We start from the raw sequence: 115,343 nt of genomic DNA, 5'->3' as shown, positions 1-115,343 counted from the left end.
CTTAAATGCAGTAAAACAAGCATAAAACAAATATTAAAAGATAATAATATTAAATTATTATTAGAACCTAAATCAACAAATAGAGTAGTAGAAAATAGTGATTTAAAAAATAATAAAGATTTATTAAAACGTAATTTTTCAAGTAATAACTTACTTGAAAAAGTTGGTATGGATGGCACATGATTTAAAAATATAATTATTGGTGATAAAAAAACAAAATTATTAGTTGTTTTTGCTACTGATATGTACAGTAATTCAATTGTTGGCTGAAAAATAAACAAAAGTGAAAATGCCAAAACTGTGTTAAATGTGGTTAATCAAATAGAATTAGCGAGTGCTAAACAATGTAATTTTACGACTATTCAATCAGATTTAGGTTCTGCTAATACAAGCGAAATTGTTAGTAAAGTTTTTAATACAAGTACTAATCTAATTCATTCAAAAAGTCTATCAGGTTTTAAAGGTAATCAAGTTAGTGAATGTTTAAATCGTTGAATTAAAAGAGATTTTAAAATGATGTTTGGTAGCACTTTTGAAAGTATGGAAAGTTTTAATAAAATATTAGAAAAATTTATTAGATATTGAAACAATGATAGAATAGTTATTAGATTGAAAATGCCTCCAAATCAATTTGTACAGATTTGAAGACAAGAAAGTAAACTTATCTAACCAATGCCTCTGCTAATTTACTAATTACTAAATCAATTCCTTGTTTACTAATACTAGAAAATAAAATAATAGGAGTATTAGTGCTAAGTTTTAAAGTTGATAATATTAATTTTTTATTTTTTACTAATTGACTATTTTTCACTTTATCAACTTTAGTAGCAATTAAATGAATTTTTAAATGATAATGTTGTAAATATTCCAACATATCAATATCATCTTTACTAGGTGCATGTCTTAAATCTAATAATAAAAAAACTGCTTTTAAATTTTTTCGTGACTGAAAGTATTCATCCATCATTGTCGCAAATTGGATTTTTTTTTCATTTGATACTTTAGCAAAACCATAGCCAGGAACATCAACAAAGCGACAAATATTATTATTAATTGTAAAAAAATTTAGTATTTGTGTTTTACCGGGCGTTTGTGAAACTCTAGCTAACTTACCATTATTACAAATTGTATTTAAAAATGTTGATTTACCAACATTACTGCGACCAACAAAACAAAACTCAGGAATTTCATCCTGCGGCCATTGTTCTTCTTTAATAGCACTAGTTAAAAACTGTGCTTGCTTAATTCGTTCCATTTTTTACCTCTTATTCAAAAATATATTATAGTCAATAGTTAAAATTTAAACTAATTATTATTTTAAATTTTATTAATAAAATTAGTAAAATGAATATTATCTAATGGTCATATATCAAAACCAAAAAATAATGCAGCCAAAATGATACCACCACCAATAATACAAATAGCAAGTCATTTTATAATTTTAAATAATAACATAAAACTAATAATAGCAACTATTACAAATGTATTCATGTTTACCTCCTATTATTTTAATTATTAAAGTAACACATAACATTAATTAATAATAACATAAAATAAATTTTAATATTTTATAGTAATCATCTTTTTCTTAAAATTATATAAATTAAAAAAAGTTATCTTTTTAAAGAGAAAAATGTTAAAATGTCAAAGGATAAAGGAGAGTGATACCATGACTGACAGCGATTCCATTTATAATAATAAAAATAATACTAATTTAAAAATTAGTAATTTCAAAAGTGTACTTTTAAATAAAGATTCAGTTAAATATTCTCCTAGTATTTTTACTAAAAAAATATTTTTTTAGCGTGTTAATAAATTTCTAAATCCTTATTTAAAAGTCTTAAAATAAGAAAAATAAGGAGGTAAAGAAATTATGAAGATTTTTTTAAACAAAATTTATTTTAAATTACAATTTAGTTTTAAAAAACCATTAGTTTACACAAACGGTGATTATATTAAACAAATTGCCCAATTTAACCAAAAACAATTACTAAAAAATTTAGATTTACATAATTTTGGTCTTAAAACAGATCAAATTGAAATAAGAAGAAAAAAATATGGAATTAATACTTTAAAAAATACAAAATTTAATTGAATTTTAGAATTTTTAAAAGCATATTTTGGACCATTCAATATAATTTTATCAATTATTACTATCTATAATTTATTCTCATATTTTACAACAAATGATACTTCAATTTATTCATTGGTTGCTGCTATTATTGTTGGAACTATGATTTTATTAAGTGGAACACTAATTTACATTCAATCAATACGAGCTTTTTTTATTACTAAACATTTAACAATTTTGGTCAAAAATACAGCTACTGTTATTCGTAATATAAACATTAATCAAATTACTAAAGAAAACTCAATTAAAATAATTAAACAAGCACAAGAAATAAATGTTAATGAATTATTACCTGGTGATTTAATTTATTTATCAGCTGGTGATTTAATTCCTGCTGATTTAAAAATTTTATTAAGCAATGATTTATTTATTAATCAATCATCATTAACGGGAGAATCATTACCTGCTGAAAAACACGCTATTAATGATCCTACATATCAAAACTTATTTGATTTACAAAATATTTGTTTTATGGGAACAAGTGTTGTTTCTGGAAGTGCAATTGCTATTGTTATAGCAACAGCTACTAACACCTACTTCGCTACTATTGCTGATACAATAAATAAACAACGTCCATTAAGCAGTTTTTCTAAAGGAATTAAACGTGTTACTTTAATGTTAATTTGCTTTATGCTAGTAATGGTTCCCATTGTTTTAATTATTAATGGCCTTTTAAAAAGCGATTGACCTGCAGCATTTATTTTTTCAATTTCGGTTGCTGTTGGTTTGACTCCTGAAATGTTACCAATGATTGTTACCTCTAATCTAGCACGAGGTGCTAGTAAAATGAGTAAACAAAAAGTAGTTGTCAAACAACTAGCTGCTATTCAAAATTTAGGTGCAATTGATATTTTATGTACTGATAAAACAGGAACTTTAACTAATGATAATATTGAAGTAGTCAACCATATAACATTGGACAATAAAACAAACAATGATTTAATTAAGTTTATTTATTTAAATAGTTACTTTCAAACAGGAATTAAGAATCCAATGGATAACTCAATAATTGAATTTGGTGAAAAAAATAAGTTAAAAAATATAAGCGATTATTATCAAAAAATTGATGAAATTCCTTTTGATTTTAATCGTCGCAAATTAACAATTGTTTTACAAGATAAATTAAATAATAAAAAATTAATTTGTAAAGGTGCAATTGAAGAAGTTATTAATACATGTAATCGTATAGTTTATCAAGATAAAGTAATACCATTAAATTCTGATTTAATGAAAATGGTTAATAAAAAAATAACAAAATTAAATGAACAAGGATTACGTGTCTTAGGTGTCTCATATGAAGATACAAATCTTACTAATAATAAATATAATGAAACAAACGAAAAAAATTTAATTTTTCTTGGTTTTGTAACTTTTCTTGATACACCAAAGCCTACAGCAACAAAAATGATCAAATTGCTAAAAACACACGGTGTTGATCTAAAAATATTAACTGGTGATAATGAATTAGTAACAAGAGCAATTTGCAATCGTGTTAATCTGGAAATTAAAGGATTAATTTCTGGTGAACAATTAACTGGACTAACTAAATATGAACTAAAAAGAGTTGTTGAAAATAATAATATTTTTGTTAAACTAAACCCATTACAAAAAGCAAAAATTATTCAAACTTTAAAAAGTAATGATCATGTTGTTGGTTTCATGGGTGATGGTATTAATGATGCTTTAGTATTAAGAAATGCTGATGTTGGAATTTCTGTTGATAATGCTACTGATATTGCAAAAGAAGCATCAGATATCATTTTATTAGAAAAATCATTATTAGTTTTAGAAAAAGGGATTATTGAAGGTCGTCGCATTTTTGGTAATATTTTAAAATATATTAAAATTACGATTGCTTCTAACTTTGGTAATGTCTTTAGTGTGTTAGTAGCATCAGCATGATTTGCTTTTGCACCAATGTCACCAGTACAATTATTATTTCAAAATTTATTATATGATATTTCACAATTTACGATTGCCTTTGATCGTGTTGATCCATCATTTTTATTAAAACCACAACGCTGAAATCCAAAAGGAATGTTACCATTTGCTTTTATTAATGGACCTATAAGTAGCATTTTTGATATCTCTACTTTTGCCATTTTAGGATTTGGATTTGGTGTCTTTGCTAATCCTTCTGCAGAAAATATTAATATGTTCAACTCAGGATGATTTATTGAAGGTTTATTAACGCAAACATTAATAGTACAAATGTTTAGAACTGAAAAAATTCCTTTTATTCAAAGTCGTGGTACTTGACCAGTGAATATAATGGCAATTGCTATTTGTACCATTGGATTAAGTTTACCTTATACTTACATTGGTCATCAAATGAATATGGTAGGACCACCACCAACCTATATTCCAATTGTTTTAGGAATAATCATGACTTATTGTGTGCTAAGTCAATTAATAAAAATGGGATATATTAAAACATTTAAAAAATGATTATAACTGTAATTAATCTTAAAGTTTGCAATTTTAAATACCGATTATCTATATTTAATATAGAAATAAATCTTATGATATAATTTTTTCAAACTTAATATAAGTTTTTAACCTATTTATTTTAAAACTAAAATAAATAGGTTTTTTAATTTGATAGGAGAAAAAAATGTCTAATTTAAAAGAAATATCTAAATTAAGTACAACTATAAATATTAATAAAAATGAAAAATTGATTAAAGCCGCTAAACATGATGATTTAGAATTGGTCCAAACTTTACTAAAAAATAACGCTGATGTTAATTGGCATTGGTTAGATAAGTTTACTTTCTTGTCTTCAAATCTGTACAAATTGATTTGGAGGCATTTTCAATCTAATAACTATTCTATCATTGTTTCAATATCTAACAAATTTTTCTAATATTTTATTAAAACTTTCCATACTTTCAAAAGTGCTACCAAACATCATTTTAAAATCTCTTTTAATTCAACGATTTAAACATTCACTAACTTGATTACCTTTAAAACCTGATAGACTTTTTGAATGAATTAGATTAGTACTTGTATTAAAAACTTTACTAACAATTTCGCTTGTATTAGCAGAACCTAAATCTGATTGAATAGTCGTAAAATTACATTGTTTAGCACTCGCTAATTCTATTTGATTAACCACATTTAACACAGTTTTGGCATTTTCACTTTTGTTTATTTTTCAGCCAACAATTGAATTACTGTACATATCAGTAGCAAAAACAACTAATAATTTTGTTTTTTTATCAGCAATAATTATATTTTTAAATCATGTGCCATCCATACCAACTTTTTCAAGAAAGTTATTACTTGAAAAATTACGTTTTAATAAATCTTTATTATTTTTTAAATCACTATTTTCTACTACTCTATTTGTTGATTTAGGTTCTAATAATAATTTAATATTATTATCTTTTAATATTTGTTTTATGCTTGTTTTACTGCATTTAAGACCTTTATTTTTTATTTTTAACTCTAATCTTACTTTTTCAAAACTAGTGATATTAATGTACTTTTTTTCATTTTTAATGAGAACTATTTTGTTTATTGCTTGTATCAAATTATCATTAATTTTTGATTGATATTGCTTTTTACCTTTTTTTACTCATAAATAGTATGCTGTTTTGCTAATAGCTATGTAAACAATAATTTTATTTAATTGATGACCTTTTTGCTTATATTTTTCTACTATTAAAAAACACTTATATTTTAATAATTTACTATTTTTCCCCTTGTTAATTTCTTTTCACAGGCTAATTGCTCCTTTAAAAGTTCTTTTTCAACCTCATCTTTTAAAGCTTGTTTTCTAAGTTTATCAATTTCTTTGTTTAATAGTTTAATTTCAATATCTTTCTTATCGATCCTGTGAGAAGTTTGGGATTTAGAAATTTTGGTGAATGCATTTTCACCTTTAATTTGATATTGGTTAACCCAATTATAAATTAATACTGGAGTTGATAATTTATATTTGACTTGAATTTCATGTATTTTTAGTTTTTTATCAACTAAATACTCATTAACAACGGCTAATTTTGTTTCTTTTGAATAAACTTTATAATTCATAATTTCTCCTTCTGTATTAATTATTTTTAATTATATTACAGATTGAAAATATTAATTGGTAAACTTAAGTGACTGATGCCTTCTTTAAAAATATAATTTTAATAAAAAAATAGAAATATAAAAATTAAAAGATAATAATATTTTTTTGTATTTTTCATGATAAAATCTTAAATAACATAAAGTAAATCTAAAAGAAAAAGGGACATAACTATGAATAAAAAAAACAATATACTATAGTTTTATTAATAATTCCTATTTCTTTATTTGTATTATTACTTACCTTATTTTTAACAAATATTTGAAAACCCTCAATTGTTGCTATTATTTTTATTACTATTTTGTTAATAATAGTAGCAATTTTTACATGACATCTTATAAAAATAGTTATTCACAATTTGATGAAGAACATATCCATAATTTTGAAGATAATTTTAAACAACGATTTTGAAAACTAGGAGTAATTGATTTTATTGCTGATTTTTGTGAGAACCTGTTTAGAATCTTTTAGAGAATAAGGTAAAATTACTATATATTTTAAAATAAGAGCTATATATGCATAAAAATTATCCAAGTCATGTCACTAAAGAACAATTTGAGAACATAAGATTAATTTTAGAAAATGTCAAAAAGAAAACAAAACCAAGAAATTTAGATTTATATGAAGTATTTTGTGCAGTTTTATATGTATTAAAAAGTGGTTGTCAATGAAAAATGTTACCAAAAAATTTTCCAAAATGACAAACTGTATATTATTACGGAATTTTACGTTTATTGGCAATAACTTATATACATTATTATTTCTGAAAACTTTAATTAGATATTAGTAAAATAAAATCTAATTAAAGGTGATTGAAAATGAATATTTTAGACATAATAAATAAATTTCCAAACCAAGAATCTTGTATAAAATTTTTAGAAGAAATAAGATGAAATAACAAACCAAAATGTCTTTTTTGTTTTAGTGAAAAAGTTAACTCTGTTTTAAAAGAGTCGCGTTATAAATGCAAAAAATGTCATAAGTCTTTTAGTGTAACTGCTCAAACTATTTTTCATCATACACGTGTACCACTTCAAAAGTGATTTATTTTAATAGTATTAATGGCTAATGCTAAAAAAAGTTTATCATCATCTCAAGCTTCAAGAGACTTAAATTTACGTTTAGCAACTGTATGAAAAATGATGCATAAAATTAGAAAGGCAATGGCTAATGATGAGATTAAATTATTAGCAAAAATATTAGAGATGGATGAAACATATGTGGGTGGAAAACCGCGTAAATATAATGATGTTGATAATAAAAATAACTCATTACGTGGTAGAGGAACTAGTAAAGAGTGTGTTGTTGGCATTATTGAACGAAATGGTAATGTTAAATTATTTCATGCAAAAAATAAAAGTATTAAATCTGAAGATTTAATGAAAATAGTTAAAGAAAATGTTGATATTAACAATTCTATTCTTTTTACTGATGAATATCGTGGATATTATAAAATGAATAAAATTTTACCACATGAACAAGTTAATCACAAAAAATATTTTTCTTATAATGGTATTCATACAAATACAATAGAAAGTTTTTGAGCAATATTAAAAAGAGGTTTTATCGGCCAATTTCATTGAGTTTCAAAAAAATGACTCCAATCTTATTTAAATGAATTTTGTTTTAAATATAATAACCGTAAAGAAAAAATCACATTTAAAAATATCACAATTAAATTATTTATTAAGAATTAAGTGTTAACCAATAAGCGTAAAATTCCGTATTATTATTTTCAAATTTGAAGTAAAAATAATGGTAAAGAACCTAGCATATGACAATTAATTTTAAAAAAATTAGTTAGAAAAGTTCCTATCAATAATCATCGAAAAGAAAAAACCAGTTTTTGTATAATTGATTCACAAAGTGTTAAAAATACAGATACTACTAAAAACAAAGGTTATGATGCTGGTAAAAAGATTTCAGGAATAAAACGTCATATTGCTGTTGATTCTCAAGGTTTACCACATGCAATTTACGTAACTACAACAGAAAAAACAGATCGTAATAGTGCTATAATAATGATTCAAAATGAAAAAGAAAATCTTTCTACAGTTCAAAAAATAATAGTAGATACTGGTTATACTGGTGAAAAATTTGCTTCTGCAATCAAAACAATTATAAATGCGAATGTTGAAATTGTAAAACGTAATGAATTACATTCTTTTGTAGTATTACCAAAAAGATGAGTTGTAGAGCAAAGTTTTGCTTGATTAGAAAAATGTAGAAGATTATGAAAAAATTGTGAAAGAAAATTAAATACTAGTTTACAAATGGTTATTCTTTCCTTTATTTCAATTTTATTAAAAAGATTCTAAACAGGTTCTGACACAATTGGCATTGGTTCATTTGCAGTAAGTATTATTTTGTTAAAATTAACAAAACAAGTACGTAATGATAAAAAAATTTTAGGAATTATAAATGTTGGTGATAGTATTCCTACTTGCTTAGAAGCAATTATTTTTATTGCTTTAATTCAAGTATCATGACCAACACTAGTTTCATTAATTTCTGATGCAACATTAGGTGCCTATTTAGGGGCCATTATCGCAAATAAAATTAAACTTAGTTGATCACAACTATTTATTGTTTCAATTATTATGCTTTTAGGTCAAAAAAAATTAGAATTATGCCAACAGCAGATAATAATAGTCTTGATATTTGATGAAAATATTTGGTTGGTATTAGTATATTCTTTGTCCTTGGTGCTTTCATGGCATTAGGAGTTGGTATTTATGCTCCAGCAATGGCAACTACTTATTTATTAGGTCTTAGCGCTGAATGCGCTTTTCCAATTATGATGGGGTCTGCAGCTTTTTTAATGCCAGTTGCTGGCACACATTTTATTAAAGATAAAAACTATGAAATTAAACCACCAATTGCTTTCACACTAGGTGGATCAATTGGTGTTATTTGTGCTTACTTAAGTGTATTCTTATTATTACAAAATGTTCTTGGTTTTTAAATAAAGAACAATTTATTAATATTCTACTATGATTAATTATCGTAATAATTTGGTATACATCTTCTTCACTAATAATTACATCAGTAAAAAAATTACGTAATTATCAAAAACAAAAATCACATCAGAAATTAATTATTGATTCTTACATATAATAAAAGGTTGTTAATTAACAACCTTTTATTATTACTACTTAAATTTTATTATTACTAAAATCATCAATTCCTTTTTTAATAATATTAAATACTTGCTTTGATAATACATCAGTAGATAATTTAATAAATTCACTTGGTTCAATTGCCTTATGAAAAATAAGATGAATATCTTTTTTACCTTTATATTTTCGATCAAAAATTTGATAAGAATTAATAATAGTAACAGGAATAATTGGTACATAAGATTGATATGCCATATTAAAAGCACCTGCTTTAAATTCTTGCATTTCTTGTTGATGACTTCTTGTTCCTTCTGGGAAAATTATCATTGTACGTGGAATTCTAATTAATTCCTTTGCTTCTTGAAAAGCCGTAACAGCTGTACGTGGATTATTACGATCAATAAATAAAACATCAATTAAAAAAATAAATCTTCGTGCCAAATGGCTTTTTTTTAATTCTTCTTTTGCAATAAAACCTAAAGGTGCATATAAACTATAATCATTTACCGATAATACTAATAATGGATCAAAATTTGATTGATGATTAGCAACCATTACACATCCTTTCCTTTTAGGTCAATTTTCAATGTTATGAACGGTTAATTTAATATTATATAATCATTTAATATAACGCACACGTTTTTTCAATCAAATATATCGTTTTGCTTCAGAAACTAAACTTGGGTCTTTTAATACCTTTCTTGTCATTGAGCCTGATTTACTATAAGTTTGTAATAAATAAGGTCAAGTTAAAATTGCTTTTCAAATGTTCATTATTATTTTTTTTCCTTTCTTTGATACACATTCGCCACAAATTCTGCAAATTCTGTTGTTTTGATTAATTTAAAATCAGAAAAATTACTAATAGGAAATAAAAGATCACCATTATATAAATTTTTAATGACTGAAACATATAAATAATCAGCATAATCTCATGCCTGTTTATAAATTTCAGCACCACCAATAATACAAATATCTGTTTTTTTATTACCTTGATATTGTTTTAAATATGAAATAATATCATTTGTGAAAGTAATATTATTATCATTTAGAAATTGTTGATAACGTTCTTGATGATTAGTAACAACTATATTGTAACGATTTTTTAATGGTTTGCCAATACTTTCAAAAGTTTTTGATCCCATTAATACATTTTTATTTAAAGTAATGCTCTGAAAATATTGCATTTCTTCTTTAATTTTTCAGGGCAATTTATTATTAAAACCAATTACCTTTTCTTTGGTCATTGCTCAAACTAAAATTACCATTATACTGCAACCTGACCTCTAATCAACGGATATGGATCATATTGTTCTAATTTAAAGTCTTCAAATTTAAAGTTAAATAAATTAGTAATATTCTTATTAATAACTAAAATTGGCAATGATTTTGGTTTTCTACTTAATTGTTCATTAATTTGTGAAAAATGATTACTATAAATATGAGCATCACCTAAAGTATGAATAAATTCTCCTAATTGATAGCCACATATTTGTGCTAACATTATTGTTAATAATGCATAAGAAGCAATATTAAAAGGAACCCCTAAAAAAATATCTGCACTGCGTTGATATAATTGACAAGATAATTTTTTATCATCAGAAACGTAAAATTGAATTAAAGTATGACATGGTGGTAGTGCCATATTTTTAATTTCTGCAGGGTTTCATGCTGATAAAATGTGTCTTCGTGAAAAAGGATTATTTTTTAAATTTTCTATTAACTCCTGTAACTGATCAACACCATTAAAATTACGTCATTGTCTACCATAAACAGGTCCTAAATCACCAAATTCAAGAGCGAATTGATGATCAGTTTTAACTTTTTCAACAAATTCTTCTAACGTTTCATTTTGATATTTTTTACTTTCCATAAATTTCTTATAAGGTCACTCATTTCAAATTTTAACATTATTTTTAACTAAATATTGAATATTAGTATCACCAGCAATAAATCATAATAGCTCATGAACAATAGAAGCAAAATGAACTTTTTTTGTAGTTAATATGGGAAAACCTTTTTGTAAATCAAAACGCATTTGATAACCGAAAGTAGAAATAGTACCAGTGCCTGTTCTATCAGTTTTTTTATATCCTTTTTCTAAAACATATTGACATAAATCTAAATATTGTTTCATAATCATTACCTCTTTCATAAATCAAATTAAATCAATTATATTTTAACAAAAAATATTTTTTTATCTAAGTTTTAATTTTATTATTTATTCTATATACATATTCAAAAATTTCTAAAAATACACTTAATAAATATTTAATTTTTATCATTTCTATGTATAATTAAAATAAAATATTAATATCACATTTCATGTTATTTGAAAGTAAAATTAAATTGAGTCAAAATGAAGTATTTAGTTGAATAGGTGTTATTTCTGGTTCTAGCTTACTTATTTCTTTTATATTACTTTTAATGTTTTTAGTAATAAAATTTTTATTAAATTATAAACAAAAAAATAAAGTTAAAAGAATACTTTCTTCAAATGATTTTAGTCAAATCATAGAAACTAAAAAAGAATTAAAAATAAAACTAAGAAAATATTTTAAAGAAATCTTTATTAGAGATGTTGATATAAATTTATTTAAAAAATTCCTAAAATCAGAAAGTGGACTTAATAAAAAAACCAACAAAAATTGCCTGAAATTTTTTTATAATTTTGACAAGTTCAATATTAGTAAATAAATCCGAAGGAAGAGTTTCTGAAGCAATCAAAAGTATTAAAAATACTTTTGATGAAAGTAAACAAATATTATTAACTTCCGATAACAATAACTTAGTAACAGATGTAATTTTAAAAATTATGAATTTAAAAATCAGACCAATCTTAATTAGTAGTAGATCACTAGCAAAAATAGACACTAATGGTAATTTCATCATTAATGATGAAAATTTAAGCGAAGAAGAAATCGAAGATTTTTGAAAACAAATTGATAAAGTTAGAAAAGATTTAATAGAAAACAAATACTTATATTTTATTTCAATATTTTCACTTTCAACTGCAACTAATGAACAAATCAACAAACTACACAGATTAAAATATTAAATGTTTAAATAAAATATAAGTAAAAAACAAATTTAAATTTTAAAAACAATATCTTTAAAATTACCTATTAAGACTTATGTTAAAAAAAGGATTTAAACAGTGAGAAAAATTTTTATTTCATATCATTATCTAAGAACCTGTTTAGATTCTTTTAGAGAATAAGGTAAAATTACTATATATTTTAAAATAAGAGGTATATATGCATAAAAATTATCCAAGTCATGTCACTAAAGAACAATTTGAGAACATAAGATTAATTTTAGAAAATGTCAAAAAGAAAACAAAACCAAGAAATTTAGATTTATATAAAGTATTTTTGTGCAGTTTTATATGTATTAAAAAGTGGTTGTCAATGAAGAATGTTACCAAAAAATTTTCCAAAATGACAAACTGTATATTATTATTTTCAAATTTGAAGTAAAAATAATGGTAAAGAACCTAGCATATGACAATTAATTAAAAAAAATTAGTTAGAAAAGTTCCTATCAATAATCATCGAAAAGAAAAAACCAGTTTTTGTATAATTGATTCACAAAGTGTTAAAAATACAGATACTACTAAAAACAAAGGTTATGATGCTGGTAAAAAGATTTCAGGAATAAAACGTCATATTGCTGTTGATTCTCAAGGTTTACCACATGCAATTTACGTAACTTCACCAGAAAAAACAGATCGTAATAGTGCTATAATAATAATTAAAAATGAAAAAGAAAATCTTTCTACAGTTCAAAAAATAATAGTAGATGCTGGTTATACTGGTGAAAAATTTGCTTCTGCAATCAAAACAATTATAAATGCGAATGTTGAAGTTGTAAAACGTAATGAATTACATTCTTTTGTAGTATTACCAAAAAGATGAGTTGTAGAGCGAAGTTTTGCTTGATTAGAAAAATGTAGAAGATTATGAAAAAATTGTGAAAGAAAATTAAATACTAGTTTACAAATGGTTGTTCTTTCCTTTATTTCAATTTTATTAAAAAGATTCTAAACAGGTTCTGAGAATACTAAATGTTTGATTACATTTCAAACATCTTATTCTTTTTAAATCAGAAGTATTCAAATTAAAACTAGAACACCTAATACATTTGTTTTCTTTCAAATTTGCTATATATGCAAGACATTGCTGTTCAGTTTGAAAAGCATTGTTGAACTCATTCAGTTTCATTGTTCCCTCCACAAGTACATGTGGGGAAAAGTCCGTTTACTTTTTTCAAAAAATAATGTTTATGCTTTAACAACTGAATATAATGATTATCATAATAAAATAATTTATAAACTTTTAGCTAATGAAAATGAATTTACTTTAATTGACTATAAAACAGAAATAAATAATAACTATAATATTGAATCATACCGTTTTGCTGTTGCTAATATTGGAAATATTTATATATTAAGTAAAAACTGAAATAATAACACAACAATTGTTTATAAATATTTATTTGAAAAAAACAGTTTTATAGAATTAAATGGTTTACCAACAAAAAATATTATAAACAGTAGCGTTGATCTAAGAGTTGATAGTAAAAATAATATTTATATATTAAACTTACATAATAAATTTCGGAATTTTACGTTTATTGGCAATAACTTATATACATTATTATTTCTGAAAACTATAATTAGATATTAGTAAAATAAAATCTAATTAAAGGTGATTGAAAATGAATATTTTAGACATAATAAATAAATTTCCAAACCAAGAATCTTGTATAAAATTTTTAGAAGAAATAAGATGAAATAACAAACCAAAATGTCTTTTTTGTTTTAGTGAAAAAGTTAACTCTGTTTTAAAAGAGTCGCGTTATAAATGCAAAAAATGTCATAAGTCTTTTAGTGTAACTGCTCAAACTATTTTTCATCATACACGTGTACCACTTCAAAAGTGATTTATTTTAATAGTATTAATGGCTAATGCTAAAAAAAGTTTATCATCATCTCAAGCTTCAAGAGACTTAAATTTACGTTTAGCAACTGTATGAAAAATGATGCATAAAATTAGAAAGGCAATGGCTAATGATGAGATTAAATTATTAGCAAAAATATTAGAGATGGATGAAACATATGTGGGTGGAAAATCGCGTAAATATAATGATGTTGATAATAAAAATAACTCATTACGTGGTAGAGGAACTAGTAAAAAGTATGTTGTTGGCATTATTGAACGAAATGGTAATGTTAAATTATTTCATGCAAAAAATAAAAGTATTAAATCTGAAGATTTAATGAAAATAGTTAAAGAAAATGTTGATATTAACAATTCTATTCTTTTTACTGATGAATATCGTGGATATTATAAAATGAATAAAATTTTACCACATGAACAAGTTAATCACAAAAAATATTTTTCTTATAATGGTATTCATACAAATACAATAGAAAGTTTTTGAGCAATATTAAAAAGAGGTTTTATCGGCCAATTTCATTGAGTTTCAAAAAAATGACTCCAATCTTATTTAAATGAATTTTGTTTTAAATATAATAACCGTAAAGAAAAAATCACATTTAAAAATATCACAATTAAATTATTTATTAAGAATTAAGTGTTAACCAATAAGCGTAAAATTCCGATAAATTTTATAAATGCTTAGCTAGTGAAACTCAATTTAAAGAAATTTTATTAATAAATAATAATAACATTCAGATAAGTAATATAGTATTTGATAGTGAAAACAATATTTATGTTGTACAAACTGATGGTCTTTATAAATGTCTAGCTAACAAAATGAAATTGAAAAAAATGACAATAGAAGATAATTACACGCCAAGAAGCATATCAATTGATAAAAATAATAATATTTATCTCATAGATATTGATAGTCATATTTATAAATGCTTAGCTAATGAAATGGAATTTAAACAAATGACAGGACTATTAAGATCTATTACAAATGTAAAATTTGATGATAAAAATAATATTTATGTATTAGCTAAAAAAAATTATCCTTATAAATACTTAGCTAATGAAATGAATTTTAAAGAAATTTGTAATAAACAAACATTCAATGATGAAAATCAATTTGAAGTAACATATCGTTTTGCTGCTCACGATTGAATAATTATAAAAATTAGTTATGATATTTTTTTGAATATGGAACAAATATATAATGATGAAAATCAAAGTAATTTTAAAAAATTATTTTACAACATTATTATTGGTTTTGCTAAAAAAGATGAGACTGGGCTTGCTGGTGGTATTTTAGAATTAGATTATACTACAGCAATTTCAATAATAATTGAACATTTTGAAGAAATTAATCAATTTTTTAAAACTTTATCACAAGGCCAAGGTATAAAAATTACTACAAATAGAATTGGATCATGAGATAAAAATGATAATATGGGAGTATTTAATCAGTAAAACCTAATTATAATTAAGTAATATTTAGTTTGTATTTTAATATTTTTTTCTAAAATTAAATTGTAAATAAATATTAATTTAAAATTCGTGGTTTAGAATGAAAAGTATTACTAATACCATTATTAGTACTATTACTATCATTAGTATTATTTATAATTGGCTTAATACGCATATCAAATAAAGTAATAGCAGCATTTTTAATACTAATAAAAAATTGCTTTAAAAATGCTAATTGTTCAAATGTAAAATTTAGTTCTTGATTAGTAATCAAATCATTAATTTTTTTAATATCATAATTATTTTCATAATACACGGCAAAATTATCACATTGATTTTGTTTGATTAACATAAAAAAAGAATCAATAGTATTATTAACCAATTCTTCAATTGGTAATGCTTTTAAAATTTTAGGTTCAGTATCATTATAAGTTGTTGTTACTTTATATAAAATTTTTAAATCATTATCAATTTTATATTTTTCTAATTTATAATTTTTTAATTGATTGTTATCATTAAGATAATATGATTTGTTTGCCATTTGATTACCACCTTTAAATAAAATAAATCCTTTTTCAATTTAAACAAATGAAAAGAGATTTAAAAAATCAAGTATTACTTCTCATTTAATTTTACAACTAAATTATTTAGAAATAAAGTAAATCTATAATAAAATAATAGGCATCAGTCACTTAAGTTTACCAATTAATATTTTCAATCTGTAATATAATTAAAAATAATTAATACAGAAGGAGAAATTATGAATTATAAAGTTTATTCAAAAGAAACAAAATTAGCCGTTGTTAATGAGTATTTAGTTGATAAAAAACTAAAAATACATGAAATTCAAGTCAAATATAAATTATCAACTCCAGTATTAATTTATAATTGGGTTAACCAATATCAAATTAAAGGTGAAAATGCATTCACCAAAATTTCTAAATCCCAAACTTCTCACAGGATCGATAAGAAAGATATTGAAATTAAACTATTAAACAAAGAAATTGATAAACTTAGAAAACAAGCTTTAAAAGATGAGGTTGAAAAAGAACTTTTAAAGGAGCAATTAGCCTGTGAAAAGAAATTAACAAGGGGAAAAAATAGTAAATTATTAAAATATAAGTGTTTTTTAATAGTAGAAAAATATAAGCAAAAAGGTCATCAATTAAATAAAATTATTGTTTACATAGCTATTAGCAAAACAGCATACTATTTATGAGTAAAAAAAGGTAAAAAGCAATATCAATCAAAAATTAATGATAATTTGATACAAGCAATAAACAAAATAGTTCTCATTAAAAATGAAAAAAAGTACATTAATATCACTAGTTTTGAAAAAGTAAGATTAGAGTTAAAAATAAAAAATAAAGGTCTTAAATGCAGTAAAACAAGCATAAAACAAATATTAAAAGATAATAATATTAAATTATTATTAGAACCTAAATCAACAAATAGAGTAGTAGAAAATAGTGATTTAAAAAATAATAAAGATTTATTAAAACGTAATTTTTCAAGTAATAACTTTCTTGAAAAAGTTGGTATGGATGGCACATGATTTAAAAATATAATTATTGGTAATAAAAAAACAAAATTATTAGTTGTTTTTGCTACTGATATGTACAATAATTCAATTGTTGGCTGAAAAATAAACAAAAGTGAAAATGCCAAAACTGTGTTAAATGTGGTTAATCAAATAGAATTAGCGAGTGCTAAACAATGTAATTTTACGACTATTCAATCAGATTTAGGTTCTGCTAATACAAGCGAAATTGTTAGTAAAGTTTTTAATACAAGTACTAATCTAATTCACTCAAAAAGTCTATCAGGTTTTAAAGGTAATCAAGTTAGTGAATGTTTAAATCGTTGAATTAAAAGAGATTTTAAAATGATGTTTGGTAGCACTTTTGAAAGTATGGAAAGTTTTAATAAAATATTAGAAAAATTTATTAGATATTGAAACAATGATAGAATAGTTATTAGATTGAAAATGCCTCCAAATCAATTTGTACAGATTTGAAGACAAGAAAGTAAACTTATCTAACCAATGCCATTTAAATTTAATTTATATTAATTAGGAAATTTATTATTTGCCTGAAGTTCCAACAGCCATTTTTTGCGCAAGAATAACACTATCAAAATGTAAATGTAAAAATGTGGGTTCACCATCATTAAAATTTTTTATTTCTTCTGTGCCGCTATGTGAACTAAAAAAATGAGTTGTAAAAGATGTATTTAATACTTTAAGTAAAGACTCAAACTTTGTTTTGTTTAATTCATTAACAAATTCTAATTTAAAACCAGAAGTTGATTCATCTGCTTTGAATCCTTGATCAGCAGTTAGTTTTAAATCAGTTTGAGCTTCTTTTATAATATTTGTTGTTATTATTACCTTTGAAACATTTAAATTTGCTGCCTTTATATTAATATTATAAGACTTAACAAGTTTAGCAGCAGTTTTGCTACTCATAATATCAATTTGACAAATACCATCTGCTACTTTAAAGTCAGTTGTATCAGCAACTGATATTTCACCTAGAATAGCAGTTTTAATTGTTACAATTAAATTGGTAATAGCCTCAACATCGGGTTCTAAGTAATCATTATCTTGATTACCAGATTGTAAATCCCAACTCCCTTAAGGCTACAGCATCACCATCTTTTGCTTTCCATTTACCTTCAGTAGAACCTTCAACTAATAACTTTTCTTTAAACAAATTATCTTTAATAAGATTAGTAGAGTCAGCAATGATAATACAAGTTCCAAGATTATCAAAATTTATTACTTCATCAATTATATTTGTTTTTTCATCACTATATCATCCTAATAATTCTGCATATTTCCCATTTAATTGCGGATTATTAGGAATATTTGAACCATTATTACCACATGCAACAACTGAAGGAGTTGCTCCTACTGTTAATGCAAGGGCACCCATTAATCTTAATATATTTTTCATATTCACATATACCTCCAATAATATTCTTTAAACTTATTATAATAACTATAAATCAACAACTTAGTTACTTTCTCTAAAAAAAGCATAGTATAATAAGTTTTCCAAAATTTATTATATACTATATGTTTATAATATTTAAAAATATGAAAAATAAACATTTTGTAAAATTATGCAAGTGTTAATTCAGTTTTTGCTTCAAAAGTAACATCACCAGTTTTATAAGTTATTTCTAATTTATCACCAGCAGCTCAAGCATCACCAGCATGAGTAATTGTTCCTAAATTTGCCCCAATTTTTAAAGAAGTTAAAGTATTTAAAGCAGTAAACTGTTTTACTTGATCTGATTCTCCTTTAATTTGTATTGGTTCTCCTGGTTTTTTTGCAGTTTCTGGAATTGTAGTACCAACTGCAAACATAATTTTTGAATTTGTAGCAACATCAGTATCTGTTATTTTAATTTCAGCAGCTATTGCAGTAAGAGCAGTAGCAATAACACCTTTTGTTTTATCAGCTTTTAACTTAATACCATAAACATCATCAAGTGCGTCTTCACCTTTTTTAAATTGAAAATTAAAAGTACCACCAGTAATAGCATAATCTTTATTATCATCTGTTTTAGCTAATTCTGGTTTAAAATCAGTAACTGCACCAGTAATTTTATCTAATTCTTCTTTATTAAATTTTCCACCTGTAGCTGTTTGTTTTAATTTACCAGTAAGAAAATCAGCACATGCTTGATTAGTAGCTGAACCATCTTCTTTTAATAAAGCGCTAGCTTTAATTGGTGTTTTTAAAGCATCAACAGTTCAAGTAACATTATCCTTGACAGCTGTATCAAGTGAAGCTGCTTGTACACCTTCTCCTTTTTCATCTGTTAACCCTAATTGTTTTGATACTTCTACGTTCATGGCTACACCAGCTTTATCACCACAAGCAACAACTGAAGTAGTAGTTGCTGTTGTTAATGTTAATGCACCCATTAATCCTAATATATTTTTCATATTCATATATAGTACCTCCAATAATATGACTTTTGAACTACAAATACAATAACCACAATTTAAAATTTTATTACTTCTAAACATAATATTGAAATGAATCCAATTAACATTATACATCATATTTTACTTTCTACCATCAATATACTTTATAATAATATAAAAAAATATTAATTATTAACACCTTTAATATTACTATAAAAATTTGTCAAAAATAATAAATACTAAAAATGTATTAGTTAGAATAACCAATACATTTTTAAACTTTTTTTATTCTTCATCTTCACGCCATTCGCCTTCTGACATCAATAATTCTTTACGTACATTTTTAGCAATTGTATAATTAGGGTTTTTATCATCACCATTAATTAAAAGATTACGTACTAAATAATTTTCAATTTCATTTTGTAGATTTTTTGCAATAAAAGGTCAATCATCTTTCACTCTAAATTCACTATCCAATTCTTCTTGTAATTTAGGATTTGTAAGCATTCTTTTTCTTTGCATTGGTTTATAATAAGCAAAGTATCAAATTAGAGCAAATGCAATGCTAGCAATTAAATAAACTAATTGTAAAACATTAGAAGTTATATCAGATATTCCTTTTGTAGTATCAGTTCCACCTTTACCAATAAGATTTGCACCTGAAATTAAACCATTGATTAAAGTTCTTAATCATTCTTCAAATTGTCAAACTAAGAAAAGTGTTGCTGCAAGTCAAATAATAATTTCAAAAATATTCTTTTTCAATTTCTTTTCTATAGACAGCTTAATTGCAATGGAAAGTACAAAAACATAAATAATAACCATAATAATACCGGCTTCAGCAGTTAATGTTCCATAATTAACAATCGAACTTAAAACTAATTGTCCATCCTTATAAACAGGATGTAACGTATCAACTATTACTCCAATAATATCAGGTAAAATTAATCATACAAAAGCTGAAGAAAAAGTAATAATTAAATTTAATCTAGAAGCTTTAAATGGAATATTATCTTTTGATAATTCTTTATATTTAGGTGAAATATATCCCTCAACAGATAATGGTTCTAAAATAGCACCACTATATAAAGCATTTTGCATTCCAGCATTAGACTTTAATGAAATAGTACAAATTAACATTACAAGGATACCAATTATTCCTAATCATTGTGCATGAGCTTTATCACCTAAAATTTTAAAAATACTTAAGTTGGGATTATCTGAAAAATTACCAGCAATAGCGCCAATCATAAGGATTGTTACTGCCATATAAAAAATAGTAGATAAAATCATAACAATAACTAATGAACGACTAATATTTTTTTCAGGATTTCTAACATTTTTACCAATTGTTGAATAGGTTTCAAATCCTAAAAAGAAAAAGAAACACATGGCAAAAGCTTGTGAAAAGTTATTGGCAGTTAATTGTTGATGAGAAGTAGTCATATCTCAATTTGAAGTTCCTGCCATCACAAATAATATAATAGTTGCTATGATTAATAAAAAAGTTGTTCCTCATTTTAAATAACTAGAAATATTTACAAATTTTTTAAACGCAGACATTCCTAAAAATAATACACAAGAAGCTAAACCATAAATTAGAATTCCAATTAAATCCAATCCTAAATGTTGTCAAACTCCTCAATTAGCATATAAAAAAGAAGATGGATCAGTAAAGTTAATTCTAATCATTGATACAATTTGTGAACTAACTATAACAGGTAAAGTAGCATACTGTAAAAAAGAAATTAATCATCCTCAGAAGCGACCATAACTACTTCTAACATAAATATAAGCAGCACCATTATTACCTGGATGTACTCTTGAAAGTCTTGAGAAAGCTCAAGCACAAGTTCCTGCAATTAATCCTTCTACTAAAAAAATTCAAATCATATGAGAACCTAAATTTAAACTATCTTTATTAATTAAAATTGCAAAGTTAGCAGTAAAAGTAATTCCAACAGTATAATTAAAACCAAATCAGACTAATTCTGATAAAGTTAATTTATGATTTGTCCTTTCTTTTTTCTTAAAAAGTTTTAACATAATATTCTCCTTTCAATTATAATAATTATATACCTTTAAAATGATTTCATTAATTAATGAAATAGTCAATAAAATCAAAAAAATAAAAAAATATATGTAATTTATAATAACTAATTTTATTTTAAAATACTACTAATATTTAATTAAATTTTCAAATAATACTAATAAAAAAATAACATTTTTTTAAAAACTCTTATTATAAGAATGTTACTTAAATAAAAATACTACTTTTTTAATAAGTTATTTTAAAAAATAACCTTAAACATCTTTTATTCTACATGATAAATAGTGTATTATATAATAATAACTTTTAAAAAAATAAAGAAGGAGGTATTAATCATATATGGGAATTACCAAAAAGAAAAAATTTCGTTTATTTCCATTTAAAATGCCAACAGCAATTACAGTCTTATTCTTTATTATTGCTCTAATTATCATTATTTCTTGGATTCCAGGAACAACAGGTAAATGATTAGAAGATGAATCAAAACCTGTAAGCCCTGATAACCCCTGACAAGATGGTGGGCCATTAGGTATCATGGACTTATTTTTGGCTCCAATTAAAGGTTTCATTGGTAGCAGTGATATTATTGTTTTTGTTTTAGTAATTGGTGGATATATTGGCATAGTTATGAAATCAGGTGCACTAGATGCAGGAATTGGTCGTTTAGTTAAACGTCTAAACGGAAAAGAAATTTGAATTATTCCTTCAATTATGACTATCCTATCAATTGGTGGAACAGTTGAAGGAATGTGTGAAGAAACTATTCCTTACTATTTAATTATTATTCCGGCAATGTTAGCTGCTGGTTTTGATGTTGTTACAGCTGTATTAATGATTTTATTGGGTGCTGGTGTTGGTGTTATGTTTTCAACACTTAATCCCTTTGCTATTGCCACAGCTTCACAAGCTAGTGGTTTAAATCCTGGTGTTGGAATCATCTGACGTTTAATTTCTTGATTTTTAGCAACTATCGGTACTATTGCTTTTGTTATGTGATATGCAATCCGTGTTAAACGTAATCCCGAAAAATCAGTTGTTTTTCACTTACATAGTGAGCATCATGAAGAATTTATTAATAAAGAAGAAATACCTGAATTTACTAAACGTCGTAAGATTATTTTAGCACTATTTGGATTAACATTTTTAATTATGGTACTTTGTATTATTCCATGAGGTAAAATTACAGGAACAACTATTTTTGATGATTTTCACAATACATTAATTAAATATTTTCCATATTTCACAAGTCAAATTAATGCATTTGGTGACTGAAATATTGAAATGTTAGCTTTCTTATTTTTCTTTGTTTCAATTATCATTGCAGCAATTGATTGAAAAGGCGAAGAACAATATGTTCGTAATTTTATTAGTGGTTCTTCAAAATTATTAGGTGTTGCTTTAATAATTGCTGTTGCTGGTGGAATTGGTTGATCATTACAACATTCAGGAATGCAACATGTTGTTGTTGGTCAATTACAAAGTATTGATAAATTGCCAAGATTTGCTATTGTTATTATTGGTTTTTTTGCTTTTCTTTTGATTGCCTTTGTTATTCCTTCAACATCAGGGTTTGCAAAAGCTGTTTTCCCTATTGTTTCAAAAATAGTAATTCCTTTAGGATTGGGTTCAGGAATGATTACTACTTTTGTTATGGCTAGTGGTTGAATTAATTTATTTGCACCAAGTGCAGGTGTAATGATGGCAGGACTTGCCATTGCTAAAGTTCCCCTAACAAGTTTTTATCGAGCAATCTGACCATATACTATTGGTATTACTGTCTTTGCCTTAATAATGTTAAGTATTGGAACTTTATTACCTCAATCAATATTTTAGTAAGAATTTAAAGTACTATGTTAATTAAAACTTTTCTCTAATTAGAGAAAAGTTTTTTTATTTTTTATTTCATTTTTATAAAATTAAACAGCATTTGGAAAAACATTCACTTTCACGATTTGTTTGCGTTTGTTCATTATTTAGTAGACTTAATTGATCATTTGCTAATTCTGAAATTTCTACAACTTCATCTTCTGGTAAAAAAATTTGTTCTAATATTTTATTAATATTATTTCAATCATTTACAAAATTTTCACTCATTTTACTGTCTCTAATTATTTTTCCAGTAGCAGGATCATATTCTGTTGATTGACAAGAATTTAACAACATTTCTTCAACAAAAGCAGAAACTTTATAAATAATTAATAATTTTTGTTTAATATTATCATCACTTTTTCTTTCTGTAATTGCTGGTTATACTTACTTAATTCATCTCATAATGATTTAATATTTTCCTTTTTTGCTTCTATTTTTCTAAAAATTTCTATAATTTCTTTATAATCAAAATTTATTTCAGATAGTAAAGATTTTAAGTTCATATTTTTCCCCTTTCAAAATAAAAAACCTACTTGCTTAAAACTTAAACAATAGGTCAAAAAACTTATATTTTTTATTTATAAAAGTATTATACTTTATTATTTTTATTTTTTCAGATATTATTTTATAACCATAAATACTAATATAATTTTTATTATATTAAAAATTAAAATTATAAGTGTTTTTTTATTTAATTTTACTATTAATAATTTACAAATAAACTCTTAAAGATTTAAAAAAACCATAAAAATATTTTTATGTATTATAATAGTGTTAGTGAGTTATTTAAAATAATATGTTTTACATAATATTATTGAAGATAATTTCTCACATCTATCTGAGGAGGTTAAGAGAAAAATGAGGAATATGAGAACATTATTAAAGCTATTAGGTGCTAGTGTTATAACAACAGTACCAGTAACTACTGTTATAGCTTGTGGTAACAACAAAAAAGATGAGGTAAAAATATTACTAGATCAAGTATCAATAAATTTAGGTTTAACAAATGATGAAGGAAACGGTTTAAAAACTATTAGACTTAATTGAGAAAAAAATACATCCTTTTTCTGAATTGATAATTCCGATATTTTGGTTACTAAATTATTAGAAAATGAGGTAACTACTGGTCAAGCCAAAGCTAAAGATAAAGACAGTTTCTATTTTTTAAAATCTGTTTTACAACAGAAATTAACAACAGGAACAACACCTGAAGATGGTACTTTTGATGCAGCGGAAGTTGCTAAAATTAAAAATAAAGTATCTAATATAAAAGCTTCTACCAGTAAATTTGTAGAACCAAATGATGATGAAAAACTTGTAGTTGGTGATGGAACATATAATTTACAATTCTTTAAAGAAGATGGTAAAACAAATTTAGGGGATAAATATACAGTAAAAGTAATGACTGGAACTGATGCTTTATTTAATATTTTTGCAAATGATAGTCCTGCTAAGTTAAGTTATAATGAATTTGTTTATGAAGGAAGTTCTATTGAGTATTTCCAAGCAGGTTATAAATTAGAAGATACTGTTAATAAATGATTAAAAGATAAAACAGAAGTACCATTAATAAGCAAAAGCAGAACTGAAAAAGCTATTAAATTTAATAACTTTGAACAATTAGTTGGTTGAAAAGCAAAATTTAATGTTATAAATTTTGAAAGAAGAGGAGAATTCCCTCGTCCAAATAATTTAACAGACGGAGATGAACTAACACTTTCTATTGCTTTAGTAAAAAACCAAGAAACTATTTCTTTAAAGTCAACAATAATAATAAGAATAAACAATTAATAATAAAATAATAATGATATGATTAGCATAAATCATTATTCAACTTTTCTAAAATATATTAATTAAGGAATACTAGTTTAGTATTACCTTAATTTTTACTTCAAAATAATATATATTATTTTAATTCTTCGCTATTAACTTTCATTGCTGAGATTTGTTTTAATTGAAATTGGTCATGCACTACTGCTTCAAATTCTAAAACAACACCTACTTTAAACTTAAGAAAAGCATCATTAACATATTTTTTATTATTAAAAATTAAAACTGCCAATTGTTCAAAAGCATAATTTAAAATTTTATCAGAATTTGGTTCTAAAGAAAGATAACAAAATATTTGTTCATTTCTTAAATATTGCGATATCTCAAAACTATTATTTAATTTATCTAATTGTTTTCATAAACATGGAGTTAAAATAATTTTAGCAATACCATTAGCACTATACTTAATACCATCTCTTTCGTAAGAAAAACCATTATTAAAAATAATGGTGTTCATTCCTAACTCTTTATAATTAATAGTATATTCGGTTATTAACTCTGCAAAAATATTCTCATTACCTACTCAATCAGCGCTAAATTCTAGATTTTTATTAACAGTAATAATAAGAGCATTTGTTATTTTTTTACTTCATTGTAAAAATAGTTCTCATTGTTCAAGAATAACAAAAACTATTTCATCAATCAAAGTATATGGCATTGAGGATTCTTCTGCTAAAGCTGAAATTTTAGAAACAATATTACTACTTAAAAAATTAGATAATAATCTTACCTTATCACTTATTTGTAAATTTTTATTTTTCTTGTAAATTTTAATAATACGTTTACATGTACTTTTTTTCAAAACTAATTTAGCAGTACCGCGACGTTGATTTGAAAAATATACAAATGCTAGTAAATTATAACCAAATCTCTTTGTCATTATAATTCCCCTGACTATCTTAAATTATAAATTAAAAACTATTTTACTTTAAATTAATATAGTTTAATTATAACAGAACTAGAAAATTTAATAAACATATAAGTTTATTTCAAAAAAATTAAATTAAAAATCTCAATAAGATTTACCCATAATTATGAAGAAAAGCAATAATAAAATAAATAGTAAAAATAAATAGTATTATTTCATATTTTTAGATATAATTATTTTAATTTAATAAATGTATATACCTAATATAGCTATTTTTCTATATTAGGATTTTTATTAAATTAAATATCTAAATAAAAAAGGAAAAATAAAATGTTAAAAAAATATATAAAGAAATATTTTCAACTATGTTAGTAATTGATAATAAAGATAATAAATTTTGTTTTAAAATAAATATAATTAAAACTTCTAATAAAATTAGACAAAAATACAATATTAAAAAAGAAATAGTCAATGACTTATTATTACCATATTAAAGAATTAAAAAATGAATATAAAGTATTAAAAACATTAAGTGAAATTGCTAATCAAATTAAAAATAAGGAAAAATAAATCGGAATTTTACGCTTATTGGTTAACACTTAATTCTTAATAAATAATTTAATTATGATATTTTTAAATGTGATTTTTTCTTTACGGTTATTATATTTAAAACAAAATTCATATAAATAAGATTGGAGTCATTTTTTTGAAACTCAATGAAATTGGCCGATAAAACCTCTTTTTAATATTGCTCAAAAACTTTCTATTGTATTTGTATGAATACCATTATAAGAAAAATATTTTTTGTGATTAACTTGTTCATGTGGTAAAATTTTATTCATTTTATAATATCCACGATATTCATCAGTAAAAAGAATAGAATTGTTAATATCAACATTTTCTTTAACTATTTTCATTAAATCTGAAGATTTAATACTTTTATTTTTTGCATGAAATAATTTAACATTACCATTTCGTTCAATAATGCCAACAACACACTCTTTACTAGTTCCTCTACCACGTAATGAGTTATTTTTATTATCAACATCATTATATTTACGCGGTTTTCCACCCACATATGTTTCATCCATCTCTAATATTTTTGCTAATAATTTAATCTCATCATTAGCCATTGCCTTTCTAATTTTATGCATCATTTTTCATACAGTTGCTAAACGTAAATTTAAGTCTCTTGAAGCTTGAGATGATGATAAACTTTTTTTAGCATTAGCCATTAATACTATTAAAATAAATCACTTTTGAAGTGGTACACGTGTATGATGAAAAATAGTTTGAGCAGTTACACTAAAAGACTTATGACATTTTTTGCATTTATAACGCGACTCTTTTAAAACAGAGTTAACTTTTTCACTAGACTTACTGCATAACTAGTTAACTATTCAAATTTTATTTTAATAATAACAAAAAAATAAAAAGTTAACTAGTTATGCAGTAAGTCTTATTAATAAAACTCGTAGAAAAATTGAACATGTTTTTGCATTTTTAAAATGTTTTAAGATTATTGGTTATAAATTTAGAAAAGCCAGAAAACGAATATTTTTAAGATTTAATTTAATTGCAGGATTTTATAATTTATCATTAAAACTTAAAAACGTTATGCAGTAAGTCTAAGAACCTGTTTAGAATCTTTTTAATAAAATTGAAATAAAGGAAAGAACAACCATTTGTAAACTAGTATTTAATTTTCTTTCACAATTTTTTCATAATCTTCTACATTTTTCTAATCAAGCAAAACTTCGCTCTACAACTCATCTTTTTGGTAATACTACAAAAGAATGTAATTCATTACGTTTTACAACTTCAACATTCGCATTTATAATTGTTTTGATTGCAGAAGCAAATTTTTCACCAGTATAACCAGCATCTACTATTATTTTTTGAACTGTAGAAAGATTTTCTTTTTCATTTTGAATCATTATTATAGCACTATTACGATCTGTTTTTTCTGCTGTAGTTACGTAAATTGCATGTGGTAAACCTTGAGAATCAACAGCAATATGACGTTTTATTCCTGAAATCTTTTTACCAGCATCATAACCTTTGTTTTTAGTAGTATCTGTATTTTTAACACTTTGTGAATCAATTATACAAAAACTGGTTTTTTCTTTTCGATGATTATTGATACGAACTTTTCTAACTAATTTTTTTTAAAATTAATTGTCATATGCTAGGTTCTTTACCATTATTTTTACTTCAAATTTGAAAATAATAATATACAGTTTGTCATTTTGGAAAATTTTTTGGTAACATTCTTCATTGACAACCACTTTTTAATACATATAAAACTGCACAAAATACTTCATATAAATCTAAATTTCTTGGTTTTGTTTTCTTTTTGACATTTTCTAAAATTAATCTTATGTTCTCAAATTGTTCTTTAGTGACATGACTTGGATAATTTTTATGCATATATACCTCTTATTTTAAAATATATAGTAATTTTACCTTATTCTCTAAAAGATTCTAAACAGGTTCTAAAGAAAGAATGGAACAATTAAATAAAGAAATATCTTTATTAGTAACTATTATAAGTAATTTACAGTCAATGATTGAAAGAATTAATGGTGGTCAATTTGATGAATAATTAAAAATAAAAAATAAATAATTGAAAAGAAAAATATTGAAATGAAAGAATTTTTACATGAATTAATAATTATTGGAACAAGTGTTGGAACATTAATTTGCAGAGAAATTATTGTTTTATTAAAACGATTTATTACAACTCCAAAACATATTAGAGCAAATAATAAAATTATAAAACATCAAAAAAAATTAACAAAGTTAAATGAAAAAATTAATAAAGAAAATAAATAATAAAGTGGTGATGTAAATGTTAGAAAATGAAAATAATGCTTCTTCACAAGAAATAGAAAATAAAGTTAATTAAGCAGAAAATAAGTTAAATAAACTTAAACAAGAAATAAAAGAAAAAGAAATTATTAATATATTTAAAAAATATCAAATAAAAACTGAATTTTATGATTATTTAAAATTTAACGGAATTTTACGCTTATTGGTTAACACTTAATTCTTAATAAATAATTTAATTATGATATTTTTAAATGTGATTTTTTCTTTACGGTTATTATATTTAAAACAAAATTCATTTAAATAAGATTGGAGTCATTTTTTTGAAACTCAATGAAATTGGCCGATAAAACCTCTTTTTAATATTGCTCAAAAACTTTCTATTGTATTTGTATGAATACCATTATTATAAGAAAAATATTTTTTGTGATTAACTTGTTCATATGGTAAAATTTTATTCATTAGACTTACTGCATAACTAGTTAACTTTTTATTTTTTTGTTATTATTAAAATAAAATTTGAATAGTTAAGGATAAACTTTATGACATATTTTGAATTAAAAGATAAATCTGATCAATATTTTCGTAAAATAGTGGGTATTAATAAACTCGTTTTTAACGAAATTTTAAATATTTTATTAGAACATCAAAAACTCAAAACTACTATTGGTGGAAGGCCATATAAAATGTCAATAGAAGATCGACTAGTAATGAGTTTAAGATATTTATATGAAAATCGTACATATCATAGTATTGGTGCTGAGTATAGTATGGTTGATACTACTGCTTTACGAAATATTCGTTCAATTGAAGATATTTTAATAAAGAATAATAAGTTTAATAATTTAACAAATAAAAATATTTTTTTAAAAAGAAGAATTGAAAAATAAAATTTTGATAATTGATGTAACAGAGGTAGAAACAGAACGACCAAAATATAACCAAAAAAATTGATTTTCTGGTAAAAAATGAATGCATACTGTTAAGTTTCAAACCGTAATTAATGCAAATACTAATGAAATTTTAAATATTTTTTCTGATATTGGTAAAAATCATGATTTTAAAACTTTTAAGAATTCAAAGTTAAAGTTTTTACCAGAAACTATAATTCTTGCAGATAAAGGTTATCAAGGTTTACAAAAAATTCATGCTAATACATTTTTACCCATTAAAATTAGCAAAAATAATCCTAAAACAAATAAAACCAAAATCTTTAATAAGATTATTAATAAAACTCGTAGAAAAATTGAACATGTTTTTGCATTTTTAAAATGTTTTAAGATTATTGGTTATAAATTTAGAAAAGCCAGAAAACGAATATTTTTAAGATTTAATTTAATTGCAGGATTTTATAATTTATCATTAAAACTTAAAAACGTTATGCAGTAAGTCTATTTTATAATATCCACGATATTCATCAGTAAAAAGAATAGAATTGTTAATATCAACATTTTCTTTAACTATTTTCATTAAATCTTCAGATTTAATACTTTTATTTTTTGCATGAAATAATTTAACATTACCATTTCGTTCAATAATGCCAACAACACACTCTTTACTAGTTCCTCTACCACGTAATGAGTTATTTTTATTATCAACATCATTATATTTACGCGGTTTTCCACCCACATATGTTTCATCCATCTCTAATATTTTTGCTAATAATTTAATCTCATCATTAGCCCTTGCCTTTCTAATTTTATGCATCATTTTTCATACAGTTGCTAAACGTAAATTTAAGTCTCTTGAAGCTTGAGATGATGATAAACTTTTTTTAGCATTAGCCATTAATACTATTAAAATAAATCACTTTTGAAGTGATACACGTGTATGATGAAAAATAGTTTGAGCAGTTACACTAAAAGACTTATGACATTTTTTGCATTTATAACGCGACTCTTTTAAAACAGAGTTAACTTTTTCACTAAAACAAAAAAGACATTTTGGTTTGTTATTTCATCTTATTTCTTCTAAAAATTTTATACAAGATTCTTGGTTTGGAAATTTATTTATTATGTCTAAAATATTCATTTTCAATCACCTTTAATTAGATTTTATTTTACTAATATCTAATTATAGTTTTCAGAAATAATAATGTATATAAGTTATTGCCAATAAACGTAAAATTCCGAAAACAAATGTAAGTAATCAAAAACAAAAAGCAGGTGACTTATATATAGTTATTTCTTCAAATGTTAATGACTTAAATTATAAAGGAACAACAAATCCAATTAAAATAACTCTTAAATAAAGGAAATTAATACTATGCCAATTGGTACAACTAGTACAGCAATAATTTTAAACATAAATAAACCAAAACATACTAGAATAAGTAAGCAACAAGAACAAAAAAAATTTGATGAGAAATTTTAGAAATGATTGGTGTACAAGTAATAGCAGTAGCACTTGCTCCTTTTACTGGTGGATTAAGTGAAAGCGTAGCACTTGGATTAGGTGCAAGTGATTTAATTGCTAGTATTAGTGCTGTTGGTGTAGAGTTTTTAACTGATTTTACTATTAATCAAGTTTATGATTATTTAAAAGGAAATGTAACACCATTAAATACTTTTTTTAATATATTACCTGCATTTGCTGGACTTAATAAATTTAGTCGTGGTTATCGTACGACTAAATTTATTAAATTAGCAGAAAAAACTAAAACATTAGAACAAATTGGTGTTAAAGAAGCAAAAAATTTACAAGAAATTATTAGTCAAGTAAGTAGAAAAGAAATTTGAAGCGCTAGCAATATTAAGTGATTTTTGATCACCTTTAACTATTGCTTCAACTTTTCCTAGAAAATTAGGAAATTGCGGTTTTTCAAAATCAACTAAACACACATCAGGTACTATTTTTAATTTATTAAATGCTTTTATCATTGCTAAAATACTAGTCTGCTTAGGATTATGAATATTAACAAATTGATGACTTTTAATACTAACAGCAACTGTTAGTGCATTATCAATTATAATTTGATACATTGCTATTCGTTGTTTTGCTGATAATTGTTTTGAATCTTTAATTAAAGGATGATTAAAGTTTGGTTTAAGAATAACGCTTGCAACAACAATTGGTCCTGCAATAGCTCCTCTTCCCACTTCATCAAAACCAGCAATTAATGTTCCTGATGAATAATTATCAATTTCGTATCGCAAACTACTTTTCATGATTTAAAATCTTAGGTGGTATTTCAAATGAAATTAATCCTAGTTTCCCTACTTGTAAATCATTAATAAATAAATTCATGGCACGATGAGTATTATCTTCATCATTAGCCAATTTTAAATGATATTTTTGTGCTAATTTCTTAAAATAAAGAAATAATGTTTCATCATTAATATTTTTAATTTCGAAATTAATATTATAATATTTTACTAATCTTTCATAATAATTCTCAAGTAAAAAGGTTAAAGCAAAATTAGCCATTTCTTCTAAAAATAAATGTTTAACAGGAATTGCTTTAATTAAAGCTAAAATCATTACTACTTTTTGATCATTCATTTTTGGTGGTAAAATACCAGGACTATCTAATAAATCAATCGTTGGATTTAATTTAATTCATTGTTGGCCTCTAGTAACACCAGGTATATTAGCAGTTTGTGTTACTTTACGTTGTAATAAATTATTAATAAATGTTGATTTACCCGTATTTGGTAATCCCATAATTAATACCTTAATTTTTGGATTAACAATACCTTTTGCTAATTGTTTTTCCATTTGTGGTTCCATTAATTTAGTAATTAAATTTAATAACTGTGGTTTCATTTTTGTAGTTAATGATTTTGCCAATAAAACAGAAAAACCTTGACTTTCAAAAAAATTAACTCATTCTTTAGTAAAATTATCATCTGCTAAATCAACTTTGTTAAGAACAATAATTCTTACTTTTTTCTCCAATAAACGATCTAATAAAGTACTTTTTGTTGCAAATGGTGCTCGTGCATCCAAAACTTCAATTGCAACATCAATAATAGGTAACTTAGTTTCAATTGCTTTAATGGCTTTCATCATATGACCAGGGAATCAATGAATTTGATTATGGGTACTTTCATTAGACATTTTTTAACTCCTTTAATACATTCTATTATTATTTTATATCAATTTAGAAAATCACCATGATTTTAATAATGGTGATTTAATTATTATTTAACAGGTTTTACTGTTTTAATTTCTTTAATTCTAGCAGCTTTACCGCTTAATTTACGTAAGTAGAAAATACGTGCTCTTCTTACTTTACCCTTACGAATAACATTAATTTTATCAATTAATGGTGAATGTAAAGCAAATGTTTTTTCAACACCTTTACCACCAACAGTTTTACGAACAATAACATTTTGCGTAATTCCTGAACCTTTGCGAGCAATAACTACTCCTTCAAACATTTGAATACGTTCTTTTTTTTCTTCTTTAATTTTAGAAAATACTTGGATTGTATCTCCAGATTTAAAATTAGGAAGATTATGATTTAGTTGACTTTCACTAACTAATTTAATAATTGCCTTTTGCATGTTTTATTTCTCCTTTCGTTTATTTTTTTAATTGAAGATTTATATTCTTCAATTATTATTTTATCTTTTGCAGATAATTGATATTTTTTAAATAAATCAATTCTTTTTTTATAAGTATTAATTAATGCTTGTTGATGACGATATTCTGCTATCTTTTCATGGTGACCACCAATTAGAACTTCCGGAACTTTCATACCTAATACTTCTTCTGGTCTTGTATATGTTGGATAATCCAATAATGAGTTATTAAAAGAATCATTAAGATGAGATTGATGTTGAATAACATTAGGAATTAACCTAGTAATACAATCAATAATAACCATTGCTGGTAATTCACCACCAGTTAATACATAATCACCAATTGAAATCTCTTCATCAATATAAGACATAATGCGTTCATCAATACCTTCGTAATGACCACAAACTAAAATATAATTAATATTTTTTTGACTATATTTATAAGCTAAATGTTGATTTCATTGTTGACCTTGTGGACTAAGTAAAATTGTTTTAGACTCAGGATATTTAAGTTTTACACTATTAATAGCATTAATTATTGGCATTGCTTGCAAAACCATACCATTGCCACCACCATAAGGAGCATCATCAACTTGCTGATGTTTATTATTAGCAAAACTTCTAATATCAATAATATCAATACTAATTTGTTTTTTAGTAATAGCTCGTTTGATGATTGATGTTTGCATAAAATCATTAAAAGCATTGGGAAATAAAGTTATAATTGTGAATTGGTTTTTAGTCATTATTAATTAATCCTTCAATAATATTAAAATAAATTTTTTGTTCTTCTTTATTAATTTTATTAATAAATACTTTATTATTAGGAATAAAAAAGGTTTTTTTATTAGTCATTTTTATTTCTCATAAACCTTGATGATTATTATCTAAGAAAGCAATAACTTTTCCTAAAAAAGCATTATTATTAGCATCAAATGCTTCATAATTTAGAATATCTTCATAAAATCAAGGTAAGTTATCATTAATTATTTCTTCAGTATTAATAACTAAATGTTTATTTTTCATACCTTCTACTAATTCAATAGTATTATAATTTTCAAATGTTAATAATAAAAACTGCTTATGGTTTCTTACTCTTGAAATAATTAAAGGTGTTAGTTGTTTAGTTTCTTCTAAATAAACTGTTGTTTTTTCTTTTCATGAAAATTTATTACCATAATAATTACATAAAACCTTAACTTCACCAGTAAGACCATGAGTATTAGCAATAGTACCTAACTCTAAATATTTCATCTTAAAACTCATTAATTACTAATTTAATAGTATTGTTTTCTAAATATGCTTTGCTTTCAATAATTGTTGATAAAGCACGAATAGTATTTCCTTTTTTACCAATCAATACTGATATTAATGATTTTGGCGCCATTAATATTAACTCATAGTGATTTTTTTCTACTAATTCACGAATCTCAACTTCACAAATTTTATCAAGTAAATTGGTTCAATTAAACATTCTAGCAATGTTACATACATATTAATTAATCACTTGTTTTAGCATATTTTAATATTAAGTAGCGGGTGCTTCTTCTTTTTTAATAGAATTAGCAGTAGCAGTTTTTTTATTTTTTACAGTAACTTTTTTTGTTATTTTTTTAGGTTTGCTACTTTTTCTCTCTTGTCTTAAATTATGAAATTTAGTCATAATTCCTTCTGATGATAATAAACTACGAACAGTTTCTGTTGGTTGAGCACCATTTGATAAAAATTTTAATGCTTTTACTTCATCAATAGTTACTTGTTTTTCTTTACTTGTCGGATTATAAGTACCTAATTTATCAATATATCTACCATTAAGTTTTGTTCTTGCATCAATGGCAACAATTCTGTAACTAGGCTGCACTGATTTGCTTTTTCCTGTTGGTATTAAGCGTAATTTAACCATAAATTACCTCCTTCTATTAATTTGTGGCAAATAAACCTTTTTAATAATATCTTATTCACATAATGATGTCAAGTTAAAATACTTAACAGATAAAAAGATTTTAATTTAATAATTTCTTTATTTTTACTAAGTTACATATTTTTTCTAAATAAATAAGTTTTTCTATTAAAAAACACTTACTTATGTAAGTATTTAAATAATTTACGGACTTCTCCCCACATGTACTTGTGGAGGGAACAATGAAACTGAATGAGTTCAACAATGCTTTTCAAACTGAACAGCAATGTCTTGCATATATAGCAAATTTGAAAGAAAACAAATGTATTAGGTGTTCTAGTTTTAATTTGAATACTTCTGATTTAAAAAGAATAAGATGTTTGAAATGTAATCAAACATTTAGTATTCTCACGGGTACCATATTTTCAAGCTCACAAACATCTTTAAGATCATGATTTTACCTCATCTTTAGATGAATAAACACCAAACATGGAATTCCATCAACTGATTTTTCAAAAGAATTGAGAGTGACGTTAAAAACAGCATGGAGAATGGGTCATAAAATTAGAACACGTATTGCAAAACAAGAACCTCAATTTATTGTTGAAGGCACAGTGCAAATTGATGAAATGTATCTTTCACATATGGCTTTTAAAAAACAAGGAAGATCCTTGAAAAATAAAACATTGATTGTTGGCATTTATGAAAAAACAACTAATAATTTAATTGTGAAAGTATTGAAAAATGCAAAGAGTAAAAGTCTTTTGAATTTTGCAAGAACCCACATTTCTTCAAAATGTCATGTATATACTAGACTTACTGCATAACGTTTTTAAGTTTTAATGATAAATTATAAAATCCTGCAATTAAATTAAATCTTAAAAATATTCGTTTTCTGGCTTTTCTAAATTTATAACCAATAATCTTAAAACATTTTAAAAATGCAAAAACATGTTCAATTTTTCTACGAGTTTTATTAATAATCTTATTAAAGATTTTGGTTTTATTTGTTTTAGGATTATTTTTGCTAATTTTAATGGGTAAAAATGTATTAGCATGAATTTTTTGTAAACCTTGATAACCTTTATCTGCAAGAATTATAGTTTCTGGTAAAAACTTTAACTTTGAATTCTTAAAAGTTTTAAAATCATGATTTTTACCAATATCAGAAAAAATATTTAAAATTTCATTAGTATTTGCATTAATTACGGTTTGAAACTTAACAGTATGCATTCATTTTTTACCAGAAAATCAATCTTTTTGGTTATATTTTGGTCGTTCTGTTTCTACCTCTGTTACATCAATTATCAAAATTTTATTTTTTAATTCTTCTTTTTAAAAAAATATTTTTATTTGTTAAATTATTAAACTTATTATTCTTTATTAAAATATCTTCAATTGAACGAATATTTCGTAAAGCAGTAGTATCAACCATACCATACTCAGCACCAATACTATGATATGTACGATTTTCATATAAATATCTTAAACTCATTACTAGTCGATCTTCTATTGACATTTTATATGGCCTTCCACCAATAGTAGTTTTGAGTTTTTGATGTTCTAATAAAATATTTAAAATTTCGTTAAAAACGAGTTTATTAATACCCACTATTTTACGAAAATATTGATCAGATTTATCTTTTAATTCAAAATATGTCATAAAGTTTATCCTTAACTATTCAAATTTTATTTTAATAATAACAAAAAAATAAAAAGTTAACTAGTTATGCAGTAAGTCTATTAAATCTGAAGATTTAATGAAAATAGTTAAAGAAAATGTTGATATTAACAATTCTATTCTTTTTACTGATGAATATCGTGGATATTATAAAATGAATAAAATTTTACCACATGAACAAGTTAATCACAAAAAATATTTTTCTTATAATGGTATTCATACAAATACAATAGAAAGTTTTTGAGCAATATTAAAAAGAGGTTTTATCGGCCAATTTCATTGAGTTTCAAAAAAATGACTCCAATCTTATTTAAATGAATTTTGTTTTAAATATAATAACCGTAAAGAAAAAATCACATTTAAAAATATCATAATTAAATTATTTATTAAGAATTAAGTGTTAACCAATAAGCGTAAAATTCCGAACTTATTTATATTAACTAAATCAATTGCCATTCTTCTTTACCTCTTATTTTTTTATTAATAAAAAAATAAGAGGTAAAGAAGAAGTTTCAAATATTATGTGTTAGAATAAGAATACAAGATTCACACTATCACATCTTGTCCCATAAGTGTTTAAGTAAGTTTTTGATTATAAAATTAATATTTAAAAAATTAGAAAAAATATAAAAGTTTATAAAAAACTTGCATAACAAATTATACTTATTTAAAAATTATTAGACTCCCTTGTATAAAGAATTTGAAATAAAATATGAGCATTACTTCATTTTAAAGTATATGTTGATGTTATATAAATATAATAATAATAACCTACTTTAAAATCACTAAATAATTTTAAAAATAACATTTTAGAATTTAAAGTTAATAACATTTTTTTAACATTTTTTTAAAAAAATGTTAAAATTGGTAATTTTTACTAAAATTTAAAAAAGTCATTTATAATGATAGAAGATTAAAAGAGATAACTAACTTTTAAAATATATTTTTATTAAAAGTTAACAAATTATAAAAGAAAGTTAGGTGCCAAATAATGTTAATTAATATAACAACTAATAATTGCATCATTAAAAATAGGGGTTCTTTATTTCAATGTTTCATTGAAGCAAACTTAACTATTGAACAAAAAAAAGTACATCTGATTATCTAATGATTTAAAAACCTAAAGTTAATAGTCATTTTTTAACTTGTTTAAAAAAATATTAAAATTGGTAATTTTTACTAAAATTTAAAAAAGTCATTTATAATGATAGAATATTAAAGAAGATAGTTGACCTTAAAACACTTTTTAATTAAATAACGGACTTCTCCCCACATGTACTTGTGGAGGGAACAATGAAACTGAATGAGTTCAACAATGCTTTTCAAACTGAACAGCAATGTCTTGCATATATAGCAAATTTGAAAGAAAACAAATGTATTAGGTGTTCTAGTTTTAATTTGAATACTTCTGATTTAAAAAGAATAAGATGTTTGAAATGTAATCAAACATTTAGTATTCTCACGGGTACCATATTTTCAAGGTCACAAACATCTTTAAGATTATGATTTTACCTCATCTTTAGATGAATAAACACCAAACATGGAATTCCATCAACTGATGTTTCAAAAGAATTGGGAGTGACCTTAAAAACAGCATGGAGAATGGGTCATAAAATTAGAACACGTATTGCAAAACAAGAACCTCAATTTATTGTTGAAGGCACAGTGCAAATTGATGAAATGTATCTTTCACATATGGCTTTTAAAAAACAAGGAAGATCCTTGAAAAATAAAACATTGATTGTTGGCATTTATGAAAAAACAACTAATAATTTAATTGTGAAAGTATTGAAAAATGCAAAGAGTAAAAGTCTTTTGAATTTTGCAAGAAGCCACATTTCTTCAAAATGTCATGTATATACTGATGATTGAAAAGGATATTGCGATTTCAAATTGGTTTTCCCAAAACATAAAACAGTTAACCATCTTGATGGTTATGTTTCAAAAACTGGTGTAAATACCAATCAAATTGAATCAGTTTGAAAACATATAAGAAGAACATTTAAAACACATATCAAAGTTGCAAAACATCATGTTTATTTATATGCCAAAGAAGCTGCATATAAATTCAACAAGATACCTAGTTTTGAAATTGTAATGCTATGTTTAATTTAAAAATGTGGGGAGAAGTCCGTAGATACACTTTTCTCAGCATTTATGTGATAAAATTAAAAAATAGTACATAAAGGGAGAAAAGCGTAAAATTAATAAATTACAAAAAAAGAAAGTTAGGTGCCAAATAATGTTAATTAACAAAACAGCTGATGAGTGTATCATTGAAACTGGTGGTGCTTTATTCCAATGTTTCGTTGATACAAATTTAACTGTTGACCAAAAAAAAATGTGTATAAATTGAATTGTTTTATTTTTAAACTATCAAGATGCAGTTATTCTTTGTGATGAAGAAAAAATTAATAGTTTACAAAAAGAACTTTCAGAAACATTCACAACAGATTATTATAAAAATGCTTTAAAAGAATTTAATAATGCAAATCTTATATTTAAAAAAACTATACTTACTAATTTTAAAAACATATGTTTGGAAAATACTTCACAAGATATTATTAATAATATTACTCAATTCCATCAGTCATTTATTAAAACAATAGATGAACATAAAAAATCACTTACTTTTTTGAATTTAAATAAAATATATGAAAATCTTTTATTATTATTTTTTATAATTCACTACCATTTAGGCTATCAATTTAAACAAGAATTAATTCCAATCATTAGAAGTTTCACTAATATGATTAAAATTCCTATTTATATTGAACAAAATGATAGTCATGTTAAAATGTTATTAATGAAAAAAATTTTGCAAGATAATGAACAATTATTTGAAGATCTCGAATTAATTCAATTGAGGAATTTTATTCATAGTTTAGATGATATATTTGATAATGGTCTTAATATTAGTAGTGCCATTGAAAAATTAATATTAACTAGACCACACAGAATAAAACATTCAATGAATATGTTATTTAAAAAACATGGTATTAAACTACAAGAAATACTTTGAAAAAATAATAAAGAAAGTAATCCTACCATCGGTAATATGATTATGCATTTATTCGCTTATGAAACATATTATGTACAAAGAAATCATAACTATGAAACATATGAACAACTAGTATTAAATAATGTTTTAACAGATCCTCTTTTTGAAAAAATATTTGTTGAATATAAAACAAAAAATCAAATTAATAAGGTTATTTAAAAATAATAATTACTTTAATTTTTTACTTAGAAAATTAAAGTAATTATTTTAGAACCTGTTTAGAATCTTTTAGAGAATAAGGTAAAATTACTATATATTTTAAAATAAGAGGTATATATGCATAAAAATTATCCAAGTCATGGGCATTGGTTAGATAAGTTTACTTTCTTGTCTTCAAATCTGTACAAATTGATTTGGAGGCATTTTCAATCTAATAACTATTCTATCATTGTTTCAATATCTAACAAATTTTTCTAATATTTTATTAAAACTTTCCATACTTTCAAAAGTGCTACCAAACATCATTTTAAAATCTCTTTTAATTCAACGATTTAAACATTCACTAACTTGATTACCTTTAAAACCTGATAGACTTTTTGAATAGACTTACTGCATAACTAGTTAACTTTTTATTTTTTTGTTATTATTAAAATAAAATTTGAATAGTTAAGGATAAACTTTATGACATATTTTGAATTAAAAGATAAATCTGATCAATATTTTCGTAAAATAGTGGGTATTAATAAACTCGTTTTTAACGAAATTTTAAATATTTTATTAGAACATCAAAAACTCAAAACTACTATTGGTGGAAGGCCATATAAAATGTCAATAGAAGATCGACTAGTAATGAGTTTAAGATATTTATATGAAAATCGTACATATCATAGTATTGGTGCTGAGTATGGTATGGTTGATACTACTGCTTTACGAAATATTCGTTCAATTGAAGATATTTTAATAAAGAATAATAAGTTTAATAATTTAACAAATAAAAATATTTTTTTAAAAAGAAGAATTAAAAAATAAAATTTTGATAATTGATGTAACAGAGGTAGAAACAGAACGACCAAAATATAACCAAAAAGATTGATTTTCTGGTAAAAAATGAATGCATACTGTTAAGTTTCAAACCGTAATTAATGCAAATACTAATGAAATTTTAAATATTTTTTCTGATATTGGTAAAAATCATGATTTTAAAACTTTTAAGAATTCAAAGTTAAAGTTTTTACCAGAAACTATAATTCTTGCAGATAAAGGTTATCAAGGTTTACAAAAAATTCATGCTAATACATTTTTACCCATTAAAATTAGCAAAAATAATCCTAAAACAAATAAAACCAAAATCTTTAATAAGATTATTAATAAAACTCGTAGAAAAATTGAACATGTTTTTGCATTTTTAAAATGTTTTAAGATTATTGGTTATAAATTTAGAAAAGCCAGAAAACGAATATTTTTAAGATTTAATTTAATTGCAGGATTTTATAATTTATCATTAAAACTTAAAAACGTTATGCAGTAAGTCTATTTATATTTTGATATTTTTTTGTTTGATTAATAACTTCTAAATCATAATTATTTTCATAATAATCAAAATATAATACTTTTTCAGTAATAGAATTATCAATATTTACAAAAGTTGTGATGAAGTAAATTTCATTGTTTATTGATAAAATTTCTTCGTGAATTTTTTCAATCCCTGTTTTTTTTCTTTGTTTTTCATCATAAATTGTTATTGCGTTATATGAAAATTTTGTCAAATTAACATTGCTTTGTTTTACTTTTAATTTTTGATTTTCAGTTTTAAGTTGTTGATTTTCTTTATCTTTTTCTAAATTACTTTGTTCTAGTTGTTCAATATATTTTTTTTTGAGTTTGTATTAGCTCTTCTGTATTTGATGTTGGTCAATTTAAGTAATTTTTAAATTTTGTTCATATATCATTATTGATTTTTTGCTCTTTTTCATTATTTATTAAATTACTAGTAACTAGTTCTAAATTTTCTCTATTATTTTCTGATAAGTTGTCATTAATTATTTGATTATTAGTATTATTAATTACAATTAATTTAAATGTTTTTCCACCATGTCTACTTTTTTCTCTAATCTCAATGTTAGATTCTTGTTTGATATCTTCTATGGTTTTATTTTCTAATAGAAAATTATATGTTTGTGATTTAGTTTTGTCAGTCATGTTAATATCTCCTTTTAACATTAAAACCCACTTACTTTGGTATAAAAGTAATGGGTTAAAACTTATATGTTGGATAACAGCTATATGTTATCAAATTTTGTATATTTTACAATTAGTTAAGTTTTAACCAAAATTGATTATTTGAGTTTTGAAAGTTGCTAGTTTTCAGTTATAAATTTTGATTTGCTCATCAACAAATTTTTTCATGCTTTCATTTGGAACTAGAAATAAAACTTCGTATCCGTTTTTACAGTAATGTCTTAGTCCATCAAATTTTTGTCTCATTCTAATTTTTGTTTTTCTAGTTCTTTCAAGTTCAATAATTATGACTTTATTTTCATAATGCACCAATAAGTCGGGATATCCTTTTTCTCGATAACTTTCTGCTTTTAGTTCTTTTTCAGTTTGATAAGAAATTATGTCATTTTGTTGTGTTAATCATTTAATAAGTAAATCTTGATGAGTTAGTTCGTTATAGTTAATTCTTATGGTTTTACTTTTTTTGCCAAGTTTTCGATTTCCTAGACTTGAAAGCATATAGATGTTTTTTCTGGTTAGTTGGTCTACACGAATTAATTTTTTGTCTATTAAAGCTCTGATTAATCAATCAACAGCGTTAATTTCTTTATTTAGTAATAATGAAATCTGATAAGTATTTAAGTACCCTCAACGGTTGATGATTTCTATAATTTTTATTTGTTCCATGATTTTCAACTCCTTAATTGCTAATGGGATAACGTTTGAAAAACGTTTTCTTTCTTTTTGGGAAGCGCTTTCGCGCGGACTTTTTCTTTCTTTTTCAAAAGAAAGAAAAAGTTATTTCTCCCCCAACCTAAACAGATGACCCCGTTCACTCATAAGTTTACGTTGGGGGAGCGGGGTCATCTGTGATAAAGTAATGAAATTGCTTTATAGGTTTGGGGAAAATTTCATTTACATTACCAAGAGCATTCTTGGTATTTTCTTAGTATTTTTCGATGATAATTTTGTCAATAAAATGAACTGAATTTTCTAAAATTATCTTGCAATATGCTTGTCCAACTTTTAATTTTTTTAAATCATTTGGATGAACAATATATTCTTCAACTTCACGAATAGAACCCTTGGTACTTTTTTTATTTTTAGTATCATATTGCTTAGTAATTTTTTCAACTGTTCTTGTTCCAAAAACTTTTGCTATATAGTCAGCACTATTTGGGTCTTTGACATTATGAGCAATAATGTTAGCTGTGTTTCCAAAAATAGTATCTGTTAAATCTTTGTTTGATGTTTTTAAATCATTAATTGTTTGAAAACATAAAAAACATTGATAGTTAAAACTTCTTGTTTTATTAATTAAATTGATAATACTATCACTTGCAAAAACGTTAAATTCATCTAATATAATATTAATATGTTGATTTCTTGGTTTTATAGAAGCAAACTCTTTTAAATCTTGGATAAGTAATTTACCAATGTTGCTAGCTAACTGAGGATAATCTAATGAATTCAAAGAAAATAAAATAACTTTATGATTTTTAACTATTAAAGAAAAATCATTTTTTAAACCAATGCTTTGATTTAATTGTTCATTATAAACATTTAATCTGTTTTCTAGACCTTGGATATCATCATTTTTAAATGTAGTTAAATAATCATAATTTTTATCATTACTATCAATTAAATTTATTAAATTTTCTTTTGAAAAATATTTAATAACGGAATTTTACGCTTATTGGTTAACACTTAATTCTTAATAAATAATTTAATTATGATATTTTTAAATGTGATTTTTTCTTTACGGTTATTATATTTAAAACAAAATTCATTTAAATAAGATTGGAGTCATTTTTTTGAAACTCAATGAAATTGGCCGATAAAACCTCTTTTTAATATTGCTCAAAAACTTTCTATTGTATTTGTATGAATACCATTATAAGAAAAATATTTTTTGTGATTAACTTGTTCATGTGGTAAAATTTTATTCATTTTATAATATCCACGATATTCATCAGTAAAAAGAATAGAATTGTTAATATCAACATTTTCTTTAACTATTTTCATTAGACTTACTGCATAACGTTTTTAAGTTTTAATGATAAATTATAAAATCCTGCAATTAAATTAAATCTTAAAAATATTCGTTTTCTGGCTTTTCTAAATTTATAACCAATAATCTTAAAACATTTTAAAAATGCAAAAACATGTTCAATTTTTCTACGAGTTTTATTAATAATCTTATTAAAGATTTTGGTTTTATTTGTTTTAGGATTATTTTTGCTAATTTTAATGGGTAAAAATGTATTAGCATGAATTTTTTGTAAACCTTGATAACCTTTATCTGCAAGAATTATAGTTTCTGGTAAAAACTTTAACTTTGAATTCTTAAAAGTTTTAAAATCATGATTTTTACCAATATCAGAAAAAATATTTAAAATTTCATTAGTATTTGCATTAATTACGGTTTGAAACTTAACAGTATGCATTCATTTTTTACCAGAAAATCAATCTTTTTGGTTATATTTTGGTCGTTCTGTTTCTACCTCTGTTACATCAATTATCAAAATTTTATTTTTTAATTCTTCTTTTTAAAAAAATATTTTTATTTGTTAAATTATTAAACTTATTATTCTTTATTAAAATATCTTCAATTGAACGAATATTTCGTAAAGCAGTAGTATCAACCATACCATACTCAGCACCAATACTATGATATGTACGATTTTCATATAAATATCTTAAACTCATTACTAGTCGATCTTCTATTGACATTTTATATGGCCTTCCACCAATAGTAGTTTTGAGTTTTTGATGTTCTAATAAAATATTTAAAATTTCGTTAAAAACGAGTTTATTAATACCCACTATTTTACGAAAATATTGATCAGATTTATCTTTTAATTCAAAATATGTCATAAAGTTTATCCTTAACTATTCAAATTTTATTTTAATAATAACAAAAAAATAAAAAGTTAACTAGTTATGCAGTAAGTCTAATGAATTAGATTAGTACTTGTATTAAAAAACTTTACTAACAATTTCGCTTGTATTAGCAGAACCTAAATCTGATTGAATAGTCGTAAAATTACATTGTTTAGCACTCGCTAATTCTATTTGATTAACCACATTTAACACAGTTTTGGCATTTTCACTTTTGTTTATTTTTCAGCCAACAATTGAATTACTGTACATATCAGTAGCAAAAACAACTAATAATTTTGTTTTTTTATCACCAATAATTATATTTTTAAATCATGTGCCATCCATACCAACTTTTTCAAGTAATAACTTACTTGAAAAATTACGTTTTAATAAATCTTTATTATTTTTTAAATCACTATTTTCTACTACTCTATTTGTTGATTTAGGTTCTAATAATAATTTAATATTATTATCTTTTAATATTTGTTTTATGCTTGTTTTACTGCATTTAAGACCTTTATTTTTTATTTTTAACTCTAATCTTACTTTTTCAAAACTAGTGATATTAATGTACTTTTTTTCATTTTTAATGAGAACTATTTTGTTTATTGCTTGTATCAAATTATCATTAATTTTTGATTGATATTGCTTTTTACCTTTTTTTACTCATAAATAGTATGCTGTTTTGCTAATAGCTATGTAAACAATAATTTTATTTAAATGATGACCTTTTTGCTTATATTTTTCTACTATTAAAAAACACTTATATTTTAATAATTTACTATTTTTTCCCCTTGTTAATTTCTTTTCACAGGCTAATTGCTCCTTTAAAAGTTCTTTTTCAACCTCATCTTTTAAAGCTTGTTTTCTAAGTTTATCAATTTCTTTGTTTAATAGTTTAATTTCAATATCTTTCTTATCGATCCTGTGAGAAGTTTGGGATTTAGAAATTTTGGTGAATGCATTTTCACCTTTAATTTGATATTGGTTAACCCAATTATAAATTAATACTGGAGTTGATAATTTATATTTGACTTGAATTTCATGTATTTTTAGTTTTTTATCAACTAAATACTCATTAACAACGGCTAATTTTGTTTCTTTTGAATAAACTTTATAATTCATAATTTCTCCTTCTGTATTAATTATTTTTAATTATATTACAGATTGAAAATATTAATTGGTAAACTTAAGTGACTGATGCCAAATAAATATTTACAAAAAGAAAGTAACAGTAATACCACCGATTATTTTTTTGTCAAAAAAAGAAGAAGCAATACTTTTTAATCAATATTATATTAATTTATAATAAAAATGTACCTTTAAATTTTTAGGTACATTTTTATTATTTTCTATTTTTTATTAACTTTGTATCATTCTAATTCTAAATCTTGTGCAACATCCATAACTACTTCTGACATTGTTGGATGTGGATGACAAGAAGAGGCTAATTCAACAATAGTACCTTCCGTTTGCATAATATTAACAATTTCAGCAATTATATCAGTAGCCGTTGAACATAAAATATGAGCACCTAGGATTTCTCCATATTTTTTATCAATAATGATTTTAACAAAACCATCAGTCTCACCATCAGCCAATGCCTTACCATTAATAGTAAATGGTATTTTCTTCATCAAATATTCTTTACCTAAAGATTTACATTCAGTTTCAGTTAAACCAACACTTGCCACTTCAGGGAATGAATAAATACAACTAGGCATTTTATTATAATCTATTTCTTGCTCTTTCAATGACTGATTATCAGCATCCGTTCTACCTTCTTTAACTAAAATATTATTAAGTGCTGCTAATCCTTGTGTTGATGCAACATGAGCAAGCATTCTTTGACCATTAGCATCTCCAATTACATATATATTATCAATAACATTATTATTAGCATCTAAAGCTTCCAATTTATTATTTACGGCAAATGCTTGATTAGGCTTAATTTGAATTCCCAAATTAGTAAAACCTTCAGTAATTGGCGTTCTTCCAGTACTTAATAAACAATAGTCACTAGTTACTGTTAATGGTTTTTTATGTTCTTTATCAGTTGCAGCATAATAAGTTAAAGTTTTATCCTTTAATTCATTAACACTATGACCAGTAATAATATTAATACCATTTTTTTCAAGAATTTTAGTTAAAGTTGTACTAATATCTTCATCTAGTAATGCTAAAATACGATCTAAATATTCAATAATAGTAACTTTAGTACCAAGTGTACTAAATAAACAAGCAAACTCAATACCAATGACACCGCCACCAATAATAGTTAGTGTTTTTGGAACTTCTTTTAAAGAAAGAATTTCAGTCGAAGTTAATAATGTTTGATTTGTTTTTAAATCTTTTTCACTTAAACATTGTGGACCATTAGGATTATCAAACATTTTTACTTTTGAACCAGTAGCAATTATCATATATTTAGTAGTATATTTCTTTTCTTTACCGTCTTTAGCTTTCACTAAAATCGTATTTTTATCAATAGCACTTCCAATGCCTAATAATTGTTCAACTTTATTAGATTTCATTAAAAAGCCAACACCACCAGTTAAACCTTTAACAACACCAGCTTTACGATCTTGCATTACTTTTCAATTAATTTCAATATTTTTTTTATCTTTAATAGCAACACCATATTTATCAGCATTTTCAATATAATGAAAAACTTTTGCGCCCTTTAGTAACGTCTTAGTAGGAATACATCCAACATTTAAACACACTCCACCTCAGTTATCTTTTTCAACAATTGCAGTTTTTAAACCCATCTTTGCTGCTCGAGCCGCTGTTACATAACCACCAGGACCTGCCCCGATAATTATTAAATCAAAATCATAGTTAGACATCTTTTACATTTTCTCCTTAAGCTAAAATTAATGTTGGATTTTCTAATAACTCTTTAAGTCGAGAAAGGAAATAACCAGCAGGTGCACCATCAATAACACGATGATCAATTGAAAGTGATAATGGAAAGAACTTATGTTCAACAATTTTACCATCAGCAATAATTAGTTTTTTTTGCATCATTCCTAAACCTAAAATTGCTACTTCTGGATAATTAATAACTGGTGTTCCCATTTCAATTCCTGCTGAACCAAAATTAGTAATAGTAAATGATCCACCTTGCATTTCATCACCTTTTAATAGTCCCTTACGAGCTTTATCACCTAATGAATTAACTTGTCTTGCTATTTCAAATAATGAAAGTTGATCAGCATTTTTAATAACAGGAACTACTAAACCCTTTTCAGTATCGGCTGCCATACCAATATTATAATATTTTTTAACAAGAATTTCATTATTAGCCATGTTCAAAGTTGAATTAAGTAATTTAAATCGTTCTTCTTTTAACACTTTAGCAACAGCCTTTACAAAGAATGGCATAAATGTTAATTTAGCACTACCATCTGGATCTTTTTCCGCTGGTTCTTTTAAAGTTGCACGTAATTGTACTAAGTTTTCAGCATCAACATTAATCATTAAACTAACATGTGGTGCTGTATAAACTGATAATGACATTTGATTAGAAACAGCCTTACGAATTCCTGATAATGGTAAATGTTCAACATTACCAAAACTTTCGATTTTAGTAACATTAATACCTTGTGAACTAATAGTTGTAGCAGAAACTGAAGCTATTGAATTAATAGGGGTTGTTGATGCAGTAGCACTAGTTGTTGTACCACCATTCTTGGCATTTAATAAGTCATCTTTTAAAATTCTACCACGAGGACCAGTTCCTTTAATTGTTCCCATATCAACACCTAAGTCACGAGCCATTCTACGTGCTAATGGCGTTGCTAATACTTTACCCGTTTGTTGAATAGATTCCACATTTTGTTTTGGTAATTCAACTGGTGATACTTTAGATGTACTAGCAACTGATTCAGATTTTGGTGAAGAATTTGTTGATGAAGGACTTTTATTATCACTAATCGTTCCACCAAACTCAACAATAACAGCACCTGACTTAATACTATCTCCTTTTTTAACAAGAATCTTAGAAACTTTACCATCTGCTTCGGCTTTAATACTATCTGAAGCTTTATCTGCTTCAATATCAACAACATTATCACCTTTTTTTACATTATCTCCAACTTTAACATGAATTTGAGTTACAGTAACTTCATCGATTCCATCCATATCTTTAAACTTCAATTCCATCTTTTCACTTTCCTTTCTTTAAACAACTAACTAAACTGGATAATTCATCATTAGTTTAACTTTTTCCATAATTTTATCTGGACTAATTATAAATCATTTTTCACCTTTAGACAGTGGAACAGTAATATCATAACCTGTTAACCTTGTTGGAGGACATTCTAAATATTCAAAACACTTTTCATTAACAACGGTAATAATTTCTGAGGCAACTGAAAATGAACGAACCGCTTCTGAAACAACTAATAATCTTCCTGTTTTTTTAATAGAATTAACAACTGTTTCTTCATCTCATGGTTGTAATGTTTGTAAATCAATTAATTCAATTTTAAAATTTTCTTTTTCTTCTAAAATTTTAACAGCAGCTTCACAATCATAAACTTTTGAACCATAAGTTACAATTGTTAAATCAGGTTTTTCTTCAGCCTTATATTCTTTAAGAATTTTAGCTTTACCAAGAACAGTCACTTCATAAGCATCACTAACTTCTTCTCTAACATCATATGTGTAATTATTGCTAGTATAACTATTGAAATAAGTTCCTAAACATTCTAAAACAATAACAGGATCTGGACTTTCAATTGCTGCCAATAATAATTTTTTAGTATCATTAGGTTTTGAAGTCATAACTACTTTTAAACCTGGAATATGACAAAATAAAGCTTCAATTGCTTCTGAATGATGCTCCAAAGCACCATTATTACCATTATTTCAATCATATGAAGGCATACGTACTACCATTGGACAAGTGAATCTACCACGAGAACGATTTCTCATTCGTGCAGCATGACATAACAATTGTTGAAAAGCAGAGAAAGAAAATCCTGAAAATTGCATTTCAATAATTGGATTTAAACCATTAATTGCCATTCCAACGGCACTACCAGCAATAACTGCTTCAGCAATTGGTGCATCAAAACAACGATTAACACCAAATTTTGCTTGTAAACCTTTAGTTGCTCGAAAAACACCACCAACATTACCGGCATCTTCACCATAAACAACAACATTAGGATTTTTTTTCATTGCTAATTCTAAGGCTAAAGTAATAGCTTGCACATTATTTCTTTTCATAATTATTTTTTCTCTCCTTCATTGAAGAAAGCTTTTGCTTCTGCTTTTTGTTCTATTAATTGTGGTGTTAATTTTTCATATGTATAATCAAATATTTCATCAATTGAAACATTTTCATTTTTTAATGCTCAAGTAATTGCATCATTAACCTTTTTAGTAATTTGTTTATCTAATTCTGCTTGTTTTTTATCATCTCAAAGTTTAATTGATTTTAAATATTCTCTAATACGATCAATTGGATCTTTTTTTAATCATTCTTGTTCAATTTTGTAATCTTCAGCAGAAAAATAATCTTTTTTAATATCAAAAGCAGAATGCGCATTTTGACGATAAGTAACAGCTTCAATTAATGAAGGACCATTACCTTTTTTTGCTCTTTCAATTGCTTCTTGTGTAGCATAATAAACAGCAAAAAAATCATTACCATCAACACAAATATTAGGTAGGCCAAATGCTGTTCCTTTTTGTGCAAAAGTTGGGCTCATTGTTGCTTTAGCAGTTGGTGTATCTAATGATCACTGATTATTTTCAACAAAGAAAACAACAGCTAATTTATGGATAGCAGCAAAATTAATTGCTTCAGAAAACTCACCTTCAGAAGTACCACCATCACCAATCGTAGTAATAACAATTCCTTTATCTTTTTTATATTTTTCAGCAAAAGCAATACCTGCTGCATGTGAATATTGAGTAGCAATTGGAATATTAACTGGTAAAATGTTAACACCTTTCGGCATTTGACTTCCCATTTCATTTCCTAATCAATATTGAATTACTTTTTCAACTGGATATCCAGCAGTAATTCATGCTGCATTATTACGATAGGCCGGTACTAATCAATCAATACCTGGTCGTAAGCAACTAGCATAGGCAACTTCAACACCTTCTTGACCTTTTGAAGATAAAAAGTTAATAACTTTTCCGATTACTTTTGGAATTCCATTTACTAATTTAAGTTGTCCTTTTTCATCTTTTTCATAGTTTAATTCCATTTGCATTTGTTCTTGTATTCGTGAAAAACACATGTTTTCATATGCTTTTAATAAAACCTTACTATCAAATTTTTTTAAATAATCAACAAAATTAGGATTAATTACTCCTTTTTCATTTAATATTTGAAAAATTTCTTTTTGGGGATTATCAAACTTCTCAACTCACATTTAAATTTTCCTCCTAAATATTTTAGCTAATTGCAGTTACACTTTTAATTATACTAATTTTTAAAATAATGAATGAACATACCTTTTCATTATACTACTAATAATTGTTGGTTCAAAATAATTTGTACTAAAATATTAATTTATCTACGGTTTTATTAATATCATATATTTTTTATTTCCTATTATCATGTAAAAATGAAAAATATATTCTAACAATAAACAAAACAGAAAAAATAATTAAAATCATAATATCATTGTTTATTTATTTTTTGCAACATAAAGTCCTAATAAAATTAGGACTTTATAATAAAATTTATAATCATAAAACATTATCAAGAAAATAAATATACAATAAAAATATTTTTATTTAATGTAAGAACCTGTTTAGAATCTTTTAGATAATAAGGTAAAATTACTATATATTTTAAAATAAGAGGTATATATGTATAAAAATTATCCAAGTCATGTCACTAAAGAACAATTTGAGAACATAAAATTAATTTTAGAAAATGTCAAAAAGAAAATAAAACCAGGACGAATTAATATAACGGATAGATTTTCTAACTTCAAACAATAAAAGTAGCAAATCTAAATATTTGTTAACTAAATTATATCATAAATTTTTAAAATATTAAAAAATATAATTACAAAATTACATTTAAACAAAACAAAAATACTAATCTTAAAATTAGAATTAAAAAATATTAAATTGTATTACTTTAAGCACTATTAATATAATTTCTACTATTTAAATAATTGGCTCTAGCCATTAACATATTAATTAATGTTGGATAAGCATATATTTTTGCACCTTTAGTTTGAGATTTAACTAAATGTTGAATATCACTTTCAGCACTACAGCCAATATTTCAACTAGCAGGTTGATTAATAATACCTTCTTTATTATTTTCAAAAATTCTTAAAGTTTCTTTATTTACTTTAGTTTCAATTAAAAATGCTATTAATTCATCATATTGACCATTACAAAAATATTTTCAAGCTTTTAAAAAGTTTTTTAAATTTTCTGGATTAACTTTATTTTTTCTTTCGGAATTTTACGCTTATTGGTTAACACTTAATTCTTAATAAATAATTTAATTATGATATTTTTAAATGTGATTTTTTCTTTACGGTTATTATATTTAAAACAAAATTCATTTAAATAAGATTGGAGTCATTTTTTTGAAACTCAATGAAATTGGCCGATAAAACCTCTTTTTAATATTGCTCAAAAACTTTCTATTGTATTTGTATGAATACCATTATAAGAAAAATATTTTTTGTGATTAACTTGTTCATATGGTAAAATTTTATTCATTTTATAATATCCACGATATTCATCAGTAAAAAGAATAGAATTGTTAATATCAACATTTTCTTTAACTATTTTCATTAAATCTTCAGATTTAATACTTTTATTTTTTGCATGAAATAATTTAACATTACCATTTCGTTCAATAATGCCAACAACACACTCTTTACTAGTTCCTCTACCACGTAATGAGTTATTTTTATTATCAACATCATTATATTTACGCGGTTTTCCACCCACATATGTTTCATCCATCTCTAATATTTTTGCTAATAATTTAATCTCATCATTAGCCATTGCCTTTCTAATTTTATGCATCATTTTTCATACAGTTGCTAAACGTAAATTTAAGTCTCTTGAAGCTTGAGATGATGATAAACTTTTTTTAGCATTAGCCATTAATACTATTAAAATAAATCACTTTTGAAGTGGTACACGTGTATGATGAAAAATAGTTTGAGCAGTTACACTAAAAGACTTATGACATTTTTTGCATTTATAACGCGACTCTTTTAAAACAGAGTTAACTTTTTCACTAAAACAAAAAAGACATTTTGGTTTGTTATTTCATCTTATTTCTTCTAAAAATTTTATACAAGATTCTTGGTTTGGAAATTTATTTATTATGTCTAAAATATTCATTTTCAATCACCTTTAATTAGATTTTATTTTACTAATATCTAATTATAGTTTTCAGAAATAATAATGTATATAAGTTATTGCCAATAAACGTAAAATTCCGTTTTCTTTTATCAGGTTTATATGCTGTTCATAAATAATAAAAAGCATGATATTTATCTAATACATAATATGCCCCTAAATATTTTGCTAAATTATATATTCATCCAGCACCATCTCCAGAAACTACTAATTTAGCATTTTCAAATTCATAATATTTTTTTAATCCATTTCAAGTAAAATTAACTGTCGGATTTGCTTGTAAATAATCTTCTTTATTAATATATTTATAATCACCCATAAAAGTATAAATTTTATTTGATAACTTATTTCTATTTTTACCTATTTGTTTTTTACCAGTATTGTAACTAATACTACGAATTTTTTGCATTTCTCTTTTATGATTTTTATTTCAAACTGGAACATAACAATCATCAGCATTAATATAAATAAATTCACTATTTTTAACTTTAAATTTTTGTTCTGGTAATTTTTCTTGAACTTTTGCATTTTTATGAATTTTACTAATTGTTACTTTTGAAACATAAGTATATTTTAAAATATCTTGGATATCTTGATAATGTTTCTTTCTTCCAATATATGATATTATTTCTTCTTTTAATCAACTAATAATTTTTGCTCTTTTTTCAATATTAAACTCTTCATAAACTGGATAATAATATTCTTTCTTTAATTTATCTCAATAAACTCTTTGATTAAAAATCATTTTACCAAATTCAAAAATAATACTACGATTACATTTTTTAGCAACTTTATATCTATCTTTATCTCTATTTTGAAAAAAATATTCATCAAAAGCATGGATTTTATTAACATGATTTGTTATAATTCTATTAATTTCATATTCAAGGTTATTTTTATAATTAAACATTTTTTAACACCTTTCCATTAAATTTAACTCCAAGCATTGTGTCAAATTTATTAAATTATTGTTGAAAAAAGTTTAATTTTAAAGTATAATAATAAAGAACGATTGAAATAACTAGCAAATCTATTGCAACGTTTAAAGATAACTTTTATTAGTTATCTTTTCTTTTTTAGAAAAATAATGTACAATTAAAGAAAAATGTAAATAGAAAAGGAAAATAAAAGTAAAAATGGATTTAGGATTATGAATATCTTTCGGAATAATAGGAGCAGTAATTTGAATTTTATTAATACGATATGGAATTAAATATTGTTTTAAAAATAATGCGATGGGAGTAGTAATATTATTTATTACTTTGAATATATTAGGTTTAGTTCTTGGATGAGCAATTTTATGAAATAATAAAAATTTTAGTAATAAAAAAGAAGAAGAAAAAACAAAAGAGTTAGGAATTTATAATATTTTAAATGATGAACAGAAAAAAAGTTTGTGGCATTTGTTTTAAAGTCAAAGATAATCCCGAAACTATATGTACCAATTGCTTAGAAAAATTTTAAAAATAGCACTGTAAATGCTATTTTTTTGTTATAATTATATTATAAAAATTAAATAAAAATATATATGAAGTAATTAATAAAGTTAATAAGTTATTTTTTCAGCAATTCTAACTTAAAGATTATATTAATTATAGCATAAATTTTTGTGTTTTTAAAGCATATGAAAGGAGATTTTTATGTGCAAGAAGAAAAAATAAAAATAAGAACAATTTTTAATGATGCAAAAGCATTAAGAGAAAAATTAGAAGAATATTTTAATCATTGTAAACAAACTGAAGAAGTACCTACTAAAATTGGTATGTTAGTTTATTTAGATATTACAGAAAATACTCTTTATAGTTGAAAACAAAAAAAGAGAAATACTTTTTTACAACAAATTAATTGAGCATATTTACAAATACGCCATATTAATACGCAAAGATATTTAAAAGCAAATGCAAATAATACTGCATGATATTTAGAAAGAGCATTTGTGAAAGAATATCATTTATCTACAAAAATTGATATAAAAAGTAGTGATAATACAGCCCCTATAGCAATTAGTTTAGAAAATAAAGGTAAGAATAAATGTTAAGTAATTTTGGTTATTTATTAGATATTGCTAAAAGAATGTATTTAAAACAACCTTTAAATATTACTAAAATTAAACAATTAGGTAGTCGTAAATCTGGTAAAACATTTAGTGATATTGAATTCTTAGGTATTTTATTAATGTTAGAAAATATTAATATTCATGCTTATTTAATTCGTAATATGTCAAAACAATTAAATGATAGTTGACAAGAATTAAAACAAATTATTAGAGCAACTTATCCTAGTATTAATTTTATTATTAGTGAAACTAAAAAAACTATTGAATTTAATGGTAGTAAAATCACTTGTAAATATTTACATGCACAAGATAATAGTAATGTTAAATTAACGGGATTAGCCAGTAATTATTTATATGATTATGTAATTATATGAAGTGATGAAAGATATGAAATTACTGAAAATGATTATCAAGATTTAAAAGATGCTATTCGTGGTGCAAATCAATTATTAGAAATTGAAAGTTGTAATCCTTGGTCAATTCTTAATGAATTTATTAAAAAAACTATAAATGCTTGTCCACAAAATGAAAAGCAAATAATTAATGAATATGAACAATTTACTATTATTGATAATACTATTTATCATTATCAAAATTGAAAATTAAATACTCATTTAAAAGATAGTGATAAACAACAATTATTAGAAATAGAAGTTCTAGACCCAATATCTGCAAGAGTAAGAAGTCATGGTTTAGTAGGTTATGAATCTGGTGGGATATATTCACATCTTATTCATAAGATATCTCGTTTATTACAACCAAGTTATAGATTTAGTGCTGGATTATTAGATTATGGGTTTAAAGATGATGCTTTAGCATGTTTATTAATAGGTTTTGATTATAATTTTAAATTTGTTAATGTTATTGATTGTTTAAAAATAGAGAATAAATTAGTACGTTATGATAATAAACAATTAGCAAGATTAGTAGTTGAATTTTATATTAAATTAGCAAAAGAAAATAATTTACTTTATGAATATGGTTTAACTGTATATTGTGATTTTAGTAATTATACATTTATTGAAATGCTTAATGATACAGCAATTAAATATCAAGTTAATTCATGATTATATTTTAAAGATTGTGTGAAGTTAAGACTTGAGTTTAGAATAGGTAAGAATGTGGCTTTAATGGCATCAGAACGCTTAAATATTAGTATGAATGCACAATCATTATTGGATGAATTTAGATTAGCTGTATGAGACCCTAAAAGTATTAAACAAATACCATTAGCAGGTAATGACCATTTACGTGATGCATTTGATTATGCTATAGAACCATATATGAGAAATTTAAGTGCAAATATAAATCCTTATTTTGAAAGGAAGTAACATATGAATAATCATAATACTGAAATATTAACTCCTAAGTGATGTATGATTAATCTTCAAGAAATAATAGCAAATCATGCAAGTAAATTATTATGGGGTAATGGTTATACTTTAACAAGTGAAGATGATGATTATAAAAGAGCAATTGAAAAATTAAAAGAATGAAATAATTTTGATAGTTTATTTTATCAAGATTGTCATATTAAATCTGGTTATGGTTATAGTATTGTTCAAATTGATAAAAGTAAAACTGGTAGAATATCATTAAATTTTGCTCAACCATATGCTCAATCAAGAGTTGCAAGAGTATTAGAAACTGAATATAGTGCTTGGATCGGCTACAATTTATTGGACACTAATTATGTAGACAAATAACAATATTTGTTAAAAGAAAGGAAATATAATTATGGCCAATATTACTTCATATACAGATGAATTTAAAAAACAAATAGTAGCTTTATATCAAAGTGGCAAATCAGTATCTTGTCTTGTTAAAGAGTACAATGTTACAAAAGCAGTTGCATATAAATGAATTAAGCAATTTACTAATTCGGGAAGTTTTAAAACTAAAGATAATCTTTCTGATTTAGAAAAACAATTAATTCAAATGAATAAAGAATTAAAACAATTACGAATGGAAAATGATATTTTAAAGCAAGCAGCACTAATAATAGGCAGAAAGTAGAGATTATTGCAAATAATAAATGAAAATATAAGATTCGCCCAATGTGTCGTTTTTTAAAAATTTCTAAATCAACATATTATTTTAACTTAAAGAAAAAAGAAGATAAAATCAAAAATAATATTTATGATCAAGCTGTTATTAGTGCTTTTAAAGAAAACAAATGTGTTTATGGAACAAGAAGATTAAAAGTCATACTAGAAAAACAAGAAATTTATTTATCAAGAAGAAAAATTAAAAAAATTATGGATAAACATAATTTAATGTCAAAATACACTAAATTATCATTTAAAAATCATCGTAATAAAGTAAATAATGAACAAATCACTAATATTGTTAATAGAAACTTTAATAATAGAATTAAAAATGAGGTGATTGTCAGTGATCTTAGTTATGTTGAAGTTAATGGTAAATGAAACTATATTTGCTTATTAATAGACCTATTTAACCGCGAAATTGTTGGACATAGTGTAGGTACTAAAAAAGATGCATCATTGGTATATCAAGCATTTATGCAATCAAATCGCTGTTTAAAAGATATGCAAATATTTCATAGCGATCGAGGTAACGAATTTAATAATAAAATTATTAACAAACTTTTATTAGCATTCAATATTACCCGCTCTTTAAGTAAAAAAGGTTGTCCTTATGACAATGCTGTTGCTGAAGCAACTTTTAAAACTTTCAAGACTGAATTTATTAATGACAAAAAATTTACATCATTAATACATTTAAAATTAGAATTATTTGATTATATCAATTGATATAACAATATAAGAATCCACAGCACTTTAAACTACTTAACTCCCATTAAATATCAAGAAAAAATGTCTACCAAAAAATAGTCCTAAAAAGGGTTGCCATTTCAAGCATTATGGGGTAGAGATATTGATAATAATCCTATTAATACTAAACAACATAAATATCGACAATATCCAAGTAAATTATTATTTCCATGACAATATCAATGTTCAACTTATGACCCAGTAAGTTTTCAAGCATTACCAGAAACTAATTATGTTTTAACTGTACGTGGTGAAAGTACAATGGATAGTTATCAAGATTGACAAAAAGTAATTGCTCCAAATTATGATGATGGTGCAACAAAACATTATGAAGGTCATTTAAGAACTAATGTTGAAAAAACTAAAAATACTAATAAAGTTGATGTATCAAATAGATTAGTAAATTATTGAGATAATAATTTTTTAAATGGTGCTGAAATAGAAGATTATAATTATGCAACTGCTGGTAATCCATATTTTCAATATTATAATAAAAATAATAAAAAATTTATTGGTAATACTCATTAGACTTACTGCATAACGTTTTTAAGTTTTAATGATAAATTATAAAATCCTGCAATTAAATTAAATCTTAAAAATATTCGTTTTCTGGCTTTTCTAAATTTATAACCAATAATCTTAAAACATTTTAAAAATGCAAAAACATGTTCAATTTTTCTACGAGTTTTATTAATAATCTTATTAAAGATTTTGGTTTTATTTGTTTTAGGATTATTTTTGCTAATTTTAATGGGTAAAAATGTATTAGCATGAATTTTTTGTAAACCTTGATAACCTTTATCTGCAAGAATTATAGTTTCTGATAAAAACTTTAACTTTGAATTCTTAAAAGTTTTAAAATCATGATTTTTACCAATATCAGAAAAAATATTTAAAATTTCATTAGTATTTGCATTAATTACGGTTTGAAACTTAACAGTATGCATTCATTTTTTACCAGAAAATCAATCTTTTTGGTTATATTTTGGTCGTTCTGTTTCTACCTCTGTTACATCAATTATCAAAATTTTATTTTTTAATTCTTCTTTTTAAAAAAATATTTTTATTTGTTAAATTATTAAACTTATTATTCTTTATTAAAATATCTTCAATTGAACGAATATTTCGTAAAGCAGTAGTATCAACCATACCATACTCAGCACCAATACTATGATATGTACGATTTTCATATAAATATCTTAAACTCATTACTAGTCGATCTTCTATTGACATTTTATATGGCCTTCCACCAATAGTAGTTTTGAGTTTTTGATGTTCTAATAAAATATTTAAAATTTCGTTAAAAACGAGTTTATTAATACCCACTATTTTACGAAAATATTGATCAGATTTATCTTTTAATTCAAAATATGTCATAAAGTTTATCCTTAACTATTCAAATTTTATTTTAATAATAACAAAAAAATAAAAAGTTAACTAGTTATGCAGTAAGTCTAATGCAACAGTAGAAAATAGAGAGCAATTAGATGCTGGTACTGCTATTTATAATATTACTAAAAGAAATCCTACTGAAGATTATACAGCAGGTGCTGGTGCCAATAATCTAACAGCAGTGAATACAGTTCAAATTCTTTTAAATAAAAAGAAAGAAATTAATTTTGAAGAAGAAACATTAGATTTAAGGTTATTAGGTGCTAAATATGAAGATGGTAATGTTCTTGTATCAGATAGTTTAGCATCAAGTTGAATTGATGCAAAAGCAAAATCAGTAGAAATATATTTAGTAGCAAAATTATTAGCATTAGCAGTTAAAACAGCCAAAGATAATGGAATTATTAATATTGCATTACCAAGTAATCCAAAAATTGATGATTATAGAATGTTATTATGATTAAAAATATCAAATACATTAGCAACATTAAAAGCAAGAATTACTGATGAATATATTGGTACAGATGAAGAAGATTATACATTATGAGTATCTAGTTTCTTTAAACCATTAGTATTATTATCAACAACTACATTAGGTAGTGATAGTGCTTCACAAGCATTAAAAGATGGTAAAATTGTAGAAATTGGTGGTATTAAAATTATAGAATGTCCATGATTAGGAAGAAATTATCCTGCTAACGTTATTGATAAACAAGAAGGATTTAATTTTTTAAGATGTGATGCAGTTCTTGTTCATAAAGAAGCATTAGCATTTCCATTTAATAGAGGTCAAGATAATACTTTTGTTTTACAAAGTAATGGTAATGTTAAGAATTTTCATAAATTTTTAGTATCAGAAGGTAAAGCATTAAGACCAGATTTAGTTAAAGGATTTACAGTTACTTCAAGTATTGATATTGCAACAGCAATTGAATTTACAAATTTAGGTGCTATTACTATGGCTGGTGATACTCCAACAGCAGATGAAGTAGAAAAAGCAGTTATTGCTAAAAATCCTAATTATCAAAAAAGTAATGCTAATTTTTCAAATTTAACAGCAACAAGTGCTAATGTTGAAGGTAAAACTTTATATGATGGTTCTTTACAAGTAACTTTTACAAAAAAGAAGTAATTTAAATGCCTATTATCTTACTTTTAAGAATGATATTAGAAACTGCTGTTAGTGATATACAAACTGCTGAATTAATAGAAAAATTTAAAAAAAATAATTCATTATTTAATAGTTTTTTAAAAAATCCAGCAGGAATATTAAAAAATCAATTAATGTCAAAAGTATTAGGTCAAGGTAAATCACAAAAAGAATTATCTGAATTTCAACAAGTTTTACAAAAATTAACTAATTTACCAGTAATTCATAAAAAAATAATGACACATATTACTAATAATAATATTGCTAAATTACAACATATTCAAAAACAATATTTAAATGGTAAGTCATTAATGGATAAAGATAAAGAAATAATAATGAATTCTTTAACTGAACAAGATTATGACAGTATGATTGGAATTTATGTAAATCTTTCTAGTAGTGCATTAGCAGGTGGTATATGAACTCCAGTAATACAACAACAGTCGGGTACTTATGGTATTGCTACATTAACTTATAGAACTAATTTATCTAAAAGTTATGATTATTTTATGGTTTCTAGAGAAACTTGAATTGATATGTGTAAAGCAACAGGTGCTTATGGTACTGGTGCTAATAAGATATTTCAAAATCAATATTATCACGGTGGTTTATCAAAATCTGATAGAGAACAAAGAGCCAGAACTAATGTTAAAAATATGAATAAAAAAGTTACTCAACAATCTAAATATAAATCAGTTATTGGTGTAGTTAATAAATCACAAGCAGTTCAAGGATATGGAAGGTATAAAGATTATGGAAAACAAAAATAATATTGATTGAAATGTAAATTTAAATTATATTACAAAAGATGATTTAAAAACTATATATGGTTTTATACCAGATGCAGACCAAACTACTACTGACAATACTAAAACTGATTTTACTATTATGGCTATTGCTATATCAAGTGAACGCATTAATACTATTACTGGTAATCAAATTGAAGTAATAGGATTTAAAAATCTTAATGAAACTCAACAACAATTAGTTAAAAGAGCAACTGCAAGAATGACTATATATTATTTAACTGATGGAATGGCATTTATAAGAAGTTCAGTATCTATTAGTGGTAATGGTTTATCAAGTAGTATTAGTCCACCAAGTGAACCAGATTATGTATTAATGGAAGTATATAATTTATTACAACAAGCAAATTTACATACACCAAGAAAAGCCATTAATAATAGTATTTCATGTAATACAGATAATTTTAATACACCTAGTATTTTTGATGAAAGTGATACTAGATTAATAACTTGAGATTCTGGAAATAAAACATTTTTACAAAAAATGGGAATAATTGCTGGTACTGGTATTACTATTCAAGATGTTAGTGATACTATACCTAAATTAAAATTAAATGTTGATGCTAATATTGATTCATTATGAGAAACAACTACTGATAATCCTAATTTTATTAAACCAAAAGATGATAAACGTATTATTGATGTTGGAACACCTACATTTTTAACTGATGCAACAAATAAAGAATATGTTGATGAGTTATTAGATAAAAAACAAGATAAATTAACTTTTAATAATCAATTTAAAAATCAAAATAATACTATTTCATTAGATACAGAAATAGTATTTAATAATTTATCTATTCCTAATGTAAATACAACTAGTAAAACTGTTAATGGTGCTATTAATGAAAATAAAAATAATATTGATAAAAAGCAAGATAAAATTAATGATTTAGAAAATAAAATATTTAAAGATAAAGAACAAAAAGAAAATTTTATTGAATTACTTACTAATGCTTTTTATCTTGCAAATAGTCTTTTTGATGAAAATGAATTTTATGGAACAAATACAAAAGAATTAGGTAATAAAATTCACTTAAATACAGATGGTATTGTAACAATTTTAAAAAATAAAAATATACCAGAATTAGAAACTACTGATAAAACTATTATAAGTGCAATTAATGAATTAAATAAAAGAACTAAACGTTTAAAAATTGATTCAAAAACTTTATTAACAAATGAAATTAGAGAAAATGAATGAGAAATTAATTTAAAAGAAAACCCAACACCAAGTCCAAGTATTCCAAAATGAAAAGATGTAGGAACAAGAGAAAATAATAAATGAGATAATTGACAAATTACTTATGATTTTCAAGAAAATAAACGATACAGAGTTTATTTTCTTGAAGTATATATAATCCAGTTTATGCTATTAAAGAATTTATTATAACTGATGATAGAATAGCTGGTATACGAATAGATGTTTTTAATGATAATGAGAATATATTAGTTTTATCAGTAGCTCATGCAAAATCTGTTACTATTTTTTCTTTAAAAGGGGAAAGTAAAGGTAATTTATGAAAATTAGAAGAATTACAGGAATAATATTATGATTTTTAAAATTATAAAAATTATTTTAAGTTTAATTGGAGTTATATTATCATCAGCAACAGCTTGTTTAATTATATTTATTATTGTAAAAATTGTATTAAAAATTAATCAAATATTTTAGAAAGGTGGTGATTTAATATGGATACTACAACAATCATTATAGTTGCTAATTTATGTATTAATGGGGGTTATGTTTTAATTAAATTAGGAAAAGCATTTATTGCTTTTGGTAAATCTTTAACAGACCCTAATAAAAAAGAACTAAAAAAACAAAATAAAATTAATAAATTACAAACTAAATTAAATTCTATTAATAAAAAAGAAGAAGTAAAAAGTATTTATTAATATTAAAAAATGCCTATTAAAGGCATTTTTACTTATTTATAAACTCATATGATTATAATCTCAATTTAGTGAAGCATTATCAAAATTTAATTGTACTTCACTCATATTATCACTACCATAATATTGACTTACAGTTTCACTGTTAATTATTCTTGCAGTTTCATTATTAAATGGTGTTTCTTGCATTTCTTGATTATGATTTGTTTCAATAGGTAGTAAATTATGAATTATTTCACTTGCACCAGCAATTATGGTAGGAATTGCATAAGCATTATTAAAATCATTATGTATACCCATAGCAACACCACTACTAATTAAACAACCGCCATTACTCATATTTGCTATTTTACGTATAGCTTCAAATCTATTAGGAATTAATTCTGTAATACCATTAATAAGATTTGAAATACCATAAGCATTTAAAGAAAAATATGTATCTCAATCCATTAAATGATTATCAGTAGTATTTGGATTGCTGAATAATAAATTTGGTGGAAATGGGTCAATAGTAGTAGTTGTTATTGGACTTTCAGTTGGATTAGGATTAATATCTGTATTAGTAAATTTAGCATAATTTGCTAATCCAATTGTTCCTAAACCTAATAATATTTTTTTACTACTATTAATTAATTTCGTTTTTGTACTTGGTATTTGATTTAAACTTCATATATCTAAACCTAATTTTTTACCAAATAATAAACTATTAATTGAACCTAATATTGGATTTCCTATAAGTTGACCATAATAAGCACTTGTACCAATCATTGCTGATAATGGACTAATTGAAGAGCGTATTATTTTTGTTAATGTATAATTATTTGTTTCCATTTTTTTCTCCTTAATTAAAATTTACTTTTCTACATTCACAATTTTCCATTCTTGGTTTACATATTTTATTATGTTGCTTTAAACTTTCTTTATCCATTTCAATTGTATGATTACAATCTGTACATTTATAATTTTTCATTATTTATTCTCCTTTATTTGCTTTTAACATTTCTCTTACAATATCTAATAAAGTATTTACTTGATAATCATATAATTCAAATTCATGAATTCTAATTTTAATTTTTTCTTTATAATCCATTTTTTTCTCCTTTAATTTGTTTTAAATCATTAGACTTACTGCATAACGTTTTTAAGTTTTAATGATAAATTATAAAATCCTGCAATTAAATTAAATCTTAAAAATATTCGTTTTCTGGCTTTTCTAAATTTATAACCAATAATCTTAAAACATTTTAAAAATGCAAAAACATGTTCAATTTTTCTACGAGTTTTATTAATAATCTTATTAAAGATTTTGGTTTTATTTGTTTTAGGATTATTTTTGCTAATTTTAATGGGTAAAAATGTATTAGCATGAATTTTTTGTAAACCTTGATAACCTTTATCTGCAAGAATTATAGTTTCTGGTAAAAACTTTAACTTTGAATTCTTAAAAGTTTTAAAATCATGATTTTTACCAATATCAGAAAAAATATTTAAAATTTCATTAGTATTTGCATTAATTACGGTTTGAAACTTAACAGTATGCATTCATTTTTTACCAGAAAATCAATCTTTTTGGTTATATTTTGGTCGTTCTGTTTCTACCTCTGTTACATCAATTATCAAAATTTTATTTTTTAATTCTTCTTTTTAAAAAAATATTTTTATTTGTTAAATTATTAAACTTATTATTCTTTATTAAAATATCTTCAATTGAACGAATATTTCGTAAAGCAGTAGTATCAACCATACCATACTCAGCACCAATACTATGATATGTACGATTTTCATATAAATATCTTAAACTCATTACTAGTCGATCTTCTATTGACATTTTATATGGCCTTCCACCAATAGTAGTTTTGAGTTTTTGATGTTCTAATAAAATATTTAAAATTTCGTTAAAAACGAGTTTATTAATACCCACTATTTTACGAAAATATTGATCAGATTTATCTTTTAATTCAAAATATGTCATAAAGTTTATCCTTAACTATTCAAATTTTATTTTAATAATAACAAAAAAATAAAAAGTTAACTAGTTATGCAGTAAGTCTATTTAATAGTTCTATAAATTTTTTCATCTCTTTTGAATAATAATCAATGCTTAAATAATTATCACTTCAATTAAAAATTATATGTGTATCTGAATGTAAAAATTCAACATTATTAATAAATCATAATTTTTCATCTACATTTCATTTAATTAAAAATTCGCGTTTAGTCATGTTTATTCTCCTTTTATAAATTTAAATTGCATATGACCAATAGTATCTCTATTATTACCAACTATAATTAAATATCCAGTTTGATTATTTTCTAATATTCATGAATAATAAATATATTGTGGATATAATTTTGGATATAAATTTAATGCTAATAAATAACATAAAGCATCTTCTTTATTTTTTAATAGTCCAACAGTTGGACATTTTATTTCTTTAGGACTTTTTTCATTATAAAATCATTCAGTTCTAATATTTCTCATTATTTCACATCCTTTTCTTAATCACACATATCACATTCTCCAAAATAATAATATTCTACGTTATAATATATATAATGTTTACATGGTTTTAAATTATCTTTATTCATTATCAAATTCTCCATTTTCTATAAATTTAATTATTTGTTTTCATTCCTCTTCAAAAACAATATTATTAAATTCACTTGCTTGTAAAAATATTAATTATTTTCTTTAATTTCAATTATTTCTTTTTTAATTTTTATAATTTCTTCTAATAAATAATATAATTGTTTTCAAATTTCATTATCTCTTTTATTCATTATCAAATACACCTCTGAAATGGCAACCCTTTTTAGGACTATTTTTTGGTAGACATTTTTTCTTGATATTTAATGGGAGTTAAGTAGTTTAAAGTGCTGTGGATTCTTATATTGTTATATCAATTGATATAATCAAATAATTCTAATTTTAACTGTATTAATGATGTAAATTTTTTGTCATTAATAAATTCAGTCTTGAAAGTTTTAAAAGTTGCTTCAGCAACAGCATTGTCATAAGGACAACCTTTTTTACTTAAAGAGCGGGTAATATTGAATGCTAATAAAAGTTTGTTAATAATTTTATTATTAAATTCGTTACCTCGATCGCTATGAAATATTTGCATATCTTTTAAACAGCGATTTGATTGCATAAATGCTTGATATACCAATGATGCATCTTTTTTAGTACCTACACTATGTCCAACAATTTCGCGGTTAAATAGGTCTATTAATAAGCAAATATAGTTTCATTTACCATTAACTTCAACATAACTAAGATCACTGACAATCACCTCATTTTTAATTCTATTATTAAAGTTTCTATTAACAATATTAGTGATTTGTTCATTATTTACTTTATTACGATGATTTTTAAATGATAATTTAGTGTATTTTGACATTAAATTATGTTTATCCATAATTTTTTTAATTTTTCTTCTTGATAAATAAATTTCTTGTTTTTCTAGTATGACTTTTAATCTTCTTGTTCCATAAACACATTTGTTTTCTTTAAAAGCACTAATAACAGCTTGATCATAAATATTATTTTTGATTTTATCTTCTTTTTTCTTTAAATTAAAATAATATGTTGATTTAGAAATTTTTAAAAAACGACACATTGGGCGAATCTTATATTTTCATTTATTATTTGCAATAATCTCTACTTTCTGCCTATTATTAGTGCTGCTTGCTTTAAAATATCATTTTCCATTCGTAATTGTTTTAATTCTTTATTCATTTGAATTAATTGTTTTTCTAAATCAGAAAGATTATCTTTAGTTTTAAAACTTCCCGAATTAGTAAATTGCTTAATTCATTTATATGCAACTGCTCTTGTAACATTGTACTCTTTAACAAGACAAGATACTGATTTGCCACTTTGATATAAAGCTACTATTTGTTTTTTAAATTCATCTGTATATGAAGTAATATTGGCCATAATTATATTTCCTTTCTTTTAACAAATATTGTTATTTGTCTACATAATTAGTGTCCAATAAATTGTAGCCGATCCACCTCTTTCTAAATATTCAATTATTAATTCCATATCTAAAAGTAAATGATTATTTAAATATTCAATTAATTGTTCTTTATTAATACAATTTTTATGTCTTGATTTATTAATTTCATCAACTTTAATTCTATGTTCTTTACAATATGCTCTACCATATTCATCAAATTGCTCATCTGTCATATTTTCACATTGTCTTTGTCTTTGTTCATTTTTAATTTAATCATAATGTGGTTCATGAATAAATTTTTCAAATGTTATTGTTTCAGTTCATGTACATCTATTCATTACTTATTCTTCCTTTTCTATAAATTCAAGTACTTTATAATAAGCAGTAATTTTACCTGCTGAAATGGCAACCCTTTTTAGGACTATTTTTTGGTAGACATTTTTTCTTGATATTTAATGGGAGTTAAGTAGTTTAAAGTGCTGTGGATTCTTATATTGTTATATCAATTGATATAATCAAATAATTCTAATTTTAACTGTATTAATGATGTAAATTTTTTGTCATTAATAAATTCAGTCTTGAAAGTTTTAAAAGTTGCTTCAGCAACAGCATTGTCATAAGGACAACCTTTTTTACTTAAAGAGCGGGTAATATTGAATGCTAATAAAAGTTTGTTAATAATTTTATTATTAAATTCGTTACCTCGATCGCTATGAAATATTTGCATATCTTTTAAACAGCGATTTGATTGCATAAATGCTTGATATACCAATGATGCATCTTTTTTAGTACCTACACTATGTCCAACAATTTCGCGGTTAAATAGGTCTATTAATAAGCAAATATAGTTTCATTTACCATTAACTTCAACATAACTAAGATCACTGACAATCACCTCATTTTTAATTCTATTATTAAAGTTTCTATTAACAATATTAGTGATTTGTTCATTATTTACTTTATTACGATGATTTTTAAATGATAATTTAGTGTATTTTGACATTAAATTATGTTTATCCATAATTTTTTTAATTTTTCTTCTTGATAAATAAATTTCTTGTTTTTCTAGTATGACTTTTAATCTTCTTGTTCCATAAACACATTTGTTTTCTTTAAAAGCACTAATAACAGCTTGATCATAAATATTATTTTTGATTTTATCTTCTTTTTTCTTTAAATTAAAATAATATGTTGATTTAGAAATTTTTAAAAAACGACACATTGGGCGAATCTTATATTTTCATTTATTATTTGCAATAATCTCTACTTTCTGCCTATTATTAGTGCTGCTTGCTTTAAAATATCATTTTCCATTCGTAATTGTTTTAATTCTTTATTCATTTGAATTAATTGTTTTTCTAAATCAGAAAGATTATCTTTAGTTTTAAAACTTCCCGAATTAGTAAATTGCTTAATTCATTTATATGCAACTGCTCTTGTAACATTGTACTCTTTAACAAGACAAGATACTGATTTGCCACTTTGATATAAAGCTACTATTTGTTTTTTAAATTCATCTGTATATGAAGTAATATTGGCCATAATTATATTTCCTTTCTTTTAACAAATATTGTTATTTGTCTACATAATTAGTGTCCAATAAATTGTAGCCGATCCATGCTTCTTTTAAAGAATCACATAAACAAATATTAATTTGTTTATTTAATCAAAAAATTAAATTTTGTTTATATTCATTTTTATATTCATCAATAATATCTTGAGTAGTCATTTCCATTATTTATTCTCCTTATTAAACTTCAAAATTTTCAATAATTTCTTCTTCTTTTTCTAATTCTTTTAATTTAGATAAAGTAGAATTTATATCAGTATTATCAATATTATTATTTGAATTAATAATTTTAACTTCATCACCAGTATTATCTTTATAAGCAATTGTTTCTTCATCAATTACTACACTTTGGTCTAATTGAAGTGCTAAATTAATATCATCTTGATTATTTAATACTATAATTGGTGTTTTATTTATTTCACGAATTAATGCTTTAACTACTGTTTTTAAAGCCATTTGGTCAAAAGCAGTATTTCATATATGATTTAATTTTCATTCTTTACTATGTTTATTATAAGTTTTGCCATATTTATCTTTATGTTGATTAATTTCTTCAACAGTCATTCCTTTATAAAAATTATTAATTTTACCATTTTTATCTAAAAGAGAAATATAACAATAATAACCAATTGTATTAATATTTTTTCTTTCAAAAATTAATGCTGGATTAATTTCTCATTTATTATTTTCTTGATTAAATTTATGTGCTGATGTTATTTTTTCTCTTTGAAAATCAACAACTAATCCAGTTCTTTATAATAATTTTAATCAACCATCTTCTTGTATTTGAACTTGTAATTCATCACCATATGGAATTAATGCTAATTCTTTTTTAATTGGATTAATTGAAAGATTTAATTTATATAAATTAATTAATGCATTAATTAAACTTTGTGTATTCATATTTTTTAAATCTTTACTAGAATTTATAATCATTTCATAATAATTTCTAAATTTTAATAATTCTTCTTTATTACTTTTAATAAAATTAGGAATTTTTAATTCATTCTTAGTATTACTCATTATTTTGTTCTCCTTTTTTATTTAATATTTCTAAAATTTCATCTAATTTTTTATTAATTTTGCCTATATGTTTTAATAAAATTAAAATTGATTTATCCATGATTATCATCCTTACTTACTATTTCATCAACTATTTTTTCTAAACATTTCATACATCAATATTTACTTAATCAAATTCTTTTTTTACATTTTTTACATTTATTCATATTTATTTATCCTTGTTTTTAATAAACTTAATTCATATTTAATTTGTTTTCTAATTTCAAATTCAATAACTGGGTCTTCAACATTTTCTATTAATTGATTTAAATAGAAAATATTTTCTTTAATTTGTTTAATTGTTAATTCATTTTTTATTTCATTAAATGGTTTCATTTTTATCTTCTCCTTTAAAATATTTATTTTTTGCCTTAAATCATTCAATTAATAATTCATTTGTGACTTCAATTTCTATTTCTTGTTGAGTATTTTTATTAGTTAAATAAACATAAGTTTTATCTGATATATCTATACCAACTTGACCACTTTTAATTGTTCAATAATAAGCAGTTAATTGTAATTTAATTCTTTTTAATTTATCTTCATCAATACAAGCATAAGTTTTATAATCTACTAAATAATATTTATTTTCTTTTTTATCTAAATAAACTAAATCTGGAGTTCCAGCAATTACACTATCATTAATAGGTCTTTCAATAATAAATTCATAATTATTTTTATCTTTAAATTTTTCTTTTAAAAACATAAGTGATTTTTTACAATAAGAATAATTTATATTATTAGTTAATGGTTTTAATTTTTTTAATAAATTATTAATTATATTTTCTTCATTAATATTTTGTAAATATAATTCATTAAGTTTATGAACTCATTTACCACGAACTGATGCATTTTTTAATACTTCTGGCGCTATATGACTATAGCCAAAACCTAAATAATTATCAATAATTCTAGAAACTGATATTAATTCTTTATCTTCTAAAAAATATTGATGTGTTTCTTTTTTAAAAATTAATTTAGGCATATTCATTTAAACAAAATCCTTTGACACGATTATCAAGTTTAAAAATGATATCATCAATCTTAATAACGTTAGTTCTTTTAATAACTTCTGCTACTAATTCTGTAGTTACAATATCAAATCCAAAATATTTATTTATTATTCCTTTATTAATTGATTCTTGATTAACTGTAAATATTTTCATTTTTTATTTTCCTTTCATTAATTAAGTTTTTTATTTAATTCCTTATTATTTAAATTTACGGAATTTTACGTTTATTGGCAATAACTTATATACATTATTATTTCTGAAAACTATAATTAGATATTAGTAAAATAAAATCTAATTAAAGGTGATTGAAAATGAATATTTTAGACATAATAAATAAATTTCCAAACCAAGAATCTTGTATAAAATTTTTAGAAGAAATAAGATGAAATAACAAACCAAAATGTCTTTTTTGTTTTAGTGAAAAAGTTAACTCTGTTTTAAAAGAGTCGCGTTATAAATGCAAAAAATGTCATAAGTCTTTTAGTGTAACTGCTCAAACTATTTTTCATCATACACGTGTACCACTTCAAAAGTGATTTATTTTAATAGTATTAATGGCTAATGCTAAAAAAAGTTTATCATCATCTCAAGCTTCAAGAGACTTAAATTTACGTTTAGCAACTGTATGAAAAATGATGCATAAAATTAGAAAGGCAATGGCTAATGATGAGATTAAATTATTAGCAAAAATATTAGAGATGGATGAAACATATGTGGGTGGAAAACCGCGTAAATATAATGATGTTGATAATAAAAATAACTCATTACGTGGTAGAGGAACTAGTAAAGAGTGTGTTGTTGGCATTATTGAACGAAATGGTAATGTTAAATTATTTCATGCAAAAAATAAAAGTATTAAATCTGAAGATTTAATGAAAATAGTTAAAGAAAATGTTGATATTAACAATTCTATTCTTTTTACTGATGAATATCGTGGATATTATAAAATGAATAAAATTTTACCACATGAACAAGTTAATCACAAAAAATATTTTTCTTATAATGGTATTCATACAAATACAATAGAAAGTTTTTGAGCAATATTAAAAAGAGGTTTTATCGGCCAATTTCATTGAGTTTCAAAAAAATGACTCCAATCTTATTTAAATGAATTTTGTTTTAAATATAATAACCGTAAAGAAAAAATCACATTTAAAAATATCATAATTAAATTATTTATTAAGAATTAAGTGTTAACCAATAAGCGTAAAATTCCGTAAATTTATGTCTAATTCCAATACTAATATTTCATAATGGGTAATATATGCATCTTCTAATAGATGATGTTTATAATTTCTGTGAAAATTAATTGCTTCTTCTATAGTTAAAAATACTTTTTGTTTAATTACATCTGTATAGTTAACTGTATATTGTAATAAGTAAACATATTTCATATTTATTTTTCTCCTTTATTTTTTTTATTATGTTATGATATTGTTAATAGGGTATGTATTTATATATATAACCCCCTTTATGTGTAATGATTTAAAAATAATTAAAGAACAGGGTTTATGGTTGTTGTATTTCTATGTAAAATTAATTTCAATTTCATACAACAACAATTCTATTAACTTTAATAAATCACTCTTTTATCCTGATATAGAAGTATTTACATAAAGTACTCACTATTAGACTTCTACGACAGTTTTATTAAGTTTTAATCTTTTAACAAAAAAAGAACGATAGTTATATCGTTCTTTGTTATTTCTAAATCTATCTATTAAATTAATGCGTCCTGCTATATATGCAAGACATTGCTGTTCAGTTTGAAAAACATTGTTGAACTCATTCAGTTTCATTGTTCCCTCCACAAGTACATGTGGGGAGAAGTCCGTTAATAAATTAATTTTTTTAATTTCTTTTCATGACTTAATAAAATTAACAAGTTTAATTTGCATTTTTAAATCTAAACCTGTAACTAACTCATCTAAAATTAAAATTTCAGGATCATTTAAAATTGATAAAAAACAATTAAATCTTTGTATTTGACCACCCGAAAGTAAAGAAATTTCTTTTTTCAAAATATCATTTAACTCAAAAACATCAATTAATCCTTTACCTTCTTCACTTTTAATATATTTTTTATTTTTATAAAATTTAATTAAATCAACAATTCGTGTACCAACTGGTCAATAACCATCTTGAATAGCACCTAAAATAGCAAGTGATTGTGAAGCAGGTATCTCTAAATTAATATTTTTTAAATCTGATTTTTACCATAATTTTTACTTATATTTTCCAAAATAATCATTTTTATTTCCCTTGTAAATTATTATTTAAAATTTCTTCATATAATTGATTAAACATTTTTTTTCATATCAGAATCCAAAATTAATAGTGGCTTTACTGTATTGGCAATGGGCGGTTTATTTCACATATATTCACCTTTGTTATTTCGTTCCACATATTTATCAAAAGTATAAAAATCAATATCAATTGATTTTTCAATTGTTCTACCTAAATCTTCAATTCAAATTTTAACTCATTGAAAATAAAAACCAGCTTTAAAATATTTCAATAACTCATAAATTTAAATATTCATTTGCATTAATATAATTACTACTTGGATCATTAATTTTATTAATAGTAAATTCAATAAAATATGTTCGTAAGGTTAAGGCCATATATATATATATTGATTGTGAATGAATAATTTGATTATTAATATAATCATTAATATCTACTGTTGGTATACCAATTTCATCATAACCAGGTTTACCAACATTCTTACTTGTTGAATCAAGGTATTTATCAAATTCAGCAAGATAAAAATTATTAAAACCATTAACAATATTATCATTAGCTTTACCTACTTTATCAATAGCATCTTGATATAAAAATTGTCAAACATTTAATTGATTTCTATCTTTTTTTGGTCAACCACGTGTTGGATAAAGAATCTCATTTATACTATTTGTTTGATCAAAACTATTATTTACTAAAAATGTAATAACATTGCTAATTGGTGTTATAAAAATAAACATTATAAATAAAATCCATAAATATTTCTTCATATTTCCTCTTCAATATTAGTTATAAAAATAAGGATATCATAAATAAGAATTTTATGCATTATTTTATTATACTTTTTATAATTTCTTCAGTAAGAAAATTTTCACCAAAAATTTCATTAATATTAGCATTTTCAATGATATTAGTAATAGTTGCTAAATTATATTTTTGTTTTTCTAGTTTTTTTTCTAAATTAGTAGTACCTGCTGACCCTAGGAAATCACCATATATTTTAATATTTTCAATGATTCCTTCTTTAACATTCATTCAAACGTGAATAGTTCCTTTACCAGGAAAAAGTGTTTTATGTTTTAAATCAAAATCTGGAGATTTACCATAAACTCAATCTCAAGTTCGATATTTAGTATTTGCTAATGATTCAATATCAGCAATCATTTTTTCAGAAAATTCCATAATCTTTGTATTTTTTGTACTTTTTAATTGTTCAATAATTAAATTTTGAAATTCTTCAATTGTTATTGGTGGATTTAACAATGGTAAAATATTTGTTACTCGTGCTTGTACTGATTTAATACCTTTTGATTTTAATTTATCTAAATCAGGTTTTAATACTTTTGGTAACATTTGCATATCAACATTAAAAAGAATAGTACCATGATGTAAAATTCGATTTTTATATGTATATTGGGCATTACCCGATATTTTTTTATCATCAACTAAAATATCATTTTTACCACTAAATTGAGCATTTAAACCTAGATTTTGTAAAACATTAACTATTGGTTTTGTAAAAAGAGCATAATTACGAGCATTATTTTTATTTTTATCAAGAATAAAAGTAAAATTTAAATTTCCTAAATCTTGATAAACAGCTCCACCACCAGATAATCTTCGTACAACATTAACTTTTTTTGTTCTTACATATTCATTATTAATTTCTTCAATTGTATTTTGGTTTCTACCAACAACAATAGTATTATTATTTTGTCATAATAATAAGATTTCATCAGTTATATAAGGATTAGTAATCAAATATTCTTCGGCTGCTAAATTAAAATATGGGTCTTTGCTATTATTAATATAATAAATCATTATTAATTTAATCTCCTTTATCTTCGGTTTTAATATTTGTTCATTTATTAACAAATATTAAAGTAGTTTTGCAATATGTATCATAATCGGTAGTGACGGCTCTTATATGTTTAGCAAATGGCATAATTAATAATTCACTTATTGTTTCTTCTTCATAATTTATTTTCTCTTCATACATTTTTTGTGCCATTGTTGCTGGTACAGTTTCATCATCATTACCATGAATAAATAATACAGGAATTGAAGAACAATATTTTAATTTATTAATAGGATCAATACTATTAATATTAAATTTATCTTTTAACCTAAAGAAAAAATTAACACCATAATAAAATCAAAATCAATGAAGATTAAAGTATTGTTTACCCATAATTTTAATAATATGACTAAAACTATCAAATCCACAATCAGAAATTGCACATTTAACACCAAATTTACCAATATCAAATCGAGATATTGTTTCTAAAACAGTACTGGCACCCATACTATTACCAATTAAAGTAATATTAGGAGGTTGTTTAAAATCTGTTTCTGCTAAATAATTATTAAGACTTAAAATAACAGCATATAAATCATCTGCTTCTTTATTACCAAAAGTAATTGCATCATGGATATTATTACTACCATGACCTCTTGTATCATAAGTAACAATACTATATCCTTGTTCATAAAAATGTTTAACTAAATATAAAATGCTATAGCGATTTTGTTGTCAACCATGAGTTGCAATTATTCATTTATGATTTTTATTAGGTTGATAATTATTAATGAAAAAAGCTGATAATAAGCGATTATCATAAGTAGTTATCGTCATATCTTGTGCTTCCATCATATCCCAATTACTATCATCAATCATTAGTTGTAGAGAATTTTGTAATTCCATATCTCGATTATAAAAACTCAAAGTATTGAGATCAATTTTATCAAAATTTGGATTAGTACTTCGTCCAATTCGTTGAAAATTTTCCATAACATTTCGCATCATCAAACCAATAAAAAAATTAGTAATTAAAAAAGGAATAATCCATAATGGAAAAGTAAATATCAAAATAATTTTTAATCATCAAGCAATTTTATATTTACTTTCTTTAACTGGTAAAGTCATTCTTGCTCTAAGTTTTAAATATTTTTCATTACTAACCATTATATTTTATTCCTCTCAAAATTAATTTGATAAGGTAATCTATTTTTTCTTACCTTTTAAATATGGATCTGGATATGTAACATCTTCTTTTGTTAAAATTCCTGTTGCCAAAAGTGCTGCCGCAGTAACAAAGTTATAAGGCTTATTAAAGTGTGGTAAAAAATACATATCAATTAATGGAATTTCATCAATAGTAACATTTTTCAATATTGCTAGTGAAAACATTGCAATTGTTTCTGTATGATCATGAGTTGAACCAATTTCAGCTCCAACAATACGACGAGAACTCTTTTCTCATATAATTTTAATTTTTACTTCATGATTTTCACTCATAAAAGGTGGGAACACTGTATCTTGATAAAAATATGCTTCTACATTATTAGATCCTAAAATTGCTTTTGCAGAAACTTCTGATAAACCAGTAGCACATAGTTTTCAACCAAAAACAGCAATTGCATTTGTTCCTTGAACACCAGGAAAGGCGATTCTTGTTTTAGGATCTGTTTTTGCAACATTTAATCCAGCAATTAAACCACTACGTACAGCATTAGTTGCTAAGGCAATATTAACATTTTTATTTCAAGCATTTGAACGAATATTAATACAATCACCAATTGCATAAACATTAGGATCTGAAGTTTGAAAATATTCATTAACCTCAATTGCACCACGAGGATCTAAGTTAAGTTGAACTTTACCATTCTCATCTTTCAAGATAGCAGTATTTGGTAAGAAACCAACAGCCATAATTACTAAATCAGCTTTATATATTCCTTTATTAGTTTTTACTTCACTCACTTTATCATCTTTAATAATAAATTCTTGTAAAGTTTCTCCTAATTGTAATTTTACTCCTACTTTTTTCATATCTGCTTCAACATCGTTTGTAAATTCTTCATCATAATAACGAGGCATAATACGATTTTCAAAATCAATTAAAGTAACTTCTTTTTTATCTTTATAAAAAGCTTCTACTAATTCAATACCAATATAACCTGCACCAATTACTACTACTTTTTTTACTTCTGGTTTACTCAAATGAGAAATAATTTCTTGAGCATGTTGGTATAGTTTTGATAAATGAATGCCATTTGTTAATTTAACACCATTTAAAGTATCTTTAACAACTGCACCATCTTTATGAGCAATTAAACCAGGAATTTCTTTACCACCTGGATTTAAGATTGGTCATGAACCAATTCCTAATACTAACTTATCATAACTTTCAGTAAATACTTCATTAGTATCTAAATTTTTAATAGTAACAATTTTAGCTTTACTATCATATTTAATCATTTCATGTTTTTTTTTAATTTTAACACCTAATGCTCTTAACTTTTCAATTGTGGCATAAAATAATCCTTTTGGATCAGTAAATTCTTTACCAACTCAAAGCGCAATTCCACATCCTAAAAATGAAATATTATCATTACGATCATATGCTACTACTTCACTATTTGGATTAGACCTCATAATTGCCTTTAGTGCTGTTGTTCCGGCATGATTAACACCTATAACAACTATCTTTTGTTTTCTTTCCATGCTAAAATTCCTCTCTTACTTATTCCTTTTTTTCAATTTCTTTTTTGTAAGCACAAATACAAATATATATATTATTTTATCACTTTTTATTTAATAGTTACAACTCTTTCTTTCGGTAGTAAATCAATATATCACTCATTTTAAAAACTTACAATTGCAATTGGTCAACTTCCATCATGATAATAATTATCTTTATTACTTTCTTCTTTTCAATCACGACAAGTAACTCTACTACGACTTGATGATGACTTCTTAGTTAATTTATTAATTTCGTTTATCATATTTTTATCAAAATTTTTATATTCATTTTTTCACTAATTTTATAATTATTTTTTTCTTTAATGTCTTTAGTTGTCATACCTTTTTCTCCTTAAATCTTTAAATTATTTATTTTTAGTTAAAATTTGATAATTATTAAGTATTTTCACTTAATTTAAACATTATATATCAAAACAAAAAATCCTTAATATATTTTTTTATTTTTTAAATATTTTTTAATAAATTATATGTATCTTGACAAATCATTAATTCTTCATTTGTTCTAATTTTAAAAATAGGAACTTCTGATTGTTTATCACTAATTTCTAAGTAATCATTATACTTATCATTATTTTTATTAGTTGCTAATTTTAAAATAAACACTTTAATTTCCTCAATAACTAATTGACGAATAATTACAGAATTTTCACCAATACCTGCAGTAAATACTAATGCATCAATATTACTATCTAAATCATTAGCATATTGAACAATATAATTAGCAATTCTTTGAACAAACATTTTTATTGCTAATTGTGATTGTAAATGATACTTATGGTTTTTATCATCACTACTTGCAAGAACATCACGCAAATCAGAAGAATGTCCACTAATTCCTAATAAACCCGAACTTTTATTTAAATCATTAGTAATAGTTTCAATAGTTGCTTCTGCTTTAACATTACACATATAACCATGAATAGAAGGGTCAATGATACCACTTCTAGAACCCATAATTAAACCATCTAACGGTGTTAATCCCATGCTAGTATTAAAACTTTTACCATTTTTAATAGCACAAATACTAGCACCATTACCTAAATGACAAATAATGGCATTAATCTTATCTTTTGGTTTATTTAAAATATTAGTTAATTTATCTAAAATATAACGATAACTAGTACCATGAAATCCATATCTTCTTACTTCATATGTTTTATATCAATCATATGGAACTGAGTAAAGATATTTTTCTTCAGGAATAGTACTATGAAATGAAGTATCAAATACTGCCACATGTTTAGCATGTGGAACTAATTTTTGAAAAGATGATAATGCTTTTAAAGCTGGTGGATTATGTAATGGTGCTAAAGGAATACATGCTTTTATACCAGCAATGACTTTCTCATCAATAACAATTGAGTTATTAAATTTTTGACCACCGTGAACCATACGATGACCAATCCGTTTAATATCATCAAAATTATTAATGACCTTATACTCAATTAATGCATCAATAACTGTTTGCGCTCCTATAACATGATCAGCAATATCTTTCGTTACTTCATGTTTAATAAAGTTATCACCATTAGCAATTTCAATAATAAAATTACTATTTTTAATAGCTATCCTTTCAACTAAACCTTTACAAAGAATAGTAAAATGAGGTTGTTTACCATTATTAATAGCATTAAAAAGTTGAAATTTAATAGAACTACTTCCGGCATTAATAACTAAAATTTTATTTTGTTCTGACATATTTGTTTTATCTCCTTATTAATTCTTAATTAATGTTTGAATAGCAGTGATCAATGCTGTGTAATAAATGTCATCAATAGTAGCACCACGAGAAAGATCATTAACTGGCTGATTTAAACCTAAAACAATAGGACCAATAGCTTTATAATCAGCTAATCTTTGGGCAATTTTATAACCAATATTAGCAGCATCTAAAGTTGGAAAAATAAATGCATTACAATGATTTTTAATTGTTAATTCTGGGAATTTTTTATTTCGCACTTCTTGATCTCAAGCAGCATCAAATTGAATTGGTCCTGCTACTTGCACGTTCTTTAATTTTAATTGCTGAATAAAGTTAGTAGCATTACGTACTTTATCAACACTTTCACCACTACCACTAGTATTAGTAGAATAAGATAACATTGCTAATTTAATTGGATTAAATTCTAAAAGTTCGGCAAAATGAATTGTAGATTTTGCAATATCTGCTAATTGTTCAGCTGTTGGATTTAAATTAATTGAACCATCACTAAATAAAAATATTTCTTCATTTTTATTCATAATAAATGTACTTGAAACAGTTTTAGTACCTGCTTTTGGTCCAATAATTTGTAAAGCTGGACGTAAAATATCAGCAGTAGTAAAAGTAATACCACCAACAAAACCATTAACTTCTTTATTATTTAATAACATCATTCCAAAGTAATTACGACTTAATACCAATTTATTAGCTGATTCTAAAGTTAAACCCTTTGCTTTTCTTAATTCATATAATTGATTAGTAAAATTTGTTACTTGATTTTCTTCAATAACTAATGTTTTAATATTAGAATTTTTAATATTACTAGGAATTTCTTTATCATTATTAAATAATAAAACTGGTGTAATAAAATTTTTAACAGGTGAATTATCACTAATAATTTTTAAAGCTACTGCTTGTACTTTTTCATTATCTCCTTCTGGAAATAAAATTCTGATTGGTGTTTTGATTTTTTGTAAAATAGATAAAATAAAATCTAATAGTTTCATATTATCTTCTCTCCTTTAATTTGTTAATTTTGATTTCTAATAATAGTTGAAATTGCTTTATTTTGTACTGCTTTAATGATATTGTTTTCAACCTTAATATCAAATACCATAATTTTCAAGTTAGCTTCCATACACATTGTTGAAGCAGTTAAATCCATTACTTTTAATTGTTTATTAGTAATATCTTGATATGATAAATGTGAATAACGAATAGCATTTTTATTAATATTTGGATCTTTATCATAAACACCATCAACGCCATTTTTTGCCATTAATAATATATCAGCATTAATTTCAGTAGCACGAAGTGCTGCTGCAGTATCCGTTGTAAAGTATGGTGAACCAGTACCACCAGCAAAAATACAAACATAGCCTTTTTCAAAACTACTAATAGCTTTTTTGTAATAAAAAGGTTCAGCAACTTGATTAATCTCTAATGATGTTTGCACAATAACTTTTACGTTAAGTGCTTTTAACTTTGATTCAATTACCAAAGCATTCATAATAGTTGCTAACATTCCCATATAATCAGCATTAATTCTTTTTAAACCAATCTTTTCTCCTTGCTTAGCACCACGTCAAATATTACCACCACCAATTACTAAACCAACTTCTACTTTTGCCTTAACTAGTGTTTTAATTTGTTGACAAACATTATCAATACTTTCATTATTATATAATTCATTACTACCATCACCTAAAGCTTCACCACTAATTTTTAATAATATTCGTTTATATTTAAATTGTTCCATTTTTGATCATCCTCCTTAAATTTAATATTATAAAAAGCCACAGATTGCTTTGTGGCTTTTTATTTATTTATTATTATCACTAGATAATGAATTATTATTTGCGCTTTCAGCGACAATTTCTAATTCAACGTTAGCAATAACTTTTTGTGCTAAATGATCTTTAACAAAAAGTTGTGCTTGCGGAGTAATAATTGTTAAACGTTTTTTAATTTTTTTAATACCCTGTTCATAAACAATTTTTAAAACATTTTTCTTTTGTTCCAATGCAACAATTTTACTAGTATTAACGCTTTGTCCAAAGAAATAAATGTTATGTTCATCAACTGCGATACCAAAATCAAAACTAAAAATATATGCTAATCCTAACACGATAACTAAAAATATATACTCTACTATTAATAAACTTAAAAAAGCAGGATCAGATTTAATATATTCTGGTTCAAATGTTCAAACTTGCATCCCAATTGGAACAATTGATATAACTAAACCAATTACCCCAACTATTAATGTTGCTACTAATAATTTTAAATTTAAAAATTTAATAGTTGTTTTTGGTTTATTAAAACTATATCATCCTCAACCAAGAATAACTAATAATAATATAAACATTACTAATGCAATATAATATATAATTTGAAAATTCACTTTATTTACCTCCTAAATGTTTATTTGGTAGAACTATCAATTTTTTCACCTAATTGATAACGTATCATAGCTATAATTGTAGCATGATTTTTAGTTAAATACTCTTTAACCTTAATTGTATTATCTTTAATATAAAGTTGATCAACAATAGTTAATTCAGATAATACTTTTTCAAAACGGCCTTTTATAATATTTTCAAGAATATTATCAGGACGTTTTTTTGCTTTTAATTTTTCTTCTTCTTTTGTTTTTTCACTAATAATTGATAATTCTTTATCACGAACTGTTGCAGGTATGTGATCAATATCAATGTATTTAGCATCTGCTGATACTAATTGCATAGCAACATTATTTGGAATATCACTTTCCTTATCAACACCTTTGATAATAACTAAACCACTATATTTACCACCACCATGGACATATGAACCAAAAACTTCATCACTATTTTTACTTAAATATTGAAAACGATTTAAAACAATATTTTCACCTAATTTAGCGATAGCAAATCTTATCTCATCATTTAAACTTTCACTACTTCCATCAGCTTTTAACGTTAAAGCTTCTTCAATAGTTTTAGGTTGATGTTTTAAAATTGTTTCTAAAATCTTAGTAAATAAATCATTAAAATCTTCTAAATCAGCAACTTGTTCAGTTTGACAATTTAATTCACCAATAATTGCATTATTACCACTAATAACAACTTTAGTAACCCCTTCAGTAGCTTTATTAATACTTTTTTTCTCTGCTTTTGCTAAACCTTTAATTTTTAATAGAGAAAGTGCTGCTTCAAAAATATTATTTTTTTCCATCAAAGCTTCTTTACAATCAGTAATTGGTAAATCGGTTGTATCTCTTAATTTTTTCAATAATTTAACATCTACTTTAACTTCTGACATATAAACTATTCTCCTTTATTCTTTATTTTTTCAATTACATTTTCAGTTTTATTTTCATCAAGACTAGTAGTTTCTTCTACTACTATTTCTTTTTTAGAAATAACTGGTTTTACACTTTGTCCTTCATTAATAGCTTCAGCAATTTTCTTTGTAATTAAAGTAATTGATTTTGTAGCATCATCATTACCAGGAATAATATAATCAATATTATCCGGATTTGAATTACTATCACAAATTGCAATAATTTTGATACCAAGTTTAACTGCTTCTTCGACAGCAATTTTATTAGTAATAGTATCAGTAACAAAAATAGCCTCTGGTAATTTATACATATTTCTAATACCACCAAGATTACGTTCTAAACGTGCTTTTTCTTTAATTACTAGCATTTGTTCTTTTTTTGTTAAAAGTTTAATTTCTCCACTTTTTTCTTTATTTTCAATATCAATTAACTTTTTAATACTTGATTTAATAGTTTTAAAATTAGTTAAATTACCACCTAATCAACGTTCTGTTACATAAGGTGAATTACAACTAATTGCAAGTTCTTGCACAGCTTCTTTCGCTTGTTTTTTTGTACCTACAAATAAAACTTTACCACCATTTTCACTAGTTTCTTTAACAAAGTGACAAGCTTCATCTAATTTACGCATTGATTTTTGTAAATCAATAATATGAATACCATTTCTTTGACCAAAAATATATTTACGCATCTTTGGATCTCATCTTTTAGTTTGGTGACCAAACTGAACTCCTGCTTCAAGGAGTTGTTCACGTGTTACAACTGACATATTGTCTCCTTCTAATTTGTTTTTCTTCCATTTATTTCTAACATTGGCCACTTTTTAATTAAAAAGCACTAGGCAATGAATTCACAAATGTGTTGCTTATTTTCATTAAATTAAGCCTGTATATTGTAGCACATTTTTTATATTTTAAACAAATTATTTTTAAACTTAAAAATAGAATTGTATTTTAATAAACTTTATTATAAAAATATTTTTTCGTTTTCTTAAAAAATAATACCGATAAAAACACACAATATATTATAAAAATAAAAAGTAAATTACACATATAAAATACTAAAACTTAATATTAAGTTTTAGTATATTTAAAAGGGAAGCTGAAAGAAAAATGTTTACATCTAAAACACAAGAAAAACAACAACTTAAATATCATTTTCAAAATCAACAAAATAGATTAAAAAAAACTGTAATAGAAGAACAAACAATATGTGGAGTTACAGAATCATTTGTGAAACTTACTGACCAACAATTAAAAAAGCACAACTATGCTAATAGAAATGATGTAACTAATTTAGAAATAGATCAAAGATTAAGAAATAGATTTGCCATAGAAACAAAGACTAAAGGAACAACAAATGCTGGCATTTGTTCTAGTGATGTTTTATATGATAAAGAAATAAAAGCAAGTAAAAATAAAATAGCACAAAACATAAGAACTGTTTATTATGTTTCACCTTCTACACATTCAATGTGAAGCCCTAAAAAACAAGTTAGACAATGAAATGAAGAAATGAAAAATAAAAGTAATCAAGATGCTAGTTGTTCTCATTGAGATAGAAAGCAAAATAGTAATCCTTTTAGTTCTCCATTTAAATAAATTAACGGACTTCTCCCCACATGTACTTGTGGAGGGAACAATGAAACTGAATGAGTTCAACAATGCTTTTCAAACTGAACAGCAATGTCTTGCATATATAGCAAATTTGAAAGAAAACAAATGTATTAGGTGTTCTAGTTTTAATTTGAATAATTCTGATTTAAAAAAAATAAGATGTTTGAAATGTAATCAAACATTTAGTATTCTCACGGGTACCATATCTTCAAGGTCACAAACATCTTTAAGATCATGATTTTACCTCATCTTTAGATGAATAAACACCAAACATGGAATTCCGTCAACTGATGTTTCAAAAGAATTGGGAGTGACCTTAAAAACAGCATGGAGAATGGGTCATAAAATTAGAACACGTATTGCAAAACAAGAACCTCAATTTATTGTTGAAGGCACAGTGCAAATTGATGAAATGTGTCTTTCACATATGGCTTTTAAAAAACAAGGAAGATCCTTGAAAAATAAAACATTGATTGTTGGCATTTATAAAAAAACAACTAATAATTTAATTGTGAAAGTATTGAAAAATACAAAGAGTAAAAGTCTTTTGAATTTTGCAAGAAGCCACATTTCTTCAAAATGTCATGTATATACTGATGATTGAAAAGATTCTAAACAGGTTCTAAGATTAAAAAAGTGTTTTATTCTGGACTAACTAATTCAGCAACAGAACAAGTACTTTATGAACAACAAATGAAATTACCAGGAGCAATGATTAGTTTCGAATTAAAATGTGGATATGTTGGAGGAATCAAACTATTAAATAATTTAAAATTAATAATCGGACTTCTCCCCACATGTACTTGTGGAGGGAACAATGAAACTGAATGAGTTCAACAATGCTTTTCAAACTGAATAGCAATGTCTTGCATATATAGCAAATTTGAAAGAAAACAAATGTATTAGGTGTTCTAGTTTTAATTTGAATACTTCTGATTTAAAAAGAATAAGATGTTTGAAATGTAATCAAACATTTAGTATTGTCACCGGTACCATATTTTCAAGGTCACAAACATCTTTAAGATCATGATTTTACCTCATCTTTAGATGAATAAACACCAAACATGGAATTCCGTCAACTAATGTTTCAAAAAAATTGGGAGTGACCTTAAAAACAGCATGGAGAATGGGTCATAAAATTAGAACACGTATTGCAAAACAAGAACCTCAATTTATTGTTGAAGGCACAGTGCAAATTGATGAAATGTATCTTTCACATATGGCTTTTAAAAAACAAGGAAGATCCTTGAAAAATAAAACATTGATTGTTGGCATTTATAAAAAAACAACTAATAATTTAATTGTGAAAGTATTGAAAAATACAAAGAGTAAAAGTCTTTTGAATTTTGCAAGAAGCCACATTTCTTCAAAATGTTATGTATATACTGATGATTGAAAAGGATATTGCGATTTCAAATTGGTTTTCCCAAAACATAAAACAGTTAATCATCAAGATGGTTATGTTTCAAAAACTGGTGTAAATACCAATCAAATTGATTCAATTTGAAAACATATAAGAAGAACATTTAAAACACATATCAAAGTTGCAAAACATCATGTTTATTTATATGCCAAAGAAGCTGCATATAAATTCAACAAGATACCTAGTTTTGAAATTGTAATGCTGTGTTTAATTTAAAAATGTGGTGAGAAGTCCGTAGATACGCTTTTCTCAGCATTTATGTGATAAAATTAAAAAATAGTACATAAAGGGAGAAAAGCGTTAATAATTTTAGGAGTTTCTTTAGGTGGAGTTGTGTCATTGATTGAACATCCTGCTTCAATGACACATTCTACTTATAATGCACAAGAATTAGCAAATGCAAATATTTCAGAATGTCTTGTTCGTCTTTCAATTGGTATTGAATATGTTGAAGATTTGTGAAATGATTTGGAACAAGCACTAAAAATATTATAATTATTATTTATAAATGAAACAATTTATTAGCAATACGCAACCATCAATAACATGTTACCACTTAAACAAAAATCAGTATAACCATTTGGTAAAATAAATGAGTCACCTTTTTTAATACTAGTATCATCAATTATACCATTACCATCCAATACTGAGATTTGTAATCATCTAGTATTAGGATAACTATAATGTTTAATTCCCTCATTAACTAATTTAATTAACTTAAAAAACTTGTTATCAACTAAATAATTATCATGACCATTAGCTTCACTACTATTTAAATCAGGAGCTAAAACAATAGTTGATGCTTCTTTCAAATGCAAATTTCGTAAATTACCAAGTTCATCTTTACGATCATAATCATATAAACGATATGTAATATCTGATGATTGTTGTAATTCAAAAACCATAGTATGTGCCAATAAACCATGAATTTTTAGAGAAGAAACATAAATAAATTGATCTTTTTTAATTGGAATATATTTTAATAGTTTATGTCATTGTTCTTTTGCCAATCATTGATTAAACTGATCTTTGGTTTTAGCATTATGACCCAAAATAACTCTACCTTTGGGTAAACATTCTAATATATACCAACATTCAGTTTTTCCTAAACATTGATGATTTTTTTCTGCGAATTTATCATCAGGGTGAATTTGAACGCTTAAACTATCATTTGCGTCTAAAATTTTTGTTAACAACGGATATTCTTTATTAATCACACTACCTAAACTATCAAGATTAGCAAATAAACTAGGTTGCTGTTTAAACAATTCTGCTAAACTTAATCCCTTATACTCACCATTTAAAACATAACTCATCCCAATGGGATGAGCACTAACTAATCATGCTTCACCAATTGGTGTATTTTTAGGTAAATCAAAATCAAATTTATGTGCTAATTTTTGACTACCTCATAATTTGCGAATAAAAGCAGGTTTTAAAAAAATTATTTGTGATGTGCTATTATTCATATTCACTCTCCTAAACTTTGATTATTTGTTCAATTAAACTTTATTTTTACTATTTTTTGATTTAGATTTTTTACTATTAAATATTTTCATAATTCTTTCATTCATTAATTTAAAAACCTTAATATTACGTGATTGAATAATTAATAATCCACCATATACTAAACAAGTAACAATACTTCCAACAATAATGGCTAAAAAGAATAAAAGAATACTTATCCAAAGCACATAATTAACTGAACTAACTGCACCTAAGATAGCAACAATAGGGCCACCATGACCAGCAGCATCAGTTAATAAGAAAGCACCAGCAATACTACCAGCAACAGCACTACCAATAATATTACTAATAATAGCACGTTTTGGATCTCTTACTGCAAAAGGAATCGCACCTTCGGAAATACCAATACATCCCATTAACATTGCTGTTAAACCTAATGTACGTTCACTTTCATTAAAGAATTTACGAAAAATCAAAGTTGTTAAACCCATTCCAAGTGGTGCAACAGGAATAGCTGCAGCTACTGCTCCCATAAATAATTGTGAACTAGGATCAGCAGTTATCGTTGTTGAGGCTGCTAAAAAAGCAACTTTGTTAATTGGACCACCCATATCAAATCCAATCATGGCTCCTAGCAACATTCCAATTGCTGCCATTGCTTCACGTGGCATGTGAGTTAATCCATTTTGAAATTGTTCCATTATTCAACCAATTGGAGTTCCAATTGCATAAATAAAAGTGAAACTAATTAAAAATGTTACTACAATAGGAATAAAAAAAATTGGCATAATTGGAGCAATAGTCTTTGGTACTTTTCAAGTAATAATTCATTTTACTAAATATCCAACACTTGGACCAATTAATAATGCTCCTAAAAATCCAGCAGAAACCTTTGGTTCTAAACCGGCAATTGGATAAACTAATCCTGCTGTATTAGCAACATATGCACTTACCATTGCCGGAACCAAGGCAGCACGTCCTGCAATTGAATTAGCGATAAAACCAGCTAAAATTGGAATCATTAATGTAAAAGCAATACTTCCGGCTTGATTCATAAAATAAAGAAAATGATTATGTGGTAACTTGGAAATATCAAAGTCAGCACCATAAACCGCTTTAGCAATACCAATTGATAATGCTAACATAATTCCACCAAAAACAACAAATGGAACCATATAGCCAACACCAGCCATAATATGTTTCATAATTCCCTGTTTATCAGTAGTAAATAAATCATTTGATTTATTTACTTTTTCCACTTTTTGTCCCGATTCTGACTTGTTTATTTCATAAGGTTTTGCGTTAGCAAAAGCATCATTAACAATACTTTCGGGGTTCTTAATAACTTTGCTGATTTCTACTTTATATAATGGTTTATTATTAAAACGATCTAATTTTAAATCTGCAACACCGGCTGATACTGCAATAATAACTAAATCAGTATTGGCAATATCAGTTGCTGTAAAAGCACCTTTAATACCAATACTACCATGAGTTTCAACTTTAATATTATAGCCTAAATTTTTTGCAGCAATTTCTAATTTATCTTGTGCAATATAAGTATGTGCTACTCCAACTGGACAAGCAGTAATTGCTATAATATTTTTAGTTTTTTTTGAAAAACTTTTAATATCTTCACTAATAGTTTTACTACTAGTCTCAGCATTAGGTTTATTATCAATATTTAGTGATTCAATAATTACTTTTTTATCTTTTGAATTAAATAATATTGATTGAAATTCCTGTTTTGTTAATCTTTGCGCCACTTTTGATAAAATTTCCAAGTGCTCATTACCAGCACTTTTTAGTGGCACAATTAAAGCAATAATTGCTTTAACGGGTTGTTTATCTAGTGCTTTCCATGGAATTGGCTGTTTAAAACGCATAATAAAAATTCCTGATTTAACAATATCTTCATTACGAGCATGTGGCACAGCAACACCACCACCAAAACCAGTAGTTCCTTCTCCTTCTCTTTGTTGAAAACTATTAACTAGTGATTTTTCACTAATATTTTTTTTCAAAAAACCTAATTTTTTAGCAGAAGTTGCTATTTCTTGAAAAGCTTCTGCTTGTGTTTTACAATCAGATTCAAGAAAAACCTGTTCTACTCTCAAAATATCATCTTGTTTAGACAACATACTTCATCTCCTTACTTAATAAATATTCATGACATAATATTAAATTATTTTTTTAAAAAAAACAGTTTTTTTATTTAAAAAAATTAATTAAATTTTTTAATTACTTTATTAGTTTTAATTCTATTTTCTAAATATCAATCTTTATGTTTTGATTTTAATAAATAGGTTGTTACTAAATCATTAAAATAAGTAATAGCAAATAATGGAGAAATAAATATTTCTTGTGCTTCATAAAGTCCTGAAGAAACAATATTAAATGTTCAATCAGCATAAGTTACTAATTCGGTTTTATCTTGTGATGTAACAACTGCAATTTTAGCATTATTCCTTTTAGCAAGTTTAGCTGTTTCAACAATAGTAGCGGTTTTGCCTGATAATGAAAAAAGAATTATTACATCTTCTGGAATAATTAAAGAAGCATGCATTAAAATACTATCATCATCTTTATTTAAACAGATTGATCGTAAACCAAATCGATATAATTTATTTGATAAATCCTCCGCACCTAAACCAGAATGACCAATGCCTGCTAAATAAATACAAGCTTTACGATTATCATCTATTCAATTAATAAATCTTTGTAATTCTTCATAATTAATCGTTGAATCATTTAAATCCATCAGTTTTTTATAATGTTCTTTTAAAACACTACGATCACCAAAAAACTCACGATTTAAAGCTTTGAAAGTAGTTTCTTGCGCAGCTAAACTAATGATAAATTCACGATAACCTTTAAATCCCAACTTCTTAATTAAATTATAAACAACACTATAACCAACAGTATTTTCTTTAGCCAAAGAACTAATAGTAACTTGATCCATTTTTTGACTATTCTTATTAATATAGTTAATAAGAACTTTTTCTTTTTTTGTGAAATTATTTTCTTCCTTTGATACTCTAGATCAAAAATTATCATTGATAAGCATGTAAAAACTCCTTTTTAAACTAATGTAAAATATTTAAATATTATTATTTTTATTAATTATGTGATGAAAATGAATCATTAATATAATATGGTTGCAAATCTTCTATGTTTTTTACTTTGATAAAATATGGTGACAACTTTTGAAAATTTTCCACAATATTACACTTTTCTAAATTTTCAATTATTTTATAATCTAGTAAATCACTAATAATACCAATTTTAGCATTTTCATCTACTAATTGCGGCTGAATAATTATTTTTCCATTATCACATACTGCCAAATAACTTTTATTATTGTATGCTGACAAAACACTTATTGATTTTATTAATCCTGCCTGTAATAATAAACTATTAATAGTAAAAACCTTTAAAAAACTATTCAAAACTTTAAGTGTTTTGATAAAAGTAATTGCTACTCTAATTCCAGTATAACTGCCAGGACCATTTGCAATAACTACTTTTGAAATATCTTTTAATTTTATTTTACATTTTACAAGTAAATTAGTAATAGTTGGAATTGCCAATTCTGTTTGTTTTTGTCAAGCAATAAATGATGAACTTGCTAAAATTTTACTACCTTGCAAAATCACCACTGTTAATTTGTTATTTGTTGTATCTAAATATAATTGATACATAACATCACCTTATTATTTCATTTAGTTGCTATTAATAATTTTCTAATATCTTACATACTTATTATAATATCATGTATAATGTAATTAAAATAGAAAAATATAGAATTGTGAGTTGATCCATATGAGAATAGGAAAAAATATAGGATTTAAAAGTAAATTTTCTGATTTTTTACTTTGATCTGGACTAATTATTGCTATTATAGCTCTAATAATGCAATTTGCAATAGTTTTAATTGAGTATAAACCAATAACAGTTGGAACACCTAATCCTCATAATTTATGAACTTCAGATGGCCCATGAGTTGGTATTTGAACAATGATTTCTACCTTTACTATTCAATCAAATTTTTTGGTTTTTCTTTTCTTTTGTTTTGTATTAACAAATCGTTTTCATGACAATCGCGCACAGTTTGTTTTTGGGCGCTTTTCATTAGCCATTACTGTTTATATTACTGTAACTCTTATCGTATTTTTTGCTGTATTATTTAAACCAATGATAAATAATTTAGATAGTAGCAATAGTATTAGCATATTAAATTTTATAAATACATTTTTATTACATTTAATAGTACCAGTGATAGTGATTTTATATTTTATGTTTTCTGCTGGTAAATACTACTGAAAACTTGGAAAACAAACATATCTTTGAATACCAATTATTTCTATTTACATGTTTGTATATTTAGGTTATGCACTTGCTAAAGGAAATTTTGTTGGTTTTTTGAGAAAAGGAACAACAGAAATTGATTATTCATTTCCATATCCATTTTTAGATTTTCATAAAAGTTTAACTACTTTCTTTATTTATATCTTTGCAATTTTAATCTTGTACATAATTTTGATGTTACTTTTTACTTTTTATAATAATATTCTTTATAAGAAAAATAATAAACCAATAGCAGCCTTAAGAGATACAAATTTTAAATGTAAATAATATTGAAAAATAATTGTAGGGAGGAATATATATTTGTGAAAAGTAAAAATTTGAAATTGTATTATTTTTTAAATATTATTTTGTTATTTTTTCCCTCCTTTTTCTTAATATATTTTATTTTAAAATTATATAAAAAGTCCTTGTATAGCATATATAGTATACAAGGACTTAAAGTCAAATATAAAATTAAAACCGGCATTACCTAAATATTTTCTAAACATTTATAACTGCCATTTTTATTGTAACTTACTAAAAAGAAAAAACAAGTAATAATATTTTTTACACTTATCATTTTATATTTTTATATAATATATTGTATTTTTAAGTAAATTATGATTATTAATTTTATAAAAGTGATAAATTTTATTTTAAATATTTCTTTTTACGAATAATAACACCAACTATTGGAATTATAGTTAAAAAACTAATAATGAAGACACAAATGATAATAACATTTCAATTATTAACTAACGTTTTAGTTATTAATGGTATATTAACATCTCAGGGACAATCTGAATTATTACTTTGTAAATAATTAACATAATTTTGTTTAGTAATATCACCTTGATATTGAATAAATCATGATAAAAACTCACCAGCATTATTTTTTAAATCTTCAATTTTAATACTATTATTAGTAGCACTAGTTAAATATTGTTCAAAACCTGCTAATAAATTATTAGTTTTTTCAAAAAAATCAGTACAATTTGGAAAATTAGGTATTTTTGTATTACTTCTATAAACAGTAATATATTGTTCAGAAGCAACTTGACGTTGCAAGTCAGATGTATCTAAACCTATACAATAAACTTGAAAATTACTTCCTTGATTAAGAGTTAAATTATCACCATCTTTAATAGGTGTTCCCGAATCATTTTTTGCTTTTTGTAAAGTTTGTGAATCAACTTTTCATTTTAATCAATGTTGTTGTGAATTACTAATATTTACTTTAGCTTTCTCAATAACTTTATTCATAACTATTAATGTATTTTTATTATCTTGTGAATTATTTTGAACTAAATATTGAGGTGCAATTACAGGATTTTCTTTAATTTTTTCATCACTAATAGTACTAAATTGAATATTTGAACTATTATTTGTTAACTTAATAGTTTTACTATAGCCACTACCTTTAACACTAATATTAAAAATAGTTGGTTTTAAAACATCACTTGGTTTATGATTTAATATTGCATAACTAATTGAACCATTATCAAAAACTTCATCATTTTTATCATTTATTAATAATTGTTCATTCTTATCATTTTTATTTTTTGCTAAAATAGCTAACATTGGTTGATTAGTATCATTAGGATTACCATTATTAAGTGGCAAAATTGCTAATCGATCTTGAACACTTTTATGACTATTTAAAAAATCATCACTTGGCTTAATCATATAAGGAATACTAAAATAATTATTAAAATCTGCCCTAGGATTTACCGTTGCAAAAATACCATTGTTAATCTGTGCTGGTAAACTATTATCATGGTAACCAACATAAACATAACCAAAACTAGCAATATCATTAAAACTTTGTTTAGCAATACTACGACCAATAACTTCATCAGTAAAATATTTAATACCATTATCTGGTAAAATATTATTAGTTTTGTCTTCAATTTGATCCTTAAATTTCTTATTAACATCTTTAGTAAAATTATCATCATTTGGATTATTATTAACTTTATTAATAAGGTCTGATCAATCATTAAATTGTTCTGTTATTACTTCTTTTTGCAATCTAATAAAATCTTCATAATTATTATTAATTGAATTTCAAGTATTAGCTTCACTAATTAAATTTTTATTATTTTCCTTAACAGTAATATGAAACCCAGAAAGTTTGTTACTCTCATTAACAGTATTAATATTAGATTGATGATTAGTAACTATCATTAAACTACTAGTAAGAGATAATGCCAAAGCCAAACTTATTGTTTTAAAACTAAAAGATAAGAAATTTGTCATTATGATTACTCCTTTTTTTACCTATTATTTGTGTTTATAATTATAATATTAAATTAAGCATATTTAATGAAATACTTAAAATCTTAGTTTTAATAAAATAAAACTAAGGATATATAATCAATTATTAAACTTTTTGTTAAATCAACATATATAATTTTAATACTTATATAATTACTTATATATTCATTAAAATTATAAGGATAAAAATTATATCCTTAACATTAATAATAAACTTTATTACCAAAAAATCAAGATTAAATAATTAATAAGTTAATTTTTTTTTAACTTATTAAGTGTTTTAAATAATCAGTTAGTAAATATTAATAGTGATAAGGAAAAACTTGATATACTAAATAAATAAGTAGCATATTCAATCATAATAAAAAATTAAATTTAATTCTAGTATAAATAGGAGAAAAAATATGAATTGAAAAAATAGTAGTGAATACCGATTAAAAAAAAGAAATCTTATTAAATTTATTTGACGTCTATTTGGTCTACTTATTATTTCTTTATTCTTAATTTTTGATTTAATAATTACTATTAATTATCCCAATGCTTTCATTGTTCCTAATATTGATAAACCAACTGAAAGATTAGCAATTTATTATTTTTATTTTACAACCCAAACTAATTATTTAGTACTCATTTATTTATTTGCTTTTTTATTTGAAAGCAAATTTAAAGAAAATTCAAAACCAAGTTTTTATATTTTATTAAGTATTACTATTTATATTACAATTACAATGTTAGTATTTTGAATAGGTATCATTAGTAATAGCCAAGAAAGAAGTAAATATGGAACTGATATTTATTTATGATTTAAAACAATAATTCTAAATCTAATTATGCCAATTGTTATGATTTTAAATTTTGTTTTATCATGTGGACGTGATTTTTATTCACTAAAAAATCATCATAAACTTTATATGTGATTTATTTTATTTTATCCTTGTTTTTATGTAGTAATGATAATGGTTCGTGGTGTAGTACGTGTTAAACAAGGAGAAAATATCAATACTTGTTATCCTTACTTTTTTTTCAACTACCAAAAATATGGTGTAGGAGTATTAGTTACTGCTATTATTTTTCTGTTAATTATTAGTATTGGTTTACAATACCTTTATTTATGAATTAATAACATACAATATAAAAAAAAGCATGATGATGATAAACCAAATTTTCCAATAATTACTTATCCTTATGGTTTTAAATTATAAAAAAAATAAAATAAGGCTTTTAATTTCTAAAGCCTTATTTATACAATTTATTAAATATTAACACAAACAAAAAAATTTGGCATCGTGCTATTTTCCCATTGCTGGTATTTTCGCCGCTGGAGTGCTTAACTGCTGTGTTCGAGATGGGAACAGGTGTGACCACTCCGCCATGGACACCAAATAGTTTAGTAATTGCTCCCTAAAAACTAGAAACAGACATCTTTAATTTGATTACTTTTGATTTGCAATAGAGAATATATTCTTCAATAAATCCTCGATCTATTAGTATCAGTAAGCTGAACATATCACTATGCTTACACACCTGACCTATCAACCTTGTAGTATTCAAGGGATCTTACTTCTTTCGAATGAGAAATCTCATCTTGGAACTGACTTCGCGCTTAGATGCTTTCAGCGCTTATTCATGCCCTACATAGCTACCCAGCTGTGCCACTGGCGTGACAACTGGTGCACCAGAGGTAGGTCCATTCCGGTCCTCTCGTACTAGGAACAGCTTTCCTCAAATTTCTTGCGCCCACGACAGATAGGGACCAAACTGTCTCACGACGTTCTGAACCCAGCTCGCGTACCGCTTTAATGGGCGAACAGCCCAACCCTTGGAAGCGACTACACCTCCAGGATGCGATGAGCCGACATCGAGGTGCCAAACCTCCCCGTCTATATGAACTATTGGGAGAGATTAGCCTGTTATCCCCGGGGTAACTTTTATCCGTTGATCGACGGCCTTTCCACACAGCACCGCCGGATCACTAAGCCCAACTTTCGTTCCTGCTCGACTTGTATGTCTCGCAGTCAAGCACCCTTTTACCTTTGCGCTCTACATATGATTTCCATTCATATTGAGGGTACCTTTGGGCGCCTCCGTTACTTTTTAGGAGGCGACCGCCCCAGTCAAACTACCCACCAGACACTGTCCTTAGACCAGATTATGGTCTCAAGTTAGAATTTCAATATAGCAAGGGTGGTATCCCAATGATGACTCCATGCCTACTAGCGTCTGCATATCAACGTCTCCCACCTATGCTGTACAAACTACACCAAAATTCAATATCAAGTTGTAGTAAAGCTCCACGGGGTCTTTCCGTCTAATCGCGGGTAACCTGCATCTTCACAGGTACTAAGATTTCACCGAGTCTATAGCCGAGACAGCGTCCGGATCGTTACGCCTTTCGTGCGGGTCAGAACTTACCTGACAAGGAATTTCGCTACCTTAGGACCGTTATAGTTACGGCCGCCGTTCACTGGGGCTTCAGTTCAAAGCTTTGCTTACGCTAACAAATCTCTTTAACCTTCCAGCACTGGGCAGGCGTCACCCCCTATACATCGTCTTACGACTTAGCAGAGAGCTGTGTTTTTGCTAAACAGTCGCCCGGACCTCTTCACTGCGACTCATATTGCTATGAGCTCCCCTTCTCGCTAACTTACGGGGTTATTTTGCAGAGTTCCTTAGCTATAGTTATCTCGCTTGCCTTAGGATATTCTCCTTGACCACGTGTGTCCGTTCTCGGTACAGGCACCATGGTGATGTCTTTAGAAACTTTTCTTGGAAGTATGGCATCAAATGCTTCGTTACTAAGCGAACTGTTCACTCCCCATCGTACTTCAAGGTTAACGCTGTGCGGATTTGCCTACACAACCCTCTTTGTACTTAGCCCAGCACTACCAACCACTGGGACATTTTAGCCTTCTCCGTCATTCCATCAGTCACCATGGTGGTACAGGAATATCAACCTATTATCCATCGACTACGCCTTTCGGCCTCGCCTTAGGTCCTGACTAACCCTGGGTGGACGAACCTAGCCCAGGAAACCTTGGTCAATCGGCATGAAGGATTCTCACCTTCAATCGTTACTCACGCCGGCATTCTCACTTCTAAACGCTCCACTAGTCCTTCCGGTCTAACTTCGTCGCAGATTAGAACGCTCCCCTACCGCCCACAATATATGTAAACATATATAGACCCATAGCTTCGGTACAATGCTTAGCCCCGGTACATTTTCCGCGCAGAATCATTTGACTAGTGAGCTGTTACGCACTCTTTAAAGGATGGCTGCTTCTAAGCCAACCTCCTAGCTGTCTGAACAATTCCACATCGTTTTCCACTTAGCATTGATTTGGGGACCTTAGCTGATGATCTGGGCTGTTTCCCTCACGTCCATGGACCTTATCACCCATAGACTGACTGCCAGATATGTAACAATGGCATTCGCAGTTTAATTGCATTCAGTACCCCGAGGTGGGGCCATCATACATTCAGAGCTTTACCTCCATTGCACTAATTCTGACGCTAGTCCTAAAACTATATCGGGGAGAACCAGCTATCTCCAGGTTCGATTGGAATTTCACCGCTAGCCACAAGTCATCCACGGTCTTTTCAACGAACGTTGGTTCGGTCCTCCATTAACTGTTACATTAACTTCAACCTGCTCATGGCTAGATCACCTGGTTTCGGGTCTACGACCACATACTAAACGCCCTATTCAGGCTCGCTTTCACTTCGGCTCCGTTTTTTCAACTTAACCTTGCATGTAATCGTAACTCGCCGGCTCATTCTACAAAAGGCACGCCGTCACCCATTAACGGGCTCCGACTTGTTGTAAGCATATGGTTTCAGAAACTATTTCACTCCCCTCTCGGGGTACTTTTCACCTTTCCCTCACGGTACTGGTTCACTATCGGTAATTGGTTAGTATTTAGCCTTACGCAGTGGTCTGCGTAAATTCCGACAAGGTTCCACGTGCCTCGCCGTACTCAGGATACTGTCAAGAGATTTATACATTTCGCATACTGGGCTTTCACCATCTATGGCGTTGCTTCCCAACAACTTCTGCTATATATAAATTTTGTAACTCTTCATAGGTCGAACCTAATAGACAGTCCTATAACCCCAGTCTGACGACTGGTTTAGGCTGCTCCCTTTTCGCTCGCCGCTACTAAGGGAATCGCATTCGCTTTCTTTTCCTCTAGGTACTAAGATGTTTCAATTCTCTAGGTATCACTCTGCACAACTATGAATTCATTGTACAGTACTATCTGATTAAAGATAGTGGGTTTCCCCATTCGGACATCTCCGGATCAAAGCTTATTTCCAGCTCCCCGAAGCTTATCGCAGGTAATCGCGTCCTTCATCGTCTTCCAATTCCAAGGCATCCACCATACGCTCTTAATAATTTATTTTTAGAATATCCTATTGCAAGATAAAAATTATCTTATTTTTTTTAAAAGATGTCTATTATCCAGTTTTTAAAGAACAATTGCTCAGAGAAAACAATCCCTGAAAACTAAACAGAACAAAAGAAGTAATCCAATAAATCATCGATCTAATTTTTCTTGTTGTCTTGGTTTCTTATTAGAAACCAAACTCCATAGAAAGGAGGTGATCCATCCCCACCTTCCGGTAGGGATACCTTGTTACGACTTAACCCCAATCATCAACCCTGCCTTTGGCAGCTCCCTCCTTACGGTTAGGATACCGACTTCTGGCATTGCCAACTCTCGTGGTTTGACGGGCGGTGTGTACAAGACCCGAGAACGTATTCACCGCGACATTGCTGATTCGCGATTACTAGCGATTCCGACTTCATGAAGTCGAGTTGCAGACTTCAATCCGGACTGAGACTGACTTTTTGAGATTTGCTTGACCTCGCGGTTTAGCGACTCTTTGTATCAGCCATTGTAGCACGTGTGTAGCCCAGGTCATAAGGGGCATGATGATTTGACGTCGTCCCCACCTTCCTCTAGCTTACACTAGCAGTCTCCTTAGAGTCCCCAACTTAATGCTGGCAACTAAGGATAAGGGTTGCGTTCGTTGCTGAACTTAACCAAACATCTCACGACACGAACTGACGACAACCATGCACCACCTGTATCCTTGTTAACCTCTACTATATCTCTATAGCTTCGCAAGGTATGTCAAGACCTGGTAAGGTTTTTCGCGTTGCTTCGAATTAAACCACATGCTCCACCGCTTGTGCGGGTCCCCGTCAATTCCTTTGAGTTTCACTCTTGCGAGCATACTACTCAGGCGGAGTACTTAATGCGTTAGCTACAGCACTGCCTCATGGCAACACTTAGTACTCATCGTTTACGGCGTGGACTACTAGGGTATCTAATCCTATTTGCTCCCCACGCTTTCGTGCCACAACGTCAGTAATAGGCCAGTTAGCCGCCTTCGCCACTGGTGTTCCTTCATATATCTACGCATTCCACCGCTACACATGAAATTCCACTAACCTCTCCTATACTCTAGTAATGTAGTTTCCAAGGCGGTTAGGGGTTGAGCCCCTAAATTTAACCTCAGACTTGCAAAACCGTCTACGCACGCTTTACGCCCAATAAATCCGGATAACGCTTGCCACCTATGTATTACCGCGGCTGCTGGCACATAGTTAGCCGTGGCTTTCTGGTAAAGGTATGGTCGATACTAAAATCATTTCCTATTCTAGCACTTCTTCCCTTACAACAGACCTTTACAATCCGAAGACCTTCATCAGTCACGCGGCATTGCTCCATCAGGCTTTCGCCCATTGTGAAAAATTCCCTACTGCTGCCTTCCGTAGAAGTTTGGGCCGTGTCTCAGTCCCAATGTGGCCGTTCATCCTCTCAGATCGGCTACGCATCGTTACCTTGGTAAGCCATTACCTTACCAACTAGTTAATACGCCGCATCCTCATCAATTAGCGAAGCAAATGCTCCTTTCATTATTTATCATTGCAAATAAATAACATATGCGGTATTAGCTGTCGTTTCCAACAGTTATTCCCCACTAAATGGTAGATTAGATACGTGTTACTCACCCGTTCGCCACTAAAGTATTGCTACTTTCGTTCGACTTGCATGTATTAGGCATGCCGCCAGCGTTAATCCTGAGCCAGGATCAAACTCTCAATAAAATTGTTTTTGTTAAAAGATGATGTCTGACTTATTTAATTTTTAATAAAAATTGACGGATTAATTCTTGTTCTATTTAGTTTTCAAAGATCGTTTTTTCTAGTTTGTAACCCATTTATTTTTGGGACAATAACAATAGTACAACATGCCATAATTATTGTCAACCTAATTATCATAAAAAAGCATTATTTTTTTAAAATTAAAATTATTAAATTTTTTTATAAAATTAAAAAAAATAAAATTTTATTTATTCTACTAAAAATTTAATAGTAATATAATCGCTCTTAATTGTTAATTGATATTGACCAATACCAATAAAGTCATATAACTTTAAAGCAAGATTTTTAAATTTTTTATTACAATCATTATTTAATAATAATATTTTTTCAATATTATTATTTTGTAAATCTTTTACCAGTTTTGAATTAATCGTTTTATTTTCTGGTATTGATCAGTAATATTCTTTTGTTAATTTATTATAACTAGTTAATTTACCATAATTTGTTCCATCAATATCTGCAAAAATTACTGATTTATTTTCATTAAATGTCAAATGACCCGCTTGAAAAGCAATAATTTTTAAAGGTCCAAGTTTTTTATTAAAATTAACACGATTAATTGCACATAGTGCCTGATGAACAGTAAATGTTGATTGATAAGATAATAAAGGATAATCTTGATTAAAATGTTCATTAAGTAATAATGTTTCATAATCTAATTTATATTTAAGAATAATTTTTAGTTCATTAACAACTAATTTGTTATTTTCAATGAAATATGTAACTAAACATGATATTTCATTAAAATTGGGAAAAATACAATTAAACACTTTATTACTTGTAACCTCATATAATAATGATGCTATTAATAAATTGTCATAATGATAATTAATTAGTTTAGTATCTAATTCTTGACTTAATCTTAAATAAAAATAATTAACTATTTGATAATCATTTAAAAATAAGAATTGTTTTAAAATATTTTGATTACGATTAGTATCATTATCATGGGGTTGATAATTTTTTATTTTTTTTGCAACTCGTAAATAAAAATCATTTAAAAAATTATAAAATTCTTGAATTGTCAAATCATAATCAATTAATATTTTAAAAATAGCATTATCATTATAAAGTTGATAGTATGATTGAATTACCAAATAAATTTTTTTTCGTGATTGATATCATTGCTTTAAATTAGTTAAAATGACGTTTTGACTTCTTGGTTCTAAAGTAATAGTACATCCATAAGGTAAATTAAAACTATTAGGTAATTGTTTAGTAACATCAATAATATGTGAATTTGAAAGATTTTTAATACCAATGGTTATGTCATATTTTTTATCAATATTAGCAATTAAATCATAAACTTCTAAACAATGTTTAGTTTCTGTTTTTCTTAATCCTCTTCCTAATTGTTGTAAATATACTGTTTTTGAATTAGTTGGTCGTAATAAAATAATAGTATCAATTTCAGGAATATCAATTCCTTCATTAAAAATATTTACTACACATAAATAATTAATGATTTTATTTTTAAAATCATTAATTGTTTTACTACGATTAGCTTGGTTTTTACTTGTTAAAAAATCTGCTTTTAAACCCTGATTTTGCAAAAATCTAGCAACAATTTGTGCATGAGTAATGTTAATACAAAAAATTAAACAAATCCGATTATTATAAAATCCAATATAGTCATTAATTACGTCTAATAATAACTTATTTCTTGCTTCAGTATTTAATTTTTTAAATAATTGTTGATCATTATTTAAATCAATACCAGTTAAATCAGCAGTAATGTCATCAATACAATAATAATCAAATGGTGATAAAAGTTTTTCATTAATTGCATCTCATAATCGTAATTCATGTGCAAACTCATTATCAAAATAATTAATAATATTTTTATTATCTTCTCGTTCTGGTGTTGCTGTTAAACCAATAATTTGTTTAGGGTGAAAATAATTAAAAATTGTCTGAAAAGTTTTTGCAGCCAAATGATGAGCTTCATCAAAAATAATAATATCAAATTGTTGACGTTTAAACTTATTTAGATGTCTATGTACAGTTTGTACTGTTGCAAATAAATATTGTTCTTGAAAATTATTTTGTTTACTATTTAAAATAGTTGCAAAGTTTTTATCATTTATTACTTTTCGAAAAGTAATAAATGCTTGTTCAATAATTTCTCTTTGATGTGCTAAAAATAAAATTGAAGGTTTTTGATTATTATTTTCTTTGATTTGATTTAAATAGTCAAAAGCAGATACTACTGTTTTACCAACACCTGTTGCCATGACAATTAAATGTTTTGTTTTTTTAAGTTTTCTTCTTAACTTTAATTTATTAATTAAGGCAATTTGAAAATCATAAAGAAAATAATTGGTTACTAATCATTGTTCATCTTTTTTATTTACAAGCAATCGATTATATTCAATTCGTGATAGTAATTGTAATCGTTGTTGTTCATCATTTAAATCAACTAAATTATCATTTAATAATTTATAATACTGATTTAAAATATTTTGATATAGTTGCTTATTATCAAATTCATTAATTTTAATATTTCATTCACGACCGCTAGCTAAACCTTTTTGCGTTAAATTTGATGAACCAATAATTGCTGAAGAAAAGCCTGAATTTCGTTTAAAGATAGCAGCTTTAATATGAATTCTTTCACTACGTTTTTCTAAATTATTTTCAACTTTAACTTTAATATTAGGATACTTTTTTATTATTTTAACTAATGCATATAAATTAACAAATAAAGCCATATCATCAAAAGTAGTAGTAATAAAATTAATAGTAATATTATGATTTAAAGCATAAGTAAATGATGAACGTAACTTATTAAGAATTGAATTTGATATAAAAGGATAAATAAAGTATACTTCATCACAAGTTCTGATTTCCTGATTTAAATAATTAATTAATGCTTGTTGATTTTCATTAGTAAATAGATAATTATCACTTAATCTAATATTAGAAGTTAAAGGATTATCGATGATACTATCATTTACTTGTAGTAAAATGTTATTACTAAATTTATTAGTAGTAAAATTACTTATGATTTGATTTAAAAAATCAATTTTCGCTTCTGGTGATTTAATGGTTTTTAATTGTTCAATTAAAGTATTATTTAGTTGTTTAACTAAATAATGATCAATGTCTTTAATTAATTCTTTTTCATCATTAATATGTGATGTTTGAAAATTATTGGTAATATCATCACTAATCTTTAATAATAAATCATAATAGCCCTTATTTTTCATACTCTACACTTCCTAATAAATAGTGTCTATTTTAATAAACGCTTTTCTCCCTTTATGTACTATTTTTTAATTTTATCACATAAATGCTGAGAAAAGCGTATCTACGGACTTCTTCCCCACATTTTTAAATTAAACACAGCATTACAATTTCAAAACTAGGTATCTTATTGAATTTATATGCAGCTTCTTTGGCATATAAATAAACATGATGTTTTGCAACTTTGATATGTGTTTTAAATGTTCTTCTTATATGTTTTCAAACTGATTCAATTTGATTGGTATTTACACCAGTTTTTGAAACATAACCATCAAGATGGTTAACTGTTTTATGTTTTGGGAAAACCAATTTGAAATCGCAATATCCTTTTCAATCATCAGTATATACATGACATTTTGAAGAAATGTGGCTTCTTGCAAAATTCAAAAGACTTTTACTCTTTACATTTTTCAATACTTTCACAATTAAATTATTAGTTGTTTTTTCATAAATGCCAACAATCAATGCTTTATTTTCAAGGATCTTCCTTGTTTTTTAAAAGCCATATGTGAAAGATACATTTCATCAATTTGCACTGTGCCTTCAACAATAAATTGAGGTTCTTGTTTTGCAATACGTGTTCTAATTTTATGACCCATTCTCCATGCTGTTTTTAAGGTCACTCTCAATTCTTTTGAAAAATCAGTTGATGGAATTCCATGTTTGGTGTTTATTCATCTAAAGATGAGGTAAAATCATGATCTTAAAGATGTTTGTGACCTTGAAAATATGGTACCCGTGAGAATACTAAATGTTTGATTACATTTCAAACATCTTATTCTTTTTAAATCAGAAGTATTCAAATTAAAACTAGAACACCTAATACATTTGTTTTCTTTCAAATTTGCTATATATGCAAGACATTGCTGTTCATTTTGAAAAGCATTATTGAACTCATTCAGTTTCATTGTTCCCTCCACAAGTACATGTGGGAAGAAGTCCGTTAATAACTTATAATCTATATTTTAATATATTATTAACTATTATAAAATAATTTTGTAAAGTAAAAAAACCTCTAATATTTAAAATAATATTTTAAATAAATAAGTGGAAGGTATCTAAGATAAGATATTTTCATATTTTATTTTTTTTCTGTTGATGATGTTTTTTCTGCTTGTAATGGATTAGTAATACTTACACCTTTGTATGTCTTGCATTTCATACAAGCATGATGTGGTTTAGTAATTGCTCCACAATTTAAACAGTTAGTTGTAGTTGTTGCAGATAAACTATCATGGGCACGACGTGTATTTTTACGCATTTTTGACGTTCTTCTTGCTGGTACTGCCATAGTCTGTTGCCTCCTTACTTTCATATCTCATAAATTATATATTGATTTATCAGAAAAATCTATTTTTTTTGATAAGTTTTTCAAATTTTTGGAAATAAAATACTAATAAATCAAATATTTTATTTATTGTTATAAATTAAAAAATATTTTAATTATTTTATAATCCTAAAATAAGTTATTTGGCATTGGTTAGATAAGTTTACTTTCTTGTCTTCAAATCTGTACAAATTGATTTGGAGGCATTTTCAATCTAATAACTATTCTATCATTGTTTCAATATCTAACAAATTTTTCTAATATTTTATTAAAACTTTCCATACTTTCAAAAGTGCTACCAAACATCATTTTAAAATCTCTTTTAATTCAACGATTTAAACATTCACTAACTTGATTACCTTTAAAACCTGATAGACTTTTTGAGTGAATTAGATTAGTACTTGTATTAAAAACTTTACTAACAATTTCGCTTGTATTAGTAGAACCTAAATCTGATTGAATAGTCGTAAAATTACATTGTTTAGCACTCGCTAATTCTATTTGATTAACCACATTTAACACAGTTTTGGCATTTTCACTTTTGTTTATTTTTCAGCCAACAATTGAATTACTGTACATATCAGTAGCAAAAACAACTAATAAATTTGTTTTTTTATCACCAATAATTATATTTTTAAATCATGTGCCATCCATACCAACTTTTTCAAGAAAGTTATTACTTGAAAAATTACGTTTTAATAAATCTTTATTATTTTTTAAATCACTATTTTCTACTACTCTATTTGTTGATTTAGGTTCTAATAATAATTTAATATTATTATCTTTTAATATTTGTTTTATGCTTGTTTTACTGCATTTAAGACCTTTATTTTTTATTTTTAACTCTAATCTTACTTTAGACTTACTGCATAACGTTTTTAAGTTTTAATGATAAATTATAAAATCCTGCAATTAAATTAAATCTTAAAAATATTCGTTTTCTGGCTTTTCTAAATTTATAACCAATAATCTTAAAACATTTTAAAAATGCAAAAACATGTTCAATTTTTCTACGAGTTTTATTAATAATCTTATTAAAGATTTTGGTTTTATTTGTTTTAGGATTATTTTTGCTAATTTTAATGGGTAAAAATGTATTAGCATGAATTTTTTGTAAACCTTGATAACCTTTATCTGCAAGAATTATAGTTTCTGGTAAAAACTTTAACTTTGAATTCTTAAAAGTTTTAAAATCATGATTTTTACCAATATCAGAAAAAATATTTAAAATTTCATTAGTATTTGCATTAATTACGGTTTGAAACTTAACAGTATGCATTCATTTTTTACCAGAAAATCAATCTTTTTGGTTATATTTTGGTCGTTCTGTTTCTACCTCTGTTACATCAATTATCAAAATTTTATTTTTTAATTCTTCTTTTTAAAAAAATATTTTTATTTGTTAAATTATTAAACTTATTATTCTTTATTAAAATATCTTCAATTGAACGAATATTTCGTAAAGCAGTAGTATCAACCATACCATACTCAGCACCAATACTATGATATGTACGATTTTCATATAAATATCTTAAACTCATTACTAGTCGATCTTCTATTGACATTTTATATGGCCTTCCACCAATAGTAGTTTTGAGTTTTTGATGTTCTAATAAAATATTTAAAATTTCGTTAAAAACGAGTTTATTAATACCCACTATTTTACGAAAATATTGATCAGATTTATCTTTTAATTCAAAATATGTCATAAAGTTTATCCTTAACTATTCAAATTTTATTTTAATAATAACAAAAAAATAAAAAGTTAACTAGTTATGCAGTAAGTCTACTGAATTACAAGAAGTATTTACTGATGAAAGGGCAAGATTAATTAATGCTAGTGTTAGTGATTATCAAAGTACAGATGACAGTATGGTTGATGTTGATTTAAATGATGATAGTATGTCGGAGATTAATTTAGATAGAGTAAGTTTAAACTGGGATTATTCTTATGCTTATACACTAGGTGGTGTTTAATAATGGAAAATAAAGAAATTAAAAAAAAGTGGTATGACACTTCTAAATTTCATGTTTTTTGTTTTATTGTTGGTTTCTTTTCTATGGTTTGAACTGTTGCTGAAATACATAATATTATAAATGGTAATTTTGACTTTTTTATCGGTTTAGATTTAGGGATTAATATTTTACTTTTTGTTTTAGTAATTGTTTATGAATTATTTAGTTTAATTAATTTTTTAAAAAAAAGAAAAAAAGGAAGTGTTAAATAATGGACATGAAAGAAATTATAAAATATGCGTTATATATTGGTGGTTTTTGTTTAATTCTTTGGTTTTGTAGAAATTGAATACGTGAAGGTATACAAAGATTTAAACATAAAAAACATATAAAAGATAATGATAGTGAACCGGATTGTACTTTTTGTCGTAAAGATTTTGAAAAGAAGAAACGTAAATTAGAAATGGAAAAACAACAAAAAGAATTAGAGAAAGGGGGTGATTAATATGCCCGCTGGACTATCAGCATTATTAAATATGATTGGTGGTGTTGGACAACAATTATTAAATGCTTTTACTTATATTTTTGGTTGAGTATTTACTACTGGTGATGGTGGAACACTTACAAATTGACCAGTGTTAATTTCAATTGTATTTATGGTTCTTGTATTTATTAAGCAGTTTGTTGGTCATATTATCCATGGAACTCATTAGTAATTAGAAAGGAGTAAGTAAATGGTAAAGTTATTTTTTAGTTTGGTTTTTGTTTTACCTTTATTGGGTAGACTTTTACCAGTTGTTAATACTTTGGTACAAACTATTTATATGCAGTATTTAAGTTCTTTTGCTGGATTACATACTGTGACACTTTTTATTAAGTCGTTTTTTTATGATAGTTTATATACTTTACCTTTGCCTATTCTTGCTTTAATAAATGTTAGTTTTGTATTTTATTTAATTTTAGGATTATTTAGATTTACAAGACATTAGGATGTGAAATTATGTTTATACCTTTTATTACAACAGTTATGCATTTATTTGCTTCAATTTTTATGAAGTTTTTTAGTTTTCCACTTGGTGATTTAGGTTTTAATTTGGGTACGTTAATGATATTTTTGATTTTGCTTAGATTTGCATTTAGGGTTATTTTACCCGAATTAATGTTACCAACGTTAGATTTAGGACAGAATGTTAAAACTATGGGTCGTGCTTCTGTTAAATTTTATAAAGGTTCATCATGAGTTGGTAAACAAATTGCTAAGGGACATAAACAAACACAAGATGTTAGTGGAATAAATGTAGGTAATTAATTATGTCTAATTTTGTTCTTAGTATATTGCATTTTATTTTTATATTTTCTAGTAAAGATATTCAAATATTTTTAAATCAACCAAATATTACTAATGAAGTTTATATTTTGTTTAATTTGACTTTTTGGTTGGTATTAGGTGTATTTTTTAATTTTATTTATCGTAGTATTAAATTTGTTTTTAGGTCATTGTTTGGGTAGGTGTTAAGTATGAGTGTTTTAGAAATTTATAATAAAATACATCAATGTATAGTTGATTATTGAACTATGTTTATAGGTAATCCAGTTGATGATTTTACTACTATTTTATGAAATTTAGTAGTTTATGGAACACAGTTTTTTATTGGATTTGTTTTATTTTATGGTTCATGGTGAATTTTAAAATGTTTATTTGGTAAATAATTATGTGATTTAAGTTTGCTAAATTATTTTTTGTTGTAAATACTTCTGTTCAAGCACCGACTAGTTTAATTGCTTCAAATGACCCTAATGTTGTTAATTATGATATTACAAAAGAAATGGTTAAACATGTTAAATACCATAATTTTGATGATTGAGCAACAATTCCATGAAATTCTGCTTATTTTGATGTTGACCAACCGGATTTAAAATTAGTTAGTGGTGAATTTATAGGTAATAATGAAGGTTTATATACGTGTTATTATTATAGTGATACAGTTGGTGTTCCATCACAAATGATAGATATGGGAACTGGCGTTTATACTTTTAATAGAAAACAATTAGATGAATTTTCACGTATTATGTTTAATCATAATTATGTTGCAGAAAAGAATACTAATAATTTAAATTTTGTTAATACTGGTAAAAGTATTATAAATTTTCAAACACAGTTAAATTTTGAAATTGATAAACCTTTAAGTTTTTATATTCAAGGTTTTATGTTTTATTTTGAATATGAATATTTTAAAACTTTTACTGCTAATTTTGTTTTTAGTTTTTTAGATAATGTTGGTGATACAAAATATGTTTTTAAAGGTAAAGTTGATAATGATATTTATCAACAAGATTTATATAATTTTGTTACTATGCCTATTCGTGTTCCAAATTTAAGACATTTAACAGTGTTTTTTGATGTTCATGGTGAATCAACTAGTCCAACTTTTTCACCACAATTAAATTTTGGTCAAATTAATATTTTTTCAAGTGAGAAAGTAACACCAGTACCACCAAATAGCCCTTTTAACCCTGAGTATGAACGTGTTAGTTGATATGATGTTTTTGGTCATTTGCGTAATGCTTTTAGGTGAGTACTTTATGGTGTTGTTGGTAAAGTTTTACCAGTTGAACCATTAAGAGAATTTTTTACTAAACTTGATGGATTATTAAGGCGTATTTTTGATGATACTATTAGTTCTGTTTTAAATGTTGATTTTACTAGTGGTTTAGAACAAGTTTTAACATTATGAGTATTTTTAAAAGCAGTTGGATTTTTAGTTGGTTAGGAGTTGAAATAATGCCTTGATATGGTTATTTACTTTTAGGAGTTTTATTATTAATAATAGTTTATCCATTTTTAATAACTAGAAAAAATATAAAGATATTACAACGTGTAGGTAGTTATATTATTTCAGCACCACCACGTACTGGTAAATCTGCTCTTGCTTGTTGTTTAGCACAAAAACATAAGGGTAGGGTAGTAAGTCCTATTCCTATTAAAGTGCGTAATGAGTATAGTTATCGTTGTTCTTATGATGATGTTTTTAAATTTAATCAATTAAATAGTAATTATGCTTTTAAAGAGAATGATATGCTTGTTTTTGATGAATTAGGTTTAAAAATTAATAGTAATGATTTATCACCCGAATTTAAAGAAACACAAGAAAGTTTAGGAATGTTTTGTAAATTGATAGGTCATAATTTTAATGGAATTATGTATATGATTGAACAACACCCCGATAGAATACCAAAACAAGCACGTGAAAAAGTAGAATATATTGTTCAAGTTAAAAGAATGCGTATTTTATTATTTTTAGTTAAATTTAAATTGAATATTTATACTAATGTTGATGACTATAATAAAGTTGTCTTATCTAAAAGACAAACTAAGAAAATAATTAAACGTGGTGGATTGCCACCTAGTTATAGTGGCGAAACTATGACATTTAGTTTATGATTTCCTAGGTCTTATTTACAAAGATATAATAGTCGTGCTTTAAATTATATTCATTCGTTAAAGAGTGAATTTGGATCGGCTACAATTTATTGGACACTAATTATGTAGACAAATAACAATATTTGTTAAAAGAAAGGAAATATAATTATGGCCAATATTACTTCATATACAGATGAATTTAAAAAACAAATAGTAGCTTTATATCAAAGTGGCAAATCAGTATCTTGTCTTGTTAAAGAGTACAATGTTACAAGAGCAGTTGCATATAAATGAATTAAGCAATTTACTAATTCGGGAAGTTTTAAAACTAAAGATAATCTTTCTGATTTAGAAAAACAATTAATTCAAATGAATAAAGAATTAAAACAATTACGAATGGAAAATGATATTTTAAAGCAAGCAGCACTAATAATAGGCAGAAAGTAGAGATTATTGCAAATAATAAATGAAAATATAAGATTCGCCCAATGTGTCGTTTTTTAAAAATTTCTAAATCAACATATTATTTTAATTTAAAGAAAAAAGAAGATAAAATCAAAAATAATATTTATGATCAAGCTGTTATTAGTGCTTTTAAAGAAAACAAATGTGTTTATGGAACAAGAAGATTAAAAGTCATACTAGAAAAACAAGAAATTTATTTATCAAGAAGAAAAATTAAAAAAATTATGGATAAACATAATTTAATGTCAAAATACACTAAATTATCATTTAAAAATCATCGTAATAAAGTAAATAATGAACAAATCACTAATATTGTTAATAGAAACTTTAATAATAGAATTAAAAATGAGGTGATTGTCAGTGATCTTAGTTATGTTGAAGTTAATGGTAAATGAAACTATATTTGCTTATTAATAGACCTATTTAACCGCGAAATTGTTGGACATAGTGTAGGTACTAAAAAAGATGCATCATTGGTATATCAAGCATTTATGCAATCAAATCGCTGTTTAAAAGATATGCAAATATTTCATAGCGATCGAGGTAACGAATTTAATAATAAAATTATTAACAAACTTTTATTAGCATTCAATATTACCCGCTCTTTAAGTAAAAAAGGTTGTCCTTATGACAATGCTGTTGCTGAAGCAACTTTTAAAACTTTCAAGACTGAATTTATTAATGACAAAAAATTTACATCATTAATACAGTTAAAATTAGAATTATTTGATTATATCAATTGATATAACAATATAAGAATCCACAGCACTTTAAACTACTTAACTCCCATTAAATATCAAGAAAAAATGTCTACCAAAAAATAGTCCTAAAAAGGGTTGCCATTTCACATTTTAAAAATGCAAAAACATGTTCAATTTTTCTACGAGTTTTATTAATAATCTTATTAAAGATTTTGGTTTTATTTGTTTTAGGATTATTTTTGCTAATTTTAATGGGTAAAAATGTATTAGCATGAATTTTTTGTAAACCTTGATAACCTTTATCTGCAAGAATTATAGTTTCTGGTAAAAACTTTAACTTTGAATTCTTAAAAGTTTTAAAATCATGATTTTTACCAATATCAGAAAAAATATTTAAAATTTCATTAGTATTTGCATTAATTACGGTTTGAAACTTAACAGTATGCATTCATTTTTTACCAGAAAATCAATCTTTTTGGTTATATTTTGGTCGTTCTGTTTCTACCTCTGTTACATCAATTATCAAAATTTTATTTTTTAATTCTTCTTTTTAAAAAAATATTTTTATTTGTTAAATTATTAAACTTATTATTCTTTATTAAAATATCTTCAATTGAACGAATATTTCGTAAAGCAGTAGTATCAACCATACCATACTCAGCACCAATACTATGATATGTACGATTTTCATATAAATATCTTAAACTCATTACTAGTCGATCTTCTATTGACATTTTATATGGCCTTCCACCAATAGTAGTTTTGAGTTTTTGATGTTCTAATAAAATATTTAAAATTTCGTTAAAAACGAGTTTATTAATACCCACTATTTTACGAAAATATTGATCAGATTTATCTTTTAATTCAAAATATGTCATAAAGTTTATCCTTAACTATTCAAATTTTATTTTAATAATAACAAAAAAATAAAAAGTTAACTAGTTATGCAGTAAGTCTTTTTTCAAAACTAGTGATATTAATGTACTTTTTTTCATTTTTAATGAGAACTATTTTGTTTATTGCTTGTATCAAATTATCATTAATTTTTGATTGATATTGCTTTTTACCTTTTTTTACTCATAAATAGTATGCTGTTTTGCTAATAGCTATGTAAACAATAATTTTATTTAATTGATGACCTTTTTGCTTATATTTTTCTACTATTAAAAAACACTTATATTTTAATAATTTACTATTTTTTCCCCTTGTTAATTTCTTTTCACAGGCTAATTGCTCCTTTAAAAGTTCTTTTTCAACCTCATCTTTTAAAGCTTGTTTTCTAAGTTTATCAATTTCTTTGTTTAATAGTTTAATTTCAATATCTTTCTTATCGATCCTGTGAGAAGTTTGGGATTTAGAAATTTTGGTGAATGCATTTTCACCTTTAATTTGATATTGGTTAACCCAATTATAAATTAATACTGGAGTTGATAATTTATATTTGACTTGAATTTCATGTATTTTTAGTTTTTTATCAACTAAATACTCATTAACAACGGCTAATTTTGTTTCTTTTGAATAAACTTTATAATTCATAATTTCTCCTTCTGTATTAATTATTTTTAATTATTGGATCGGCTACAATTTATTGGACACTAATTATGTAGACAAATAACAATATTTGTTAAAAGAAAGGAAATATAATTATGGCCAATATTACTTCATATACAGATGAATTTAAAAAACAAATAGTAGCTTTATATCAAAGTGGCAAATCAGTATCTTGTCTTGTTAAAGAGTACAATGTTACAAGAGCAGTTGCATATAAATGAATTAAGCAATTTACTAATTCGGGAAGTTTTAAAACTAAAGATAATCTTTCTGATTTAGAAAAACAATTAATTCAAATGAATAAAGAATTAAAACAATTACGAATGGAAAATGATATTTTAGACTTACTGCATAACTAGTTAACTTTTTATTTTTTTGTTATTATTAAAATAAAATTTGAATAGTTAAGGATAAACTTTATGACATATTTTGAATTAAAAGATAAATCTGATCAATATTTTCGTAAAATAGTGGGTATTAATAAACTCGTTTTTAACGAAATTTTAAATATTTTATTAGAACATCAAAAACTCAAAACTACTATTGGTGGAAGGCCATATAAAATGTCAATAGAAGATCGACTAGTAATGAGTTTAAGATATTTATATGAAAATCGTACATATCATAGTATTGGTGCTGAGTATGGTATGGTTGATACTACTGCTTTACGAAATATTCGTTCAATTGAAGATATTTTAATAAAGAATAATAAGTTTAATAATTTAACAAATAAAAATATTTTTTTAAAAAGAAGAATTAAAAAATAAAATTTTGATAATTGATGTAACAGAGGTAGAAACAGAACGACCAAAATATAACCAAAAAGATTGATTTTCTGGTAAAAAATGAATGCATACTGTTAAGTTTCAAACCGTAATTAATGCAAATACTAATGAAATTTTAAATATTTTTTCTGATATTGGTAAAAATCATGATTTTAAAACTTTTAAGAATTCAAAGTTAAAGTTTTTACCAGAAACTATAATTCTTGCAGATAAAGGTTATCAAGGTTTACAAAAAATTCATGCTAATACATTTTTACCCATTAAAATTAGCAAAAATAATCCTAAAACAAATAAAACCAAAATCTTTAATAAGATTATTAATAAAACTCGTAGAAAAATTGAACATGTTTTTGCATTTTTAAAATGTTTTAAGATTATTGGTTATAAATTTAGAAAAGCCAGAAAACGAATATTTTTAAGATTTAATTTAATTGCAGGATTTTATAATTTATCATTAAAACTTAAAAACGTTATGCAGTAAGTCTTTTAAAGCAAGCAGCACTAATAATAGGCAGAAAGTAGAGATTATTGCAAATAATAAATGAAAATATAAGATTCGCCCAATGTGTCGTTTTTTAAAAATTTCTAAATCAACATATTATTTTAATTTAAAGAAAAAAGAAGATAAAATCAAAAATAATATTTATGATCAAGCTGTTATTAGTGCTTTTAAAGAAAACAAATGTGTTTATGGAACAAGAAGATTAAAAGTCATACTAGAAAAACAAGAAATTTATTTATCAAGAAGAAAAATTAAAAAAATTATGGATAAACATAATTTAATGTCAAAATACACTAAATTATCATTTAAAAATCATCGTAATAAAGTAAATAATGAACAAATCACTAATATTGTTAATAGAAACTTTAATAATAGAATTAAAAATGAGGTGATTGTCAGTGATCTTAGTTATGTTGAAGTTAATGGTAAATGAAACTATATTTGCTTATTAATAGACCTATTTAACCGCGAAATTGTTGGACATAGTGTAGGTACTAAAAAAGATGCATCATTGGTATATCAAGCATTTATGCAATCAAATCGCTGTTTAAAAGATATGCAAATATTTCATAGCGATCGAGGTAACGAATTTAATAATAAAATTATTAACAAACTTTTATTAGCATTCAATATTACCCGCTCTTTAAGTAAAAAAGGTTGTCCTTATGACAATGCTGTTGCTGAAGCAACTTTTAAAACTTTCAAGACTGAATTTATTAATGACAAAAAATTTACATCATTAATACAGTTAAAATTAGAATTATTTGATTATATCAATTGATATAACAATATAAGAATCCACAGCACTTTAAACTACTTAACTCCCATTAAATATCAAGAAAAAATGTCTACCAAAAAATAGT

142 protein-coding genes, 3 rRNA genes and 3 pseudogenes (1 of these 148 running past the window's edge) are annotated in these 115,343 nt (G+C 24.9%); 56 read left to right on the top strand and 92 right to left on the bottom strand.

From position 1 onward, the window contains the following. Positions 1–669, top strand: the 3' portion of a protein-coding gene (locus AAHM85_RS00740) for an IS3 family transposase (protein WP_342260600.1). The gene continues 108 nt to the left of window position 1, outside the view; the window shows 669 of its 777 coding nt (coding positions 109–777); its start codon lies off the left edge, out of view; its stop codon occupies positions 667–669. On the opposite strand, the gene yihA is transcribed toward AAHM85_RS00740, so the two are convergent. Both yihA and AAHM85_RS00730 read right to left on the bottom strand, forming a co-directional pair. Beyond that, positions 662–1,255: a ribosome biogenesis GTP-binding protein YihA/YsxC gene (gene yihA / locus AAHM85_RS00735; RefSeq protein WP_342260599.1), complete on the bottom strand. Its 594-nt coding sequence runs from the start codon at positions 1,253–1,255 to the stop codon at positions 662–664. The two genes, AAHM85_RS00740 and yihA, sit on opposite strands and share 8 nt — an antisense overlap. Positions 1,256–1,317: 62 nt before the next feature. Further along, entirely contained in the window at positions 1,318–1,491 is a 174-nt protein-coding gene (locus AAHM85_RS00730; RefSeq protein ID WP_342260598.1) for a hypothetical protein, read from the bottom strand. Between the two features lie 382 nt (positions 1,492–1,873). Between AAHM85_RS00730 and mgtA the strand changes: the two genes are divergently transcribed. Beyond that, positions 1,874–4,585, top strand: coding sequence for a magnesium-translocating P-type ATPase (gene mgtA / locus AAHM85_RS00725; protein WP_342260597.1), 2,712 nt, complete (start codon positions 1,874–1,876; stop codon positions 4,583–4,585). 304 nt (positions 4,586–4,889) lie between these two features. Here the strand turns inward: mgtA and AAHM85_RS00720 are convergent, their stop codons facing one another. After that, entirely contained in the window at positions 4,890–5,666 is a 777-nt protein-coding gene (locus AAHM85_RS00720; RefSeq protein WP_342260596.1) for an IS3 family transposase, read from the bottom strand. A 149-nt stretch (positions 5,667–5,815) separates the two neighbouring features. After that, a complete protein-coding gene (locus AAHM85_RS00715; RefSeq protein WP_342260595.1) occupies positions 5,816–6,169 on the bottom strand; it encodes a transposase in 354 nt (117 codons plus the stop codon). A gap of 364 nt (positions 6,170–6,533) precedes the next feature. Here AAHM85_RS00715 and AAHM85_RS00710 point away from each other — a divergent pair, with 364 nt between their 5' ends. The 6 genes and pseudogenes from AAHM85_RS00710 (at position 6,534) to AAHM85_RS00685 (ending at position 9,171) form a co-directional block, all read left to right on the top strand. Next, positions 6,534–6,677, top strand: coding sequence for a hypothetical protein (locus AAHM85_RS00710; RefSeq protein WP_342260594.1), 144 nt, complete (start codon positions 6,534–6,536; stop codon positions 6,675–6,677). Positions 6,678–6,721: 44 nt separating this feature from the next. Then, a pseudogene (locus tag AAHM85_RS00705) lies at positions 6,722–6,925 on the top strand (transposase); the annotation flags it as partial. Positions 6,926–7,024: 99 nt separating this feature from the next. Continuing rightward, complete coding sequence (locus AAHM85_RS00700) at positions 7,025–7,903, top strand: IS1595 family transposase (RefSeq protein ID WP_342260593.1); 879 nt, start codon at positions 7,025–7,027, stop codon at positions 7,901–7,903. Between the two features lie 27 nt (positions 7,904–7,930). Next, positions 7,931–8,524: pseudogene (locus AAHM85_RS00695) on the top strand (IS5 family transposase); the annotation flags it as partial. A 48-nt stretch (positions 8,525–8,572) separates the two neighbouring features. After that, positions 8,573–8,929, top strand: coding sequence for a hypothetical protein (locus tag AAHM85_RS00690; RefSeq protein ID WP_342260592.1), 357 nt, complete (start codon positions 8,573–8,575; stop codon positions 8,927–8,929). After that, positions 8,920–9,171 (top strand): hypothetical protein, encoded by a 252-nt coding sequence (locus AAHM85_RS00685; RefSeq protein ID WP_342260591.1) that lies wholly within the window; start codon positions 8,920–8,922, stop codon positions 9,169–9,171. The genes AAHM85_RS00690 and AAHM85_RS00685 overlap by 10 nt, the downstream gene beginning before the upstream one ends. Positions 9,172–9,361: 190 nt before the next feature. Here the strand turns inward: AAHM85_RS00685 and AAHM85_RS00680 are convergent, their stop codons facing one another. From AAHM85_RS00680 to thyA, 3 genes are read right to left on the bottom strand one after another with little or no spacing between them, the layout of a single operon-like run. Continuing rightward, complete coding sequence (locus AAHM85_RS00680) at positions 9,362–10,099, bottom strand: lysophospholipid acyltransferase family protein (protein WP_342260590.1); 738 nt, start codon at positions 10,097–10,099, stop codon at positions 9,362–9,364. 2 nt (positions 10,100–10,101) lie between these two features. Next, the gene (locus AAHM85_RS00675; RefSeq protein ID WP_338975326.1) at positions 10,102–10,593 is read right to left on the bottom strand and encodes a dihydrofolate reductase; all 492 of its coding nucleotides are present in this window, start codon (positions 10,591–10,593) and stop codon (positions 10,102–10,104) included. Next, a complete protein-coding gene (gene thyA / locus AAHM85_RS00670) occupies positions 10,593–11,462 on the bottom strand; it encodes a thymidylate synthase (protein ID WP_342260589.1) in 870 nt (289 codons plus the stop codon). The genes AAHM85_RS00675 and thyA overlap by 1 nt, the downstream gene beginning before the upstream one ends. 212 nt (positions 11,463–11,674) lie before the next feature. Between thyA and AAHM85_RS00665 the strand changes: the two genes are divergently transcribed. The 3 genes and pseudogenes from AAHM85_RS00665 to AAHM85_RS00655 all read left to right on the top strand — a co-directional run. Then, on the top strand, positions 11,675–12,022 hold the full coding sequence (locus AAHM85_RS00665; protein ID WP_342260588.1) for a hypothetical protein: 348 nt from the start codon (positions 11,675–11,677) through the stop codon (positions 12,020–12,022). Next, positions 11,997–12,383 (top strand): hypothetical protein, encoded by a 387-nt coding sequence (locus AAHM85_RS00660; RefSeq protein ID WP_342260587.1) that lies wholly within the window; start codon positions 11,997–11,999, stop codon positions 12,381–12,383. Before AAHM85_RS00665 ends, AAHM85_RS00660 begins: the two co-directional genes overlap by 26 nt. A 199-nt stretch (positions 12,384–12,582) precedes the next feature. After that, positions 12,583–13,368 (top strand): annotated as a pseudogene (locus tag AAHM85_RS00655) (transposase); the annotation flags it as partial. On the opposite strand, the gene AAHM85_RS00650 reads toward AAHM85_RS00655, so the two are convergent. Continuing rightward, a complete protein-coding gene (locus AAHM85_RS00650; RefSeq protein ID WP_342260586.1) occupies positions 13,357–13,560 on the bottom strand; it encodes a hypothetical protein in 204 nt (67 codons plus the stop codon). The pseudogene AAHM85_RS00655 and the gene AAHM85_RS00650 overlap by 12 nt on opposite strands. A gap of 484 nt (positions 13,561–14,044) precedes the next feature. Here AAHM85_RS00650 and AAHM85_RS00645 point away from each other — a divergent pair, with 484 nt between their 5' ends. After that, positions 14,045–14,923 carry an IS1595 family transposase gene (locus AAHM85_RS00645; RefSeq protein WP_342260585.1) on the top strand — a complete coding sequence of 293 codons (879 nt, stop codon included), beginning with the start codon at positions 14,045–14,047 and terminating at the stop codon, positions 14,921–14,923. A gap of 182 nt (positions 14,924–15,105) precedes the next feature. Continuing rightward, a complete protein-coding gene (locus AAHM85_RS00640) occupies positions 15,106–15,741 on the top strand; it encodes a hypothetical protein (RefSeq protein WP_342260584.1) in 636 nt (211 codons plus the stop codon). Between the two features lie 73 nt (positions 15,742–15,814). Here the strand turns inward: AAHM85_RS00640 and AAHM85_RS00635 are convergent, their stop codons facing one another. After that, on the bottom strand, positions 15,815–16,279 hold the full coding sequence (locus AAHM85_RS00635) for a hypothetical protein (RefSeq protein WP_342260583.1): 465 nt from the start codon (positions 16,277–16,279) through the stop codon (positions 15,815–15,817). Between the two features lie 219 nt (positions 16,280–16,498). Here AAHM85_RS00635 and AAHM85_RS00630 point away from each other — a divergent pair, with 219 nt between their 5' ends. Continuing rightward, complete coding sequence (locus tag AAHM85_RS00630) at positions 16,499–17,779, top strand: IS3 family transposase (protein ID WP_342260582.1); 1,281 nt, start codon at positions 16,499–16,501, stop codon at positions 17,777–17,779. 42 nt (positions 17,780–17,821) lie between these two features. Here the strand turns inward: AAHM85_RS00630 and AAHM85_RS00625 are convergent, their stop codons facing one another. From AAHM85_RS00625 to AAHM85_RS00610, 4 genes are all read right to left on the bottom strand, one after another. Continuing rightward, positions 17,822–18,205 carry a hypothetical protein gene (locus AAHM85_RS00625; RefSeq protein ID WP_342260581.1) on the bottom strand — a complete coding sequence of 128 codons (384 nt, stop codon included), beginning with the start codon at positions 18,203–18,205 and terminating at the stop codon, positions 17,822–17,824. A 142-nt stretch (positions 18,206–18,347) separates the two neighbouring features. Beyond that, entirely contained in the window at positions 18,348–18,701 is a 354-nt protein-coding gene (locus AAHM85_RS00620; protein WP_342260580.1) for a hypothetical protein, read from the bottom strand. Between the two features lie 161 nt (positions 18,702–18,862). Continuing rightward, positions 18,863–19,702 carry a hypothetical protein gene (locus AAHM85_RS00615; RefSeq protein ID WP_342260579.1) on the bottom strand — a complete coding sequence of 280 codons (840 nt, stop codon included), beginning with the start codon at positions 19,700–19,702 and terminating at the stop codon, positions 18,863–18,865. 261 nt (positions 19,703–19,963) lie between these two features. Next, the gene (locus tag AAHM85_RS00610) at positions 19,964–21,724 is read right to left on the bottom strand and encodes an APC family permease (RefSeq protein ID WP_342260578.1); all 1,761 of its coding nucleotides are present in this window, start codon (positions 21,722–21,724) and stop codon (positions 19,964–19,966) included. Positions 21,725–22,067: 343 nt separating this feature from the next. Here AAHM85_RS00610 and AAHM85_RS00605 point away from each other — a divergent pair, with 343 nt between their 5' ends. Beyond that, positions 22,068–23,561 (top strand): YfcC family protein, encoded by a 1,494-nt coding sequence (locus tag AAHM85_RS00605; protein ID WP_342260577.1) that lies wholly within the window; start codon positions 22,068–22,070, stop codon positions 23,559–23,561. Positions 23,562–23,636: 75 nt separating this feature from the next. On the opposite strand, the gene AAHM85_RS00600 is transcribed toward AAHM85_RS00605, so the two are convergent. Both AAHM85_RS00600 and AAHM85_RS00595 read right to left on the bottom strand, forming a co-directional pair. Then, positions 23,637–23,891, bottom strand: a complete 255-nt coding sequence (locus AAHM85_RS00600) for a hypothetical protein (protein ID WP_342260576.1) — start codon at positions 23,889–23,891, stop codon at positions 23,637–23,639. Between the two features lie 32 nt (positions 23,892–23,923). After that, entirely contained in the window at positions 23,924–24,100 is a 177-nt protein-coding gene (locus AAHM85_RS00595; RefSeq protein WP_342260575.1) for a hypothetical protein, read from the bottom strand. A 364-nt stretch (positions 24,101–24,464) separates the two neighbouring features. On the opposite strand from AAHM85_RS00595, the gene AAHM85_RS00590 reads away from it, so the two are divergent. Continuing rightward, a complete protein-coding gene (locus tag AAHM85_RS00590) occupies positions 24,465–25,388 on the top strand; it encodes a hypothetical protein (protein WP_342260574.1) in 924 nt (307 codons plus the stop codon). 115 nt (positions 25,389–25,503) lie between these two features. Here the strand turns inward: AAHM85_RS00590 and AAHM85_RS00585 are convergent, their stop codons facing one another. The 3 genes from AAHM85_RS00585 to AAHM85_RS00575 all read right to left on the bottom strand — a co-directional run bounded on the left by AAHM85_RS00585 (position 25,504) and on the right by AAHM85_RS00575 (position 28,725). Continuing rightward, the gene (locus AAHM85_RS00585) at positions 25,504–26,307 is read right to left on the bottom strand and encodes a hypothetical protein (protein WP_342260573.1); all 804 of its coding nucleotides are present in this window, start codon (positions 26,305–26,307) and stop codon (positions 25,504–25,506) included. 587 nt (positions 26,308–26,894) lie between these two features. Then, positions 26,895–27,533 carry an IS1595 family transposase gene (locus tag AAHM85_RS00580; protein WP_342261681.1) on the bottom strand — a complete coding sequence of 213 codons (639 nt, stop codon included), beginning with the start codon at positions 27,531–27,533 and terminating at the stop codon, positions 26,895–26,897. Positions 27,534–27,935: 402 nt separating this feature from the next. Next, a protein-coding gene (locus tag AAHM85_RS00575) for an IS5 family transposase (protein WP_342260572.1) occupies positions 27,936–28,725 on the bottom strand; the annotation gives its coding sequence in 2 pieces (ribosomal slippage) (positions 27,936–28,463 and positions 28,465–28,725; 789 coding nt in all). A gap of 216 nt (positions 28,726–28,941) precedes the next feature. Here AAHM85_RS00575 and AAHM85_RS00570 point away from each other — a divergent pair. Continuing rightward, complete coding sequence (locus AAHM85_RS00570) at positions 28,942–29,130, top strand: hypothetical protein (RefSeq protein WP_342260571.1); 189 nt, start codon at positions 28,942–28,944, stop codon at positions 29,128–29,130. Positions 29,131–29,340: 210 nt separating this feature from the next. Here AAHM85_RS00570 and AAHM85_RS00565 read toward each other — a convergent pair whose 3' ends face one another. Further along, positions 29,341–29,586 carry a transposase gene (locus AAHM85_RS00565; protein WP_342260570.1) on the bottom strand — a complete coding sequence of 82 codons (246 nt, stop codon included), beginning with the start codon at positions 29,584–29,586 and terminating at the stop codon, positions 29,341–29,343. 80 nt (positions 29,587–29,666) lie between these two features. Here AAHM85_RS00565 and AAHM85_RS00560 point away from each other — a divergent pair, with 80 nt between their 5' ends. Both AAHM85_RS00560 and AAHM85_RS00555 read left to right on the top strand, forming a co-directional pair. After that, positions 29,667–30,014, top strand: a complete 348-nt coding sequence (locus AAHM85_RS00560) for a transposase family protein (RefSeq protein ID WP_342260569.1) — start codon at positions 29,667–29,669, stop codon at positions 30,012–30,014. Continuing rightward, positions 30,004–30,513 (top strand): transposase family protein, encoded by a 510-nt coding sequence (locus AAHM85_RS00555; RefSeq protein ID WP_342260568.1) that lies wholly within the window; start codon positions 30,004–30,006, stop codon positions 30,511–30,513. Before AAHM85_RS00560 ends, AAHM85_RS00555 begins: the two co-directional genes overlap by 11 nt. Here the strand turns inward: AAHM85_RS00555 and AAHM85_RS00550 are convergent. Further along, a complete protein-coding gene (locus tag AAHM85_RS00550; RefSeq protein ID WP_342260567.1) occupies positions 30,487–31,155 on the bottom strand; it encodes an IS1595 family transposase in 669 nt (222 codons plus the stop codon). The two genes, AAHM85_RS00555 and AAHM85_RS00550, sit on opposite strands and share 27 nt — an antisense overlap. 344 nt (positions 31,156–31,499) lie before the next feature. Here AAHM85_RS00550 and AAHM85_RS00545 point away from each other — a divergent pair, with 344 nt between their 5' ends. Continuing rightward, positions 31,500–31,922, top strand: coding sequence for a hypothetical protein (locus AAHM85_RS00545; RefSeq protein WP_342260566.1), 423 nt, complete (start codon positions 31,500–31,502; stop codon positions 31,920–31,922). Here the strand turns inward: AAHM85_RS00545 and AAHM85_RS00540 are convergent. The 7 genes from AAHM85_RS00540 to rpsP all read right to left on the bottom strand — a co-directional run bounded on the left by AAHM85_RS00540 (position 31,821) and on the right by rpsP (position 35,553). Then, complete coding sequence (locus AAHM85_RS00540; protein WP_342260565.1) at positions 31,821–32,291, bottom strand: ribonuclease HII; 471 nt, start codon at positions 32,289–32,291, stop codon at positions 31,821–31,823. The two genes, AAHM85_RS00545 and AAHM85_RS00540, sit on opposite strands and share 102 nt — an antisense overlap. Next, positions 32,281–33,183, bottom strand: a complete 903-nt coding sequence (gene ylqF, locus AAHM85_RS00535; protein WP_342260564.1) for a ribosome biogenesis GTPase YlqF — start codon at positions 33,181–33,183, stop codon at positions 32,281–32,283. The genes AAHM85_RS00540 and ylqF overlap by 11 nt, the downstream gene beginning before the upstream one ends. An 83-nt stretch (positions 33,184–33,266) precedes the next feature. Next, positions 33,267–33,632, bottom strand: a complete 366-nt coding sequence (rplS, locus tag AAHM85_RS00530) for a 50S ribosomal protein L19 (protein ID WP_342260563.1) — start codon at positions 33,630–33,632, stop codon at positions 33,267–33,269. Then, positions 33,608–34,396 (bottom strand): tRNA (guanosine(37)-N1)-methyltransferase TrmD, encoded by a 789-nt coding sequence (gene trmD, locus AAHM85_RS00525; RefSeq protein ID WP_342260562.1) that lies wholly within the window; start codon positions 34,394–34,396, stop codon positions 33,608–33,610. Before trmD ends, rplS begins: the two co-directional genes overlap by 25 nt. Then, positions 34,389–34,904 (bottom strand): ribosome maturation factor RimM, encoded by a 516-nt coding sequence (gene rimM / locus AAHM85_RS00520; protein ID WP_342260561.1) that lies wholly within the window; start codon positions 34,902–34,904, stop codon positions 34,389–34,391. The genes trmD and rimM overlap by 8 nt, the downstream gene beginning before the upstream one ends. A 1-nt stretch (position 34,905) precedes the next feature. Beyond that, positions 34,906–35,124: a hypothetical protein gene (locus tag AAHM85_RS00515; RefSeq protein WP_342260560.1), complete on the bottom strand. Its 219-nt coding sequence runs from the start codon at positions 35,122–35,124 to the stop codon at positions 34,906–34,908. A 54-nt stretch (positions 35,125–35,178) separates the two neighbouring features. Further along, entirely contained in the window at positions 35,179–35,553 is a 375-nt protein-coding gene (gene rpsP, locus AAHM85_RS00510; RefSeq protein WP_342260559.1) for a 30S ribosomal protein S16, read from the bottom strand. Positions 35,554–35,780: 227 nt separating this feature from the next. On the opposite strand from rpsP, the gene AAHM85_RS00505 reads away from it, so the two are divergent. Next, positions 35,781–36,377: an IS1595 family transposase gene (locus AAHM85_RS00505; RefSeq protein ID WP_342260558.1), complete on the top strand. Its 597-nt coding sequence runs from the start codon at positions 35,781–35,783 to the stop codon at positions 36,375–36,377. Here AAHM85_RS00505 and AAHM85_RS00500 read toward each other — a convergent pair. Together AAHM85_RS00500 and AAHM85_RS00495 are read right to left on the bottom strand one after the other, a co-directional pair. Continuing rightward, the gene (locus AAHM85_RS00500) at positions 36,367–36,861 is read right to left on the bottom strand and encodes a transposase family protein (protein WP_342260487.1); all 495 of its coding nucleotides are present in this window, start codon (positions 36,859–36,861) and stop codon (positions 36,367–36,369) included. The genes AAHM85_RS00505 and AAHM85_RS00500 overlap by 11 nt on opposite strands. 4 nt (positions 36,862–36,865) lie before the next feature. Further along, positions 36,866–37,213 (bottom strand): transposase family protein, encoded by a 348-nt coding sequence (locus AAHM85_RS00495; RefSeq protein WP_342260488.1) that lies wholly within the window; start codon positions 37,211–37,213, stop codon positions 36,866–36,868. A 64-nt stretch (positions 37,214–37,277) separates the two neighbouring features. Between AAHM85_RS00495 and AAHM85_RS00490 the strand changes: the two genes are divergently transcribed. The 3 genes from AAHM85_RS00490 to AAHM85_RS00480 all read left to right on the top strand — a co-directional run bounded on the left by AAHM85_RS00490 (position 37,278) and on the right by AAHM85_RS00480 (position 40,451). Continuing rightward, positions 37,278–37,628 (top strand): IS1595 family transposase, encoded by a 351-nt coding sequence (locus AAHM85_RS00490; RefSeq protein ID WP_342261680.1) that lies wholly within the window; start codon positions 37,278–37,280, stop codon positions 37,626–37,628. Between the two features lie 884 nt (positions 37,629–38,512). Beyond that, positions 38,513–39,346 (top strand): IS1595 family transposase, encoded by an 834-nt coding sequence (locus AAHM85_RS00485; protein ID WP_342260557.1) that lies wholly within the window; start codon positions 38,513–38,515, stop codon positions 39,344–39,346. A 127-nt stretch (positions 39,347–39,473) separates the two neighbouring features. Further along, positions 39,474–40,451, top strand: coding sequence for a hypothetical protein (locus tag AAHM85_RS00480; RefSeq protein ID WP_342260556.1), 978 nt, complete (start codon positions 39,474–39,476; stop codon positions 40,449–40,451). 150 nt (positions 40,452–40,601) lie between these two features. Here AAHM85_RS00480 and AAHM85_RS00475 read toward each other — a convergent pair whose 3' ends face one another. Then, positions 40,602–40,757 (bottom strand): IS3 family transposase, encoded by a 156-nt coding sequence (locus tag AAHM85_RS00475; RefSeq protein ID WP_342260555.1) that lies wholly within the window; start codon positions 40,755–40,757, stop codon positions 40,602–40,604. A gap of 156 nt (positions 40,758–40,913) precedes the next feature. On the opposite strand from AAHM85_RS00475, the gene AAHM85_RS00470 reads away from it, so the two are divergent. Further along, a complete protein-coding gene (locus AAHM85_RS00470) occupies positions 40,914–41,261 on the top strand; it encodes a transposase family protein (RefSeq protein ID WP_342260488.1) in 348 nt (115 codons plus the stop codon). A 4-nt stretch (positions 41,262–41,265) separates the two neighbouring features. Next, complete coding sequence (locus AAHM85_RS00465) at positions 41,266–41,760, top strand: transposase family protein (RefSeq protein WP_342260487.1); 495 nt, start codon at positions 41,266–41,268, stop codon at positions 41,758–41,760. Here the strand turns inward: AAHM85_RS00465 and AAHM85_RS00460 are convergent. The 12 genes from AAHM85_RS00460 to AAHM85_RS00405 all read right to left on the bottom strand — a co-directional run bounded on the left by AAHM85_RS00460 (position 41,750) and on the right by AAHM85_RS00405 (position 51,730). After that, positions 41,750–41,998 (bottom strand): hypothetical protein, encoded by a 249-nt coding sequence (locus AAHM85_RS00460; protein WP_342260554.1) that lies wholly within the window; start codon positions 41,996–41,998, stop codon positions 41,750–41,752. The two genes, AAHM85_RS00465 and AAHM85_RS00460, sit on opposite strands and share 11 nt — an antisense overlap. Positions 41,999–42,074: 76 nt before the next feature. Beyond that, positions 42,075–42,431 (bottom strand): hypothetical protein, encoded by a 357-nt coding sequence (locus AAHM85_RS00455; RefSeq protein ID WP_342260553.1) that lies wholly within the window; start codon positions 42,429–42,431, stop codon positions 42,075–42,077. A gap of 123 nt (positions 42,432–42,554) precedes the next feature. Continuing rightward, a complete protein-coding gene (locus tag AAHM85_RS00450; RefSeq protein ID WP_342260552.1) occupies positions 42,555–43,136 on the bottom strand; it encodes a hypothetical protein in 582 nt (193 codons plus the stop codon). A gap of 259 nt (positions 43,137–43,395) precedes the next feature. Continuing rightward, positions 43,396–44,016 carry a type IV secretory system conjugative DNA transfer family protein gene (locus AAHM85_RS00445; protein WP_342261679.1) on the bottom strand — a complete coding sequence of 207 codons (621 nt, stop codon included), beginning with the start codon at positions 44,014–44,016 and terminating at the stop codon, positions 43,396–43,398. 140 nt (positions 44,017–44,156) lie between these two features. After that, the gene (locus tag AAHM85_RS00440; RefSeq protein WP_342260551.1) at positions 44,157–44,474 is read right to left on the bottom strand and encodes an IS1595 family transposase; all 318 of its coding nucleotides are present in this window, start codon (positions 44,472–44,474) and stop codon (positions 44,157–44,159) included. Between the two features lie 5 nt (positions 44,475–44,479). Further along, entirely contained in the window at positions 44,480–44,974 is a 495-nt protein-coding gene (locus AAHM85_RS00435) for a transposase family protein (RefSeq protein ID WP_342260487.1), read from the bottom strand. Between the two features lie 4 nt (positions 44,975–44,978). Next, on the bottom strand, positions 44,979–45,326 hold the full coding sequence (locus AAHM85_RS00430; RefSeq protein ID WP_342260488.1) for a transposase family protein: 348 nt from the start codon (positions 45,324–45,326) through the stop codon (positions 44,979–44,981). A gap of 102 nt (positions 45,327–45,428) precedes the next feature. Beyond that, complete coding sequence (locus AAHM85_RS00425) at positions 45,429–46,457, bottom strand: hypothetical protein (protein WP_342260550.1); 1,029 nt, start codon at positions 46,455–46,457, stop codon at positions 45,429–45,431. A 227-nt stretch (positions 46,458–46,684) separates the two neighbouring features. After that, positions 46,685–48,181 (bottom strand): dihydrolipoyl dehydrogenase, encoded by a 1,497-nt coding sequence (gene lpdA, locus AAHM85_RS00420; RefSeq protein WP_342260549.1) that lies wholly within the window; start codon positions 48,179–48,181, stop codon positions 46,685–46,687. A gap of 16 nt (positions 48,182–48,197) precedes the next feature. Then, positions 48,198–49,499, bottom strand: coding sequence for a dihydrolipoamide acetyltransferase family protein (locus AAHM85_RS00415; protein ID WP_342260548.1), 1,302 nt, complete (start codon positions 49,497–49,499; stop codon positions 48,198–48,200). Between the two features lie 30 nt (positions 49,500–49,529). After that, positions 49,530–50,570, bottom strand: coding sequence for an alpha-ketoacid dehydrogenase subunit beta (locus tag AAHM85_RS00410; RefSeq protein ID WP_342260547.1), 1,041 nt, complete (start codon positions 50,568–50,570; stop codon positions 49,530–49,532). Positions 50,571–50,572: 2 nt separating this feature from the next. Then, a complete protein-coding gene (locus AAHM85_RS00405) occupies positions 50,573–51,730 on the bottom strand; it encodes a thiamine pyrophosphate-dependent enzyme (RefSeq protein WP_342260546.1) in 1,158 nt (385 codons plus the stop codon). 442 nt (positions 51,731–52,172) lie between these two features. Here AAHM85_RS00405 and AAHM85_RS00400 point away from each other — a divergent pair, with 442 nt between their 5' ends. Next, positions 52,173–52,307: a hypothetical protein gene (locus AAHM85_RS00400; protein WP_342260545.1), complete on the top strand. Its 135-nt coding sequence runs from the start codon at positions 52,173–52,175 to the stop codon at positions 52,305–52,307. Positions 52,308–52,805: 498 nt separating this feature from the next. Here AAHM85_RS00400 and AAHM85_RS00395 read toward each other — a convergent pair whose 3' ends face one another. Then, the gene (locus AAHM85_RS00395; protein ID WP_342260544.1) at positions 52,806–53,684 is read right to left on the bottom strand and encodes an IS1595 family transposase; all 879 of its coding nucleotides are present in this window, start codon (positions 53,682–53,684) and stop codon (positions 52,806–52,808) included. A 31-nt stretch (positions 53,685–53,715) separates the two neighbouring features. Further along, positions 53,716–54,612: an Mbov_0401 family ICE element transposase-like protein gene (locus AAHM85_RS00390; RefSeq protein WP_342260543.1), complete on the bottom strand. Its 897-nt coding sequence runs from the start codon at positions 54,610–54,612 to the stop codon at positions 53,716–53,718. A gap of 226 nt (positions 54,613–54,838) precedes the next feature. Between AAHM85_RS00390 and AAHM85_RS00385 the strand changes: the two genes are divergently transcribed. The 6 genes from AAHM85_RS00385 (at position 54,839) to AAHM85_RS00360 (ending at position 59,084) form a co-directional block, all read left to right on the top strand. Beyond that, complete coding sequence (locus AAHM85_RS00385; RefSeq protein WP_342260542.1) at positions 54,839–55,114, top strand: hypothetical protein; 276 nt, start codon at positions 54,839–54,841, stop codon at positions 55,112–55,114. A gap of 230 nt (positions 55,115–55,344) precedes the next feature. Next, positions 55,345–55,740 (top strand): terminase small subunit, encoded by a 396-nt coding sequence (locus AAHM85_RS00380; protein ID WP_174480004.1) that lies wholly within the window; start codon positions 55,345–55,347, stop codon positions 55,738–55,740. Then, positions 55,734–57,089: a phage terminase large subunit gene (locus tag AAHM85_RS00375; protein WP_342260541.1), complete on the top strand. Its 1,356-nt coding sequence runs from the start codon at positions 55,734–55,736 to the stop codon at positions 57,087–57,089. Before AAHM85_RS00380 ends, AAHM85_RS00375 begins: the two co-directional genes overlap by 7 nt. 3 nt (positions 57,090–57,092) lie before the next feature. After that, positions 57,093–57,464, top strand: a complete 372-nt coding sequence (locus AAHM85_RS00370; RefSeq protein ID WP_342260540.1) for a hypothetical protein — start codon at positions 57,093–57,095, stop codon at positions 57,462–57,464. A 31-nt stretch (positions 57,465–57,495) separates the two neighbouring features. Then, a protein-coding gene (locus AAHM85_RS00365) for an IS3 family transposase (protein WP_425289707.1) occupies positions 57,496–58,616 on the top strand; the annotation gives its coding sequence in 2 pieces (ribosomal slippage) (positions 57,496–57,739 and positions 57,739–58,616; 1,122 coding nt in all). 12 nt (positions 58,617–58,628) lie between these two features. Further along, positions 58,629–59,084: a hypothetical protein gene (locus AAHM85_RS00360; protein ID WP_342260539.1), complete on the top strand. Its 456-nt coding sequence runs from the start codon at positions 58,629–58,631 to the stop codon at positions 59,082–59,084. A gap of 2 nt (positions 59,085–59,086) precedes the next feature. Here the strand turns inward: AAHM85_RS00360 and AAHM85_RS00355 are convergent, their stop codons facing one another. After that, positions 59,087–59,581: a transposase family protein gene (locus AAHM85_RS00355; protein ID WP_342260538.1), complete on the bottom strand. Its 495-nt coding sequence runs from the start codon at positions 59,579–59,581 to the stop codon at positions 59,087–59,089. A 4-nt stretch (positions 59,582–59,585) separates the two neighbouring features. Next, positions 59,586–59,933, bottom strand: a complete 348-nt coding sequence (locus AAHM85_RS00350) for a transposase family protein (RefSeq protein ID WP_342260488.1) — start codon at positions 59,931–59,933, stop codon at positions 59,586–59,588. A 196-nt stretch (positions 59,934–60,129) separates the two neighbouring features. On the opposite strand from AAHM85_RS00350, the gene AAHM85_RS00345 reads away from it, so the two are divergent. From AAHM85_RS00345 to AAHM85_RS00330, 4 genes are all read left to right on the top strand, one after another. Next, positions 60,130–61,080: a hypothetical protein gene (locus tag AAHM85_RS00345; RefSeq protein WP_342260537.1), complete on the top strand. Its 951-nt coding sequence runs from the start codon at positions 60,130–60,132 to the stop codon at positions 61,078–61,080. 5 nt (positions 61,081–61,085) lie between these two features. After that, positions 61,086–61,868, top strand: a complete 783-nt coding sequence (locus tag AAHM85_RS00340) for a hypothetical protein (protein ID WP_342260536.1) — start codon at positions 61,086–61,088, stop codon at positions 61,866–61,868. After that, a complete protein-coding gene (locus tag AAHM85_RS00335; protein ID WP_342260535.1) occupies positions 61,852–63,297 on the top strand; it encodes a hypothetical protein in 1,446 nt (481 codons plus the stop codon). Before AAHM85_RS00340 ends, AAHM85_RS00335 begins: the two co-directional genes overlap by 17 nt. A gap of 299 nt (positions 63,298–63,596) precedes the next feature. Then, the gene (locus tag AAHM85_RS00330) at positions 63,597–63,803 is read left to right on the top strand and encodes a hypothetical protein (protein ID WP_342260534.1); all 207 of its coding nucleotides are present in this window, start codon (positions 63,597–63,599) and stop codon (positions 63,801–63,803) included. Between the two features lie 36 nt (positions 63,804–63,839). Here the strand turns inward: AAHM85_RS00330 and AAHM85_RS00325 are convergent, their stop codons facing one another. From AAHM85_RS00325 to AAHM85_RS00255, 15 genes are all read right to left on the bottom strand, one after another. Beyond that, a complete protein-coding gene (locus AAHM85_RS00325; protein WP_342260533.1) occupies positions 63,840–64,631 on the bottom strand; it encodes a hypothetical protein in 792 nt (263 codons plus the stop codon). A 10-nt stretch (positions 64,632–64,641) separates the two neighbouring features. Then, positions 64,642–64,770, bottom strand: a complete 129-nt coding sequence (locus AAHM85_RS00320; RefSeq protein WP_342260532.1) for a hypothetical protein — start codon at positions 64,768–64,770, stop codon at positions 64,642–64,644. Between the two features lie 155 nt (positions 64,771–64,925). Next, on the bottom strand, positions 64,926–65,420 hold the full coding sequence (locus AAHM85_RS00315) for a transposase family protein (protein WP_342260487.1): 495 nt from the start codon (positions 65,418–65,420) through the stop codon (positions 64,926–64,928). A gap of 4 nt (positions 65,421–65,424) precedes the next feature. After that, positions 65,425–65,772 (bottom strand): transposase family protein, encoded by a 348-nt coding sequence (locus AAHM85_RS00310; RefSeq protein WP_342260488.1) that lies wholly within the window; start codon positions 65,770–65,772, stop codon positions 65,425–65,427. A 64-nt stretch (positions 65,773–65,836) separates the two neighbouring features. Next, positions 65,837–66,022, bottom strand: coding sequence for a hypothetical protein (locus AAHM85_RS00305; protein WP_342260531.1), 186 nt, complete (start codon positions 66,020–66,022; stop codon positions 65,837–65,839). A 2-nt stretch (positions 66,023–66,024) separates the two neighbouring features. Continuing rightward, positions 66,025–66,282 (bottom strand): hypothetical protein, encoded by a 258-nt coding sequence (locus AAHM85_RS00300; RefSeq protein ID WP_339040982.1) that lies wholly within the window; start codon positions 66,280–66,282, stop codon positions 66,025–66,027. A 337-nt stretch (positions 66,283–66,619) separates the two neighbouring features. Beyond that, a protein-coding gene (locus AAHM85_RS00295; protein ID WP_425289706.1) for an IS3 family transposase occupies positions 66,620–67,740 on the bottom strand; the annotation gives its coding sequence in 2 pieces (ribosomal slippage) (positions 66,620–67,497 and positions 67,497–67,740; 1,122 coding nt in all). A gap of 39 nt (positions 67,741–67,779) precedes the next feature. Further along, complete coding sequence (locus AAHM85_RS00290) at positions 67,780–67,995, bottom strand: hypothetical protein (protein WP_342260530.1); 216 nt, start codon at positions 67,993–67,995, stop codon at positions 67,780–67,782. A gap of 188 nt (positions 67,996–68,183) precedes the next feature. After that, positions 68,184–69,304, bottom strand: a protein-coding gene (locus tag AAHM85_RS00285) for an IS3 family transposase (RefSeq protein WP_425289706.1) whose coding sequence is annotated in 2 segments (ribosomal slippage) — positions 68,184–69,061 and positions 69,061–69,304 — 1,122 coding nt in all. Because the reading frame shifts where the segments join, the coding sequence is not laid out codon by codon here. 31 nt (positions 69,305–69,335) lie between these two features. Then, complete coding sequence (locus AAHM85_RS00280) at positions 69,336–69,497, bottom strand: hypothetical protein (protein WP_342260529.1); 162 nt, start codon at positions 69,495–69,497, stop codon at positions 69,336–69,338. Between the two features lie 15 nt (positions 69,498–69,512). Further along, positions 69,513–70,076, bottom strand: a complete 564-nt coding sequence (locus tag AAHM85_RS00275) for a recombinase RecT (RefSeq protein WP_342261677.1) — start codon at positions 70,074–70,076, stop codon at positions 69,513–69,515. A 9-nt stretch (positions 70,077–70,085) separates the two neighbouring features. Further along, complete coding sequence (locus AAHM85_RS00270) at positions 70,086–70,355, bottom strand: recombinase RecT (RefSeq protein ID WP_342260528.1); 270 nt, start codon at positions 70,353–70,355, stop codon at positions 70,086–70,088. A gap of 198 nt (positions 70,356–70,553) precedes the next feature. Beyond that, a complete protein-coding gene (locus AAHM85_RS00265; RefSeq protein WP_342260527.1) occupies positions 70,554–70,730 on the bottom strand; it encodes a hypothetical protein in 177 nt (58 codons plus the stop codon). Beyond that, positions 70,717–71,385 (bottom strand): PD-(D/E)XK nuclease family protein, encoded by a 669-nt coding sequence (locus AAHM85_RS00260; protein ID WP_342260526.1) that lies wholly within the window; start codon positions 71,383–71,385, stop codon positions 70,717–70,719. The genes AAHM85_RS00265 and AAHM85_RS00260 overlap by 14 nt, the downstream gene beginning before the upstream one ends. Beyond that, a complete protein-coding gene (locus tag AAHM85_RS00255; RefSeq protein ID WP_342260525.1) occupies positions 71,372–71,560 on the bottom strand; it encodes a hypothetical protein in 189 nt (62 codons plus the stop codon). Before AAHM85_RS00255 ends, AAHM85_RS00260 begins: the two co-directional genes overlap by 14 nt. Before the next feature lie 158 nt (positions 71,561–71,718). Between AAHM85_RS00255 and AAHM85_RS00250 the strand changes: the two genes are divergently transcribed. Continuing rightward, the gene (locus tag AAHM85_RS00250; RefSeq protein ID WP_342260524.1) at positions 71,719–72,597 is read left to right on the top strand and encodes an IS1595 family transposase; all 879 of its coding nucleotides are present in this window, start codon (positions 71,719–71,721) and stop codon (positions 72,595–72,597) included. Between the two features lie 438 nt (positions 72,598–73,035). Here AAHM85_RS00250 and AAHM85_RS00245 read toward each other — a convergent pair whose 3' ends face one another. The 13 genes from AAHM85_RS00245 to rpsB all read right to left on the bottom strand — a co-directional run bounded on the left by AAHM85_RS00245 (position 73,036) and on the right by rpsB (position 83,993). After that, entirely contained in the window at positions 73,036–73,428 is a 393-nt protein-coding gene (locus AAHM85_RS00245; RefSeq protein ID WP_342260523.1) for a hypothetical protein, read from the bottom strand. Between the two features lie 278 nt (positions 73,429–73,706). Next, a complete protein-coding gene (locus AAHM85_RS00240; protein ID WP_342260522.1) occupies positions 73,707–73,925 on the bottom strand; it encodes a hypothetical protein in 219 nt (72 codons plus the stop codon). After that, entirely contained in the window at positions 73,912–74,391 is a 480-nt protein-coding gene (locus AAHM85_RS00235) for a hypothetical protein (protein WP_342260521.1), read from the bottom strand. The genes AAHM85_RS00240 and AAHM85_RS00235 overlap by 14 nt, the downstream gene beginning before the upstream one ends. Positions 74,392–74,479: 88 nt before the next feature. Continuing rightward, on the bottom strand, positions 74,480–75,472 hold the full coding sequence (locus AAHM85_RS00230) for a lipoate--protein ligase (protein ID WP_342260520.1): 993 nt from the start codon (positions 75,470–75,472) through the stop codon (positions 74,480–74,482). Between the two features lie 7 nt (positions 75,473–75,479). After that, entirely contained in the window at positions 75,480–76,616 is a 1,137-nt protein-coding gene (locus AAHM85_RS00225; protein ID WP_342260519.1) for an alpha/beta hydrolase, read from the bottom strand. A 39-nt stretch (positions 76,617–76,655) separates the two neighbouring features. Further along, a complete protein-coding gene (locus AAHM85_RS00220; RefSeq protein WP_342260518.1) occupies positions 76,656–78,158 on the bottom strand; it encodes an FAD-dependent oxidoreductase in 1,503 nt (500 codons plus the stop codon). A gap of 140 nt (positions 78,159–78,298) precedes the next feature. Continuing rightward, positions 78,299–78,439 (bottom strand): hypothetical protein, encoded by a 141-nt coding sequence (locus tag AAHM85_RS00215; protein ID WP_342260517.1) that lies wholly within the window; start codon positions 78,437–78,439, stop codon positions 78,299–78,301. 202 nt (positions 78,440–78,641) lie between these two features. Next, entirely contained in the window at positions 78,642–79,895 is a 1,254-nt protein-coding gene (locus AAHM85_RS00210) for an acetate kinase (protein WP_342260516.1), read from the bottom strand. 18 nt (positions 79,896–79,913) lie between these two features. After that, positions 79,914–80,906 carry a phosphate acetyltransferase gene (gene pta, locus AAHM85_RS00205; protein ID WP_342260515.1) on the bottom strand — a complete coding sequence of 331 codons (993 nt, stop codon included), beginning with the start codon at positions 80,904–80,906 and terminating at the stop codon, positions 79,914–79,916. A gap of 23 nt (positions 80,907–80,929) precedes the next feature. Continuing rightward, positions 80,930–81,658: a UMP kinase gene (gene pyrH, locus AAHM85_RS00200; RefSeq protein ID WP_342260514.1), complete on the bottom strand. Its 729-nt coding sequence runs from the start codon at positions 81,656–81,658 to the stop codon at positions 80,930–80,932. A gap of 63 nt (positions 81,659–81,721) precedes the next feature. After that, positions 81,722–82,303: a hypothetical protein gene (locus AAHM85_RS00195; protein WP_342260513.1), complete on the bottom strand. Its 582-nt coding sequence runs from the start codon at positions 82,301–82,303 to the stop codon at positions 81,722–81,724. A 20-nt stretch (positions 82,304–82,323) separates the two neighbouring features. Next, on the bottom strand, positions 82,324–83,202 hold the full coding sequence (gene tsf / locus AAHM85_RS00190) for a translation elongation factor Ts (RefSeq protein WP_342260512.1): 879 nt from the start codon (positions 83,200–83,202) through the stop codon (positions 82,324–82,326). Positions 83,203–83,207: 5 nt separating this feature from the next. Further along, positions 83,208–83,993, bottom strand: a complete 786-nt coding sequence (gene rpsB / locus AAHM85_RS00185) for a 30S ribosomal protein S2 (RefSeq protein WP_342260511.1) — start codon at positions 83,991–83,993, stop codon at positions 83,208–83,210. A 343-nt stretch (positions 83,994–84,336) separates the two neighbouring features. Here rpsB and AAHM85_RS00180 point away from each other — a divergent pair, with 343 nt between their 5' ends. The 4 genes from AAHM85_RS00180 to AAHM85_RS00165 all read left to right on the top strand — a co-directional run bounded on the left by AAHM85_RS00180 (position 84,337) and on the right by AAHM85_RS00165 (position 86,758). Next, positions 84,337–84,825 (top strand): hypothetical protein, encoded by a 489-nt coding sequence (locus AAHM85_RS00180; RefSeq protein ID WP_342260510.1) that lies wholly within the window; start codon positions 84,337–84,339, stop codon positions 84,823–84,825. Positions 84,826–84,853: 28 nt separating this feature from the next. Continuing rightward, complete coding sequence (locus AAHM85_RS00175; protein ID WP_342260509.1) at positions 84,854–85,495, top strand: IS1595 family transposase; 642 nt, start codon at positions 84,854–84,856, stop codon at positions 85,493–85,495. Between the two features lie 228 nt (positions 85,496–85,723). Further along, entirely contained in the window at positions 85,724–86,479 is a 756-nt protein-coding gene (locus AAHM85_RS00170; protein WP_342260508.1) for an IS1595 family transposase, read from the top strand. Between the two features lie 60 nt (positions 86,480–86,539). Next, positions 86,540–86,758 carry a PLP-dependent transferase gene (locus AAHM85_RS00165; RefSeq protein ID WP_342261676.1) on the top strand — a complete coding sequence of 73 codons (219 nt, stop codon included), beginning with the start codon at positions 86,540–86,542 and terminating at the stop codon, positions 86,756–86,758. 26 nt (positions 86,759–86,784) lie between these two features. Here AAHM85_RS00165 and AAHM85_RS00160 read toward each other — a convergent pair whose 3' ends face one another. The 4 genes from AAHM85_RS00160 to tsaB form a co-directional block, all read right to left on the bottom strand. Next, positions 86,785–87,732 carry a type I phosphomannose isomerase catalytic subunit gene (locus AAHM85_RS00160; protein WP_342260507.1) on the bottom strand — a complete coding sequence of 316 codons (948 nt, stop codon included), beginning with the start codon at positions 87,730–87,732 and terminating at the stop codon, positions 86,785–86,787. Between the two features lie 33 nt (positions 87,733–87,765). Further along, entirely contained in the window at positions 87,766–89,871 is a 2,106-nt protein-coding gene (locus AAHM85_RS00155) for a fructose-specific PTS transporter subunit EIIC (RefSeq protein WP_342260506.1), read from the bottom strand. Between the two features lie 83 nt (positions 89,872–89,954). Further along, positions 89,955–90,797: a MurR/RpiR family transcriptional regulator gene (locus AAHM85_RS00150; protein WP_342260505.1), complete on the bottom strand. Its 843-nt coding sequence runs from the start codon at positions 90,795–90,797 to the stop codon at positions 89,955–89,957. Positions 90,798–90,849: 52 nt separating this feature from the next. Continuing rightward, entirely contained in the window at positions 90,850–91,431 is a 582-nt protein-coding gene (gene tsaB, locus AAHM85_RS00145) for a tRNA (adenosine(37)-N6)-threonylcarbamoyltransferase complex dimerization subunit type 1 TsaB (protein WP_342260504.1), read from the bottom strand. 121 nt (positions 91,432–91,552) lie between these two features. Between tsaB and AAHM85_RS00140 the strand changes: the two genes are divergently transcribed. After that, positions 91,553–92,365: a hypothetical protein gene (locus AAHM85_RS00140; protein ID WP_342260503.1), complete on the top strand. Its 813-nt coding sequence runs from the start codon at positions 91,553–91,555 to the stop codon at positions 92,363–92,365. Between the two features lie 363 nt (positions 92,366–92,728). On the opposite strand, the gene AAHM85_RS00135 is transcribed toward AAHM85_RS00140, so the two are convergent. After that, positions 92,729–94,336, bottom strand: coding sequence for a hypothetical protein (locus AAHM85_RS00135; RefSeq protein ID WP_342260502.1), 1,608 nt, complete (start codon positions 94,334–94,336; stop codon positions 92,729–92,731). Positions 94,337–94,758: 422 nt separating this feature from the next. Between AAHM85_RS00135 and AAHM85_RS00130 the strand changes: the two genes are divergently transcribed. Continuing rightward, positions 94,759–95,556: a Pr6Pr family membrane protein gene (locus AAHM85_RS00130; RefSeq protein WP_342260501.1), complete on the top strand. Its 798-nt coding sequence runs from the start codon at positions 94,759–94,761 to the stop codon at positions 95,554–95,556. A gap of 74 nt (positions 95,557–95,630) precedes the next feature. Here AAHM85_RS00130 and rrf read toward each other — a convergent pair. The 10 genes from rrf to AAHM85_RS00080 all read right to left on the bottom strand — a co-directional run bounded on the left by rrf (position 95,631) and on the right by AAHM85_RS00080 (position 106,808). Continuing rightward, positions 95,631–95,737: ribosomal RNA gene (rrf, locus tag AAHM85_RS00125) — 5S ribosomal RNA — on the bottom strand. A gap of 81 nt (positions 95,738–95,818) precedes the next feature. Further along, positions 95,819–98,754: ribosomal RNA gene (locus AAHM85_RS00120) — 23S ribosomal RNA — on the bottom strand. A 192-nt stretch (positions 98,755–98,946) separates the two neighbouring features. Next, positions 98,947–100,469, bottom strand: a 16S ribosomal RNA gene (locus AAHM85_RS00115). The 16S, 23S and 5S rRNA genes sit together here, the layout of an rRNA operon. 245 nt (positions 100,470–100,714) lie before the next feature. After that, entirely contained in the window at positions 100,715–103,735 is a 3,021-nt protein-coding gene (locus AAHM85_RS00110) for a DEAD/DEAH box helicase family protein (RefSeq protein WP_342260500.1), read from the bottom strand. A 124-nt stretch (positions 103,736–103,859) separates the two neighbouring features. Next, the gene (locus AAHM85_RS00105; protein WP_342260499.1) at positions 103,860–104,237 is read right to left on the bottom strand and encodes a transposase; all 378 of its coding nucleotides are present in this window, start codon (positions 104,235–104,237) and stop codon (positions 103,860–103,862) included. Then, a complete protein-coding gene (locus AAHM85_RS00100) occupies positions 104,198–104,692 on the bottom strand; it encodes a hypothetical protein (protein ID WP_342260498.1) in 495 nt (164 codons plus the stop codon). The genes AAHM85_RS00105 and AAHM85_RS00100 overlap by 40 nt, the downstream gene beginning before the upstream one ends. 161 nt (positions 104,693–104,853) lie before the next feature. Beyond that, entirely contained in the window at positions 104,854–105,063 is a 210-nt protein-coding gene (rpmF, locus tag AAHM85_RS00095; RefSeq protein WP_281747878.1) for a 50S ribosomal protein L32, read from the bottom strand. Positions 105,064–105,252: 189 nt separating this feature from the next. Beyond that, complete coding sequence (locus AAHM85_RS00090) at positions 105,253–105,753, bottom strand: IS3 family transposase (protein ID WP_342260497.1); 501 nt, start codon at positions 105,751–105,753, stop codon at positions 105,253–105,255. A 208-nt stretch (positions 105,754–105,961) separates the two neighbouring features. Next, positions 105,962–106,456, bottom strand: a complete 495-nt coding sequence (locus AAHM85_RS00085) for a transposase family protein (protein ID WP_342260487.1) — start codon at positions 106,454–106,456, stop codon at positions 105,962–105,964. A gap of 4 nt (positions 106,457–106,460) precedes the next feature. Beyond that, the gene (locus tag AAHM85_RS00080) at positions 106,461–106,808 is read right to left on the bottom strand and encodes a transposase family protein (RefSeq protein WP_342260488.1); all 348 of its coding nucleotides are present in this window, start codon (positions 106,806–106,808) and stop codon (positions 106,461–106,463) included. A 270-nt stretch (positions 106,809–107,078) separates the two neighbouring features. On the opposite strand from AAHM85_RS00080, the gene AAHM85_RS00075 reads away from it, so the two are divergent. The 8 genes from AAHM85_RS00075 to AAHM85_RS00040 all read left to right on the top strand — a co-directional run bounded on the left by AAHM85_RS00075 (position 107,079) and on the right by AAHM85_RS00040 (position 111,765). Continuing rightward, the gene (locus tag AAHM85_RS00075) at positions 107,079–107,327 is read left to right on the top strand and encodes a hypothetical protein (RefSeq protein ID WP_342260496.1); all 249 of its coding nucleotides are present in this window, start codon (positions 107,079–107,081) and stop codon (positions 107,325–107,327) included. Further along, positions 107,327–107,560, top strand: a complete 234-nt coding sequence (locus AAHM85_RS00070; protein ID WP_342260495.1) for a hypothetical protein — start codon at positions 107,327–107,329, stop codon at positions 107,558–107,560. Before AAHM85_RS00075 ends, AAHM85_RS00070 begins: the two co-directional genes overlap by 1 nt. A gap of 1 nt (position 107,561) precedes the next feature. Next, positions 107,562–107,768: a hypothetical protein gene (locus tag AAHM85_RS00065; protein WP_174480363.1), complete on the top strand. Its 207-nt coding sequence runs from the start codon at positions 107,562–107,564 to the stop codon at positions 107,766–107,768. Positions 107,769–108,055: 287 nt separating this feature from the next. Further along, positions 108,056–108,364, top strand: a complete 309-nt coding sequence (locus AAHM85_RS00060) for a hypothetical protein (protein ID WP_342260494.1) — start codon at positions 108,056–108,058, stop codon at positions 108,362–108,364. Between the two features lie 209 nt (positions 108,365–108,573). Continuing rightward, a complete protein-coding gene (locus AAHM85_RS00055) occupies positions 108,574–108,765 on the top strand; it encodes a hypothetical protein (RefSeq protein ID WP_174479934.1) in 192 nt (63 codons plus the stop codon). Positions 108,766–108,767: 2 nt separating this feature from the next. Next, on the top strand, positions 108,768–109,826 hold the full coding sequence (locus AAHM85_RS00050; protein ID WP_342260493.1) for a hypothetical protein: 1,059 nt from the start codon (positions 108,768–108,770) through the stop codon (positions 109,824–109,826). A gap of 11 nt (positions 109,827–109,837) precedes the next feature. Then, complete coding sequence (locus AAHM85_RS00045) at positions 109,838–110,605, top strand: hypothetical protein (RefSeq protein WP_342260492.1); 768 nt, start codon at positions 109,838–109,840, stop codon at positions 110,603–110,605. 39 nt (positions 110,606–110,644) lie between these two features. Next, a protein-coding gene (locus AAHM85_RS00040) for an IS3 family transposase (protein ID WP_425289706.1) occupies positions 110,645–111,765 on the top strand; the annotation gives its coding sequence in 2 pieces (ribosomal slippage) (positions 110,645–110,888 and positions 110,888–111,765; 1,122 coding nt in all). On the opposite strand, the gene AAHM85_RS00035 is transcribed toward AAHM85_RS00040, so the two are convergent. From AAHM85_RS00035 to AAHM85_RS00025, 3 genes are all read right to left on the bottom strand, one after another. After that, positions 111,752–112,168, bottom strand: coding sequence for a transposase family protein (locus tag AAHM85_RS00035; protein ID WP_342260491.1), 417 nt, complete (start codon positions 112,166–112,168; stop codon positions 111,752–111,754). The two genes, AAHM85_RS00040 and AAHM85_RS00035, sit on opposite strands and share 14 nt — an antisense overlap. Before the next feature lie 4 nt (positions 112,169–112,172). After that, positions 112,173–112,520: a transposase family protein gene (locus tag AAHM85_RS00030; protein ID WP_342260488.1), complete on the bottom strand. Its 348-nt coding sequence runs from the start codon at positions 112,518–112,520 to the stop codon at positions 112,173–112,175. A 64-nt stretch (positions 112,521–112,584) separates the two neighbouring features. After that, a complete protein-coding gene (locus tag AAHM85_RS00025; RefSeq protein ID WP_342260490.1) occupies positions 112,585–113,178 on the bottom strand; it encodes a transposase in 594 nt (197 codons plus the stop codon). Between the two features lie 110 nt (positions 113,179–113,288). On the opposite strand from AAHM85_RS00025, the gene AAHM85_RS00020 reads away from it, so the two are divergent. Genes AAHM85_RS00020 through AAHM85_RS00005 form a run of 4 tightly spaced genes read left to right on the top strand, consistent with a single transcriptional unit; the run spans position 113,289 to position 115,342 of the window. Next, on the top strand, positions 113,289–113,552 hold the full coding sequence (locus AAHM85_RS00020; protein WP_342260489.1) for a transposase: 264 nt from the start codon (positions 113,289–113,291) through the stop codon (positions 113,550–113,552). A gap of 60 nt (positions 113,553–113,612) precedes the next feature. Continuing rightward, entirely contained in the window at positions 113,613–113,960 is a 348-nt protein-coding gene (locus tag AAHM85_RS00015) for a transposase family protein (RefSeq protein WP_342260488.1), read from the top strand. Between the two features lie 4 nt (positions 113,961–113,964). Next, on the top strand, positions 113,965–114,459 hold the full coding sequence (locus AAHM85_RS00010; RefSeq protein ID WP_342260487.1) for a transposase family protein: 495 nt from the start codon (positions 113,965–113,967) through the stop codon (positions 114,457–114,459). Beyond that, on the top strand, positions 114,440–115,342 hold the full coding sequence (locus AAHM85_RS00005; protein WP_342261674.1) for an IS3 family transposase: 903 nt from the start codon (positions 114,440–114,442) through the stop codon (positions 115,340–115,342). Before AAHM85_RS00010 ends, AAHM85_RS00005 begins: the two co-directional genes overlap by 20 nt. Position 115,343: the final 1 nt, after the last annotated feature.

Origin of the sequence: Spiroplasma endosymbiont of Notiophilus biguttatus (assembly GCF_964030985.1) — a bacterium.
GTDB classification, from domain to species: Bacteria; Bacillota_I; Bacilli_A; order Mycoplasmatales; family VBWQ01; genus Spiroplasma_E; species Spiroplasma_E ixodetis_A.
Note: the sequence above shows the minus strand (reverse complement) of the source record. Positions and strands in the feature narration are given on the sequence as shown.